At 56.0% G+C, this 115,343-nt stretch carries 106 protein-coding genes and 3 tRNA genes (1 of these 109 running past the window's edge); 56 read left to right on the plus strand and 53 right to left on the minus strand.

What is annotated here, in order from left to right; all coding sequences use genetic code 11:
- Positions 1-341: 341 nt before the first annotated feature.
- Positions 342-2,546 carry a catalase/peroxidase HPI gene (gene katG / locus Q1B21_RS14555; RefSeq protein ID WP_299890406.1) on the minus strand — a complete coding sequence of 735 codons (2,205 nt, stop codon included), beginning with the start codon at positions 2,544-2,546 and terminating at the stop codon, positions 342-344.
- A gap of 438 nt (positions 2,547-2,984) precedes the next feature.
- Between katG and Q1B21_RS14560 the strand changes: the two genes are divergently transcribed.
- The gene (locus Q1B21_RS14560) at positions 2,985-4,604 is read left to right on the plus strand and encodes a GMC family oxidoreductase (protein ID WP_299890408.1); all 1,620 of its coding nucleotides are present in this window, start codon (positions 2,985-2,987) and stop codon (positions 4,602-4,604) included.
- Positions 4,605-4,615: 11 nt separating this feature from the next.
- On the opposite strand, the gene Q1B21_RS14565 is transcribed toward Q1B21_RS14560, so the two are convergent.
- Complete coding sequence (locus Q1B21_RS14565) at positions 4,616-5,461, minus strand: SDR family oxidoreductase (RefSeq protein ID WP_299890410.1); 846 nt, start codon at positions 5,459-5,461, stop codon at positions 4,616-4,618.
- A gap of 88 nt (positions 5,462-5,549) precedes the next feature.
- Here Q1B21_RS14565 and Q1B21_RS14570 point away from each other — a divergent pair, with 88 nt between their 5' ends.
- Positions 5,550-6,182 (plus strand): class I SAM-dependent methyltransferase, encoded by a 633-nt coding sequence (locus Q1B21_RS14570; RefSeq protein WP_299890412.1) that lies wholly within the window; start codon positions 5,550-5,552, stop codon positions 6,180-6,182.
- On the opposite strand, the gene Q1B21_RS14575 is transcribed toward Q1B21_RS14570, so the two are convergent.
- From Q1B21_RS14575 to Q1B21_RS14585, 3 genes are read right to left on the minus strand one after another with little or no spacing between them, the layout of a single operon-like run.
- Positions 6,179-6,958, minus strand: a complete 780-nt coding sequence (locus Q1B21_RS14575) for a carnitinyl-CoA dehydratase (RefSeq protein WP_299890414.1) — start codon at positions 6,956-6,958, stop codon at positions 6,179-6,181. The genes Q1B21_RS14570 and Q1B21_RS14575 overlap by 4 nt on opposite strands.
- Positions 6,955-8,967 (minus strand): acetate--CoA ligase family protein, encoded by a 2,013-nt coding sequence (locus tag Q1B21_RS14580; protein ID WP_299890416.1) that lies wholly within the window; start codon positions 8,965-8,967, stop codon positions 6,955-6,957. Before Q1B21_RS14580 ends, Q1B21_RS14575 begins: the two co-directional genes overlap by 4 nt.
- The gene (locus Q1B21_RS14585) at positions 8,967-10,127 is read right to left on the minus strand and encodes an acyl-CoA dehydrogenase family protein (RefSeq protein ID WP_299890417.1); all 1,161 of its coding nucleotides are present in this window, start codon (positions 10,125-10,127) and stop codon (positions 8,967-8,969) included. Before Q1B21_RS14585 ends, Q1B21_RS14580 begins: the two co-directional genes overlap by 1 nt.
- 77 nt (positions 10,128-10,204) lie before the next feature.
- On the opposite strand from Q1B21_RS14585, the gene Q1B21_RS14590 reads away from it, so the two are divergent.
- On the plus strand, positions 10,205-11,146 hold the full coding sequence (locus tag Q1B21_RS14590) for a GlxA family transcriptional regulator (protein ID WP_299890419.1): 942 nt from the start codon (positions 10,205-10,207) through the stop codon (positions 11,144-11,146).
- Here the strand turns inward: Q1B21_RS14590 and Q1B21_RS14595 are convergent.
- Together Q1B21_RS14595 and Q1B21_RS14600 are read right to left on the minus strand one after the other, a co-directional pair.
- A complete protein-coding gene (locus Q1B21_RS14595; protein ID WP_299890421.1) occupies positions 11,143-12,132 on the minus strand; it encodes a sterol desaturase family protein in 990 nt (329 codons plus the stop codon). The genes Q1B21_RS14590 and Q1B21_RS14595 overlap by 4 nt on opposite strands.
- 22 nt (positions 12,133-12,154) lie before the next feature.
- Entirely contained in the window at positions 12,155-12,910 is a 756-nt protein-coding gene (locus Q1B21_RS14600; protein ID WP_299890423.1) for a class II aldolase and adducin N-terminal domain-containing protein, read from the minus strand.
- Between the two features lie 114 nt (positions 12,911-13,024).
- Here Q1B21_RS14600 and Q1B21_RS14605 point away from each other — a divergent pair, with 114 nt between their 5' ends.
- From Q1B21_RS14605 to Q1B21_RS14620, 4 genes are all read left to right on the plus strand, one after another.
- Positions 13,025-13,900 (plus strand): LysR family transcriptional regulator, encoded by an 876-nt coding sequence (locus Q1B21_RS14605; RefSeq protein WP_299890425.1) that lies wholly within the window; start codon positions 13,025-13,027, stop codon positions 13,898-13,900.
- A 185-nt stretch (positions 13,901-14,085) separates the two neighbouring features.
- Positions 14,086-15,888, plus strand: coding sequence for an adenine deaminase (ade, locus tag Q1B21_RS14610; RefSeq protein WP_299890427.1), 1,803 nt, complete (start codon positions 14,086-14,088; stop codon positions 15,886-15,888).
- Positions 15,885-17,348 carry an AMP nucleosidase gene (locus tag Q1B21_RS14615; RefSeq protein WP_299890429.1) on the plus strand — a complete coding sequence of 488 codons (1,464 nt, stop codon included), beginning with the start codon at positions 15,885-15,887 and terminating at the stop codon, positions 17,346-17,348. The genes ade and Q1B21_RS14615 overlap by 4 nt, the downstream gene beginning before the upstream one ends.
- 130 nt (positions 17,349-17,478) lie before the next feature.
- Entirely contained in the window at positions 17,479-17,766 is a 288-nt protein-coding gene (locus tag Q1B21_RS14620; protein WP_298935767.1) for an HU family DNA-binding protein, read from the plus strand.
- 140 nt (positions 17,767-17,906) lie between these two features.
- On the opposite strand, the gene Q1B21_RS14625 is transcribed toward Q1B21_RS14620, so the two are convergent.
- Positions 17,907-18,431, minus strand: coding sequence for a hypothetical protein (locus Q1B21_RS14625; RefSeq protein WP_299890431.1), 525 nt, complete (start codon positions 18,429-18,431; stop codon positions 17,907-17,909).
- Positions 18,432-18,601: 170 nt separating this feature from the next.
- Positions 18,602-19,798 carry a BCCT family transporter gene (locus Q1B21_RS14630; RefSeq protein WP_299890695.1) on the minus strand — a complete coding sequence of 399 codons (1,197 nt, stop codon included), beginning with the start codon at positions 19,796-19,798 and terminating at the stop codon, positions 18,602-18,604.
- A gap of 182 nt (positions 19,799-19,980) precedes the next feature.
- Here Q1B21_RS14630 and Q1B21_RS14635 point away from each other — a divergent pair, with 182 nt between their 5' ends.
- From Q1B21_RS14635 to msrA, 3 genes are all read left to right on the plus strand, one after another.
- Positions 19,981-20,868, plus strand: coding sequence for a DMT family transporter (locus Q1B21_RS14635; protein ID WP_299890433.1), 888 nt, complete (start codon positions 19,981-19,983; stop codon positions 20,866-20,868).
- 116 nt (positions 20,869-20,984) lie between these two features.
- Positions 20,985-21,434: a peptide-methionine (R)-S-oxide reductase MsrB gene (gene msrB, locus Q1B21_RS14640; RefSeq protein WP_299890435.1), complete on the plus strand. Its 450-nt coding sequence runs from the start codon at positions 20,985-20,987 to the stop codon at positions 21,432-21,434.
- Complete coding sequence (gene msrA / locus Q1B21_RS14645) at positions 21,431-21,943, plus strand: peptide-methionine (S)-S-oxide reductase MsrA (RefSeq protein WP_298935771.1); 513 nt, start codon at positions 21,431-21,433, stop codon at positions 21,941-21,943. The genes msrB and msrA overlap by 4 nt, the downstream gene beginning before the upstream one ends.
- Positions 21,944-21,982: 39 nt before the next feature.
- On the opposite strand, the gene Q1B21_RS14650 is transcribed toward msrA, so the two are convergent.
- The 8 genes from Q1B21_RS14650 to Q1B21_RS14685 form a co-directional block, all read right to left on the minus strand.
- Positions 21,983-23,986, minus strand: a complete 2,004-nt coding sequence (locus tag Q1B21_RS14650) for a hydantoinase/oxoprolinase family protein (RefSeq protein ID WP_299890438.1) — start codon at positions 23,984-23,986, stop codon at positions 21,983-21,985.
- 71 nt (positions 23,987-24,057) lie between these two features.
- Positions 24,058-25,095, minus strand: coding sequence for a tRNA epoxyqueuosine(34) reductase QueG (queG, locus tag Q1B21_RS14655; RefSeq protein ID WP_299890439.1), 1,038 nt, complete (start codon positions 25,093-25,095; stop codon positions 24,058-24,060).
- Positions 25,096-25,172: 77 nt separating this feature from the next.
- The gene (locus Q1B21_RS14660) at positions 25,173-25,838 is read right to left on the minus strand and encodes a glutathione S-transferase family protein (protein WP_299890697.1); all 666 of its coding nucleotides are present in this window, start codon (positions 25,836-25,838) and stop codon (positions 25,173-25,175) included.
- A 58-nt stretch (positions 25,839-25,896) separates the two neighbouring features.
- The gene (gene mtgA, locus Q1B21_RS14665) at positions 25,897-26,631 is read right to left on the minus strand and encodes a monofunctional biosynthetic peptidoglycan transglycosylase (protein ID WP_299890441.1); all 735 of its coding nucleotides are present in this window, start codon (positions 26,629-26,631) and stop codon (positions 25,897-25,899) included.
- Positions 26,632-26,670: 39 nt separating this feature from the next.
- Entirely contained in the window at positions 26,671-27,585 is a 915-nt protein-coding gene (locus Q1B21_RS14670) for a Hint domain-containing protein (RefSeq protein WP_298935779.1), read from the minus strand.
- Positions 27,586-27,758: 173 nt separating this feature from the next.
- Positions 27,759-32,291 carry a glutamate synthase large subunit gene (gltB, locus tag Q1B21_RS14675; protein WP_299890444.1) on the minus strand — a complete coding sequence of 1,511 codons (4,533 nt, stop codon included), beginning with the start codon at positions 32,289-32,291 and terminating at the stop codon, positions 27,759-27,761.
- Positions 32,288-32,725 (minus strand): GFA family protein, encoded by a 438-nt coding sequence (locus Q1B21_RS14680; RefSeq protein WP_299890446.1) that lies wholly within the window; start codon positions 32,723-32,725, stop codon positions 32,288-32,290. Before Q1B21_RS14680 ends, gltB begins: the two co-directional genes overlap by 4 nt.
- Positions 32,726-32,755: 30 nt before the next feature.
- Entirely contained in the window at positions 32,756-34,189 is a 1,434-nt protein-coding gene (locus Q1B21_RS14685; RefSeq protein WP_299890448.1) for an NAD(P)-dependent oxidoreductase, read from the minus strand.
- Positions 34,190-34,419: 230 nt separating this feature from the next.
- On the opposite strand from Q1B21_RS14685, the gene Q1B21_RS14690 reads away from it, so the two are divergent.
- Positions 34,420-35,223 carry an undecaprenyl-diphosphate phosphatase gene (locus Q1B21_RS14690; protein WP_299890449.1) on the plus strand — a complete coding sequence of 268 codons (804 nt, stop codon included), beginning with the start codon at positions 34,420-34,422 and terminating at the stop codon, positions 35,221-35,223.
- Here the strand turns inward: Q1B21_RS14690 and Q1B21_RS14695 are convergent, their stop codons facing one another.
- Positions 35,224-36,207 (minus strand): complex I NDUFA9 subunit family protein, encoded by a 984-nt coding sequence (locus Q1B21_RS14695; protein WP_299890451.1) that lies wholly within the window; start codon positions 36,205-36,207, stop codon positions 35,224-35,226.
- A gap of 210 nt (positions 36,208-36,417) precedes the next feature.
- On the opposite strand from Q1B21_RS14695, the gene Q1B21_RS14700 reads away from it, so the two are divergent.
- A tRNA-Leu gene (locus Q1B21_RS14700) sits at positions 36,418-36,504 on the plus strand.
- A 470-nt stretch (positions 36,505-36,974) separates the two neighbouring features.
- On the opposite strand, the gene Q1B21_RS14705 is transcribed toward Q1B21_RS14700, so the two are convergent.
- The 4 genes from Q1B21_RS14705 to Q1B21_RS14720 form a co-directional block, all read right to left on the minus strand.
- Positions 36,975-38,831 (minus strand): CHASE2 domain-containing protein, encoded by a 1,857-nt coding sequence (locus Q1B21_RS14705; protein ID WP_299890453.1) that lies wholly within the window; start codon positions 38,829-38,831, stop codon positions 36,975-36,977.
- A complete protein-coding gene (locus tag Q1B21_RS14710) occupies positions 38,825-39,439 on the minus strand; it encodes a FecR domain-containing protein (RefSeq protein ID WP_299890455.1) in 615 nt (204 codons plus the stop codon). Before Q1B21_RS14710 ends, Q1B21_RS14705 begins: the two co-directional genes overlap by 7 nt.
- A 567-nt stretch (positions 39,440-40,006) precedes the next feature.
- Positions 40,007-40,387, minus strand: coding sequence for a PAS domain-containing protein (locus tag Q1B21_RS14715; RefSeq protein WP_298935788.1), 381 nt, complete (start codon positions 40,385-40,387; stop codon positions 40,007-40,009).
- Positions 40,388-40,395: 8 nt separating this feature from the next.
- Positions 40,396-40,806 carry a helix-turn-helix transcriptional regulator gene (locus Q1B21_RS14720; protein ID WP_298935943.1) on the minus strand — a complete coding sequence of 137 codons (411 nt, stop codon included), beginning with the start codon at positions 40,804-40,806 and terminating at the stop codon, positions 40,396-40,398.
- A gap of 288 nt (positions 40,807-41,094) precedes the next feature.
- Between Q1B21_RS14720 and Q1B21_RS14725 the strand changes: the two genes are divergently transcribed.
- The 11 genes from Q1B21_RS14725 to Q1B21_RS14775 all read left to right on the plus strand — a co-directional run bounded on the left by Q1B21_RS14725 (position 41,095) and on the right by Q1B21_RS14775 (position 51,347).
- A complete protein-coding gene (locus Q1B21_RS14725) occupies positions 41,095-43,044 on the plus strand; it encodes a protein kinase (protein WP_299890458.1) in 1,950 nt (649 codons plus the stop codon).
- A gap of 31 nt (positions 43,045-43,075) precedes the next feature.
- Complete coding sequence (locus Q1B21_RS14730; RefSeq protein WP_299890460.1) at positions 43,076-43,687, plus strand: FHA domain-containing protein; 612 nt, start codon at positions 43,076-43,078, stop codon at positions 43,685-43,687.
- A complete protein-coding gene (locus Q1B21_RS14735; RefSeq protein ID WP_299890462.1) occupies positions 43,671-44,612 on the plus strand; it encodes a protein phosphatase 2C domain-containing protein in 942 nt (313 codons plus the stop codon). The genes Q1B21_RS14730 and Q1B21_RS14735 overlap by 17 nt, the downstream gene beginning before the upstream one ends.
- Before the next feature lie 69 nt (positions 44,613-44,681).
- Positions 44,682-46,271, plus strand: a complete 1,590-nt coding sequence (locus tag Q1B21_RS14740; protein ID WP_299890464.1) for a phosphate ABC transporter substrate-binding/OmpA family protein — start codon at positions 44,682-44,684, stop codon at positions 46,269-46,271.
- Positions 46,272-46,549: 278 nt separating this feature from the next.
- Positions 46,550-46,762: a hypothetical protein gene (locus Q1B21_RS14745; RefSeq protein WP_299081351.1), complete on the plus strand. Its 213-nt coding sequence runs from the start codon at positions 46,550-46,552 to the stop codon at positions 46,760-46,762.
- Positions 46,762-47,511, plus strand: coding sequence for a hypothetical protein (locus tag Q1B21_RS14750; protein WP_299890466.1), 750 nt, complete (start codon positions 46,762-46,764; stop codon positions 47,509-47,511). The genes Q1B21_RS14745 and Q1B21_RS14750 overlap by 1 nt, the downstream gene beginning before the upstream one ends.
- Before the next feature lie 14 nt (positions 47,512-47,525).
- Positions 47,526-48,026, plus strand: coding sequence for a hypothetical protein (locus Q1B21_RS14755; protein WP_299890468.1), 501 nt, complete (start codon positions 47,526-47,528; stop codon positions 48,024-48,026).
- Positions 48,023-48,436 carry a BLUF domain-containing protein gene (locus Q1B21_RS14760; RefSeq protein WP_299890471.1) on the plus strand — a complete coding sequence of 138 codons (414 nt, stop codon included), beginning with the start codon at positions 48,023-48,025 and terminating at the stop codon, positions 48,434-48,436. Before Q1B21_RS14755 ends, Q1B21_RS14760 begins: the two co-directional genes overlap by 4 nt.
- A gap of 30 nt (positions 48,437-48,466) precedes the next feature.
- Complete coding sequence (locus Q1B21_RS14765) at positions 48,467-49,225, plus strand: FHA domain-containing protein (protein WP_299890473.1); 759 nt, start codon at positions 48,467-48,469, stop codon at positions 49,223-49,225.
- A gap of 36 nt (positions 49,226-49,261) precedes the next feature.
- The gene (locus Q1B21_RS14770; RefSeq protein WP_299890475.1) at positions 49,262-50,464 is read left to right on the plus strand and encodes a hypothetical protein; all 1,203 of its coding nucleotides are present in this window, start codon (positions 49,262-49,264) and stop codon (positions 50,462-50,464) included.
- 106 nt (positions 50,465-50,570) lie between these two features.
- Positions 50,571-51,347, plus strand: a complete 777-nt coding sequence (locus tag Q1B21_RS14775; protein ID WP_299890477.1) for a hypothetical protein — start codon at positions 50,571-50,573, stop codon at positions 51,345-51,347.
- A 385-nt stretch (positions 51,348-51,732) separates the two neighbouring features.
- On the opposite strand, the gene Q1B21_RS14780 is transcribed toward Q1B21_RS14775, so the two are convergent.
- Positions 51,733-52,608 carry a Hint domain-containing protein gene (locus Q1B21_RS14780; RefSeq protein WP_299890479.1) on the minus strand — a complete coding sequence of 292 codons (876 nt, stop codon included), beginning with the start codon at positions 52,606-52,608 and terminating at the stop codon, positions 51,733-51,735.
- A gap of 701 nt (positions 52,609-53,309) precedes the next feature.
- Between Q1B21_RS14780 and Q1B21_RS14785 the strand changes: the two genes are divergently transcribed.
- A complete protein-coding gene (locus Q1B21_RS14785; protein ID WP_299890481.1) occupies positions 53,310-53,717 on the plus strand; it encodes a hypothetical protein in 408 nt (135 codons plus the stop codon).
- Positions 53,718-54,043: 326 nt separating this feature from the next.
- Positions 54,044-54,862, plus strand: coding sequence for a hypothetical protein (locus tag Q1B21_RS14790; protein WP_299890483.1), 819 nt, complete (start codon positions 54,044-54,046; stop codon positions 54,860-54,862).
- Positions 54,863-55,213: 351 nt separating this feature from the next.
- On the opposite strand, the gene Q1B21_RS14795 is transcribed toward Q1B21_RS14790, so the two are convergent.
- Positions 55,214-56,308, minus strand: a complete 1,095-nt coding sequence (locus Q1B21_RS14795) for a tyrosine-type recombinase/integrase (RefSeq protein ID WP_299890485.1) — start codon at positions 56,306-56,308, stop codon at positions 55,214-55,216.
- Between the two features lie 367 nt (positions 56,309-56,675).
- On the opposite strand from Q1B21_RS14795, the gene Q1B21_RS14800 reads away from it, so the two are divergent.
- The 6 genes from Q1B21_RS14800 (at position 56,676) to Q1B21_RS14825 (ending at position 61,434) form a co-directional block, all read left to right on the plus strand.
- On the plus strand, positions 56,676-57,098 hold the full coding sequence (locus tag Q1B21_RS14800) for a helix-turn-helix domain-containing protein (RefSeq protein WP_058238508.1): 423 nt from the start codon (positions 56,676-56,678) through the stop codon (positions 57,096-57,098).
- A gap of 4 nt (positions 57,099-57,102) precedes the next feature.
- Positions 57,103-57,399: a hypothetical protein gene (locus tag Q1B21_RS14805; RefSeq protein ID WP_299890491.1), complete on the plus strand. Its 297-nt coding sequence runs from the start codon at positions 57,103-57,105 to the stop codon at positions 57,397-57,399.
- 4 nt (positions 57,400-57,403) lie between these two features.
- Positions 57,404-58,303: an HNH endonuclease gene (locus Q1B21_RS14810; protein WP_299890493.1), complete on the plus strand. Its 900-nt coding sequence runs from the start codon at positions 57,404-57,406 to the stop codon at positions 58,301-58,303.
- Positions 58,303-59,085, plus strand: a complete 783-nt coding sequence (locus Q1B21_RS14815; protein WP_299890495.1) for a DUF3800 domain-containing protein — start codon at positions 58,303-58,305, stop codon at positions 59,083-59,085. The genes Q1B21_RS14810 and Q1B21_RS14815 overlap by 1 nt, the downstream gene beginning before the upstream one ends.
- Positions 59,086-59,268: 183 nt before the next feature.
- A tRNA-Ile gene (locus tag Q1B21_RS14820) sits at positions 59,269-59,353 on the plus strand.
- A 338-nt stretch (positions 59,354-59,691) separates the two neighbouring features.
- Entirely contained in the window at positions 59,692-61,434 is a 1,743-nt protein-coding gene (locus Q1B21_RS14825; RefSeq protein WP_299890497.1) for a retron Ec67 family RNA-directed DNA polymerase/endonuclease, read from the plus strand.
- Positions 61,435-61,736: 302 nt separating this feature from the next.
- Here the strand turns inward: Q1B21_RS14825 and Q1B21_RS14830 are convergent, their stop codons facing one another.
- The 7 genes from Q1B21_RS14830 to Q1B21_RS14860 all read right to left on the minus strand — a co-directional run bounded on the left by Q1B21_RS14830 (position 61,737) and on the right by Q1B21_RS14860 (position 66,960).
- Positions 61,737-62,231: a hypothetical protein gene (locus Q1B21_RS14830; RefSeq protein ID WP_299890499.1), complete on the minus strand. Its 495-nt coding sequence runs from the start codon at positions 62,229-62,231 to the stop codon at positions 61,737-61,739.
- A gap of 13 nt (positions 62,232-62,244) precedes the next feature.
- Positions 62,245-63,387, minus strand: coding sequence for a HigA family addiction module antitoxin (locus tag Q1B21_RS14835; RefSeq protein ID WP_299890501.1), 1,143 nt, complete (start codon positions 63,385-63,387; stop codon positions 62,245-62,247).
- The gene (locus tag Q1B21_RS14840; protein WP_299890503.1) at positions 63,387-63,683 is read right to left on the minus strand and encodes a type II toxin-antitoxin system RelE/ParE family toxin; all 297 of its coding nucleotides are present in this window, start codon (positions 63,681-63,683) and stop codon (positions 63,387-63,389) included. The genes Q1B21_RS14835 and Q1B21_RS14840 overlap by 1 nt, the downstream gene beginning before the upstream one ends.
- 155 nt (positions 63,684-63,838) lie before the next feature.
- Positions 63,839-65,407, minus strand: coding sequence for a relaxase/mobilization nuclease domain-containing protein (locus Q1B21_RS14845; protein WP_299890505.1), 1,569 nt, complete (start codon positions 65,405-65,407; stop codon positions 63,839-63,841).
- Positions 65,404-65,874 carry a plasmid mobilization relaxosome protein MobC gene (gene mobC, locus Q1B21_RS14850; protein ID WP_299890507.1) on the minus strand — a complete coding sequence of 157 codons (471 nt, stop codon included), beginning with the start codon at positions 65,872-65,874 and terminating at the stop codon, positions 65,404-65,406. Before mobC ends, Q1B21_RS14845 begins: the two co-directional genes overlap by 4 nt.
- A complete protein-coding gene (locus tag Q1B21_RS14855; protein WP_299890509.1) occupies positions 65,871-66,728 on the minus strand; it encodes a hypothetical protein in 858 nt (285 codons plus the stop codon). The genes mobC and Q1B21_RS14855 overlap by 4 nt, the downstream gene beginning before the upstream one ends.
- Positions 66,729-66,883: 155 nt before the next feature.
- A tRNA-Arg gene (locus Q1B21_RS14860) sits at positions 66,884-66,960 on the minus strand.
- Between the two features lie 115 nt (positions 66,961-67,075).
- Between Q1B21_RS14860 and Q1B21_RS14865 the strand changes: the two genes are divergently transcribed.
- Together Q1B21_RS14865 and Q1B21_RS14870 are read left to right on the plus strand one after the other, a co-directional pair.
- Entirely contained in the window at positions 67,076-68,104 is a 1,029-nt protein-coding gene (locus Q1B21_RS14865; protein WP_298935803.1) for a LacI family DNA-binding transcriptional regulator, read from the plus strand.
- A 2-nt stretch (positions 68,105-68,106) separates the two neighbouring features.
- Positions 68,107-69,321, plus strand: a complete 1,215-nt coding sequence (locus tag Q1B21_RS14870) for a crosslink repair DNA glycosylase YcaQ family protein (RefSeq protein WP_299890700.1) — start codon at positions 68,107-68,109, stop codon at positions 69,319-69,321.
- A 3-nt stretch (positions 69,322-69,324) separates the two neighbouring features.
- On the opposite strand, the gene Q1B21_RS14875 is transcribed toward Q1B21_RS14870, so the two are convergent.
- On the minus strand, positions 69,325-70,023 hold the full coding sequence (locus Q1B21_RS14875; RefSeq protein ID WP_299890512.1) for a fumarylacetoacetate hydrolase family protein: 699 nt from the start codon (positions 70,021-70,023) through the stop codon (positions 69,325-69,327).
- Between the two features lie 663 nt (positions 70,024-70,686).
- Positions 70,687-71,121 carry a homoprotocatechuate degradation operon regulator HpaR gene (gene hpaR, locus Q1B21_RS14880; RefSeq protein ID WP_299890513.1) on the minus strand — a complete coding sequence of 145 codons (435 nt, stop codon included), beginning with the start codon at positions 71,119-71,121 and terminating at the stop codon, positions 70,687-70,689.
- Positions 71,122-71,279: 158 nt separating this feature from the next.
- Here hpaR and Q1B21_RS14885 point away from each other — a divergent pair, with 158 nt between their 5' ends.
- A complete protein-coding gene (locus tag Q1B21_RS14885; RefSeq protein ID WP_299890515.1) occupies positions 71,280-72,704 on the plus strand; it encodes a pyridoxal-dependent decarboxylase in 1,425 nt (474 codons plus the stop codon).
- A gap of 16 nt (positions 72,705-72,720) precedes the next feature.
- Positions 72,721-73,491 carry an HpcH/HpaI aldolase/citrate lyase family protein gene (locus Q1B21_RS14890; protein WP_299890517.1) on the plus strand — a complete coding sequence of 257 codons (771 nt, stop codon included), beginning with the start codon at positions 72,721-72,723 and terminating at the stop codon, positions 73,489-73,491.
- Positions 73,492-73,495: 4 nt separating this feature from the next.
- Here Q1B21_RS14890 and Q1B21_RS14895 read toward each other — a convergent pair whose 3' ends face one another.
- A complete protein-coding gene (locus Q1B21_RS14895; protein WP_299890519.1) occupies positions 73,496-74,638 on the minus strand; it encodes a DUF3095 domain-containing protein in 1,143 nt (380 codons plus the stop codon).
- A gap of 138 nt (positions 74,639-74,776) precedes the next feature.
- Here Q1B21_RS14895 and Q1B21_RS14900 point away from each other — a divergent pair, with 138 nt between their 5' ends.
- From Q1B21_RS14900 to Q1B21_RS14915, 4 genes are all read left to right on the plus strand, one after another.
- Positions 74,777-75,949, plus strand: coding sequence for an MFS transporter (locus tag Q1B21_RS14900; RefSeq protein ID WP_299890521.1), 1,173 nt, complete (start codon positions 74,777-74,779; stop codon positions 75,947-75,949).
- Between the two features lie 32 nt (positions 75,950-75,981).
- Positions 75,982-77,019: a glycosyltransferase family 4 protein gene (locus Q1B21_RS14905; RefSeq protein ID WP_299890523.1), complete on the plus strand. Its 1,038-nt coding sequence runs from the start codon at positions 75,982-75,984 to the stop codon at positions 77,017-77,019.
- 113 nt (positions 77,020-77,132) lie between these two features.
- Positions 77,133-78,155, plus strand: a complete 1,023-nt coding sequence (locus Q1B21_RS14910; protein ID WP_298935811.1) for an aspartate-semialdehyde dehydrogenase — start codon at positions 77,133-77,135, stop codon at positions 78,153-78,155.
- 241 nt (positions 78,156-78,396) lie between these two features.
- A complete protein-coding gene (locus Q1B21_RS14915; RefSeq protein ID WP_299890526.1) occupies positions 78,397-78,813 on the plus strand; it encodes a VOC family protein in 417 nt (138 codons plus the stop codon).
- Between the two features lie 243 nt (positions 78,814-79,056).
- Here Q1B21_RS14915 and Q1B21_RS14920 read toward each other — a convergent pair whose 3' ends face one another.
- Complete coding sequence (locus Q1B21_RS14920; RefSeq protein WP_299890528.1) at positions 79,057-79,593, minus strand: SRPBCC family protein; 537 nt, start codon at positions 79,591-79,593, stop codon at positions 79,057-79,059.
- Positions 79,594-79,697: 104 nt separating this feature from the next.
- Entirely contained in the window at positions 79,698-80,348 is a 651-nt protein-coding gene (locus tag Q1B21_RS14925; RefSeq protein ID WP_299890530.1) for a carbonic anhydrase, read from the minus strand.
- Positions 80,349-80,492: 144 nt separating this feature from the next.
- Between Q1B21_RS14925 and Q1B21_RS14930 the strand changes: the two genes are divergently transcribed.
- The 3 genes from Q1B21_RS14930 to Q1B21_RS14940 all read left to right on the plus strand — a co-directional run bounded on the left by Q1B21_RS14930 (position 80,493) and on the right by Q1B21_RS14940 (position 83,062).
- A complete protein-coding gene (locus tag Q1B21_RS14930) occupies positions 80,493-80,882 on the plus strand; it encodes a hypothetical protein (RefSeq protein ID WP_299081299.1) in 390 nt (129 codons plus the stop codon).
- Positions 80,883-80,945: 63 nt separating this feature from the next.
- Complete coding sequence (locus Q1B21_RS14935) at positions 80,946-82,328, plus strand: M17 family metallopeptidase (protein ID WP_299890532.1); 1,383 nt, start codon at positions 80,946-80,948, stop codon at positions 82,326-82,328.
- Positions 82,325-83,062: an NlpC/P60 family protein gene (locus Q1B21_RS14940; protein ID WP_299890534.1), complete on the plus strand. Its 738-nt coding sequence runs from the start codon at positions 82,325-82,327 to the stop codon at positions 83,060-83,062. Before Q1B21_RS14935 ends, Q1B21_RS14940 begins: the two co-directional genes overlap by 4 nt.
- Here Q1B21_RS14940 and Q1B21_RS14945 read toward each other — a convergent pair.
- From Q1B21_RS14945 to Q1B21_RS14955, 3 genes are all read right to left on the minus strand, one after another.
- Entirely contained in the window at positions 83,059-83,409 is a 351-nt protein-coding gene (locus tag Q1B21_RS14945; RefSeq protein ID WP_299081289.1) for a DUF2794 domain-containing protein, read from the minus strand. The two genes, Q1B21_RS14940 and Q1B21_RS14945, sit on opposite strands and share 4 nt — an antisense overlap.
- A 73-nt stretch (positions 83,410-83,482) precedes the next feature.
- On the minus strand, positions 83,483-85,147 hold the full coding sequence (locus Q1B21_RS14950) for an iron ABC transporter permease (protein WP_299890536.1): 1,665 nt from the start codon (positions 85,145-85,147) through the stop codon (positions 83,483-83,485).
- A gap of 80 nt (positions 85,148-85,227) precedes the next feature.
- Positions 85,228-85,539: a YciI family protein gene (locus tag Q1B21_RS14955; protein WP_299890538.1), complete on the minus strand. Its 312-nt coding sequence runs from the start codon at positions 85,537-85,539 to the stop codon at positions 85,228-85,230.
- A 93-nt stretch (positions 85,540-85,632) separates the two neighbouring features.
- On the opposite strand from Q1B21_RS14955, the gene Q1B21_RS14960 reads away from it, so the two are divergent.
- The gene (locus Q1B21_RS14960) at positions 85,633-86,517 is read left to right on the plus strand and encodes a LysR family transcriptional regulator (RefSeq protein WP_299890540.1); all 885 of its coding nucleotides are present in this window, start codon (positions 85,633-85,635) and stop codon (positions 86,515-86,517) included.
- Here Q1B21_RS14960 and Q1B21_RS14965 read toward each other — a convergent pair.
- The 9 genes from Q1B21_RS14965 to Q1B21_RS15005 form a co-directional block, all read right to left on the minus strand.
- The gene (locus tag Q1B21_RS14965) at positions 86,508-87,725 is read right to left on the minus strand and encodes a phenylacetate--CoA ligase family protein (protein ID WP_299890542.1); all 1,218 of its coding nucleotides are present in this window, start codon (positions 87,723-87,725) and stop codon (positions 86,508-86,510) included. The two genes, Q1B21_RS14960 and Q1B21_RS14965, sit on opposite strands and share 10 nt — an antisense overlap.
- Positions 87,726-87,744: 19 nt before the next feature.
- The gene (locus Q1B21_RS14970) at positions 87,745-88,578 is read right to left on the minus strand and encodes an ABC transporter ATP-binding protein (RefSeq protein ID WP_298935824.1); all 834 of its coding nucleotides are present in this window, start codon (positions 88,576-88,578) and stop codon (positions 87,745-87,747) included.
- Positions 88,579-88,648: 70 nt separating this feature from the next.
- Complete coding sequence (locus tag Q1B21_RS14975) at positions 88,649-89,932, minus strand: ABC transporter substrate-binding protein (protein WP_299081274.1); 1,284 nt, start codon at positions 89,930-89,932, stop codon at positions 88,649-88,651.
- A 74-nt stretch (positions 89,933-90,006) separates the two neighbouring features.
- Positions 90,007-91,083, minus strand: coding sequence for a branched-chain amino acid ABC transporter permease (locus Q1B21_RS14980; protein ID WP_120634824.1), 1,077 nt, complete (start codon positions 91,081-91,083; stop codon positions 90,007-90,009).
- Between the two features lie 3 nt (positions 91,084-91,086).
- Positions 91,087-91,344, minus strand: a complete 258-nt coding sequence (locus Q1B21_RS14985; protein WP_298935827.1) for a hypothetical protein — start codon at positions 91,342-91,344, stop codon at positions 91,087-91,089.
- Positions 91,341-91,595, minus strand: coding sequence for a hypothetical protein (locus Q1B21_RS14990; RefSeq protein ID WP_299890549.1), 255 nt, complete (start codon positions 91,593-91,595; stop codon positions 91,341-91,343). The genes Q1B21_RS14985 and Q1B21_RS14990 overlap by 4 nt, the downstream gene beginning before the upstream one ends.
- Positions 91,595-92,581: a branched-chain amino acid ABC transporter permease gene (locus Q1B21_RS14995; RefSeq protein ID WP_298935829.1), complete on the minus strand. Its 987-nt coding sequence runs from the start codon at positions 92,579-92,581 to the stop codon at positions 91,595-91,597. Before Q1B21_RS14995 ends, Q1B21_RS14990 begins: the two co-directional genes overlap by 1 nt.
- A 29-nt stretch (positions 92,582-92,610) precedes the next feature.
- Positions 92,611-93,429 (minus strand): ABC transporter ATP-binding protein, encoded by an 819-nt coding sequence (locus Q1B21_RS15000; RefSeq protein WP_298935830.1) that lies wholly within the window; start codon positions 93,427-93,429, stop codon positions 92,611-92,613.
- A gap of 78 nt (positions 93,430-93,507) precedes the next feature.
- Entirely contained in the window at positions 93,508-95,481 is a 1,974-nt protein-coding gene (locus Q1B21_RS15005) for an AMP-binding protein (RefSeq protein WP_299890552.1), read from the minus strand.
- 433 nt (positions 95,482-95,914) lie between these two features.
- On the opposite strand from Q1B21_RS15005, the gene Q1B21_RS15010 reads away from it, so the two are divergent.
- Positions 95,915-96,409, plus strand: coding sequence for a hypothetical protein (locus Q1B21_RS15010; protein ID WP_299890554.1), 495 nt, complete (start codon positions 95,915-95,917; stop codon positions 96,407-96,409).
- Positions 96,410-96,658: 249 nt separating this feature from the next.
- Here Q1B21_RS15010 and Q1B21_RS15015 read toward each other — a convergent pair whose 3' ends face one another.
- The 3 genes from Q1B21_RS15015 to Q1B21_RS15025 all read right to left on the minus strand — a co-directional run bounded on the left by Q1B21_RS15015 (position 96,659) and on the right by Q1B21_RS15025 (position 99,382).
- Complete coding sequence (locus Q1B21_RS15015; protein WP_299890556.1) at positions 96,659-97,810, minus strand: CapA family protein; 1,152 nt, start codon at positions 97,808-97,810, stop codon at positions 96,659-96,661.
- Positions 97,811-98,120: 310 nt separating this feature from the next.
- On the minus strand, positions 98,121-98,675 hold the full coding sequence (locus Q1B21_RS15020; RefSeq protein WP_050604676.1) for an ActR/PrrA/RegA family redox response regulator transcription factor: 555 nt from the start codon (positions 98,673-98,675) through the stop codon (positions 98,121-98,123).
- Between the two features lie 86 nt (positions 98,676-98,761).
- Positions 98,762-99,382 carry an SCO family protein gene (locus Q1B21_RS15025; protein ID WP_299890558.1) on the minus strand — a complete coding sequence of 207 codons (621 nt, stop codon included), beginning with the start codon at positions 99,380-99,382 and terminating at the stop codon, positions 98,762-98,764.
- A 90-nt stretch (positions 99,383-99,472) separates the two neighbouring features.
- Here Q1B21_RS15025 and regB point away from each other — a divergent pair, with 90 nt between their 5' ends.
- From regB to Q1B21_RS15075, 10 genes are all read left to right on the plus strand, one after another.
- Entirely contained in the window at positions 99,473-100,870 is a 1,398-nt protein-coding gene (regB, locus tag Q1B21_RS15030) for a sensor histidine kinase RegB (protein WP_299890560.1), read from the plus strand.
- A gap of 66 nt (positions 100,871-100,936) precedes the next feature.
- Positions 100,937-102,445, plus strand: coding sequence for a PAS-domain containing protein (locus tag Q1B21_RS15035; protein WP_299890562.1), 1,509 nt, complete (start codon positions 100,937-100,939; stop codon positions 102,443-102,445).
- A 41-nt stretch (positions 102,446-102,486) separates the two neighbouring features.
- A complete protein-coding gene (gene tsaE, locus Q1B21_RS15040; protein ID WP_298935848.1) occupies positions 102,487-102,960 on the plus strand; it encodes a tRNA (adenosine(37)-N6)-threonylcarbamoyltransferase complex ATPase subunit type 1 TsaE in 474 nt (157 codons plus the stop codon).
- Positions 102,957-103,961 (plus strand): phosphotransferase, encoded by a 1,005-nt coding sequence (locus tag Q1B21_RS15045; protein ID WP_299890564.1) that lies wholly within the window; start codon positions 102,957-102,959, stop codon positions 103,959-103,961. The genes tsaE and Q1B21_RS15045 overlap by 4 nt, the downstream gene beginning before the upstream one ends.
- The gene (locus Q1B21_RS15050) at positions 103,958-104,644 is read left to right on the plus strand and encodes a nucleotidyltransferase family protein (protein ID WP_299890566.1); all 687 of its coding nucleotides are present in this window, start codon (positions 103,958-103,960) and stop codon (positions 104,642-104,644) included. The genes Q1B21_RS15045 and Q1B21_RS15050 overlap by 4 nt, the downstream gene beginning before the upstream one ends.
- Positions 104,637-107,561, plus strand: a complete 2,925-nt coding sequence (gene addB, locus Q1B21_RS15055; protein WP_299890568.1) for a double-strand break repair protein AddB — start codon at positions 104,637-104,639, stop codon at positions 107,559-107,561. Before Q1B21_RS15050 ends, addB begins: the two co-directional genes overlap by 8 nt.
- Positions 107,558-110,917, plus strand: a complete 3,360-nt coding sequence (addA, locus tag Q1B21_RS15060) for a double-strand break repair helicase AddA (RefSeq protein ID WP_299890570.1) — start codon at positions 107,558-107,560, stop codon at positions 110,915-110,917. The genes addB and addA overlap by 4 nt, the downstream gene beginning before the upstream one ends.
- Before the next feature lie 60 nt (positions 110,918-110,977).
- Complete coding sequence (trxA, locus tag Q1B21_RS15065) at positions 110,978-111,298, plus strand: thioredoxin (protein WP_298935853.1); 321 nt, start codon at positions 110,978-110,980, stop codon at positions 111,296-111,298.
- Between the two features lie 73 nt (positions 111,299-111,371).
- Positions 111,372-111,722, plus strand: a complete 351-nt coding sequence (locus tag Q1B21_RS15070) for a Lin0512 family protein (protein ID WP_299890572.1) — start codon at positions 111,372-111,374, stop codon at positions 111,720-111,722.
- On the plus strand, positions 111,719-112,081 hold the full coding sequence (locus tag Q1B21_RS15075; protein WP_299890574.1) for a Lin0512 family protein: 363 nt from the start codon (positions 111,719-111,721) through the stop codon (positions 112,079-112,081). Before Q1B21_RS15070 ends, Q1B21_RS15075 begins: the two co-directional genes overlap by 4 nt.
- 60 nt (positions 112,082-112,141) lie before the next feature.
- Here the strand turns inward: Q1B21_RS15075 and Q1B21_RS15080 are convergent, their stop codons facing one another.
- The gene (locus tag Q1B21_RS15080) at positions 112,142-112,336 is read right to left on the minus strand and encodes a DUF1127 domain-containing protein (protein WP_299890576.1); all 195 of its coding nucleotides are present in this window, start codon (positions 112,334-112,336) and stop codon (positions 112,142-112,144) included.
- Positions 112,337-112,533: 197 nt separating this feature from the next.
- On the opposite strand from Q1B21_RS15080, the gene hslV reads away from it, so the two are divergent.
- A complete protein-coding gene (gene hslV / locus Q1B21_RS15085) occupies positions 112,534-113,091 on the plus strand; it encodes an ATP-dependent protease subunit HslV (RefSeq protein WP_298935857.1) in 558 nt (185 codons plus the stop codon).
- On the opposite strand, the gene Q1B21_RS15090 is transcribed toward hslV, so the two are convergent.
- Complete coding sequence (locus Q1B21_RS15090; protein WP_299081217.1) at positions 113,083-114,324, minus strand: MFS transporter; 1,242 nt, start codon at positions 114,322-114,324, stop codon at positions 113,083-113,085. The genes hslV and Q1B21_RS15090 overlap by 9 nt on opposite strands.
- Positions 114,325-114,527: 203 nt before the next feature.
- Between Q1B21_RS15090 and hslU the strand changes: the two genes are divergently transcribed.
- On the plus strand, positions 114,528-115,343 hold the 5' portion of the coding sequence (hslU, locus tag Q1B21_RS15095; RefSeq protein ID WP_299081214.1) for an ATP-dependent protease ATPase subunit HslU. The gene runs 492 nt beyond the window's last position; only the first 816 of its 1,308 coding nucleotides appear in the window; it begins with the start codon at positions 114,528-114,530; its stop codon lies beyond the right edge, outside the window.

Raw genomic sequence — 115,343 nt, forward strand, 5'->3', positions numbered from 1 at the left:
GCGTCCAGCTGTCTCTCCAACCCGTCCGGCCGTCTCCCCGACCCGTCAGCGCAGCCTCAGCAGCGCCGGTGAAGGGGTATTTACGGATTAGGTCTGAGACCTGCAACCCCCATTTTGAAAAAACTTTACTTTTCCATATGAAAGCTAACAAATGTTAATTAAATCAATAATTTAGGTTAATAATTTGGCTAAGCCGAGCTTCTAAAGCCTTAACGAACACGGCCTCTCAGGTTTGAAATGTGGCAACCAATCCTGATTCACTGATTCATTGGCACCGCTTGCTGCAAAAGAGTACCGCCCGGAGTGATCCGGGCGGCTTCGAGTCATAGGTCTGAAAGGTCTCAGGCCAAATCAAACCGGTCGGCGTTCATCACCTTGTTCCAGGCAGAAACAAAGTCGCAGACGAATTTGCCTTCTGCATCACCCTGGCCATAAACCTCGGCCAAAGCGCGCAACTGGGAATTCGAGCCAAATACCAGATCCACGCGGGTGCCGGTCCATTTGACCTGACCGCTGGTACGATCACGGCCTTCATAGACACCAGCCTCGTCGGAAGGTTTCCATTCCGTACCCATATCCAGCAGGTTTCTGAAGAAGTCCGTACTCAGCGTTCCTTCGCGATCTGTGAACACACCGTGGCGAGAACCATCGAAGTTCGCCCCCAGAACCCGCAGACCACCAACAAGAACGGTCATCTCAGGCGCAGACAGTGTCAGCAATTGTGCCTTGTCTACCAGCAGCTCTTCGGGTGACACAGTGTAGTCTGTCTTCTGGTAGTTGCGGAAGCCATCAGCGGCGGGCTCCAGCACGGCGATTGAGTCCACATCCGTTTGGTCTTGCGATGCATCGGTCCGACCCGGAGTGAACGGAACTTCAACGTCCTGGCCCCCGGCTTTGGCCGCCTGTTCGAGTGCAGCTGCGCCTGCCAGAACAATCAGGTCGGCCAGTGAGACGTTCTTGTTGCCCGCTTGCGCATCGTTAAAGGCTTTTTGCACGCCTTCCAGCGCGCCTAAGACTTTGGACAGCTTCAACGGCTCATTCACAGCCCAGTCTTTTTGCGGGGCAAGACGGATCCGGGCACCGTTGGCACCGCCGCGCATGTCCGAGCCGCGGAAGGTCGACGCCGAAGCCCAAGCTGTGGACACCAAATCCGAGACCGACAGGCCGGTCGCCAGGATCTGCTGTTTCAGCGCGGCAATATCCGCATCATCTATCAGGTCATGATCCACAGCCGGGACGTTGTCCTGCCACAACAGCTCTTCACTGGGTGCTTCAGATCCCAAGTACCGCGAGCGAGGGCCCATATCCCGATGCGTCAACTTGAACCACGCGCGGGCAAAAGCTTCGGCCAGTTGGTCGGGGTTCTCATGGAACCGTTTCGAGATCGGGCCATAGATCGGATCCAAGCGCATCGCCATGTCAGCGGTGGTCATCATGGTCTTGACCTTTTTCGAAGGATCATGTGCCGCCGGGGCCATGTCTTCTTCCTTAACGCCTACAGGCTCCCATATCCACGCGCCCGAGGGGCTTTTGGTCAGGTTCCACTCATAGCCGAAAAGAAGGTCGAAATAGCCATTGTCCCATTTAATTGGGTTAGCAGTCCATGCGCCTTCGATGCCGCTGGTGGTGGTGTCATCACCTTTACCGCTGCCGAACTTGTTGATCCAGCCCAGGCCCATCTCTTCGATGCCGGCGGCTTCGGGCTCTGCTCCGACCAGGTCAGGATCGCCTGCACCATGCGCTTTGCCAAAGGTGTGCCCACCGGCGACCAAAGCGACGGTTTCTTCGTCATTCATCGCCATTCGCGCGAATGTATCGCGGATATCGCGTCCCGAAGCCAAGACGTCCGGCTCCCCATCCGGGCCTTCTGGGTTCACATAGATCAGACCCATTTGAACCGCTGCCAGCGGGTTTTCCAAATCGCGCTCGCCGGAATAACGGCTGTTTGGGTTATCAGTTGGGGCCAGCCATTCGGTTTCGGTGCCCCAATAGATGTCTTCTTCGGGTTGCCAGATGTCCGCACGACCACCTGCGAAACCAAATGTTTTACCACCCATCGATTCAATGGCGCAGTTACCGGCGAGAATCATCAGGTCGGCCCAGGAAATCTGGTTGCCGTATTTCTGTTTGATCGGCCAAAGCAACCTACGCGCCTTGTCCAGGTTACCGTTGTCTGGCCAGCTGTTCAGGGGTGCAAACCGTTGGTTCCCGGTCGAACCACCACCACGGCCATCCGCGGTGCGATAGGTGCCAGCGCTGTGCCAAGCCATACGGATAAACAGACCGCCATAATGGCCATAGTCTGCGGGCCACCATTCCTGCGAATCTGTCATCAGCGCGTATAGATCTTCTTTCAGCGCTTTGAGGTCCAGCTTTTTGAACTCTTCCGCATAATCGAACTGCTCACCCATCGGGTTCGAAGCAGGCGCGTGCTGATGCAGTATCGAAAGCTTCAGCTGGTTTGGCCACCAATCCCGGTTTGACCGGGTGCCAGCACCATGCATCACAGGGCATCCGCCCGTGTTGGGGTTATCACTTCCGTCCATATCGATCTCCAGTCCTGGCTAAGTTCGGCTGCTTTGCGCGGTCAAATCTGTAATGAACAAGATCACAGGAAGATGTCGCTGCTGCCGAATTTCAGATCTGGGCCAATGAACCCAGGATTTGACGTTTCGGACATCAATGACTCTGCCGTCTTGCTTCCTGTTAGTTATAGCAGTTCCAAGCCATGCAAATAAGTTTTGTTTTTAGATCAAATTCATAATTTTTAGTTATTAAACTCAAGCGCAACTCTGCGGCCCCTGATTGCCGTCGATTTTGGTAACCTTGGGTCATAAGTCCAGCCCGGTGATTGCAATTTTGCTCCATTCCTTCACGTTCAATTCAGTTGAATCGTGACGTGGAGTATTTGAGCGATACCCCCGGCGCGTCACCAACGCGATCAGAGAGTTCAAACACGGATCCGATCAGGCAGGAGCATCAGGATGAAATTCGATTACGTGATCGTCGGAGGCGGGTCGGCAGGCTGCGTTCTTGCCAATCGTCTCAGCGAAGACCCGGACAAAACCGTCTGTCTTCTTGAGGCCGGTGGTGGCGGCGATAGCATCTTGATCCGAATGCCCTCGGCCGTTGTTGCAGCTCTGCCCGGGCGACCCAAGATCAACAACTGGGCTTTTGAGACGGTGCCGCAACCCGGGCTGAACGGCCGCAAGGGGTATCAGCCCCGGGGCAAGACCTTGGGCGGATCGAGCGCGATCAACGCGATGCTTTATATACGCGGGCAGCAACAGGACTATGACGGGTGGGCCGATCTGGGGTGCGAGGGCTGGGATTGGGACAGTGTGCTTCCCTATTTCAAGCGATCGGAAAACAATGAACATGGCGCAGATGACCTGCATGGCGGCGGCGGCCCCCTGCAGGTGTCTGACCAGAAAGAGCCGCGCCCGATAACGCAAGCGTTCATCGAAGCCGCCGAGCAGTTGCAGCACCGGCGCAGAGAAGATTTCAACCGAGGCGACAACGAAGGGGTGGGGCTGTATCAGGTTACCCAGTTCCATGACCCAACAAAGAATGGCGAACGGTGTTCAGCGGCGGCGGCCTATGTCTTTCCCATCATCGATCGGCCAAACCTGACGGTAATCACCCACGCCCATGCCAAAGAGCTGACCTTTGACGGCAATCGCGCGACCGGCGTTGTTTATAAAAGGAAAGGCAAGGGCCACGACATCACGGTCGACGCCAGTCGCGAGGTCCTGATCTGCGCTGGTGCGTTGATGTCACCACAATTGCTGCAACTGTCTGGTATCGGAGCGCCTGACGATCTTACGCAACATGGGATAGCCGTTCGCCATAACCTGCCCGGCGTCGGAAAGAACCTGCAGGACCATCTGGATTTCATCCTCGCCTATAGAACCAAAGACACCGATACGTTCGGCATTGGCCCGGTTGGCGCGGCGCGGTTTATGGGCCACCTGTGGCGATGGCGAAAGTCAGGGGTGTCGCTGGCGGCCACGCCCTATGCCGAAGGGGCTGCGTTTCTGAGGACTTCGCCTGAACTTGATCGACCCGACATTCAGTTGCACTTCACAATCGCTGTCGTTGATGATCACGCGCGCAAGCTGCATTACGGTTATGGGTACAGCTGCCACGTCTGCAAGCTACGCCCCGACAGCCGAGGCACAGTTGGCTTGCAAAGCGCTGATCCATTTGCCCCACCTGCCATTGATCCCGGTTACCTGTCAGATAAGCGCGATTTGGACACTCTGATCAAAGGCGCCAAGTTGATGCGCGATATTCTGGAAGCCCCCGCGTTGGCCAAATACCGGCACAAAGAGATGTTCGGGACCGACAAGATCGAAACAGATACCGATTGGGAGAGCCACATACGCGCCCGCGCCGACACGATCTATCACCCTGTGGGTACCTGCAAAATGGGCGTAGATGATATGGCCGTGGTTGATCCCCAGCTAAGGGTTCGCGGGATACAAGGCTTGAGGGTGGTCGATGCCTCAATCATGCCAACGCTGATCTCGGGGAACACCAACGCGCCCACGATTATGATCGCCGAAAAAGCCGCCGATCTGATCAAAGCAGCGGCTCAGTGAGGCTTACATTCTTACGACCCCGCCATCAGGGCCTCTAACCCGACCCTGTAATTGGGATAAAGAAGCTGAACACCCAGCTCCTCCTTGATCAGATCGTTCCGGACACGTTTATTTTCGTTGTAGAAGCTGCGCGCCATGGGGGTTAGGTCTGCCTCATCATATGGTACTGCTGGGGGCAGCGGCAGGCCCTGCAATTCGGCGGCGTAACCGATCACGTCTTGTGGCGGCACGGGCTCATCATCGCAAACATTGTAGATGGAACCGGGATTCGGGGCCATCATCGACGCCGCCAGGACCTGTGCAATGTCAGTCACATGAATCCGCGAAAACACCTGTCCCGGTTTGATGATGCGGCGTAGCCCACCACGTTTCAGTTTGGAAAACGGCCCGCGACCCGGACCATAGATGCCGGCAAGCCGAAAGATATGCACGGGCAAGCCAGGGATGCCTGACCATTGCTCTTCGGCCAACATACGCCATCGGCCCCGTTTGGCGGTTGGCGTGGGCGGAGTGGTCTCATCGACCCAATCGCCTTGATGATCCCCATAGACGGCAGTGGTCGACAAGTACCCAACCCATTTGAGCTGCCCGGCCCGCTTGGCGATCTCGTCGCCCAGCGCGGCGAGAACCGGATCTCCGTCTTCGTTTGGCGCTGTCGAGATCAACAAATGTGTCACCCCGTCCAGATCCGGCTGCTCTCCGGGCCAAATCAACGGTTCGGCCCCGGAGGTGCGAATGGCCGTTGCGCCTTCGATATCCCGAGTGGTCCCAAATATGCGCCACCCTTGCGGCGCCAGCGTACGAGACAAGGCCTGAGCGGAATAGCCATGTCCAAATGAGAAAAGCGTGTTTGTCATGCCTCCTTTGATGATCCGCCATGGAATGGGATGCAAGCGCCGCATGGACGCACTTGATTCGAATCCTCCTATGCGCCTTGATTGACGCATGAGCGACAAAACACCCGACCTGCATGCGGCCTATGCCCTCAAATCACCTGAGGACAACAAGCGCCTCTATGGTGAATGGGCTGGGGATTATGATGCCGATTTTGCAGCGCGCGAAGACTATCAGCTGCACATTCACACGGCCCGCGCTTTTGTCGCTGCCGGGGGGCAAGGCCCGGTTCTGGATGTCGGTGCAGGTACTGGCTTGTGCGGCGTCGTTCTGGCCGGGTTGGGTGTCGGACCGATTGATGCGACAGATATCAGTTCGGATATGCTGGACGTGGCAATGCGCAAAGACATCTACCGTGATACCATCGAGGCGGATCTGAACCTCGGTATCCCTGTCCCACGCGCGAGTTACTCTGGCGTCGTCTCGTCCGGCACGTTCACGCATGGCCATCTGGGGCCGGACGTGTTGCCAGCCCTGTTGCGCGTTGCACGCCCCGGCGCGCAGTTTGCCTTGTCGATCAATGCCCGCCATTTCGAAACACTGGGTTTTGCAGACGCCTTGAGCACGCTCGCGCAAGACCGGATTCGAAACCTGACCCTTCCGAAAACCCGTATCTACGGCGACCTGGCCGCCGGTGCAAACAAAGATGACACCGCCTTTGTTGCCCTTTTTGAACGGATTTAGCGTCCCTTCCAGACCGGATCGCGCTTTTCGGCAAAGGCTTTAGCGCCTTCCAGATTATCCTCGGACCCGTACAACACATCAACGGTAGCCAACTGGCGTCGCGTGATACGATTCATGATATCTTGGAACTTCGCATCCTCAGCTTCGCGCACGATTTCCTTGATAGCCGCATAGACCAACGGCGGGCCGCTTGCCAACAAGCGCGCCAATTCCCACGCTCTGTCTATCAGCTGATCCGCGGGCACGATTTCATTTACGAGGCCCCAACGATGAGCTTCGTCCGCATCGAACCAGCGTCCGGTTAGCAGCAACTCCATCGCGATGTGATACGGAACGCGTTTAGGCATTTTCACGCTGGCAGCATCAGCTACCGTGCCGGACCTGATCTCGGGCAGGGCAAAGGTGGCGTGATCAGCTGCGATAATCATATCGGCGCTCAGCGCCAGTTCTAACCCGCCCCCGCAGGCGATCCCGTTCACAGCTGCAATCACGGGTTTGTTCATATGGCGCAATTCTTGCAATCCGCCAAAACCGCCCACGCCATAGTCACCATCCACCGCATCCCCGTCTGCAGCGGCTTTCAGATCCCAGCCGGGGCAAAAGAACTTTTCTCCGGCGCCGGTCAGGATTGCCACACGCAAGTCCGGATCATCGCGAAAATCGCGGAAAACCTCACCCATGGCGCGGCTGGTAAGCAGGTCAATCGCGTTGGCTTTTGGCCGATCCAGAGTCACTTCCAAAATGGCACCGTCACGGCGGGTTTTGATCGGGGTCATGAGCTTGCCTTTCGGATCAGCGCATCCACTGCAACCGCCCCATTGGCGGTGCAGATCAGCGGGTTGATTTCAACTTCTTCGACTGTTGCCGCATTGGCAATCACATAGTTCTGCACAGCATCGACAGCGTCCAGTATCGCGTCCTTATCGGCTGCCGGTTTGCCCCTATACCCGGTAAGTAAGGGGGTGCAGGCCAAGCCGTTCATCGCTTCCTGAACAGCCCCGCGTGATGACGGGATCAGCAAAGACACGGTATCGCGTAGAATTTCGGTGAGAATGCCGCCGGCCCCAAGGGTCAGAACAAACCCATGCGCCGGATCACGGGTGACACCCACCAAAAGCTCGGCAACTGCACCATCGGCCATTTCTTCGATCAGCACCTCGTCTGTCCCGATTGCGTATGCTGCTTCGAGCAGATCGGATGCCGGTACGCCAAGTCGCACCGCGTTGTGTTCTGATTTATGCGCCAGGCCCACGCCTTTGACCGCAAAGGGACCGCTCAAGTCCAACCCGGCCTGATCCGCGTCTACAGCTTTAACAACAACGCTGCGCGGCACTGGCAAGCCAAACGCGGCCAAGGACGCTTTGGCTTCTGCTTCCGTCAGCACCTGATCGGCTGAAGCCTCTGATGGCAGCAGCACCGGTTCCGATGAGGTGGGCAACGGTCGCGCAGCAGCCTCGATGGCGGCCAGCGCTTCGTGAAGTCCGGCAAAGGGCACAACGCCGCCGTCCAACAAACGCTGTGCAATCGGTTCCGGCATCAACTCGGGCAAAGTTGCGGTCATGGCGAAGGGCCGTCCCGTTTGTTCGACACAGTTCAGTACAGCCTGCGTTGCACATTCCCAATCTGTTGGGTCCGTGTGAGGGTAGTCGACAATTGTCATGGTCAGGGCCTTGTCCGGCCCCGTCAGGCTTGACCATGCCCGGGTCATCGCATCCGTGTCGCGCCAGATATAGGTGTGGTAGTCCAACGGATTTGCCAATGCCACCATCGGGCCGAGGGCTGCGCGTAACGCGGTGCGTTGGCCTTCCGTCAAAGGTGGGAAATGCAGGTCACGTCCTTCGGCCATATCCGCAGACAGGCTCGCCTCGCCACCCGAACAGCTGATCATACCCAAACCATTTCCATCCAGGCGTCCGGTGACATGCAACAGCTTCAGACATTCCAGAAAGCTGGGGATGTCGTCCAATCGCGCGATCCCCAACCGATCCAAAAACGCCTGCGCTCCGGCGTCGCCACCCGCCAGTGAAGCCGTATGTGAAATTGTCGCGGCCTGCGCGTGATCCGAGCGGCCCATTTTCAGGGCAATGACCGGAACGCCCCGCGCGTGCGCGTTTTGGGCCAAGGCTTCCCACATCCGAAGATCACCAAAGCCTTCGATGTGAACGCCTATTGCGGTGATCCGGTCATCGTCCAACAGAGCCGAGGCAATCTCGGCCTGGTGTGTCTGCGCCTGGTTTCCGCAGGTCAGCATAAACGCCAGTGGCAACGCCCGGCGCTGCATTGTCATGTTGATAGCGATGTTCGAGCTTTGGGTCAGGATTGCAACGCCACGTTCGACTGGTTTCATGCCGTGCTGATCCGGCCAAACGGCAGTCCGGCTCAGGCCATTGATGAACCCGTAACAATTGGGACCAAGGATGGGCATATCCCCAGCGGCCGCGATCAATTGCGCCTGAAGATCGGCAGCCTGATCATCCTCGGCGCGTGCCTCAGTAAACCCCGAGGCAAAACAAACAGCCCCACCTGCACCCGCGGCGGACAGGGCCGACACTGCGGAAACGCTTGCATGCCGGTTTATTCCGACAAACGCCACGTCCGCGGCCCGAGGCAGATCTTCGATGCTTGCAAACGCCCGAATACCCCCGACCTGTTCGGCCTTGGGGTGAACCGGCCAGATATCTCCGTCAAACCCGAACTTTTGGGCCTGGGAAATCACTTCGGCACACCAGGCGCCGCCGCCAATGACGGCCAACGAGGATGGATTCAGAATGCGCCTCAACGCCATCAGGCACCCAGCGCCCGCAGCAGATCGCGGCTGATAATGTGGCGTTGAATCTCGCTGGTCCCGTCCCAAATCCGCTCGACCCGCGCATCGCGCCAAAAGCGTTCCAGCGGATAATCATCCATAAGTCCCATGCCACCGTGGACCTGAATGGCCGCATCTGTCACACGCGCAAGCATCTCTGAGGCATAAAGCTTGGCCGAAGCAATCTCACGATTTGCCGGCAACCCTTTGTCCAAGCGATCAGCCGCTGCCAGCGTCAGCAAGTCTGCGGCATCGATTTCGGTGATCATGTCGGCGATCTGGAAAGATACGCCCTGAAACTTGCCGATCTTCTGGCCGAACTGCTCGCGCGTTGCGGCATAGTCCAGCGCGTAGTCAAATGCGCGGCGGGCCCGACCAACCGACATGGCCGCGACGGTAATACGCGTGGCATACAACCATGTGTTCATCACATCGAAGCCGCCATCGACTTCGCCCAGAACCTGCGAATCCGACAAGCGACAATCGTCGAAATCCAGCACCATGTTCTTATAGCCACGGTGGCTTACCGACTTGTACCCGTCACGGATTGTGAAACCAGGCGTGCCACGGTCCACCAGAAACGCTGTGATCCGCTTTTTCGGGCCTTTGGGTGTCTGATCTTCGCCTGTCGCAATGAAGACAATGATGAAATCCGCGTGTTCAGCACCCGAGATGAAATGCTTGGTCCCGTTGACCACCCAATCACCGCCATCTCGCACCGCCGCGCATTTCATGCCGCGCACATCGGATCCCGCGCCGGGCTCGGTCATGGCCAACGCGTCCATCTTTTCCCCGCGCACCGCCGGCATCAGATACCGCTCGACCTGATCGCCCTCGCAGGCCATCAGAATGTTTTGTGGGCGCCCAAAGAAATGGTTCAACGCCATCGAGCCGCGTCCCAATTCCCGCTCGACCAGCGCGAATTCCAGATGGTTCAGGCCGGCACAACCAACGCTTTCGGGAAAATTGCAGGCGTAAAAGCCCAACTCGATGGTCTTGCGCTTGATCTCATCCGCGATGTCTTGCGGCACTTCGCCAGTGCGTTCGACCAGTTCCTCATGCGGGTAGATCTCGTTTTCGACAAAACTGCGAACGGTCGAAGCGATCATCTCCTGTTCGTCGGACAAGCCATATTGCATCTGAATTCTCCACATCTGGGCGTGCCCATATCGTGACTGGGATTGAACCGAGTAGCATGCTGGAATAGACATTCATCATGCAGAAATGGAAAAAATCCCCCCCTACACCACAGCAAATCGGTGTGCTTCTGTTCGACGGGTTTTCGAACCATTGTCTCGCCAACACGGTCGAGCCATTGCGCGCTGCCAACATGCTGTCAGCGCGTCGTCTGTATGATTGGAAGTTTCTGTCGTTGTCTGCTGGGCCTGTGACCTCATCCTCGGGTTTGCAAGTCGCTCCGCATGGAACGCTTCAAACGTCCGACGGTAACATGTTGATGGTGATGCCATCATATGGCTTCCACATGCACGGCGGATGGCAAACTCTAGCTGGGCTGAGAGCGGCCGCCGACCGTTTCGATACACTCGTTGGGTTGGACACCGGAAGCTGGTTGCTTGCGCTTGCAGGTCTGCTGGACGGGCGCCGCGCAACTATTCACTGGGAGGAACTTACAGGGTTCACCGAACGTTTCCCAGAAGTGGATGCCGTCCGTGAGCGATACGTTGTCGACCGCGACCGCATCACCTGTTCCGGCGCGATGGCAGCTTTTGATCTGGTCCTTCATCTTATTGGGCAGGATCAGGGACAGGCGTTGGCGCTTGAAGTGGAACAGTTGTTCATGATCCGTGGTTCCGCTCGGTCCCACGCAGGCGGCGCGGGTGCGACCATCGGCTATGTTAACAAAGCGCTGGCATTGATGCAGGAACATCTGGAAGCGCCTTTGCCTATATCGGAAATTGCAAACCGGGTCGGTCGGTCGCAAAAAGCCCTTTCCGTGCGAATGCAGGCAGAGCTGGGCGCTGGCCCGGCCCAGGTTTACCGGCGTCTCAGGCTGAATCTGGCCCGCAAACTGGTGGCCGAAACCGACCTGACTGTCGGCGAGGTTGCGCTGCGCGCCGGGTATGACGACCCCAGCGCTTTGACCCGTGCGTTCAAAACAGAATTCGGGGTTACTCCACGCACATTGCGGGCACGCTAGGTATACATCTGCTTTTTGTAGGCCCGCGTGCGGGTTGTCGCCTCGGCCGAGCCATCGTGATAGGTGCCGAACCACTTATCGAACGGGATTTCGGACGTTCCGTAATTGCACTCGAAATACCGATGATGAAGCTGGTGAAAGAAATCCCCTGCACGCGCCGCATCCATATCCCCGGCCCTCAGCTTTTCGAACCCGGAATGGGATAGAATCGGGCTGACCTGCTGGAAGTAGGCATGAAACAGCAGATGCAGCGGATGCGACGGCACGATCAAGTGGATGAAGTATGTTGTGAAATACAGGAAATTCTCGAACCAATGGTTCGAAATCCCTGACCACGGGCCGATATTGACGTTGCGGTGATGCACGGCGTGGACATGTTTGTAGAGTTTCGGGTGATGCTCCAGCCGGTGCACCCAATAGAAATGCAGCCCAGACCACATGGGGATGAACAGCATCCAGATCACAAACCAGACCGGAGCGCTGGCCCAGGTGATGGTTGGGACATAGCCGTTGGCCATCGCCCAGTAGATCACCCACTGATAGACGGTTGCCACCGTCATGGCGCTGCCGAGCGTCCACCAGATATTGTCCAGCACCTGATTGCGGAACGTGAAAGTGCCATTGTCGCGGATCAGATCTCGGCGGTCGAACTTTTTGTACATGCCCTGGCCTTTGCGCATGTACAGCCACCAATGCAGGCCACCTGCAACAAGAATTTGGGGCGCCATATTCAGCAACCAAATGCGAAACATCCAGCCCGGCTTAAAGCTCTGCATCGACTCTAATGCAGGGAAAAAGAACATATAGGCCGCCAAGGCCAGCACCATGCACAACGTCAAGGCCGTGATCTGCAGCCATGCGCCGCTGTACCACTTCAGCACAGCCGCAGGGCGTGGCGGCCAAGTGAACAGAGGGTTCAAGTTCACTGGTTCTTCGGGGCGGTAATTCCAGCGGGCGGCTTCGGGGTCCTGAGCGGTGTCGGTCATGGCAGTCACTCTGTGGCTGTGGTCAGGTTGCGTAATCCGATCCTTCGGTATCCAGCATCGCCTTGATCTCACGCAGATGCGCCTGGGCCTGGTCTGGATACTCGTCCAGTTCTTGCGCGGTTTTCTCGGCAATCTCATCCGACAGCACGCGCAGCGGCTGGCCGGTCTGAAGCGCACGGATGTAGGTTTCGGCGGCACGTTCAAAATAGTAGAGTCTGTTAAAGGCATCTGCGGAGTCACTGCCAATAATCAGAACGCCATGGTTGCCCATGATCATGACCTTCTTTTTCGGGTCGGACAGCATCGAGGCACAGCGTTCACCTTCGCTTTCAAAGGCCAGCCCGCCGAATTCTTCGTCAACAACGTAGCGATCGTAGAAGGTCGCGGTGTTCTGATCGATTGGTGGCAAGGTGCTGTCCGCCAGCGAGGCCAAAACAGTTGCAAAGATCGAATGCACATGAATGACACAGCGCGCATGAGGACAATGGCGGTGAATCGATCCATGTAATCCCCAGGCCGTTGGATCCGGCGCGCCTGGTTGAGCCATGACCTCCGAATCTTTGGCATCCAGCAGCAATAGGTCCGAGGCCCGGATGCGGGCGAAGTGCATCTGATTGGGGTTCATCAAGAACTGCGTACCGTCGTCATTCACCGCAAGGCTGAAATGGTTGGCCACGCCCTCATGCATGTTCAGACGTTCTGTCCAGCGAAAGGCGGCTGCCAAATCCACACGCTCGGACCAATGGTCGATATTGGGACGAAGGCTCGCGACACGCATGGCAGGGCTCCTTTGGCAACTTGCGTTCCTAAAACCGTGCCTCTGGTCAACAGATTTGACCAACGAAAAAAACGCAACTATCCCATTAGCTGAACTTATGCCGAGGTTATAACGATGCAGAAACCGCTTCCGCCCCTAGGTTGGCTACGCACGTTCGAGGCCGCCGCGCGGAACCTGTCCTTCACCGGCGCAGCCCGAGATCTGAACATGACGCAGAGCGCTGTCAGCCAGCAGATCAAGTCGCTGGAAGGCCATCTTGGGCAACCCTTGTTCTTACGGCGACCCAAAGCACTTGAGCTGACAGAGGCGGGTATCACCTATCTGCCTGTTGTGCGCGAGGCGTTCCGGACACTGGTGCGGGGTACACAAGCCATCACTGGCGCGCAACAGGATGCGGTTCAGGTGCAGTGTAACATAAGCTTCGCAGTAAACTGGTTGGCCCCACGCCTGCCTGCCTTTCGGACCGAATATCCGGAAGTGCGGCTCAATATCTTTACCGAGCTATGGGAGCCGCGCGAAATGGCCGACGGTGCGGCAGTCGAAATCCGGTTCTCTCTGCGGCCAGCCGATACGGTGCGAACAGAGTTGCTGCGCACCGAGCACTATTACCCGGTCTGCGCGCCTGGCTTTGAGGTTTCATTTGACAGCTTGCAGCAGCAACCCCTGTTCGACTGTTCAAACCTGTTGTCGAATTGGCCTAGTTGGGCTGAAGAACAGGGCCTAATATGGGAAAATCCGCCGATAACCTACGCGACAACCTATCTGGTTTGCCTATCGGTCGCCATGGCCGGAGGTGGCCTTTGCCTTGCCCATGATGCCATCGCGCGCCACCTTATTGATCAGGGTTTGTTGGTGGCCCCGTTTGAACATCGCGCACCGATGCCTGAGGCATATTATATGCTCTTGTCCCCTCAGGCAGAAGAAACGCCCGGTGCGGTTGCCTTTGCAGATTGGGTACGACGCGAGATCGAATTGGACCGGGTTGCCTGATCAAGGCAAGTTGGTCTCCCGCCCATTGTCGCTGCCCCGTCGGGGCACCACCTCTGGTTGGGCCGGGCAGCGCTGGCGCGCTGCGGATGCATCGGCCGCGCTGGGCTGTGCCAAAGGTTTGTGATGATTTGATGATACGAAAATACCGGGGTTGCACCTGACCGCGCATTCAGGAAAGTTGAGCCATGGAATACACGCCTTTCCCAAGTTGGCCCGATGTCGCCCCTCGTTTGATCGCAGTTGCAGCCGGACGCGACGCTGCGGATATGGTTATTCGCGGCGGCATTTGGGTGAACGTTCACAGTCGGGAGCTGTTGCCCGACCACTCTGTCGCGATTGCAGAGGGGCGCATCGCCTTTGTGGGGCCCGATGCCGACCATTGCACCGGACCGGATACACAGATCATCGACGCGCAAGGGCGCTATATTCTTCCGGGCCTGTGCGATGCGCATATGCATATCGAATCCGGCATGCTGACGCCCGCGGAGTTTGCAGCGGCGGTCATACCGCATGGCACGACGTCTATGTTTACCGACCCGCATGAGATCGCCAATGTGTTGGGTCTGGACGGTGTCCGCATGATGCATGACGAAGCGATGATGCAGCCGGTCAATATCTTCACCCAGATGCCGTCTTGCGCACCGTCTGCGCCCGGGCTGGAAACCACAGGATATGAAATCACGCCCGAGGATGTGGCCGAAGCGATGTCCTGGCCGGGGATCATCGGGCTGGGCGAGATGATGAATTTCCCCGGGGTGGTCCATGGTGACCCGAAGATGCTGGCAGAGATTGCCGCTACCCAGCGGGCAGGAAAGACAGTCGGCGGACACTATGCATCCCCTGATTTAGGGTCTAGTTTTGCCGCTTATGTTGCAGGCGGCCCCGCCGATGATCACGAAGGTACTTGTGAGGCAGATGCAATCGCCCGGGTGCGTCAAGGGATGCGGTCGATGATGCGGCTGGGCTCGGCCTGGTATGATGTGGAAAGTCAGATCACCGCGGTGACAGAAAAGGGTTTGGATCCGCGAAATTTCATTTTGTGCACGGATGATTGCCACTCTGCCACTTTGGTCAACGATGGGCATATGAACCGCGTGGTGCGCCATGCGATTGCCTGCGGATGCGATCCGCTGATTGCCCTGCAGATGGCGACGATCAACACCGCCACTCATTTCGGGCTGGAGCGTGAGATCGGCTCGGTCACACCGGGGCGTCGTGCCGATGTGATTCTTAGTTCGGATCTAACCAAGCTGCCCATCGAAACAGTCATCGCGCGCGGTCAGGTTGTGGCCGAGTATGGCGAGATATCAGTAGATTGCCCTCATCTGAACTGGCCGGACACTGCCCGCAACACCGTCCATCTGGGCCACGCTCTGACCGAAACCGACTTTGAGATCGCCGCGCCCGCTGGTGCGAACCGAGTGCAGGCCAATGTGATTGGCGTCGTCGAAAACCAAGCACCAACCAAAGCGCTGAAGGTCGAACTGCCCATAATCGGCGGGTTGGTCGAGGCCGAAGACGGAGTGTGCCAGATCGCGCTGGTGGAACGCCATCAGGCGACTGGCGGGGTCACCAACGCCTTTGTCTCGGGGTTCGGGTATAAGGGTAAGATGGCCATGGCCTCGACCGTCGCACATGACAGCCACCATATGATTGTCGTGGGCACTGATCGCGACCAGATGGCGCTGGCGGCGAACCGGTTGGCCGAGGTGGGTGGCGGCATCACCCTGTTCCGCGATGGCCAGGAACTGGCACTGGTGGAATTGCCGATCGCCGGCTTGATGTCGGACAGCCCCGCCGCTGAGGTTGCAACAAAGGCAGGCAAGATGGTCGAGGCGATGCAAGCCTGCGGCTGCGACCTCAACAACGCATATATGCAGCATTCCCTACTGGCTTTGGTGGTGATTCCCGAATTGCGGATATCCGACCTTGGGTTGGTAGATGTGCGCAGTTTTGAAAAAATTGAACTTCTGGAACCACTGGCATGACAAAAATAATAACACACGAAGCCCTTAGCCCCGATAGTTTCACGGACCCTGTGGCCGCCGTCGCACGCCTGGAAGAGCTGTATACCAAGGCGACCGAATTCCTGTGCGAAAGCTTTTCGAAAGCGATGACCGAAGGCGCACCGTCCGAGCGGTATCGTGCCTATTACCCCGAGTTGCGGATCAAGACATCCTCATACGCGCAGGTCGACAGCCGGCTTAGTTTCGGTCACGTGTCCGAACCCGGCACACACGCGATTACGATCACCCGGCCTGATCTGTTTCGGTCCTATCTGACGCAGCAGATCGCGCTTTTGATCAAGAACCATGATCAGCCAGTTACTGTTGGCCTGTCGAAAACACCTATTCCCTTGCATTTTGCAGTTGCGAACAACACGGATCTTGCCGCGCTGAATCAGGGTCCGGCAGGGTTTACATTGCGCGATGTCTTTGATGTTCCGGACCTGAACACCACCAATGACGACATCGTCAACGGGGTCCACGAAAATGACGATGGCGTCGGGCCACTGGCGCTGTTTACGGCGCAGCGCGTCGATTACTCGCTTGCGCGATTGTCCCATTACACCGCGACCGACCCAAGCCATTTCCAGAATCACGTTCTGTTTACAAACTACCAGTTCTACGTTTCGGAATTCGAAAACTATGCGCGTGAGCAACTGGCCGACCCGAACAGCGGCTATACCAGCTTTGTCTCAACCGGAAATGTCGAGATTACGAAGTCGGACGAGGCGCTGGAACAACCGCTGAAACTGCCGCAGATGCCGACCTATCATTTGAAACGCGCGGATGGGTCGGGGATCACGCTGGTCAATATCGGCGTTGGTCCATCGAATGCAAAAACCGCCACGGACCATATCGCCGTATTGCGCCCGCACGCCTGGTTGATGGTCGGGCATTGCGCCGGGCTGCGCAACACACAAGCCTTGGGTGACTTTGTTCTGGCCCATGCATATCTGCGTGAAGACAAGGTTCTGGATGATGACCTGCCGGTCTGGGTTCCGATCCCACCACTGGCCGAGGTTCAGGTGGCATTGGAACACGCCGTGGCCGAGGTCACCGAGCTGGAAGGGTATGAGCTGAAGCGGATCATGCGCACGGGTACTGTGGCTTCGGTTGACAATCGCAACTGGGAATTGCGCGATCAATCCGGCCCGGTGCAGCGGCTCAGCCAGTCGCGGGCGATCGCACTGGATATGGAAAGCGCAACGATTGCTGCCAATGGCTATCGGTTCCGGGTTCCGTACGGCACTCTGCTCTGCGTGTCAGACAAGCCCTTGCATGGCGAATTAAAGTTGCCAGGCATGGCGTCGTCCTTTTATACAACTCAGGTCAGCCGCCATCTGGCAATTGGAATACGGGCGATGGAACACCTGCGTGGCATGCCGTTAGAGCGTTTGCACAGTCGGAAATTGCGGTCTTTCGACGAAACGGCCTTCCTCTGACGCAAAAAAGCAACGAATCCCCCATATTTTTAGGGCTTTTATCGCTACTATTCGTTGTGTTCGCCCACAATATACCGTTACAGTTACGCGGTGAGGCCCTATTTATCGGGCACGTTAAGGAGACCAAGAAATGGCAAAGCCTATGACTAAGACTCAGCTGGTGGCTGCTCTCGCTGACGAAATGGGAACCGACAAGAAAGCTGCGAACGCAGCGTTGGAGGCCATGACCGGCCTGATCACCCGCGAAGTTTCAGCCGGTGGTGCAGTAACCCTGCCCGGCGTCGGCAAAATCTACTGCCGCGAACGCCCCGAGCGCATGGTACGCAACCCCGCCACAGGCGAACAGTTCAAGAAAGAAGCGGACAAGGTGGTCAAGATGACCATTGCGAAAGCTCTGAAGGACAGCGTGAACGGCTGATTTCAGCTTTCATGACAAACGATTGAGGGTCGCCTTCGGGTGACCCTTTTTCGTTAGGATGTTAGAAAAAGGTGCTGGCGAATTGCGTTGTCTATCTATCGTGTTGGTCCGCTTTGAGCCCAAAGCCTCCAACAAAACAACTACCGTGTTCGCTTAATTTGACACTCCTCAATCCAGCTCGTTGGTAATACATTCACCGCCACATTAGGCGGCAGTTCATAGAATGCCATCCTTTGATAGCTCCACGCATAAGGAGTACAGTTTTTAAGAGCTGCGCCATGCAAGAAGAACTGGAAGTCGCGTGGAGCGGAGCGAAGAGATTTGAAGAATGAAGCTCGTGTGGCAATATCTGGATTGAATTTCTCAATAGCTTCTGAACGTTTATGTTCCGTGTAGACACCGACTATTATTGTGGAACAGATGATTGAAAAAAATACAAAAAACGCGGGTGCGTAGTGTTTCTTCGCACCAAAACGCACGCCAAGAAAGGCGCAAACCAGTCCTGTAGCCAAGCCAAATACTAGGAGAAGCGGCCAGCTTAGTAAAGCAAGCCTGTCATTCCAAAGTGTGAGAAAGCCGATTGCGTGCAATGGCCCACCAAAAAGAAGAACGGCCGCGACAGCGTAGCTTAAAAGGACAGCTCCTGTCGCTTGTAGAAATTTCATTCTGACAATCTCGTGTTGCAAAAATTCTTACTTCTTATTGCCACGTAAGCGCGGCGGCATAAACAAAATGCCAACGACAGCTTTGTCCGCATAGCGGGCAACTGCGATAGACGGCACAAAAAAGGGCACCAAATGCGGTGCCCTTTTCAAGTTCTGATTGTGATGATCGGTCAGTGAACTGTCTCAACCTTGTGGAAGTCCAGATCGCGGCCTTCAGGCATTGAATCGATGCTCAACACCTCTTTGCGTTTGGTGATCAGGATAAAGACCACGCAGGCCAGATAGAGGCCGACGACAACCGCTCCGATCCACTGGATTTGCAGCCATTGGCTCTGGAACAGCAGGGTCAGAACAAACAGCAATGCGACGTTACCGGCGACATAGGCTGCCTTGCCAAACCGCTCGACCGTCATGTTCAGGTTGTCGGTATAGAGCCTGATCAGCGAGTCCAGCGAGTTGATCACAAAGGTCACGCCCACGATCACCATCGCGATGTTGGTGATGCCTGCGGTGCTGATACCGTTCAGGTGATAGTAGTAGAGAACGGTGAACCAGATCCCCAGCGGGATAGACGGGAAGATCAGCAGCGCCGCCAGCAGTTGCCAGGTTTTCAACCCGCCCACAAAGCGCGAGGTGAACTGGCCAATCATGATCGACCATGCAAACCACCAGAACAGGTAGAAGGCGTGATAGTCGGTCAACGGCAGAACGAACTTGTGCAGGTTGGTGAAGTAGGCGCCGATATTGCTGCCGGTTTCAACGAAACCAGTCATGCCCATGCCTGCTGCGACCCACATTCCAAGGATCAGCGTCAGGAACAGGATGGTCGAACCAACCGACAGGATGCGCACATATTTCAGGTCAGTCGACGAATAGGCCGCCGCCAGAATAACCACGAACACGATGACATAGAAGGTTGTGACTACGGATTCACCATCACCCACCCCGGGCAAGTAACCGGGCAGGTAGATCAGAAACAGGCTGGCGGTAAACGCGCAGGTGCCAATGATGACCACGTTATTGATCAGTTTGACCACCGGGATCTCAAAGAACTTCACACGCGGCTCGATCACACAGAAGTAGAACGCCGTCAGGAAGTAGAAGGCCCAGATCAGAAAGCCCCAGAAGCCGAACTCGATTGCCAATGGGTTGGCAAAGGCGTAGGCCGGGTCTTCGGCATAGCCACCGAACTCGGTCAGCGGGAACATGATCAGGCCGACATCCAGTCCGGATGTAAACAGGATCGCGATGAATGTGAACAAGTGAACCGGTGTCACGCCAACACAGCGCAGATCCCACCATTTCACAACGAAGAAGGCGACCAGACCCAACGCGAGCAGGACGCCAAAAGACAGTATGTACTCCAGAAGCACCGACAAACCTCCCTTGATATGTCAGATTTTATCAGAGCTATCTTTAATTGGCTGGCCAATCAATAAAAACACAAGGACCGGTAAACTTGCAGGGCGGATGTGTCTTTTTTAACGCGCAACGCTTGCAGCTTTTTTCAGAATCGGGAACAGTCCGCGCGATGTGACAGGGGGTCTCCATGGATCTGCGCGCTATAGCCATGGGGTTGGTATTTGCCCTGATCTGGTCATCTGCCTTCACTTCGGCGCGGATCATTGTGTCCGATGCATCGCCGTTGTTTTCGCTGGCTTTGCGGTTTTTGATATCGGGCATTCTGGGGGTCGTTATTGCCCGTGCGATGGGTCAAAGCTGGCGGCTGACGCGACCTCAGTGGCGCGCCACCATTCTGTTCGGAATATGTCAGAATGCTCTTTATTTGGGTCTGAATTTCTACGCTATGCAAACGGTCGAAGCCTCTGTGGCTGCGATCATCGCATCGACCATGCCCCTGTTGGTGGCACTGATCGGATGGTTGCTCTTGGGTGAAAAACTGCGACCGCTCGGCTTGATCGGTCTGCTGGCTGGGTTCGCCGGTGTAGCGCTCATCATGGGCAGCCGGATTGGCGCTGGTGTCGATATGTTCGGCGTCGCGCTTTGCGGTATCGGCGCGTTGGCGTTGACCTTTGCCACCCTGGCCGTACGTGGGGCGACGTCAGGGGGGAACTTCATGATGGTGGTTGGGCTGCAAATGCTTGTGGGCTCAGCGGTCTTGTTCGTCGCGGCCCCGGTCTTTGAAACGATCTACATCCACCCGACAGTGCCACTGGCGCTGGCGTTTGCCTATACCACCTTATTTCCCGGTCTGCTGGCAACCCTCATCTGGTTCCTGCTGCTGGACCGGATCGGGGCAGTGCGGGCCGCCACCTTCCACTTTTTGAACCCGGTCTTTGGCGTCACTATCGCGGCGATCCTGCTTGGCGAAAAGCTGGGATCCCTGGATGCGGTTGGCGTTGGTATTACGACGCTGGGCATTCTGGCCGTACAGCTGTCGAAACAGCCCGCTCAGGTCGGCAAAGCTTCGGCCTGATTAGCTCATTGGCACCAGATCAAACGCACGACTGCGAGAGCCTTTTGAAATATGACTTTGCTTTCCGCGCCTGCACCCCCAAATATTGACCTAACACCGAACCTGACGGAGGAGCCATGACCAACTACACCAAAGACCCCGAGGCCATTGCAGCCCTCTCGCCGGAAGAGTTCCATGTCACACAGCGCAGCGGCACGGAACGCCCCGGCACCGGCAAACATTTGGATAACAAGGAACCCGGTATCTATGTGGATATCGTCTCGGGTGAGCCCCTGTTCGCCTCGACACACAAATACGAATCCGGTTGTGGCTGGCCCAGCTTCACCAAGCCCATTGTCCACGAACATGTTGAGGAACTTCGGGATGCGACCTTGGGTATGATCCGTACCGAGGTGCGTTCGAAACATGCCGACAGTCATCTGGGTCATGTCTTCCCAGACGGCCCGCGCGAACATGGCGGGCTGCGCTATTGCATCAACTCAGCCGCGCTGCGGTTCATCCATCGCGACGAGATGGAGGCTGAAGGCTATGGCGAATATCTGAATCATGTGGAGGACATCCAATGACGGAACAACGCGCTGTTCTGGCCGGGGGCTGCTTTTGGGGCATGCAGGACCTGATCCGCAAGCTGCCCGGCGTCAACACCACTCGCGTCGGCTATACCGGCGGCGACGTGCCCAATGCGACCTATCGCAACCACGGCACCCACGCCGAGGGGATCGAGATCATTTACGATCCAGACCAGATTTCGTACCGGGATTTGCTGGAGTTCTTCTTCCAGATCCACGACCCAACAACCGTGAACCGACAAGGCAATGACAGAGGGATGAGCTATCGCTCGGCCATCTACTATGTGGACGACGCGCAAAAGAACGTCGCGCTGGACACGATCGCCGATGTGGATGCCAGTGGAATATGGCCGGGCAAAGTCGTGACCGAGGTCGAGCCGGTCGGGTCCTTCTGGGAAGCAGAACCTGAGCATCAGGACTATCTGCTCCGCATCCCGCATGGCTACACATGTCACTTCCCGCGTCAGGACTGGGTTTTGCCTAAACGCGCGGACGCAGCCGAATAACGCACCACCTACCCAGCCCCTCTCGGACGTTGAGGGGGGCTAGCCCGACGCAACCCTGGGTCGGCCGCTGGCTTCGACGGTTATCAACGCTTCGACAAACACGTCCTGCGCCTCGACCCGGGCGGTTTTGATGTCCCGGTCAACCACCACGCGGATGTCTTCGGCCCCGGCCTGTTGCACCGCGCCTTTTACTTCGTTCTTCAAAACAGTCTCTAACAAGGCCAATGCTTCATCCGATGCATTGAAATCCTGCGGCCCATCCTCCAGATGCACCCGGTATCGACCTTCAGACGGAGAGGTGACAGTCCCCGATCGCCTTAGGGTCAGCCGTCCGACAACGGCTCCGATGGCATTCGCGACCCCGGCATGTTCGGGCAGGATCATCCGACACCGCAATTTCTCGCCCACGGCCGGATAGTAGCTAGGGGCCGATGCGCCCAGCCCTACAACATCGACATTCAACGCCGCATCCAGTGCCAGTAGCCCCCGATGCTGCGCAAGACCGCGCTGCGTCAGAACATGTCGCGCCAACTCTTGTGGCGACACTCCGAAACTGTCGGCTTCTTCCGCAAAAGCTGTCTCTAACAAGGTTAAACTGGTTTGATTTGTCAGTTGGTCCACGATCATCTGCGCCAGCAGGACAGGGGATTTGGCCAACACATCGCCCGAGCCGACCCGCTTTCGGGCAAAAAGCTCTAGCGCCTTGCGCGCCGCATCTGCGTCCCACGCATCCAGACCGCCCAGAACATGGCTTGCGTCAGATGGGGTGACGCCCGAAACCTGAAGAATCCCGCGATCCACCAACCGCGCCAGCGCACCGTTCTCCATACGTGTTCGCAACAGGCTGCTTAGCGGCATGACCTGATCACCAAGCCGGTCCAGCAAACCTTCTTCGCGAGGACCGACACCATCCGCGTGAATACCCGGAACCCGGCGTGCAAACCGCGTGTCATGTTCGCCAACGGTTGTCGCGCATAATTGCTGGTCCAGGATCGCATGCACGGCGTCGGGGGCCTCTGATGCAATCAAGGAAACCGGCAACACCCGGCGCGGACCCAGAAATACACCGCCGTCCAAGCCTTCGGTCACCACACGCACCTGACTGTCGCCGCCCAAACCGTGCGTGCGCATCGCCACAGCCTCGACCATCGTCCGAAATCCACCGACCTGCGCCCCCGCTGGGTCAATCGCCGGCTTGCCATCCCGGATCAACGCCACATCCGTTGTCGTCCCACCGATATCCGAGACCAACGCATTTTCAGCATTGGTCAACCAACGTGCGCCCACGATGGACGCAGCCGGACCACTCAGGATCGTTTCAATTGGTCGCGCGCGCGCTTGTTCCGCGCTCATCAGCGCCCCGTCTCCACGCACCACCATCATTGGTGCCGCAATCCCCAGATCCCGCAACTGGTCCTGCGCGCGACCGATCAAACGATCGATCATCCCGATCAATCGCGCATTCAAAACGGCTGTCACGGCGCGTTTGGGACCGTTCAACCTGGCAGACAGGTGGTGCGAACAGGTGACTGGGGCACCGGTCTTTTCCCCTATGACCCGCGCAGCCGCCAGCTCATGCGCCGGGTTACGGGTGGCGAATTGCGCCGCAACGGCAAAACCTGAAATACCCTTGTGAGAGTCTAAAAACGCAGTCAGCGCGGCGACATCCAACGGCGAAACTTCGGCACCTGCGTGGCTGTGTCCGCCCGCGATGATCAGCGCCGGATCTCCCTTCAACGCATCCTTCAGCCCGTGCTTTTCCAGATCGCTGTCTTTGAAGCCAATATAGATCAGGGCCACACGACCACCCTGCCCCTCGACCAAAGCGTTCGTAGCCAAAGTGGTCGAAAGAGATGCCATAGAAATCTGATCCGCCGACACCTGCGCGTCGTCCAATACGGTCGAGATCGCCTTGCCCACGCCGATCGCCAGATCCGCACGCGTAGTCAGGGACTTGGCCGAGGCGACCACCTCTGTCTCATCCCGGATCAGCACCGCATCCGTATAGGTTCCGCCCGTATCCACCCCCAAAGCCAAGGCCATCGGGTCCTCCTTTTATTCCTTGGAGATGGGTGTAGCGGTTTGAACCGACACGTCCAGCCTGTTTGCGGCACCTATGACAGTTGTTTCACTGCCCAGCGCGCTGCATCGGCCACAGTCGGATCCGGATCTTCGGTCAGCGCCTGTGCCGCGGGCCGCAAATCCGACGCACCGGAATTGCCAATTGCATACAATACATTGCGCACAAACCGATCCCGTCCGATCCGCTTGATCGGCGAACCCGAGAATTTTGCACGAAACGCTGCATCATCCAGCTCGGCCAGTTCAGCCAGTGCTGGCGCCTTAAGATCATCGCGCGCCGCATAGCGGATATCGCTGGCCGCCACCGCAAACTTGTTCCAGGGGCACGCCGCCAGGCAATCGTCGCACCCATAAATCCGGTTGCCCATCTTCCTGCGCAGCTCTTGCTCAACCGGTCCTTTATGTTCGATGGTCAGATAAGAGATACAGCGCCGCGCGTCCAACTGATACGGCGCTGGAAACGCATCTGTTGGACAGCTATCCAAACAGGCACGGCAAGATCCGCAATGATCCACTTCCGCACGATCCGCTGGTAGGTCCAAAGTCGAAAAAACAGAGCCTATAAAGGTCCAATTGCCCCAATCGCGGCTGACAAGATTGGTATGTTTGCCTTGCCACCCCAGCCCTGCCGCGTGACCCAGCGCTTTTTCCGGCACTGGTGCTGTATCGACAAACACCTTCACCTCACCTCCCGCCTCGGCGATCAGCCAACGCGCCAACCGTTTCAGGCGCTTCTTGACCAGATCGTGGTAGTCCTTGTTCTGTGCGTAAACTGAAATCGCCGCTTTGTCCGGGTGTTTCAGGACCTCGGTAGGATCGTGTTCGGGTGTATAGCTCTCGGCTAGCATGATCACCGATTGTGCCTCAGGCCAAAGCGCTGCCGGATCACCGCGCCAGTGGGAGCGCTCTGCCATCCACCCCATCTGCCCATGATATCCGGCCTCAAGAAACGCATCCAATCGCGCAGGCACCTGCGGAACATCCCACGGCTTGCAAATCCGGCAGGATACAAAACCTTCGGATAAGGCCTGCTTTACAAGCCTGTCCTTCAAATCCGATCCGCACTTCATCTGGCCCAAAGTATCCTCAGGGGTGAATTGGCCCAAAGGGCCAAGAGGGGGCAGATAGCCCCTGCTCGTCCATCCTATCAGAAATCCAAATCAGCGTAATGGGCCGGAGGGCGGAACGCTGGCACCTGATCCGCCAAGATCGACCGGAACGCCGGGCGGGATTTGATCTTGGCGTACCAATCCTTGACCGCCTGGCTGCGGTTCCAATCCACATCCGAGACATAGTCCAACGATGACAGATGCGCGGCCGCCGCAAAATCGGCCAGTGTCATTTGATCTCCTGCCAACCAGCGCCGTTGATCCAGCAGCCAGGCCATGTAGTCCAGATGATATTTGATGGCCTTAGCACCGGCTTTAACGTTCTTACTGTCAGGGTAGCCCTGACCGGTCACCTTCTTGTTGACCCGCTCATACAAAAGCTTCGACGTTACTTCGTGATGAAACTTATCGTCGAACCAACCAACCAGCCGACGCACCTCGAACCGGGCTTCGGGTTTTTTCGGCATCAGCGGGGGTTCTGGCCGAGTTTCCTCAATATATTCGCAGATGGCCGCGCTTTCGGACATGATCTGCCCATCCAAGCGCAGGACAGGCACTTTTCCAGCCGGGTTACGGCGCAGGAAATCCGGGTCTTGCTCCCAGTATTTTTCCTCGACCAACTCAACTTCTATCTTCTTCTCCGCCAGAGACAGACGAACCTTGCGGCAATACGGGGATAGGGGGACGTGAAACAGACGCGCCATGGATTTCCATTCGAACCAATATGTACCCTTCAGCTTTAGCCTTGCCGGGGTACAGGTTTCAATCCTCGAAACAATCCGCGCGACCATCTGCGCGGATGGTGGCCGCTCCATCCAATATGGCTGCGGCCCGCCTTCGGGTGCGAACAGACGGGTCCTTGACCGACCTGGTGCGAGGGGAAGGTAAGATCGCCGCAATGCGCGCCGCCTGAACCGGAGACAGCTTGGCGGCAGTGACATTGAAGTTATTTTGCGCCGCAGCTTCGACGCCAAATATGCCTTCGCCGGTCTCTGCAACGTTCAAATAGACCTCGAGAATACGCTGTTTGCTCCAAAATATCTCGACAACCGGTGTAATGGATGTTTCCAGCGCCTTGCGGACATAGCTGCGACCTTGCCAGAGAAACACGTTTTTCACCACCTGTTGCGTGATCGTCGATGCGCCGCGCGACCCGCCATCTTCCAACGCATCGCGGATGGCATCGACGTCGAAGCCCCAATGCAAACAGAAATTTGCGTCCTCTGCCGCGACTACAGATCGGGCCATCATCGGAGAAATTTCCTCAATCGGCACCCAGTCCCGATCAACACGCCCAAGACGTCGCCATTCCGACCAAATCGTATGTGTGACCGGCGGGTTAACCACCGTATAGAGCAAGACCAACCCGACGACAAAAGCCACAGATGCCAGCGCGGCGCGCGTCACCCAACGGCGAATCTGCCCCACCAGTGGTATCTTCCTCTTGGATGCCTTGCTTTTTTTACCGCGTGACTTGCGGGCTGCTTTCTTTGCCATATCCCTGCTATACGACGCATGCCGCGCGTTTGGAACGGCCTAAATTTCGATTGCCCGGGCCTCGCGCGGTTGCACCACAGGGCGCGCCGTCTCGGGCAACATGGGTCGACGCGCACGCAGTTCAGGGAACAACTGCAGGATTTCCATCTGAGTGTCGCGCTCAGGCTGTAGCACGGCATGACCAGGGTAATAGCTTTCGCTTTTTGCACCATTGGCAAAGATGATTTCATGTCGGGCGAAAAGCAGGTGAATATACTCAACCTCTCCACCCTCGACCCGTGTCACAGTATCACCATTGACCAGGCAATGAGCCGCGACCAGCACTTCGGAATAGCCAAACAGATATTGCGCCCGCCAGTCAGCGATCAGCATCCTGTGCTGAGGCGACACCAGCAACGGCTCATCCAGCCCGAGTATTCCCGCGTCGATCCTGACAGGTGCAAATTTACCCTCGGCCACAACAGTCGTCTTACCAATCCACAGCAGTGGTTGTGCCCCGTTGTCAGCGGTGTCTACCAGATCGCCAGCCATCAACTCTTCAATAGGTCGCAAGCCGTCGGGTGTCGCAATCAGAGTGCCTGGCGTAAAGCAGGGCGGCCCCAAATCAGTCGTTACATCGAGCGGCCCTTGAGTGTTGACGAATGTGGAAGATACAAACGTGCCAGGTTGCAGTACTTGGCCATCCGTCGGCGTGAAAACCCGTGTGCCGTCCGCTAGATAGAACGTCGTACCAGTATATGTGATGTTTCCAACACCGGTCACATTCATCGTTACTGTGTCGCCGGGCCACGAGGCAGTTACATCCTGACCGTTGACTGTGTCGCCACTTGGTGCGTCGATTTCATCGTCGTTGTCCACGTCGTCCAGAATGAATTTGTCGACGGTTACAAACGTACCTCCGGCAGGTGGATTCGCGGGGTCAAACGAATAAAACTGATCGAGATATGTCGCCACAAAACTGCTCCAACTGGATACCCAAACGGATCCCGAGGTTAACCGGTAAACATCTACAAGATGTCAACGCATTTTGTCCGAATTGTGGAGGTTGAAAAAAGGGCTGCGGAAGTTATGCAGAACCGTGCCTCGCTTGCAACAATAGCATGCGAGGCCCTTGATTGTGTCAACGTTTACTCTGCCGGAACGGCCTCAGCTTCGGCACTCAGCGGATAGCTGAGCTTGTTCAGCATTTCTTTAGGGCAAACCTGCAGGAAGTGGCCGCTTTCTACGTCCCAGTGTTGCAGGATATCCGCCGCCTTTCGACTTCCGGTCTCGTCCGCATGACGCCTGATCAGAGATTTCAGCTGATCGTGCCAATGATCCACGGTTACCGGACACGTCACCAATGTCTCCATGTTCATCAGCAATTGCGCTTTGCCGTCCGGGTCATAGAGATACGCCATACCTCCGGTCATCCCGGCGCCGAAGTTTGCGCCGATGTCACCCAGGATAACGGCAATACCACCAGTCATATATTCACACCCGTTCGAGCCACACCCTTCGACCACCACTTTGGCGCCCGAGTTGCGGACAGCAAACCGCTCGCCGGCCCGACCTGCGGCAAACAAATGGCCGTCGGTCGCGCCATACAGAACCGTGTTGCCGATGATGGTGTTGTCATCCGCTTTCAGCGGGCTGACCTGCGGCGGACGCACAACGATCGTGCCACCGGACAAGCCTTTGCCGACATAGTCGTTCGCATCGCCCGACACCTCAAGCTTCAGCCCCGGCGCTGCAAAGGCGCCCAGGGACTGACCCGCCGAACCTTGCAGTTTCACATGCAAGTGGTCCGGCTGGAACGTGTTCCGCATGCCAAAATTCTGCACAATATGGCTGGAGACGCGCGTACCAACGGTCCGATGCGTATTCTGCACGGCATAGGACAGCTGCATCTTTTCACCGTCTTTCAGGAAGCGCGCTGCATCGCGGACGATTTCGGCATCCAGTGTATCGGGTACCGCATTCCTCTCTTTGTCGCGGTTATAGACGATGTCATGCGCACCATCGACGGTAATCAGTAGTGGATTGAGATCTAAGTCGTCCAGATGCGCAGACCCACGGCTGACCTGAGCCAGCAGATCAGCCCGACCGATGATCTCGTCAACAGACCGTGCGCCGAGGCTGGCCAGCAGCTCACGCACTTCCTGCGCATAGAAGGTGATCAGGTTGACGACCTTGTCCGCATTGCCGGTGAATTTGGCCCGCAGGGATTCATCCTGCGTGCAGACACCAACGGGGCAGGTGTTCGACTGGCACTGGCGCACCATGATGCAGCCCATCGCGATCAGCGCGGCGGTGCCGATGCCGTATTCCTCGGCCCCCATCATCGCCGCCATGACGATATCGCGCCCGGTGCGCAGGCCACCATCGGTCCGCAGGGTTACACGATCCCGCAGGTTGTTCATCGCCAGAACCTGATGCGCCTCGGTCAGACCCATTTCCCACGGCAGTCCGGCATATTTGATGCTGGTTGCAGGCGATGCCCCGGTGCCGCCATTGTGCCCCGAGACCAGGATCACATCCGCCTTAGCCTTGGCCACACCGGCCGCGATCGTGCCGACGCCCGAGGACGCCACCAATTTCACCGTCACTTTGCAGCGCGGATTGATCTGTTTCAGGTCATAGATCAGCTGCGCTAGATCCTCGATCGAATAGATGTCGTGATGCGGCGGCGGCGAGATCAGCGTCACGCCTTTGGTCGAGTGACGCAGACGCGCGATCAGGTCGGTGACCTTCATGCCGGGCAGCTGACCGCCTTCACCGGGTTTCGCGCCCTGGGCGACCTTGATCTCAAGTTCTTCACACTGGTTCAGGTATTCGGCTGTCACACCAAACCGGCCCGAGGCTACTTGTTTGATCTTGGCAGATGGATTGTCGCCGTTGGGCTCCGGCACAAAATGCGCCGGATCTTCACCACCCTCGCCCGAGTCGGATTTCGCACCGATCCGGTTCATCGCTACATTCAGCGTTTTATGTGCCTCGGGCGACAACGCCCCGAGAGACATACCCGGTGTGACGAACCGCTTTCGGATCGAAGTGATGGATTCCACCTCTTCAATCGGCACCGGTTTACCCAGGGGTTTGAAATCCATCAGGTCGCGCAAATGGATCGGCGGGTTCGATTGCATCTTGGCCGAATACTGCTTCCACAGCTCATATGAGGCTCTGTTGCAAGCCATTTGCATCATGTGCATCGAGGTTGCTTCCCACGCATGGGTCTCACCCGATTTACGCGCTTTGTAGAAACCGCCGATGGGCAGAACGTCCAGGCCGCTGTCCCAACCCTTGGCATGGATCTCTTCGAGCTTGGATTGAATGCCAGTCACACCAATGCCAGAGATCCGGCTGGTCATACCTGGGAAATACTCGGCCACCATGGCTCGGCTGAGGCCAACAGCCTCGAAATTCAGACCACCGCGATAGGACGAAATCACCGAAATGCCCATCTTGGCCATAATCTTCAGCAGGCCCTGGTCAATTGCATCACGATAGCGCGCGACGTTTTCAGACAAACTGCCATCCAACAGGCCGCGATCGATCCGATCCGCCAGAGAATCCTCGGCCAGATAGGCGTTCACAACTGTCGCCCCACAGCCAATCAGAACAGCGAAGTAATGCGGATCCACACATTCCGCCGCGCGTACGTTAAGCGAGCAGAAGGTTCGCAAACCCTGGCGCGTCAGATGCGAATGCACCGCACTGGTCGCCAGGATCATCGGCATGCCAATGCGACCCTCACCTGAATTCATGTCCGACAGCACCAAATGCCCAGCGCCGGACCGCACAGCTTCTTCTGCCTCGGCTCTAACACGGGCTAATGCGGTGCTTAGCGCGCCTTGACCAGGTTCAAAGCTGCAGTCGATTTCTGCCAGAGGTGCGTTGAAGTTTTCGACCAGTTTGTCCCATTGTGCGTTGCCCACGAACGGGCTCTCAAGAACGATGATTTCGGTCTGGCTGCTGTCTTCGTCCAGGACGTTCTTAAGATTCCCGAAACGTGTTTTCAGCGACATAACGCGGTATTCACGCAGGCTATCGATCGGCGGGTTCGTCACCTGACTGAAGTTCTGGCGGAAGAAATGGCTGAGTGGTCGATATTGTTTGGAAAGAACTGCCGATGGGGTGTCATCACCCATCGAAGCCAGAGCCTCTTTGCCGTCTTCAGCCATTGGGGCAAGGATCTGTTCCAGTTCTTCGACTGAATATCCAGCTGCAATCTGACGCTTTCGCAACTCTGCGCCTGAAAAGATCGGGGTTTCAGCGATGCCGCCTAAGATGTCATCCAGATCGTTGATCTTGCCAACCCATTCACCGAACGGCAGCGCGCGGGCCAGCTTGTCCTTGATTTGCTTGTCGCGGAACAGCTTGCCCTTCTTCATGTCCACGGCCAGCATCTGCCCGGGGCCAAGTGCGCCTTTTTCCGCCACGGTGGCCTCATCAATCGGCACCATTCCAGCCTCGGATCCGGCGATGACAAGACCGTCGCCCGTCACCACATATCGCATCGGGCGTAAGCCGTTCCTGTCCAGACCCGCGCAGACCCAGCGACCATCCGTCATCGCCAGCGCGGCCGGGCCATCCCAAGGCTCCATCACCGAGTTGCAATAGGAATACATATCGCGCCACGCCTGTGGCAGCTCAACGGCCTGCTTAGACCAACTTTCCGGCACCATCATGGTTTTGGCCATCGGGGCAGAACGTCCGGCGCGCACTAGAACTTCGAAAACAGAGTCTAATGCGGCGGAATCCGACGATCCACCCGGGATGATTGGTTTGATATCTTCTGCAAAATCTCCGAAAGTCCCGCTTGCCATACGGATTTCGTGGCTTTTCATCCAGTTGATATTGCCCTTCAGAGTGTTGATCTCACCGTTGTGGGCCAACATCCGGAAGGGCTGAGCCAGCCACCATTGCGGGAAGGTGTTGGTCGAATAGCGCTGGTGATAAATCGCAAAGGCGCTTTCAAAGCGTTCATCCATCAGGTCGGGGTAGAAGACCGCCACCTGTTCAGCCAGCATCATACCCTTGTAGATGATCGAGCGGCAGGACAGTGATGCCAGATACAGGCCGGAAATCCCGGCAGCCATAGCGGCCTTTTCGATGCGACGACGGATGACATAAAGCTCTCGCTCAAAGGTGTCTTCGTCAACACCTTTGGTATTCGAGATCAGGATTTGCTCGATTTCCGGGCGGGTCGCGTTTGCTTTTTCGCCCAGGCACGTCACATCGACGGGCACATGACGCCAGCCGTAAATGTAGTAGCCCATGCGCAGAACCTCGGTTTCCACGATGGTTCGGCATTGCTCCTGCGCGCCAAAATCGGTTCGCGGCAGAAACACCTGACCGACGGCAATCAGCTCGTCCAGATTGGGCTCGTGTCCTGTACGGCGAATTTGGTCATAGAAGAACTGAACCGGGATTTGCACGTGAATGCCGGCGCCGTCGCCGGTCTTTCCATCCGCATCCACGGCACCCCGGTGCCAGATCGCTTTGAGCGCGTCGATGCCTGCATCGACAACCTTGCGGCTTTTCTTGCCGTCGACCGAGACAACAAGGCCGACGCCGCAAGACGAATGCTCTTCGTCTTCAGAATAAAGGCCGTTTTCGGCCATCCACTTGCGCTTGGTTTCCTCAGCCCGCACCCAATCGGCATCATATTTGGTCATTGGCTGTCTCCTTCTGCCGGCAGGGCATACATGGCTTCGACCTCGGTTTGGGTCATTTGACGGCGTTCACCTGCGAACGCGTACCCTTCGGGTTTTTTGTCGATGTAAAGTTCAAGCTTCAGCGCACTTCCGGTGCCATTATCGAACAACCCGGCGGCCATTTGGGTCTGGCCATGCATCTCGCCCGGCAGCGTGATCCGGTACCACAACGCAGATCCACAGTCTGAACAAAAGGCGCGTTCGGCCCAGTCCGACGACGTGAACGTTTTGACTGGCCCCAAGGCGGCGTATCCCGGCTCGGCCGGGAAGGTCACCAGCATCGAGCTGGTCCAGCGGCGGCACATGTCGCAATGGCAGGCGCCCAGCGCCTCTTTCGCGGGGGTCGCAGTCACTGTAACCGCGCCACACATGCATTGACCTTGCAATTCGGGCATTTCAGAACCCTCCTGTCGCTGAGCTGTTGCTTATTCCGCTGCGACGGCAGCTTTGGCGTTGAACCGGTCGATTATGGCTTCGGCACAGTCGCGACCGTCGCGGATGGCCCAAACCACCAAAGATGCACCGCGCACAATGTCACCAATGGCATAGACGCCGCCCATTTCCGTCTCGCCGGTCTGGAATGCGGCTTTGACGGTGCCCCAACGCGTAACCGGAAGGTCGGGCTGACCAAAAAGTGTTGGCAAATCTTCGGGTTCAAACCCCAGCGCCTTGATTACCAGATCAGCGTCTTCCACATAGTCAGCGCCGTCGATCACCTCGGGCGCCTGACGACCGGTGGCATCGGGCTGACCCAAGCGCATTTTCTGCACCATCACTCCTGAGACTTTCGCGTCACCGGTGAACCCCTTGGGCGCGCTCAGCCATTCAAAGATTACGCCTTCTTCCTCGGCGTTCTGGGTTTCGCGCAGCGATCCGGGCATGTTGGCTCGGTCGCGGCGGTAGAGACACTTGACCGATGTCGCACCCTGCCGGACCGAAGTACGTACGCAGTCCATCGCGGTGTCGCCACCACCGATAACCACCACCTTCTTCCCTTCGGCATTCAAGCGGCCATTGTCGAAATCCTCGACAACATCACCAAAGCTCTTGCGGTTCGAAGCGGTCAGGAAATCGATCGCTTTTTCAATCCCGGCCAGACCGCTGCCGGGCATGGTCAGATCGCGGGATTTGTAAACGCCCGTCGCAATGATCACCGCAACATGTTTGGCGCGGATTTCGTCGAACTTGGCAGCGTCAACGTCGCAGTTCAGCACAAATTCAACCCCGCCATCTGCCAGCAAGTCATTGCGCCGTTGCACGATATCCTTTTCCAGCTTGAAGCCGGGAATGCCATACATCAACAAGCCGCCCGCGCGATCATGGCGGTCATAGACCGTAACCTGAATACCCGCGCGGCGCAGTAAGTCTGCTGCCGCCAACCCACCTGGTCCGCCACCAATGATGCCGACGCTTTCCGGTCGTTCGGCAGACGGCTGCGCAGGCTTCACCCAGCCTTTGTCCCAGGCTGTGTCGGTGATGTATTTCTCGATAGTTCCGATGGTCACAGTGCCATGGCCTGATTGCTCGATCACGCAATTGCCTTCGCACAACCGGTCCTGCGGGCAGATACGCCCGCAGATCTCAGGAAATGTATTGGTGGCCTGACTGGTCTGATACGCCTCTTCCAATCGCCCGGTCGCCGTCAGGTTCAGCCAATCGGGGATATTGTTGTGAAGCGGACAATGCGTCTGACAATAGGGAACACCACACTGGCTGCAGCGGCTGGCCTGTTCAGCGGCTTTTTCGGCGGCGAATTCGGCGTAGATCTCGTCAAAGTCTTCCTTGCGGTCATTGGCGGCACGCTTTTCGGGCATGACGCGGTCGATCTGCACAAATTTCAGCATCGGTTGCTTGGCCACGGCTCTGACTCCATGAATTGGCTTGGTCGGATCTGTTTAAGGGATGGGTTTTCGGATGAAAAGTCAATACTACTGACATAAATACTAAAAAGTCTGATGCTCATGGCATTTGAGCAAAAAAACACCGTAGTTTTAGTTCCGAATCGGACCTTTATGGGCGCTTTCCTTTTCGGCAGGACACTTATACCCAAGAAACGCGAATAACGCGTGACGGCAGCACGGCAGGGCAGATGAGTCTCTTTCAATTGATTCTCGTGGCAATAATTCAGGGAACTACTGAGTTTTTGCCCATATCTTCGTCGGGCCATCTTATCCTGTTGCCCAGCCTGACTGGCCTCGCGGATCAGGGCCAGGCCATCGATGTGGCAGTACATGTCGGCACCCTGGGTGCAGTTGTGCTGTACTTCTGGTCAGACGTTAAACAAGCCATAATCGGCTTGCCGCGGGCACTGACCGGGCGCACGGATACGCCACAAGCGCGCTTGGCCCTTGGTTTGATCGTCGCCACGATTCCAACAGTGATTGCCGGCCTGATTCTCCATGTGACGGGCCTTAGCGCGGCCCTGCGTTCGATCGCTGTCATCGGTTGGACGATGCTGGGCTTTGGCCTTGTTCTGTATTGGGCGGATCAGAAAGGAAAGCAAACCAAAGACGCCAGAGATTGGGGCCTGCGCGATGCTGCCGTCATGGGGCTTTGGCAGGTTCTGGCGCTGATCCCCGGGACATCACGGTCTGGCATCACCATCACCGGCGCCCGCCAGCTGGGGTATACCCGCGAAGACGGAGCCCGGATTGCCATGCTCATGTCGATCCCAACTATCATAGCTTCGGGTGTTCTCTTATCTGTGGACGTGGCGCGTCAGGCAGATGCCCAGTTGGCCAAAGACGGTGCAATCGCTGCCGTATTCGCCTTTGTATCCGCCCTGTTGGCCCTATCCCTGATGATGCGCTTGTTGCGCAGTGTCAGCTTCACGCCTTACGTCATCTATCGCGTCATACTGGGCATCGTTCTATTGGTGATCGCCTATAGCTGATCAGGTTCGCAGGTTTCCCGCCGAATTCTGGATGTCATCATACTGACCAGAAGGCCGGAATTTCCACAGATACTCTGGCAACACTGATTCAAGCGTTGTGGGCTCGATCCCCAGATCCTCAAAGGTTTTGGCGTCCTCCGACACGACATTGTCGTGACGCAGGTTCTTTAGCTGATCCCGTGTCAGGATATGGTTGGGAAATAGCTGGAAACTGACGAATTTCAGGATATCCAGCATCCCGGCCATGATCCGAGCAACCCAGAATGGGATACCAATAATGACCCTGTGGCGGTGAATCACGGCAAGCATCTGATGCATCAACGCCCGGAAAGTTTTCACCTCGGGACCACCCAACTCATAAACCCCTGCTTCGGCCTGCCCAAGCACACCTTTCACTGCGGCTTTTGCGATGTCATCTACGTAGACCGGCTGGAATTTTGTCCCAGCACCAACCAGAGGCAAGACAGGTGCCATGCGGGTCATACCAGCAAACCGATTGAAGAACTGGTCTTCGGTGCCGAAAATGACGGATGGGCGCAGGATCACCGCGTCAGGCATATGCGCCAGCACTCCAGCCTCACCATGTGCCTTTGTTTGCGCGTATTCACTGACGGCCTCTGCGTCCGCACCAATAGCCGAGATATGAACCATGCGCGCAATACACTGCTCCGCCGCTAGCCGGGCGATCCGTTCGGCGCCGTCCGCTTGTACAGCATCAAACTCGTTTTTGCCCAACTCATTCAGCACGCCCACACAATTCACAACCGCATCCGCGCCCCGCATCGCCAGCGCGACCGAAGCGTCATCGCGAATGTTACACAAGACCGGTTCGACCTGACCCACAACGCCATAGGGTTTGACAAACATCGCCTCATTCGGGCGCCGCACTGCGACCCGCACGCGCCATCCCTCATTCGCCATGCGCCGCGCAATGTAGCGACCGACAAAACCCGATCCGCCATAAATCGTGACCAGTTTGGACATGAGAGGGCTCCTGCTCAGTAGTTGCGCCTTAGAACTAACGCTCAGACGACCTTGGAACAAGGCGCTAATTCGCCGCGCGAACGCTGGCAAATGCGACCTCGGCCGCTGTACGCGCCCTGCCTTCTGAGCGATTCAAAAAACTTTCGAGAAACCATCCGAATCTGGTTGACGCTTTCCGCTAGTAGGCTTAAACGCCCCTCCACGACACCTGCCCAGGTGGCGGAATTGGTAGACGCGCTAGCTTCAGGTGCTAGTATTCGCAAGGATGTGGAGGTTCGAGTCCTCTCCTGGGCACCAAAATCCGCGCAAACGATTGTTTATGCTGGTACTTTTCCAACCAACCTTACCCACCCCCTGATTTGTCCTCTGAAATCTCAGGCGGTAGACGACGTTCTACCCGGTGCCCTCACGATTCTGAAGCTGGCCCAGTTCTCACCATTAAGAAAAAGCCGATTGAATTTCAGGTTTTGTCAGGCTCTGATCCCGCCTTGCTTAAAGGATACACCCCACCGACGCGCAGCAAGAACGAACAGAAGCCCGTTTCTTTCCGTGATATTGGAAAGCCCACCTGTGTATCAAAGCCAAATAGCGTAGGACCGCGCAAGGATCGGCGGTATCGAAAACCGACAGAAAAGGTACATCCTTGCGTGCAAAGGAAACATAGCGCCGGATCGAACCCACTCAATTGCCTGTGTCGCTGCTTCTGCGTTAGCTCTAAAAAGAAGTTTGCGTCACATCCCGGATGGTATTGTTCGGGGATCTCACACCTAAAGCTCGACATTGACCGGGGACGGGCCTATCCAGATTTCAATCGGTTCGTTCCGACCACGAAGCGTGTGCAGGCCGGCTGGGCACAATCCCATTTTCGAAGCTCGGTCACGCGCATCCGGATTTGACATCAAGAGCGCACTGGACAGAGCAATAGCTGCGCTTTGAGATTTGGCGAAATCTTGCAGACGGCTGGCGGTGTTCACGACGTCGCCGCTGACGGCAAGCTGTTTGTGACGCTTGCCGCCAATGATACTGGTCTTGACCGGGCCAGCATGTCCGCCGACCCTTAGACCAAGACCGGGCCAGTCTGAACTTGAACCAACCGCCACATACAGCGCTTCGATGAAGCGCAACGCGCGAATTGTGTCGTCCGAACCTGGCTCTGGCAGGCCAAAAACAACCATGGCGCCATCCCCGGCAAAATGCGTGATTATTCCGCGCAGCGGTTCAACGGACTGCTCGACAATCCCATGAAAAAGCCGCAGAAAATCGGCCGTGCCTTCGGGGCCAAGCTTTTCGGAATATGCCGTGAAATTTGCAACGTCGACAAACAAAACAACCGCAGGCCGTGCTGCAGCTTCAAAGCGGGGGTCGGTCGCATCTGCTAACCGCTCAACAATCAGAGGCGATTGGTACAGCGCGAGATTCGCAGCACGCCTACGATGTTGCACAAGTCGCAACCCGATACCTGCACTCGCGCCCAGCAACAGCGACAGGAGCGCCGTGACCCCATCCAGCCACCACCCGGCGACGAACGCGGCTTGCAACACAAGGGCCAGAACGCAGAACGCCGCAGCGGTCGCAAAAGCCCCGAGCCAGGGTCGGTCCAACCTCGCTGCGAAGAACCCAAGCGTGGATGCCATCAAAGCCAACGCGACGTCCCATACCCACGTCACAGCGTCACGCCTCAGGAAACGCTGTTCGATCGCGTTTGCAGCCAAAGTTGCATGCAACTCAACTCCGGGAAACGTAGCATCGTACGAGGTGGCGTGCCGGTCTCCGAACCCGGTTGCGGTGGCTCCGACAAATATGATTTTGCCCGTTAGGTCCGCATCGCCAAGGCTTGCGAAGGAGTAGGTTGGTATTGTGCCCCCCGGCCCATAGAAGTTCAAGGGAATGGCCCCCCGGCCGTCCAAAGCGATCAGTGTTTTCCCAACTGAAAGACGCCCGCTTGTTTGCGACGACCTCAGCCGCAAATCCAGCTCATCATCCGACGCCTTCATGGCTGCAATGGCGAGCGAAGGATACCAAGCGTTGCCGTCTTCGGTCGCCAGATACTGCGCCGCACCAAGTCTGCGTGCCGCTCCGTCGGTGTCATGGCGCAGGGTCACATGGCCGATCAAAGCACTCCCGCGCAGCGTCTCAGTCGGCCCCAATGCCGGCAGAGGTTTGTTCAATTCAGGCGCAATCACGACCGAAAAGTCACCACCCTCGAGATCTTGCAACCCGGCATCAGCAGGTGCTTCAGCCACACCAATAACAGCACTGGTTCCTGCCAACGCCTCGGCAAGATCAACGTCGCCCTCACGCGGATCAATCAGCAGAAAATCCAAAGCAATCGCTTCTGCGCCTGCCTCGGCTGCAAAAGACACCGCCTTTGCCAATGCGGATCGAGACGGCGGAAAGGTTTCGAGCTGGGACATTGCCGCATCATCAAACGCAATAATTGCGACCCCTTCCGGTGGCGTCAAAGGGCCACGCCAAAGGAATCTGGCATCAAGCAGTCGACCTTCGACTCCTTGCCAAAACGCACTTCGATCTCCGGGATGCCAGATCGCGGTCACCAGACTCAGAATGAGCAAAATCGCCCCGGTAATCCGTCTTGCGCGTCGAAACCCGTCGCGTACTACCATTCTGATCCAAGAAGTGCGTCGAATGTCTCAATACGTGTTCGCGCCCAATCCGTGACCGAGCCAATTTCACCAGAGGACGACACATCAATACCTTCCCCGGGTCCCAGTTTTGCATCGGCATCATCAACCACAACAAACACCGTACCTTCTCGAGTGAAAATGGCGCTTGCGCGGTTTTCGACCCGCATCGCCCATTCAGTGGAACGGACAGCGGCAACAGCGGATGGTGTTCTGACCTGCACACCGTTCCCATCTTCTGAGGAAAACAGGAACCCGGCGATACCGTCAATCAAGCGAAGACCAAAGGGGCGCGTTTCACCCTCAAGCAGACCAAGCAAATCAATCTCGGTCTCTGGTCCCACAACAACTTCTAGACCAGCCGAGCAGGTCATGGTGACCCGCGCGGCAACTTCCGTGCGCAGCTTTGCATTCCGCCCTAAACCCAAACCGACGACCGCAGATTGGGTAGATGCGCCGCGGGCAGAAACGGTCGCCTGCCCCTCCACGCGTGTTACGACGCACGTTCCTTGTGTTTGAGCAACAGCAGGGAAAGCAAACCAGGTAGAGAAACAAGTTAGAAGGGTATAAATCAGGCTCTTAAAATTCATTACTGCCTCGCAAAAGAGGGAACCGATTAAAGAGTGAACAGTAAGAAGCGAGAGGTCAACCAGTGACGATCTTCGTTTCTATTGAATCACTGGAAAACCGCTTACTCCGATCAAAACCAATACTCAAAACAGACACTGAAACGTCTCGCAAACCTTAGACAAAGTATACTTTCGCTCAGCATGCAGTAAATTCTGCTCGTTGTGCTTTGCAAACGTCATAACAGGCGCAAGATACGTATCAGCTCTCACTTGGGTCGAGATACGTCCAAAGTCAACCTTTAGGCAAATGACCTTTGTTACGACCGCCTTGTTGGGCCTGTTCCCAGGCGGGCGCCCGATCGTCGCTCCGACCGCGGTTCTGATAGCGCGCGCCCTTGAACGAGAGCATGCTGAAACATGTTCGAAAGCTATTCGGTGGCAACAAACGCCAGATACCGCATGCTCGTCAATTGCGCACCAAAGTTTGCGATAAATTCCAAATGACCCTGGAAGTAGTCAAACCCGCAATGGAAATCCGAAGAACGTCACGGCCACACTAGGCCCACGCAACTGGATCGAGCGGACACATCAAATTGGACGTTGAATGGCAATGAAATGCGTAACTACGTCACTCTCATCTCGAATCGGGCGCAATTCGCATTCGTGGACAAAAAGCTCTCCGTTCTTGCGGTAGTTAGTTATGCGTATAGTGCCATTCTGGCAGTTCTTGATAAGCTCACGAAACCGTTCAATCGCTTCAGGCTCGGTCTCAGGTCCTTGAAGTAAATCAAGACTCCGACCGATCACTTCTTCTGAAGAATAGCCGGTGTGCGTTATGAACTCGTCAGAAACAAAAACAACAGGAACTCCAGGTTCTGCGAGACAAACGACAGCCGAATGTGATTTGAAATCTTCGCTGTCTTCTTCGCCTCGCTCCTGCAGGAACTGGTCAATACTGCGTTGCGTCACGCCATCTCCTATTTCTGCTCAGCCGAAACGATAGCTTCCACAAGTTGCACCAGCCTCAGCTTCTCATCAACATCCGAAAGCTTCACAAAGGAGCTTACGAGACGCGCCAGCAAATCAGCTTCGACCGGCATTTCTGCTGGCTTTTCAACTCTAACACTTTTTTTTGGAGAGTTAGGCAGCATAGACTCGATGGGCACAGCATAAAAATCAGCGAGTGCGATAAGATAGGGCAGACTGCATCTGCTTTGGGCGTCTTCGTATTTCTGGTATTGCTGCGGGCTGATGTCCAGAATGCTTGCAACCTCTGCTTGGGTCATGCGTTGTTCGGTTCGCAAACCGCGCAGTCTTTGCCCGACATGACCATAGACATCTTCGGAAGAGAAAGCGCCAGGGATTGTCAGGGTGTCGTTAGCGTTCATGTGCCCGTCTCTGTTTGTCATAACATCGTCAATGTGGAGAACTATCATCAAAATGCAACATGGCCAACAACCTTTAAGAGAATATTCCACAGCATTTGGGCAAAATTCAGACCTCAACATGAAAGTAGTGTCGTTTTCGCGGACGATTTCTCGCTATTTTAAAGCATCTTTCGGTTTTACCTCATAATATAAGAAAATTTCTAAATAATGACTGCTCACCACCACTTTCTCGCCTGAATTGAGTGGGAACCTCTCCAACATGATAAGTTTTTTGTTTCGAGGTGAGGCATGGTTGATGACGCGCGGCAGCACGACAGCCAGAAATATGTAGATGAGCTTGAACCCGGCACCACGCTTATGCGGGGCCAATACAAGATCATACGTTACTTAAATTCTGGTGGGTTTGGGATTACGTATCTGGCGACAGACAGTCTGGATCGGCAAATCGTCATCAAAGAGTGCTTTCCCCAGTCTTTCTGCCGCCGCAACGGACAGCAGATCGAGGCCCGGTCCGAATCCCATGTGGGCGAGCTACGATCAATTGTCCGACTTTTCTCGCAAGAGGCCCGCGCGCTGGCCAAGCTTGAACATCCCTATATCGTCGGTGTTCACCAGGTTTTTGAGGAAAACAACACCGCCTACATGGCTATCGACTTTGTGAAAGGTCATGACCTGCTGGCTATCATAGAACAAAAGGTGGTTCTGCTGCGGCCCGATCAGATCAAAGCCGTCCTGCGCAAGGTTCTGGATGCAATCGGGTTCGTGCATTCCGCAGGGATGCTGCACCGCGATATCTCGCCCGACAATATTATCATCACGGATGAACTGACGCCGGTTCTGATCGATTTCGGCGCGGCGCGCGAGCAGGCCACCAAGGCCACGCGGGCCTTGTCTGCATTGCGCGTCGTCAAGGACGGCTACTCGCCCCAGGAATTCTATATCGCGGGCAGTGAACAGGGCCCCAGCAGCGATCTGTATTCGGTTGCTGCCAGCTTCTATCATGCGATCACCGGCCAGTTGCCGCCTGACAGTCAGCTCCGGATCGCCTCTCATGTCGCCAAAGAACCGGACCCTTACATCCCACTTGGGAAGATGACGTCCGACTATGATGAGGCATTCTGCTCAGCGATTGACAAGGCTATGGCGATCTTGCCGAAAGACCGGGTCACGTCAGCGGCGGAATGGTCGATCATGATGGAAACGCCGGTCAAATCGCGCGCCAAACGTGCTTCCAAGCAGGTTCCATCCATCAGCCGCAAGCCCAAACGCGTCTCACATCGGATCTCCGCCAGGCCGTCCAAGCGGGTCAAGGTAGCCTCGAAATCGTCAAACCTGCTTGGCCGCGTTTCGGCCATTGCAATTGCGGCCTGCATCGTTGGTGGGGTGGCATATCTGACATTGGACAACCCGCGCATCAGCAGGGCGACCAGTGCCATTTTTGAAACAAGCCCATCGCAAGTGGAAACTGTGGCGGCTGCCGAGACTCCCGCGCCTTCAATCGCTGCGCAGGAAGAGACGCAGGTTGCGACGACCGATCCGGGACCGTCCGAGGTGCCCGCAGCTGACACGCCCAATGATCTGGCCGCACAGATTGCCACGGTTGCCAGCGAAGAGACCGTGGACACCTCCGATGGGCTTGATGTTGTGACGACCCCCGCGCTTGAGGCTTTTGTCGACTCTTATGTCAATGGCGAAGTGGTCGCCTCGTGGGCGCTTGATCTGCCGTTCCGCTCAAACAGCGAAAACGTGATCGTAAGCGTGAACGACAGTTTTTCAAATCGTCTGTCATCCGGTGAGCGGATTGTCGAAGTCGATGGTACTCAGGTGATTGATCTTGAGGACACGCTGCGCCAGCTTGCAAAGCGAAGTGACGGCAAGCAGATCAGCTTTCGTGTGGTTGCCGAAAACCCGGGTGCCGGCACACGCATGTACACTCAGGTCACGGCCCCGATCATCTATATGACCGATCTCCGGAACGGGTTTCGCTTTCAGACGCAATTCGACGGGTCGGTATGGCTGACGACGGTCATCGATGTGGCACCGGACACCAATAGCGGCCTGAAGGCGGGCGATACAATTGTGGCCATGGTTGGCACGAACGAGCGAATCTCAGACGGTGCGACTATGGCGCGATTGCTGGCCGAGACGATCACATCCGGCCAAAGCCAGGCACAGCTTGCGGTCAGCCGCGCGGGCACCATGTGGGTCGAAAGCATCGAAACAGGGGCCTCATCATGATCCCGAGCAGCAAGCCAGCGGTGTAATCCACATGCGATTTTTCAAAAGATCCAGGGCGCGCAGCCGGAACCCCAGCCACGCCATAGCGCCTGAGCCCCTCAAGCCGGTCTCGGTTCCGCCCATTGCCTTTTCGACGGTGTCGATGCCCTCGCCCGCGATTGTGTCGCGCCCTCAGGTAAACGCCGAAAAAACGCGGCTGATCGGGTTTGACAGCAGCGACCTAGTGCGAGAGCCGGATCGGACCGCCGATAGCTCGAAAACAAGTTTCATTCCGGTGGGTTGGCTGGTTGTGGCAACCGAACCGGGGCAAGGCCAGTGCTTCGCTTTGGCGGCGGGCCTGTCGACCATCGGGCGCGGCGAGGATCAATCCGTCTGCCTGGATTTCGGTGATAGGGCGATCTCGCGCAATAATCACGCGGCCATTGTCTATGACCCCAGCACCAATGAGTTTTTTCTGGGCCATGGTGGCAAGGCCAATTTGGTGCGGCTGAACGGATCGCCCGTCACCGAAACTGTATCAATCGAAAGCGGTGCCGAAATTCAGGTCGGCGAAACCAAACTGGTTTTCAAGGCGTTGTGTGACTCCGCTTTCCGCTGGGACACTACTGACCAAAAGGACAACGGCAATGCGGTCGACCAATAAACCTTGTTTCAACGTGGCAACCGGCATTGATGTGGGCGCGCGCGACTATCAGGAAGACTGCCTGGTCGCTGACTTTCCGCAGGGCGAGAGCTTTGGCATTGGCGTGCTTGCCGATGGTATGGGCGCGCATGTCTCGGGTGACATGGCAAGCTCCATTGTTGTGAGCCAGGTCTTTGCAGCCTTGAAGATGCGCCGCAAAGATCTGCAATCGGACGTGGCGAACATCCCTGCCCTGCTGAGAGATGCGGTGGGCGAAGCAAATGACGCCATGTCGGACTTCATTAATATCAACACCGAATGTAATGGAATGGGCGCGACCCTGATTGCCACGATTGTCGTTGACAGAAAGCTGTTCTGGCTGTCGATCGGGGATTCACCGCTCTATCTGATCCGCAAGGGCGAAATCACGCGCTTGAATGAAGATCACTCGATGGCGCCACAAATTGACGCCATGGTCGCCTCGGGCCAGCTGAGCGCCGAAATCGCCGCAACGCATCCAGACCGCAATTGCCTGACCTCCGCCGTGCTGGGGCAGAAAATTCCGCGCATCGATTGCCCGGACAATCCAATCGCTCTGGAGGACGACGATACGCTTATCTTGGCAAGCGATGGGCTGCAAACGCTGACTGATGAAGATATCTGCAGGTTGGCCCGCGAAAAAACCAAACGTGGTGCGTCCGAAGTCTTGCAGCGCCTGCTATCAGCTGTTGAGGCAGCAGACGCGCCCGAACAGGACAATGTCTCAGTTATTGTCCTTCAGTTCGACACTACTCCTGCGCAGGTCCCGATAAGCGCACCGAAATCTACCAACCAGAGAGCAAAGGCCGCCGCGCCGCGGTCGGCTGAAGACGACGCGCTTTTGGCCGCGCTGATTCCAGATATCGAAGACGCGCCGGACATCATCAATCAGGCCATGTCGCTCTGACATGCGCCGGAGAACCAGAAAACGCCGCGCAACCCGCGCAATCGAAACAATAAAGACGGAGACCTGACAATGAAGGATACCCTCAAGCTAAGAAAAAGCTTTGCAAGTGCCATTGCGATCGCCTGCGCCGGTGCCGTACCGACAATGGCCGTGTCTGGGCAGGTCGACCTTGTCGCGCCCGATGGCTCGCTTCGGTTGGCCGGAGAATTTGTGGAATTCGTCGACGGCCATTTTGTGATCGACACGGTGATTGGCCAAATGCGGGTCAGTGCATCGCGTGTTACCTGCAAGGGCGAGGCGTGCCCGTCTGCTGATACATCCGATGTCAGCTTGCGGATTACCGGCTCGGACTCGATCGGTGCCGAGCTCATGCCCCTTTTGCTTTCTGGCTATGCATCGCAATCCGGCGGAGAGGTCAAGTTCCAGCCCCTGCCGAACAGCCCTGACAAGCTGGCCGACCTTGGCGGCGCGCAGGGACTGAGAGAAGAAGCTGGCCAGGTCCTGTTAGCGTCCGCCAAACCAGCAGAAGCATTCGAGGCGCTGGCCCGAAACGAGGCCGAGATCAGCATGTCCTCCCGCCGCGTCCTTCCGGATGAAGCGCGTGCGCTTGCCGCGCTTGGGGCTGGCAACATGAATTCGGATGAGCAGGAACATCTGTTGGCGCTCGAAAGCATCGCGATCGTGACCCACCCGGACAATCCGGTTTCGGAAATCGGAATGGACCAGTTGCGCGAGGTATTTCTGGGAAACATCTCTAACTGGAAAGAACTGAACGGACCGGATATGCCCATTGAACCCATCGGACGCTCTGGTATGACCCCATCGCGCGAGATATTCGAAACCGTGCTGTTTGATGACACAGGGGTCACTTTTGCTGATGTCAAAACCGTCACATCGGATGTCGCAGCAGCCTCGTATGTAACCGAAAACAAAGGCGCGATCAGCTTTCTGCCGTTTGGCGTCCAGCGTGATACCAGCCCACTGAACATCATCGATTCCTGCGGTGCGATGACGGTACCGAATGAATTCTACACTAAAACCGAAGAATATCCGTTTGTCCGTCGGGTCTACCTGTATAGCCGCGGCGATATGGAAAACGAGCTGGCCCAGGGTCTGCTGGATTTTGCAACGTCGCGCGAAGCAGAGGACGCCATTTCGGTCGCGGGTTTCACAAGCCTGAACATTGGCCGACTGCCGCAGCACATGCCCGGATTGCGTAAAAGCTATGCTCAAACAGTCGAGAATAAGGCCTATGAAAAAGGCATCATTGACGGAATGCTGGAAACGGCTTCCAAACATGACCGCCTGTCCAGCACGTTTCATTTCCGCTCGGGTTCGTCCCGCTTAGATGAGCGCAGCATTTCCGAACTGGCGCGGCTGATCGAATTCCTGACAGAACAACCAAGCGGTACCAAGGTCAAACTGGTTGGGTTCAGCGATGATATCGGCACGTATGATAGCAACCGCCGCCTCTCGCAGCGCCGGGCCGAGCGGTTAATGAATCGTCTCAAAGCCGAGGCTGTCGGGCAATTGGCTCATATTGAAATTTCCACAACCGGATATGGTGAGATTGCGCCAGCGGCATGCAATTCGACTGGCGAAGGGCGTCTTAAGAACCGCCGCGTTGAAATCTGGATCGAAAGCAGCGTGCAGGGCTAATCGCCTCCGATAAATACCCTCGGGCAGACTCCGCCGTTGACTAATCGAAACCGGGCCCAAGGCCCGGTTTTTTTCCATCACACGGATCGGGCAGACTTAAGATTGCGATCCAGAAATCCAGCCTTGCGCATACGCCAATTAAGTTGAATTCATCTCTAAAATTAAGAAAAACATAATAAAACCTCTCTTTAGTTGATAGATGCCTTTCCTTTTTCTCAATTTGAACACTATCGGCTGTCAAATTCGTATCAAATAGGAAGCAACCGGAAACACTGAAAATGATCCTTTATTCTCATCGCCTCCAAGGCGTTTTGCAGCAGATGGTTGTCGAACTTGGGCTGGACCTGATTTTGTCTGACGACAATTCCCCTGTTTCGCTGATCGACAACGAACAGATGCTAACCGAAGTCGCCGCAGGCGTGAATGTTGAGGTGAAGAAACTCGCCGCGAACAACGGCGCTGTTCTATTCAGATTTCAGAGGAAATCGTGATGGCTAAGAAGCGTCAAATGGACGGAGCGCCAGGCAAGCGTGCCGGGTTGCCGTTGGCTCGTGCCAATCGACTCGCCGAGACGGCCGAGGCCAAAAGAGGCCGAGCGCCTTCGATGATCGTCGCGACCGGTTTGTTGACTGTTGCGGCAATTGTTTCAGTGGGTGTCATGCCAGCCAATACTGCGCTGAGCACGGCATTTGATGCGTTGCACGGCGAAGCTGTTTCCACCAGCTTGGAAACCCCGAAAAGGCCGAAGCAACGGCCGCACAACACTGTAGAAAACACCCCCTTAAACCCTGAGACAGTGACTGAAACGGCGGCCACCCCCTCCGCCACCGATATGGATTTGCTGCCAGATGTAATTGCAAAGACAGAGCCGCCTGCTCAACCGGTTTTGGAAGAACCGGTTCAGGTGGTGGCCAGTATCAATCCCGCTGCTCCCTACTGCATCCAGATGATCCAGTCTCGGGTCGCCGCGTTGCACTACGTCACTCAAACCGCATCCGACTGGGACAGCCGTCAACAAGACGTGTCTCGATTGGTTCAGTCCACGTTGGACTGTAGCCAAGCGGGTCTTCAGATCGCCGGCAGTCTTGAACTGGCTGGCACCGGAATCGCTGATCTGCGCGTGCGTTGGAACCTGGAGACGTGGACTTTGCACCTGGCCGTGGTGGACAGCGCGTATTCTGAAAGTGGTGTCCAGCTGGCAGGCGTGTCGGATCAATCAATCGAATTCGTCGTTCAGTAACGGAGGCAAACGCCATGGACATATTTGAACAACTTGCCAACCTGGAAGTCCCAGCCAGGGCCGTTCTGGCAGACATCCAGACGTTCGAGGCACCTTTGCCCGATTATCTGATGCTGGGCACCTTTGTGATCCTGCTGTTCGCGCTGCATCGGTCCAGTAGGGCAGGCGTGTTGAAGTTCCGCACTAAGCTTGAAGAAGCCTATCAGCAGGAGCTTTTGACTGCGAACCGCAGGATGCATCAGGCCCGCGGCGATCTGAGACGCCTGCAACAGGAAATGGAGCGTGAACGTCAAAGAAAACGCGGCGCGCTTCGGGAAAATGGTCGGTTCGGATCCGGCGCGGAACGCCGTCGCCATGATGCCATCGACCGCAGCCCTGCACGCGCGATCGCACAAGGCACTGTGCCATTCAAGGCAGCCTCGAAAAACCGAAACCAGACGCGGCCCATCGACCCAGTTCCGGCCAATGCTTCTGCGTCACATGACAACTTGTTTCTTAACGGAGTGGAAAAATGAACCTCACACGTCTGATTTACTACAGCCAGCGAAACCCATCCATGAGCCTCAGTATGGGCGAATTGCTTGAAATCTGTAAGCGCAACAACTCGGCGATGAACGTCACCGGCATGCTGCACTTCAACGGCAACTACTTCCTTCAGGTTCTCGAAGGGGGCCGGGCCGAAGTCAGCTCGATCTATCACCGCATTGCTGCTGACCAGCGTCACCTGAACATCATTCTGATCTCGTGCCAGGACGTGCGAGAGCGGATCTTCCCAACCTGGTCCATGGGCCATCACGAAGGCATGGAAGGCGAAACACGCGGCATCTTCCTTCGGTACTTCCCGTCGAACACGGTGAACCCGGAAGCGGTCAGCGCCGACAGCCTTCTGGACTTCCTCCAGGATGTCTCGACCGAGCTGGTGTAAACACTGGTTTGATCTGGAAAGGTGTTGCGAATGAGTATGTTAGATCATCTGGTCAACCGTCGTCAAAAGGGCAATTCCAGTCAGGAATTGCCCAGGGGACCCGCACCGTTCGAAACACCCGTTGACGATAATGCCGACGCGGATCAGGCAATCCAGACCCTGGGCCAGTATCCGATTTCGTCCAACAGTTTGCCCGACGGAGCCGGTTGTTCAGCTACCCCTCAGGCCGTCAGCGACGAGCTGGATAGCCCCGTGACACCGGCCACACAGATGACAGAGGCCCTTTTGAACCCGTCCAGCCCGGTTAGCCAGAACCTGCGCGACATGCGCACAAGGCTGGTCGGGTTCGACAGATCGGACAGCTCAACGCGCGACCTGTTCAGCGCCGAAGACCAACCAGCCTCGGACAACGCCGCGTTGCCCGTTGGCTGGTTGGTCATCATTGACGGGCCCGGATACGGCCATGCCTTTACGTTGTATTCCGGCCTGTCAAATATCGGTCGGAATCCTGACCAGACCGTTTGCCTTGATTTCGGGGATATGGCGATTTCACGCGACAATCATGCGGCTATCGCCTTTGACCCAGAGCAACAGATGTTTTTGCTTGGTCACGGCGGCAAGACCAATTTGGTACGCCTGCAAGGCAAGCCGATCATCTCGAACGAGCAACTGAATGACGGTGATCAGATATCCATTGGTGAGACCAAGATGTTGTTCAAAGCGCTGTGTGGCGACTCTTTCAACTGGGCTAGGGAAAGTGACGATGACGACGTGTTTGATACCCTGTGAGAGCTGCCAGCGGCAGTTGCGGGGAAAAACACGGCGATGACACAGGTACCCCGACCACCGCTGGATTTGCAGGCGCGGCTTCGGGCAATGTTGTCGCAAGGGCAGTTCGGCCCCGAAATAACTACGCGCGCCACCGAGTTATTGGCAGAGCTAACCCGCCCTGCCCGGATCTCGATCCTGAGCCCGTCAAAGGTTAGAAAGGCGCAGTTGCTGAACTTTCTGCTTGGTCAGAATTTGCTTCCGCCGAACGATTTCAGCGATGTCCTGCAACTGTCGTATTCCGAAACCGAACTGATGTCAGTTGAAACATCTGTTGGAACCGAACACATCCACAAACCACCGTTCGACCTGGCAAAGATTGCAGCCGATGGCCTGCGGTCAGCGCATCTGACGCTGCCATTGCCCGCGTTGACCAAGATTTCAATCCTCGCGAAAACACTGCCGCCGCAAACAGAGGATTTTGAAGCCACGATGGACTGGCTGGTGCCGCAGACGGATATCGCAATCTGGTTCACTGATGATTTCGACGCAGCCGAACAGGCGCTGTGGGACAGGATGCCCAACAAAACAAAGGACCACTCGCTGCTGGTGTTGCTTCGAAATGGCAAACCCATCGATCATTCGCAATCGGCGTCTGGATCCGTGTTCATGGACGCTGTTCAACTGTCTACAGAAGACGCTGCGCGCGCACGGGCGGGCACATGTTTAGACAAGGCACTGTTCAGGGCGTCCGGCGGGCACAAGTTGCTGTCAATCCTGCGCAGCGACATAGACCAGGCCCGCCGGCATGCAGCAGATCAGACTAAGATCTTTCTGAATAGCATCCCTGATCACAGTTCTGGCAATCTGGACCAGCGTATGGGTCAGTCTTTGGAAGACTCATTGGATAGCATCGCATCTGACTATCAAAACACAGATACAGCATCGTGCGTTCCCTTTTCACTCTGCATCCAATCTGCCATCGACAAGCTTTCGCATCTGGGGCGACCTGCTCCTGAAGGTGAATCAATAGATGTCTCCGATGTGCTGACGGAAATGGCGCAGGTTGTCTCGGAAATCGAGGGCGACCTGGCGGCTTGGCACCATGATCGCAGACTAGAGGTTGCCATACCGATGTTGCACGAGTTGAGCGACTTAGTTGAACTGTTTCGGGTCGAAGCAAACGAAGCGAATGGTATCGATGTCGTTTTGGCAGCGATCCAGCTAAAACGACAGCTCCTTCTGGTAGATTCCCGATGAACCATCCAGCATTCAGAACCCGTCGCACTCTGAACGCAAGCGGCCCACGAATAGTAGGCGTCAATAGATACAATTCTAACGAAGAAATCATGACCGGAGTTTCCTGATGTCCCAGCCGGGCGCATTGCAATCCCAGCTTTCAGAGCTGGCTGACTCAGTTTTCCAGATTGAGAGCGGGCGACTTGCGTTTGATCCGGTGGATCCGTTTGCGACAATAATCCAGCAGATTGATGTGGCGGTATTGGGAACGACCTTGGAGTTTCTTATCGAGGACAAAACACTCGAACTACAGGTTAGCGGTCGCCGGTTGATCTTGGTCTCAGCGTCAAACGATCCGGCGCTTGCCTGCTGGATTGACAAGCCACTCGCGACAGAAGACCCGGAAGACGTACTGGCGATTGCCACTGCGATCAAACACGTTGCCAGTGCTGCTTCACCAAGCTCCAGGATATTCCTGAAACCGGGTTTACCAAGACCGGATTTGTTGGGCGTCTCAGGCAGAATCTCTGGGAGTATGCTGCGAAAGACGCTTGAACAAACGTCAGTGGATCGAGGTTTTGATCCCAACACGTTGTGTGGCCAACTGAGAAATGTGTCGTTGGCATTCGTCCAAATCAAAGAGGAACGATTAGAAGCGGAGTTTGGCTCCGACGAGCTGGTGAGCGCACTTAAAGAGTTCCGAAATGATCGACTGCCGGAAATTCTGCAGTCAGAAGCTCACCCCAACAGCGAGTTTCAAGTGGAAAAACTCACCATCCTCAGCGAGACGTTGGATTCCGGAATTTGCTTAGGTTTGGTTAGATCGAGGCACTCACTTGTCTTAATAGCCTTTGATGTATGCAACCTGATCGACTTGATTTCAGTGTTTGATGATGTGATTTGAAGATCGCCGAGCAACCTTGTCTCGGTTTAATGCCAATGCATCAATTGCCTCTGATCGATCGTCGCAACGCCTGAGACGCAGGTGGACGATAGCTTATCCGCCGGGCAGGTTAGCGACAACACAGGTGCAGGGCATTGCTGAACAGCCTACCATCGGCTGGTTGGCTGCTGGGAGATGTATCTGTTTGAGAATTTTCACTTTCGGGGTGCTGGCCATATCAGTGTCAAATCCCTCCGCCCGCCGGGAGTTGTGTTGCAAATTGCAGAAATATTCTCCCATGCCTCCCAAAGCTCTTTCTGCTTAAACAGATGCTCGACCATCTGCGTCGGGTTAGCTCCGATCGCATCAGGTTTTCGTCAATCTCCCCAAGGGCGCCATTTGGCAATTATTGGGTGGCCATATAGCTCCTCAAAACCGACGCTCCTTGCGCATTGATTGTCATTGCAACGGTGCTGCCGAACTCTTTCGTTCCTTGATTGAGTGAAGGAAAAAGTGAAAGTATCTCCTGGCGCTGTGGGCTCGATAGCGCTTTGACTGCGTTTTTCTCCAAAAAGAAGCTTTCCGTCAGAGCTCCGTTCGACCTGACTATGTGGTGGCCGTCGAACATAAAATGAGTGTACCGTACCGCATCCATTTCCCGAATGCTTACTCCGGGCAGACCACACAGGTGTTTTGCGGCGACCAATACCTCGGATTGGCCAAACAACACTTCAACGCCTGATGATTCAATCAGCACCCTGTGCTGTTGAGACAGGACAAGTTCACCTGTGTTGCCCAACACACCGGCTTCTATGACCACTGGCGCAAACGCCCCAAAGCCCCGAACTTCAGTGGTGCCGACCCAACGAACAGGTAGTAGCCCACGGTCTTTTGTCCAAACTTCATCGCCAGGAAGAATATTCTGAACTGGAACGTCACCGATCGCAGTTTCTATCAACGTTCCCTCGCCAAAGCAGGCCATGAAATTTGTATAGGCCGACGTGCCTATGTTTGACCCGCTGACCTTGATATATGACGTACCGTTTTGCAGTGGCGCGGAAGTTGCATACCCCCAGACGTCCGAGAACACGCCACCTTGAGAAAATACATAAACGGTGATTTCAGGGCCAACCGGGTTGCCGCCGCTGTCAAGCGCTCGGATGATAATTTGAGACTCTGCCTCAACCTGCGTCCCATTGGCGACGATGCCGCCCCCATCCGTGATAACGTGGTTTGCTGGATCATCGTCGTTGAAAACATTGACATCAAATGTGTCATCCAATGTAACCGTCGTGCCAGTACCTGCCGAATACTGGAAGACGGTCCCATCCGGAGTATCTGAATTATTGACTATCGGGTTACCGATGATTGACCCGTTAGAACTGGCGGTAACGATTAAGCTCGAGCTGTCCTGAGCAAAGAAACTGCGTAGTACCATGGAAACCCTTTAAGCTTGCACCTCGAAAGTCTGAGACAGCGCCTGTCCAAAGCTTGAAACGCGTCATTCTAGAGTATTCACAATGTCAGGTAAGCGCGCAATGCGGAATACGGATCAAATGTCCGTATTTATTCACAATATCGACAACTCTCAGTAAACAAGACTGCAACTGGCGACCGCTCCTAACAAGGTCCGCAAATCGTTCGGTTGCCCAACAGCCCAGAAAAACGTTTGGAAGTGTGATTATCTTCACTGACCAGACTGCCGAACCTAGCGATACTAAGGTTATTCAAGTGAGTTCGCTTCAACGTATTTCGAAGCGTAGATTATCATTATCCTCCCCAAGGATAGGGCGCGCTGGTTGTTGGCGCGCCCATTTTCTCTGGGGCCCTAAGTTTGGCAGATATGCAGAGGTCGGGCATAAGCCCAAGATCAGCCGTTGACGAACGTGTTGAACGGTATGCTGATTAGCATAGCGAAGAGTTCCTTGCCCGGTTCGCAGGACTGTCCGCCTTGGAGTAGTTAGCCAAAGATTGGAGGTCAACATGAGATATAGAATTCTAAGTGTGGTTCTTGCGGGTGCAATTGCCTTACCGGCCCATGCTTTTGCGGAAAAAGATGATTGGTCGGGTTTGTACAAAGGCCTGGACGTTTACGACGGTTCAATTGACTACCTATCAATATCGCTCACAAGTGTTGAAACCTTTGAACTGCGGATAATCCCATCCGTGATTTCGTTGTGTGAGACCGGGCGCGGTTGGATTGTGGCTGAAGGGAAACTGAATGACGAAGGAAAAATGCTTCGTCAAAACAGTCGTGTTTTTTGCGACGGTGAAGAACCGGCAGATGTTGCGGACAGAGTCCTAACGCTGGACGCCAACACTGGGATTATCCGCTACGAGGCAACGGATGACCGCAGGCCGCTCGTTTATCATAAAGTGTCTTCGAACTGATCTGCACTTTCTGGATAAATCGCGCCCTTGTTGGCGTCTCTAGCTTCTTGCGTGACGCCTTTAGCGAGGGACACCACGCAATTTACTTGCCGCCGCACAGTCCCAGTTAACTCGCGATACTCTTTTCGAGTGGCGGTTTCCTGGCAAAAGAAGTTGTTCACGCTGACCAGAACCGAATTTGCGCCTTAGGGTTGATGGATGTGCTAATGCGGTCGCTCGAAAGACACACCCAGGGGATAGTCGACCTGGAACAACACTATTAAATTGCGCGCTTGGTCTGCCGCTGAAACCCTGCTTAGGGAGCCGTTCATCTAAAGAGGAAAACCGTGCAAACACCGATCCGTAAGCTCTTGTCTTTGGGCTTGATTGCAGCGTTCAGCTTTTGCGGAGGCATTTCCGCCCAAAGCTTACCCGCAGTTGACGGAGCAAACGGTAAGCTCTCACTAAGTGGGGTCTTGGGAGACAATGACGGTTATGCAGCAACAGGTTCTTATACCGTCCCGTTGAGTCATCAGTATGGGCTTCAACTGGACGGGATTGCCGCAAATCTCGACGTTGGTGGCTCCGAAGAGGTCGGAGTGTTGGGGGCTGGATTCCACGCTTTCTGGCGCGATCCGTCCAAAGGCCTAATCGGAATCGTTGGAAGCTATGTAAGCTTAAAAGACGGGCTGAACGCTGATATCTTTCAAGGGGGAGTCGAGGGGGCTATCTATCGCGGGCGCTTTTCTTTGGACGCCATAGCAGGCGTTAATGGTGGCGATGTAATTGACTCCGACTTATTCCTTCGAACGCTGGCGTCTTATTACCCAACCGATAACACCAACTTGCAACTTGGATATGGTTTCCAGAACGACTACAGTTCGCTTCTCTACGGAGGAGAAATTGCATTTGACACCCAAAACGGCCCATCTTCATCTCTGTATTTATCCGGCAAACTGAGGGAAGGCGGCAACAACTATATAGAAACCGGTCTTCGTATCTACTTCGGCAAATCTGGCAAGCCGCTAATCCGACGACACCGCGAAGATGATCCAATGCAGCTTCTGCGCCCCGTCAATATCGATGACTGGATATGTGGCACTGATGTCGATCCGAGGAACCCTATCATACCAGCCGTGGCAAGACTCTGCGCTCAACCTCGTTGATGACCGCCTAAAACAAACGAATACCCACCCTCGCATAAACTTCGCTGTTGGCTTGGCTCGAACGTCAGGTTTTGCCAGGCCCAGAGCGTTGCTCTCCGTTGGCTTAGCCATGCTATTCCCAGTATTATCGCGCGTGTGAGTTCTTTCCGGCTCTGGAAGAAACCAAAGGCTGAACCATTCATTCACACTAGCTCTGATATCGTTTGATTTGTTTCAAACCCATGATCCTACGATTTCCCGCAAGATTCAGGGCGAAGACAAGCACAACGATCTGTATTTCTTTGCTTTTGTGGCGACCCCGGCAGGATTCGAACCTGCAACCTGCCCCTTAGGAGGGATGCGTTCATAGCGCTATTCCTTTTGTGATTTCTTGCTGTTGGGTGTTTGCACAGCCTCATCCTGTACATGGTTTGTACGAAAACGGGCTCTGATGTCGGCCTCATCCGTCTCTGCGTGGGCATAGATGCGCATGGGCAAATTGGGGTCTGACCAGCGGCCAGCCTTTGCAGCTGTGACCGGATCAACGCCTTGCCGTACGACCAACTCAGTAAAGAAACCGTGCCGCCCAGCGGGGTGGGCTGACAGGTAGGGAATACCCGCGCGCTTGCAGATCGTCTTCCAGCGCGTGTTGTAACCGGTGGAACTGCCATAGCCGAAAACGCGCGCCTTCATGAGCTTGCCGGTCTTGCGATTTTTGGGGCGTTTAGCTGGCAATGCGAGAAGCTCGTCCATCATCTGAGGCGAGACGGTGATCCAACTCTCCGGATGGCCCTTTTGCCCTTTCACGCGGACTTTGTTCTCGTGCGGTCGAAGGTCATCTGGCTCCAGTGATACAGCCTGATCAATCCGTGCAGCCGTCTCGAACATGAAACGGACCAACGCGGCATTGTACGGATCGGCCGCATGGCAAAACGCCTCGATCCATTCCTTGTCAGCTGGCGTGCGCTCTACGCGGCTAAGCTTCCCTCGCCGCTTGTCCTGCGCGATCCGTTCAAACTTATCGTAAGGCTTCACGCGGATGAGCGGCGTGCCTTCCAGCTCGTGCGCGTTGTTGATCACCGCACTCGCGGGCGTCACGATTTCGCGCCACCAAGTATCGGTCGACGCTTTGGGTTTCAGCTTCGGCCCAAGGCTTTTCAGTAGCGCGCCAGAAATCGCACTCAGCGACAGGTCGCCGATTGCTTCGACAATCGGGATCAACTGCTTCGCCGCTTTTGGGGACGCGTTGTAAAGCATGATTGCATCAGAGAACGTCTTGCTCGGCTCGTCGCCCACGACATAGCGACGAATCTGGCGTTCGGTCTCATGGTTTATCCAGTCCCGTGCGCCCTCTTCTGTAGATGCCTTAGTGCTTCGCCGGTATGGGCCGGCGATTGGCCTGCCGTTGTATTCAATCCACCCCTTGGCCCAGTAGACACGGCCCCTCTTGTAAATTTGGAGCGGCATGACTGGCCTCCTTCAAAAATCGTATCAATTTGCGCGGGCGTGATCAGCATGGTCCGCCCAAGGCGATAAAATGCGCCCGTTTCATTGGCGCGTTCGCGCAACGTGCGTTCTGAAATATCGATCCCCATCCCGGCCATGACTTCGACCCACTGCGCGGGCGTTTTCCCAAGCCCCAGGATCTGAGAGCTGTCTGAATAGTTGGTCTCTGCCATTTCAGTTGTCCTTGTCCGCTCAAGTTGAATCGGCGATACGCATGGAATCGCTTGTTCTGCACCTTCTGACGTGGTCAGATGGGTGAAAACGTAAATATGCGTCATTTTGTGCTATGTTTATACAAAATTGCGCACTCGTCAATTGGGAAACTTGCATGGTGCGAGATGATGCTGAATTGTTTGCAGAGATTGGCGCTCGCCTCGCGATCTGTCGCAATGAGATAGGCGTCTCGCAGGCTGCTATGGCTGAAGCCATTGGCGTGTCACATCGCGCCTATCACAGCTATGAAAAAGGCAAACGCGGCGTCCCGGTCGAGGCCCTCGTCAAGATGCAAAGCCGCTACGATATTGACGTCGCCTGGCTACTTCTGGGCACCAAATCCATTCGGGCGGGACATGATTTCGAAGCCCTCAAACACATTGAAAGCTCGCTGGATAAGCACCTCACCGACGAGGGCATAAAAATCAAAAGCGAAAAGCGCGGGGCTATCGTGGCTCGTTGGTATCAATCGCATGTCGAAGGCCGTGAAGTGACCGATGACGACGTGCACACATGGATCGAGTTGGTAAGGGAGTAATCTGGTGAACAAGGCAAGCAAACGCTGGAACATGTTGCGACACTCAGTCTTGGAGCGCACCCGTCGTGAGGTGATTGAACCCCTTGACCCGCTGTACCCAATCCTCCTGGGAACCAGTGTGTTCTACCTTATCGGCTTGGGGCGACTATCATTGGCACAACAGACCGCCGAATACTCGGTTTTGGCCGCCATCATGATTTTTGCCATCGCTGCGGCTGGCTTTGCACTTCCATTTTTGACAGGTGCGGTACTGACCCTTCGCGCAGCCGAGCAAAAACTGGAACGCCTTCAACGCGGGTGATCCGATGGCCTTCGGTATCTTCATCCATCGCAGCGACTCGATCTACGACGACATTCCCTCGGAGCGGTATCAATTTCCTAAGCAATACCTTTCACGCGCCCAACAGTGCGAAGGGGATTGGATCGTCTACCTGGAGCCAAGCAAAGTCAAAGAGACCAAAGGGTACTTTGCTGTCGCTAAGGTCCAGGAGATCATTCCGGATCCTAGGAAGCAGGACATGTTCTTGGCAGTGATCGAACCGGGAACGTATCTTGATTTCGGCGACCCAGTTTCATTCCGGAACGAGAACTCGATCATCGAAAGAGGATTGCTGAACGATCAAGGCAAGATATCGGGACGCGCGCAAGCCGCAGTAAGAACCCTTTCAGCTGAAGACTTTGCCCGAATAGTCGAACGTGGTCTTGGACGAGATGAGGACATCCTGCCTCGCGTGGGCGATGCGATGCAGTTGCCAGGGTTTCAGGACGCGCAAAAACCTTTCCAACACATGCCAGCACGGGATCGCGTCAACCAATTGACCAACCGCGCGGTTCGCGACCGAAACTTCAGGAAGAATGTCCTGCGTGCCTATGGTGAACGGTGTGCCATCACGGGCTTGCGTCTGATCAATGGCGGCGGTCGTGCAGAGGTGGAAGCCGCTCATATCAGACCGGTCGAACATGACGGCCCTGACATCGTGAGCAATGGGCTCGCCTTGTCTGGAACAGCGCATTGGATGTTTGATCGCGGCCTCGTTGGGTTGGCAGACGACCTAACTATTCTGGTTTCCCGCCAGAGCAACGATATCGAAGCCGTGACATCGATGATCAACTCGTCCGGCAAGATCTTGGTTCCGGACCGCCTCGCCAACCGGCCAAGGACTGAGTTTGTAACCTGGCACAGAGAGAATTGTTTTAAGCAGTAATGGCCTATCTATTTTTAGACGACAGTAAGCACCATAGATCCGGATTTTCACTTGCAGCGTTCGCCATATGTGATGCGGATCCCACAGAAGAAATGGGCGTCCTTTTCCGTAAGCATGGCTTCGATCCGAGCACGTTCGAATTCAAATCTTCAGCGACAATGAAAGATCACAAGAATCTTCAAGCGCTGCGGAACAGTTTGAAAAGCTTCATCACACGAAACTGCAAAATGGCCTTGTGCATTGTAGATAGTGCAGATGACGTCAGAAAGTTAGGCCCTGCTTCTCTGGCGCTTTTGCGTAACGCAATGAAGCATCCCCGACTCGAGGGCCAGCAGCACGAGGTCTTCTTCGATGAAGGCCTCTTCAAACAAAAAAGCGCGGCTGAGGCTTTAGTTGTAGGAGACGCAGAGCTCGCAGGCTGCAACTTCCACTTTGAGCAAGAGTCCAGGGAAGTAATGGGTATCCAACTGGCCGACATCATAGCCCATACATGCAGCATTATGCTGTTGGAAGCACTCGGTGACATTGCCAAAAAGGTGATCGTTAACGCCCCTGGCGACAGCGTATATGATGGCCTCGAGGTCGAGCTCGGCTTCGAGATGTGGGCAGGGATCCGCTACGCATTTCTCAGCCAAAACAAGCAGAACCCAAAAGACGATTTCGACCTAGCAAACGTCGACGTTTATCCTTGGGGGTTATACATTGATGAGAGCGTCAACGAACGAGTTGCTCCTGCGGCGATGGAACGTTTTGGAGAAAACTATTTAGGTTGTATTCATTGAAGTCACATTTCGTGCTGTGAATTTGACCATTCAATAATTTGACGCGGCTTCCCAAGCTGAACGTTTTGTTTTGGCGCAACCAGTTTCGGTTTATGGGCGTCGAGTCGTCTGATCTTCGGGGATTGATACGAAATTCGACATTTGCTACGTGGTGGCACCCCTGTCGGCGACGACAGGTATTCAGGACGGTTGGCAGAGTGGTAATGCAGCCGATTGATACTCGGTAAAACCTTTCGGGGTTTCGTGGGTTCGAATCCCACACCGTATTCGAGGCCCATCCATAGCCACTCAGGATGGGCCTCAACTCAAAGCACGGAGCCTTTAGCAAATCTATGAATGTGCACTCGGTATCTATGCTACCCATCGGGCCGTCTGATCGGTATCTGTTACGGATGAAACTCGGAGCTTCAACCTAAAGCAGACTTGACCTCAGCTCTTCGATTGATATTTTGCATCCAGCCTTCGGGCAGATTTTGTCATCATGCATTGTGATGGTTGACCGCATTGTGGGTCAGATTTGCTCTTCGAGTTCCTTTGCAGTTTTACGGATTGTAGTAATCCTAGCTTGCGTAAGAGTGCCCGAAGGCTGATTTGAAAGAGGGCGATTTGGCTACCAAACTGAGCAGACTTAAAGCTACGAGCTCCAGATCAGAACTAGCTAGACTTCTTGGTATCGAACCCAAGCATCTCAGTTTCGCTCTCTACAAAATACCGTTAGCAGCGAGGTATAGCGAGTTTACTGTCCCCAAGGCATCTGGCGGTGATCGCGTCATACATGCGCCGAACTCTCACTTGAAGGCAATACAATCCAGAACATCTGGAATGCTCTACGAGTGTTACAACGAGCTTTACCCCAAAACAGAAAACACGAGCCTGAATCTGTCTCATGCGTTTCAGAAGAGAAGGGGGTTATCGATAGCTTCAAATGGAGCAAAGCACCGCAACAAACGCTACGTCTTCAACTTGGATTTTGAGGACTTTTTTGGCTCATTCAACTTTGGTCGTGTGCGTGGCTTCTTTCTTTCAAATCGAGATTTCAGCCTCAATGAGGAAGTCGCAACTAGTCTAGCTCAAATTTGTTGCCACAATAATAAGTTGCCGCAAGGAGCACCAACGTCTCCGATCGTTACAGAGCTCATTACACGAATTTTGGATATCCGCTTATCCAAGATAGCGAAGGCCCATGGATGTAGTTATTCGAGATACGCGGATGACCTGACGTTTTCGACGAATAAACAAACGTTCCCGAGCGAAGTCGCGGAATGTGACCCTTCCGGCATATGGACCGTCGGCAGCGAAGTCCTGAACAAGATTCATACTAGCGGGTTTGCGGTTAATTCGGCCAAGACACGTATGCAGTTTGCCGGCGGCAGGCAGGAAACTACCGGCCTAGTAGTGAACAAAAAAGTCAATGTGCCCAAGGAGTATTCCAAGCAGGTACGGTATATGACCCATTCATTGCTTCAAACCGGCAAGTGCCATGTACAAGCTCCCGTGACGAAAGCAGAGCAAGATGTGAGGCCAAACGTCTTGGCGGGAAAGCTCGCCCACGAATTCCACATTAAATCAAAGGAGTATGTAGATTCGAGTGGCAAGCCTTGGCCTCTCGCTCGGTTCAAGGACAAGGAGGTCTCGGTTCCAGCATTCTATCGTAGATATTCAGACTTTCTCTATTTTCGAAATTTCTTTTTCAATGCAAAGCCAACAATTCTTTGCGAAGGAGTTACGGATAACATTTACCTAAAATGTGCGATCAAGTCGAAACACGCTCATGTTCCAAGCCTTGCAGTGGTCTCACTCACTAGCAAGAAGGTCGAACTGCAATGTAGTTTCTACAATTACTCCAAAACCGCTCGCACTGTGACCGCCCTGACTGGCGGCGCCAACCCATTGAAATCTTTTATTGAAACTTACGCCGTAAGGTTTTCCAAATGTAAGGCTGCCAGTGTTTCTCAGCCTGTACTTGCTGTGGTCGACAACGATGCTGCCAATAACGGACTTTGGAAGATGTTGGACGAGAAGTTTGGTCTCAAAGGTGCTGATGGAACTGCTCCTTTTTACCATGTTGTTAAGAACCTGTATGTAGTTCCAATCCCAAAGATCGCTGGGAAGGACACATTCATCGAGCACCTATTTGACCATAAAACGCTGAACACGCCCCTCAATGGAAAGACGTTCGATCTCGGTCAAAAAAAGAAGATTGCAGCAAACAAGTACGGAAAGATGGCGTTTGCCAGAGATGTTGTTCAAAAACAAAGCGGTACGATTGATTTCAAGGGTTTCTTACCCTTGCTGGGCAACATTGAGAATGCGATTGCGCATCATAAAGCCAATCCCCCAACCCCTTAGATTAACTTGTTGCTTTCATGCCAAACCGCCCAAATATACCGACTTTCACCGCCCATTCTCTAGTTTCACTGGCTTAGTATGGGCGGGGCACGATACTCGGTCGCGTAGAGAGCATTAGCCTACCAGAGCTGACGTAAAGACTCGGACCCAACGTAGAGCAGGTCAGACCCTGATTTCTCAGCATTCCAGAATGGTGTGCCCCATACTTTTAAAGTCGATGGTTCCAGCTTCTCTGAACGGGAGCCTATAGAGCCCAACAGCGTTTTAGCTCTAGGCCGCAAGTGGCTGCATTGGCCACCCCCTTATGCTTCACCTGCGTCGTCTAAATCAGCTTGGTCTGCCAAACGTTGCTCAATAACGTCATCAGTAAAGTCTGTGAACAAGTTTAGTTGAGGATCATTTGTATGAATTTTGTTCATGCGATCCACATCACAGACTGCCCGGTAAACGTCACTAGCGATTGCTTCACGTCTTTGTTTGACCGATTTTTGCCGAAGTGCCGGTGAGCCACCTGTATCTGTGTCGAAGTAGTGTTTGATTGGCTGCCCGCCTTCAAAAAGTGATACAGACTGATAGGCGCGGTAGGTAAAACCACCCTCCTGGTCCAAACGACGCGCTTGTCGCAACGAGCTTGTTACTTGCCTCCGCAACATCTTTTTCACATCTTGAGGTTGTGGCAGGAGCTTTCGGTTCGAAACTGCCCATTCAACAAACTGGCTTGGATCTCCAGACACGTCTCCGGTTTCAGCTTCCCACTCTTCCCAAAGCTTCACAACTTGTTCAGTAAAGTTTGCCATTTCAGTTACCTCATCATAGCTCGATTTGAGATGACTTGCCCCAGCCATCCACTGCACGCCACTCAAGCAAAGAGCTGCGGATACTTTTTAAGTACTTCCTAAACGTACGGTACTTTTGGGTTTTGTGGTGGATTTGCCCAACGATGATAGCCGGATTTATCTGTGCTCTCGCTGCAAATAAGAGCATGTCTTTTTCCGAGATATAAGGACTCTTCCTCAACACAAACGAGTTCAGAAGCTTTTGATCTACGCAAAATTCTGCGGCGGCCAAATTCGCTGCTTTTTCGCATTCAGGCAGCTCCACATTATCCGAGTCGAGATTGCCCCCAAACTCATCGATTGGCGCAAACTGTTCCTCCCGACCGTCGCCGCGTAATACGTGTTCAATTTCGTGACGCAGCACAAAACATAGGTTATCCAGCCGGTCCAATCGATTTGTCAGTCCAATAACGGGTTGCCCATCAACCCATAAGCAAACGCCATCAATTTTGGCTCCCTGCAGAGGCTCGACTAGTATCAAGCGCACACCACAAGCCAAGAGAAGGGCAGGGATAGCCGGAAGGTCATCTATGTCGACAAAATGCGAGCGTAATGCAGGCATTGAGTTTCTTAGTTTCTCTTCATCGTACGGTGGGCATTCGATGGTTCCGGCGATCTGCCGCACGCGATGCAGCCATGCATATTGTCCGGCAGACACACTTTCGTAAGAACTCTTCTTGGCTGCGTGCGCCATCAAAGGCGCATCGCTGACAAACGGCACTTCACTAATGTCAGATTTGTCAAAGAAGCGAGTCATCTGCAAATCTAAAAGACTGCTCTCAGTATCAGAAATCCACCCCCTGTTGATCATCTCCCTAACAGGAAAGATAGACCAGGTGGCGCGGGTTTTGACACTAGGGTCGGCCTTCTTAGCACGGCTCAAATCATACATTTGCTGAAGGTTCATGAAGAACTCTGCGGGCATGTCGAAAGCGTCAGCAAGCAAGTTAGCAGTATCTGGGGTTATACTGGTCTTACCCTTCAACAGCCTATTCAGCTGTCCGGCATCCCATCCAAGAACAAACGCCAAATCGGCTTGAGTCATGCCGCGCGCATCCAATTCCTCAGTGATGAACTCACCGGGCAACTCAGTAGGGAGTAGGTCTAAGTTATCCATCAATGGTAGTCCTCAATACAGACGACAATGATTGTCGGCGGGCTGGTTACATCATCAAGAGTAAAGACCAGTCGAAACTGGTCATTCAAACGAATGGAGCGTTGCCCTTCTCTGTCCCCTTTAAGCTTCTCATAATGCAGGCTTTTCCAGTTTCTCAGCGAGCGTTCGTCTGGAGCAGCTCTCAGCAGTGTTAATTTGCGCCTCGCTGATTTGATGAGCGCAACAGAAAGGCGTGTTCGTGCGGCCTGGTTGGTTTCGATCAAAGCCAACGTGTCGTCAGCAAAAACAACTTTCATTGAGGTCTTTTACCCCCGCTTCTCAAATATTGCAACACCAAATTGACTAGATCAGTCAATTTGGCAAATCATAGCTCTTCATCCGCATGACACATCTCTAGATTGAACCACTAACAACAGCAAGGAAACGTAGGCCTAGGCATGTATGAAACTCATCAATGTGAGCATCTTATGCTGCGGTGGCTTGCCCGCCCGTCTAGCTCTCGTTCAGCCGCTTCTCGGCGTCTTTCGCTAGCTTCCAGCTGGTCTCTAATCCCGCCTGAAGCGTGTCGTAATTCTGCTCCTCGCGCAGCAAGTCGGCCAATGTGGTGACGGACGTGAGATGTGATTTCATCAATAGCGCCACGCAATGCGCCAAGCCATTCACCTTGCTTTCGATCCTGCTGGTCGAGCGTTTCTCCAAAGCGTGCAATTCCTTGGCTGAGCTCTCGCAGGCCGTCACCAACCGTTCGACGGATGCGAGCAATTCGCGCTCCAATGCTGTCAGGGGTGTTGTCGGCAGATTGGTCATCTAAGGCTCCTTGATCTCGATGCAGATGATGGGCGTTTGCGCCATCGTGCAGGTCTTCAGTTCGGTCCGGTTCGGGTCCAGCGTCACCCATGTCTGCCCGGACTGTTCGATCCGTGTCAGGCCAAGCCTCGTCATCTCCGAGCGCGTGATCAAGCCCGTCCAAAACCAAGTCGCGATCAGCACCGTCGCGATCCAGGATGAGACCATCGCCACGATCGCCCAGGGTGAGATCGTCAACCAGCGCCTGATCGTCTCGCTCCGCCTCTCCAACTCGCTCCTGCTGTCGCTCAGAAAGAACCTGATATCGGTCTCGATTGTATGCAGCGCGCTGGTCGCAATGCAGCTGAAATCGCTCCTGAAGCTCTCCAGTTGAGATGCCATCAAGGCGGCGTGGTCGCTGCGTACTGTCTCCAGGTCCGCGTTCAATTTCTCGGCGAGGCGGTTCGGCTTGCCAATCGTCATGGAAAATCTCTCCTTTCAAACGCCAGCGCTCACCGGTGTCGGGATCTTTGGCGGTGATGTAATCCTTGCTGGCACGAGGGATCTCGAAGCCCGCCTCAGATAGCGCGTCGACCATGCTCGCACGGTCGGTGATGGTGCCGACGCTGATCTGATCAAGGATCCAATTGTGCATCGCCTCGCGCCCCTGTGCTCGGGTCGGGGCCTCAATCGTCGCCCTCACTTCGCGGGCGCGGTCCGGTTCCAAAGGGTCTGCCCAACCGTGGGTCTTGTTCATCAAATCGCGCAGGCTAGCAAAGGCGCTCTCATGGCCTGGCGGCGCGATATTCAACGACTTTCCGGTGCTGAGCTCAAGGCGTGGCGTGCAGAAGTGCAGCTCGACGTTGCTCTCATGCGCATGGCGAACCCAGAGGCAATCGTATTGATTCCGGTCCAGCCCAGCAAAGGCCAGAGCCTCAAATAGCTCAATGGCCTCTTGCTGGGCGTCGGGACTGGGATCATCGCTGTCGGCAAAGCTGATCACGCCCGCCGTGTAGCTCCATTTGTTGGAGCTCGCATCGATCAGGTGGCGGGTTTGGTCGAGATTGCCGTGCAGCACCTCGGGGAGCGGGTCGCGGATCTTGGTTTGCGGTTCACCGGTGTCGTCGCGGATGAGGTTGCGGTTCTCGTCATAAGCCAGAACTTCGCGCGCTGTAAGGTAATCCACGGGAGCCGCACCGCCACCGGTGCCGGTGGAGAAGAACGAGATGATCATTCTCCACCGCCTGTGTGTGCCGCCACGATCTGCGCCAACTGCCGTTCGATGGCCACCAACTGCGTCGCGACCTTAAGCGTGTCGATCTGGCTCGCGCGGCCGGATTTGACTGCGCCGTTGATCCAGCGGGAGAGCTGATTGAGGTTGCCGCCGACGCGGGCAATCGCAAAGGTCAGCTTCGGGTCAACGCGAGGGACGGGCTTGCGTCGACGTGCCTCGGTCAACCCCAAGGCCTCGCGCATCAGCGTAGCATTGGGCAAGCCAGCGGCGCGCGCCTTGGCCACAAGCGCTGCCTTTTCTGACGGTGTGCATCGAAAGATCACGCTTTCGGAAAGGCCCTCTTTGACGCCGCTTGCGCGCGTCTGGTTGGGGTTTGAAGGGGAGGCTTGCCGCCCCTCACAAGTCCCGCCGATGTAATCGGTGGGTAACCTTGCTCTCTGCTCTTCGTGGGGATCGGTCGCACTCATGCTCTGAGCCCCGCTGCTTCGATTTCAGCAGGGCTGACCAGGTTTGCGGCCAGCAATGCAGTCACTTGGCCGGGCGTGATATGGCGGCAAAGTGGATGTTTGTCTGTGACCCAGTCGGCCAAGCCTTTCAGCAACTCGGACTCTTTGGCCTTGCCTGCTTCTCGTGCCTCCTCGACGTCGTGAAGGTATTTTAGCCAGCGCCGAGACTGAAACCAGTTGTCGGAGAAGCACACCTTCGAGCGGGTGAAGCCTTCGCTCTCGTTCGCATAGGCCCGCACGGCGTCCTCGATGTCTTTGGGGTCCACTCCGTCGGCCAGCGCTTGGCGGATTTGCGAGATACAAACCGCTTTGCCGCGAATGCGATCCTCGGGATAGGCGGACAAAATCTTTTCTGGAACCTCATCCTCCACCGCCGCCTTCGCGTGCGAAGGATTTGGTTTTTGATATGGTTTATATCTGTTCTTATAGGATTTGCCCTCTGGGGCAGATGGCTTGCCCTCAGGGGCAAATGCATCATTTTCCCTTTCGGTCGGATCGATTTGCCCATTTGGGCAAATGGAGTTGCCCAGGGCATACCAGCAGGTCCGATCATAGCGATCGTCGCTGAAATTGCCCTTGATGATCAGCTCTGCGCTGACCAGCTTTTCGAGTGCTGTTCGGATCTGCTTCTCGCTCAGATATGGGAACAGCTCACCAAAGGCCGAGATCGAATTGTATGTCCAATACCGCCCGTCTCGCAGGTTCCGGCGATTGGCTTGGTTCTTCTCGATCCAGAAGGTGATGTTCTGGAAAATCACCGCCGCGTTCAGGCCAACACGTCCCGCGATTTCGGGCTCAAAGCTATGACGGCTCATGATTTACCCCCGAAACACGCACAAACGTGCGAATTTTGTACAGGTTTTGTACGAGAAATCGGCCGTTTCAGCTGATTTCGCCGCGAAAGCTGGCGGGACTTTTTGCAAGCTTCCGCACAACGTCCTGTAAATAATCCATATTTTTCAGGTGTTTTTGGCGACCCCGGCAGGATTCGAACCTGCAACCTGCCCCTTAGGAGGGGGCTGCTCTATCCAGTTGAGCCACGGGGCCACGCATCGCCTTCTGTACCTTGGTTTTTTGGGGTTGTCATGGCCTTTGCACAACAGTTGTACAGATCGCCTTGTTCACGCTACCATCGGGCAAAACAACAACGCAGGTGCCCTCCGTGAACACTGAAACAAAACGCCCGCTTACCCTCCGCGATGTCTCTGAGGCGTCCGGTGTTTCCGAGATGACAGTCAGCCGGGTCCTGCGTAATCGGGGTGATGTATCAGATGCCACCCGCACCCGCGTTTTGGCCGCCGCAAAAGAGCTGGGATATGTGCCAAACAAGATCGCCGGGGCATTAGCCTCGAGCCGGGTGAATCTTGTGGCGGTGATCATCCCGTCGCTGTCAAACATGGTGTTTCCCGAGGTTCTGACGGGCGTTAATCAGGTTCTGGAAGATACCGAGTTACAGCCGGTGGTTGGCGTCACCGACTACCTGCCCGAAAAAGAAGAAAAAGTGCTGTACGAAATGCTCTCGTGGCGGCCTTCTGGCGTGATCATCGCGGGTCTGGAGCACACAGAAGCCGCGCGCGCCATGCTGGATTCGGCCGGTATTCCTGTGGTCGAAATCATGGACACAGACGGCAAGCCCGTGGACGCCATGGTCGGTATTTCGCATCGCCGCGCCGGGCGCGAGATGGCGCAGGCCATCCTGAAGGCCGGGTATCAGCATATCGGGTTCATGGGCACCAAGATGCCGCTGGATCACCGCGCCCGCAAGCGGTTCGAAGGGTTCACCGAGGTGCTGGGCAAGCATGGAATTGAGATAGAAGACCGCGAGTTTTACTCTGGCGGCTCTGCGCTGGCCAAGGGCCGCGAGATGACACAGACGATGCTTGAGCGCTCACCCGAGTTGGATTTTCTGTATTACTCCAATGATATGATCGGTGCTGGCGGGCTGTTGTACCTGCTGGAACAAGGCATCGACATTCCCGGTCAGATCGGATTGGCCGGGTTCAATAATGTGGAACTGCTGCAAGGGCTGCCGCGCAAACTGGCCACGATGGACGCCTGCCGTCTGGAGATCGGGCGCAAGGCCGCCGAAATCATCTCGGCGCGGCTGGATGATCCGGACTCCGAGATTGAAACGCGTGTCACTCTCACACCCAAGATCAGCTTTGGTGAAACGCTAAAACGGCGTTGGTGACATTGGCCCTGCAACAGATCGACAACCAAACGGCCCGCGCCGTTTTTATGGATCGGCATGCGCTGGCTGAACCGCCTTCGGGGAACGCCAAAGGCGCAGACCTTCTTGCGCTGATCCGTCGGCTTGGCTTTGTTCAATTGGACAGTATCAACACCGTCGCCCGCGCCCATGACATGATCCTGTTTTCGCGCAGGCCGAGCTATCGCAGCAAGAACCTCAAACACCTGTACGAACGCGACAAGGCGTTGTTTGAACATTGGACACACGACGCTGCGGTCATTCCGATGGACTATTATTCGCATTGGCATCTACGCTTTCAACGCGACGCAGATCTGCTGAAATCACGCTGGAAAAACTGGCGGCGCGACGGGTTTGAACAACAATTCCAAACCGTGCTGCAACATATCCGCGATCATGGACCCGTCTCCTCGTCCGATGTGGGCAAGGATGAAAAGAAAGGGTCGGGCGGGTGGTGGGACTGGCACCCGTCCAAAACAGCATTGGAATTCCTGTGGCGCTCAGGTGCGTTGACGGTCATTGGCCGCGAAGGATTTCAGAAACGCTATGACCTGACCGAGCGGGTGATCGAGACGCATCTTTGTCCGGGTCACACGCCCTGCGACGCTGACAGGACGGTGGATTGGCTCTGCAACGCTGCGCTGGACCGGCTTGGGTTCGCTACATCGGGCGAACTGGCGGCGTTTTGGGACACGGTCAGTCCCGCCGAAGCCAAGGCGTGGTGCGCCACAGCCTTGCAGCATGGCACCGTTGAAGAGCTTGAAATGGCCTGCGTGGATGGGCGGTTGCGCAAAGTCATGGCCCGTCCGGGGTTGCTTGACGAGACGGCCGCGCTGACACCGCCTTCTGGTCGGACCAGGGTTCTCAGCCCCTTTGATCCAATGTTGCGTGATCGCAAACGGGCCGAACGACTGTTTGGATTCCACTACAGGATCGAGGTCTTTGTCCCCGAGCCCAAACGGACTTATGGCTATTACGTCTTCCCGCTGCTGGAAGGTGACAAACTGATCGGGCGGATCGACATGAAGGCGCACCGGGACTGCGGCGAACTGCGTGTACGGGCCGTTTGGCCTGAAAGACGCGCGCGTTGGTCAGAGGCGCGGAGCCGAAGACTGCAGTCTGAACTGGACCGGGTTCGGCGTTTTGCCAATCTGGATCGGGTCGAGTTCGCCAAAGACTGGCTAAAAGACCCTAAATAGGCTCTAGTTAGCGGCGGACAGGGTCAGCCGGATACTGTCCAACCCGTCAATTCCACCTTCGATCACATCCCCAGCCACCACTGGACCAACGCCAGCCGGCGTGCCAGTCAGGATCAAATCCCCCGGCCGCAGATGGTAGAAGCCTGAAAGATGGCTGATGATTTCGTCAATTTTCCAGATCAGCTCGGCCAGGGTTGCATCCTGCCGAATGTCTCCATTCACGCTCAGATGGATGCGCTTGTCATCATCCGGCGACCAGGCGGTTGACCGGGTCAATGGGGCAAAAACAGCGCTGTTTTCGACATCCTTGCCCAAATCCCAGGGTCGTTGCTTGTTACGCTCACGAATTTGCAGGTCACGCCGGGTCATATCCAACGCGCAGCCATAGGCATAGACCGCATCCAGAGCCTCGGTGCTGGTGGCGCGAAACACCTGCTTGCCGAGTGCGACGGCCAGCTCCATCTCATGATGGAAATTTTCGGTTCCGGGCGGGAAAGGAACGGTTTTACCTGTCAAAACCGCATTGGCGGCAGATTTCGTAAAATAAAACGGAGCTTCTCGGTCAACCTCATGTCCCATCTCGGCCGCATGAGCTGCGTAGTTCCGCCCGACACAGAAAATCCGCCCAACCGGATACGCACCAGCCTCACCGTCAACAGGGATGGTTATAGGTTCTGGCAGAGAGAACAGGTTATCTTGCATAGTGATCCCTTTTGATTGCGAAACACGCATCGTGGTAGGCGCATTTGCACTGGCAAGTGATTGGAACACGCCAGTTTCTGCCAACACCCTTAGATTGTTTCGGCATGAAATTGCTCAATTTTCTTCCGCATCTCAGCGACCGTTCCCAGCGGCAGTTCATTGCGCCTTTATAGGCGCGACCAACCGATAAGCCCAATCGGATTCGGAAGCTGGTTCGCTGGACACATGAGGTAGAAAAAAGAAGAGTGTTCAAACCGTTCGGAATTTCTGGGTACTGCAGCTTGGCTTGCGCATGAAATGCAGATGCCAACGTTCATTGAAGTGATTGAAGACATATTGTGCCTATTGCGCACAATATCCCGGTAACACCAACCGCCTTGGAAAATTACCAGGGCAAAACAGCACTACGACCCTGACTCGAAGATACCTATTGCTGGCACCACCAGAAGTCGGCATTAGGCTACGACCGCTTCGGAGCGCATAGGCACAAGGTCCATCCCCCTGGATCCTTCGGGCCGTTCGGTGAACCGTATTTTCGGTTCTGCAATTGCTTCGAAGTGAGGACCTGGATTTTAATCCAGTCTGGGTCTGGCCTCCCCGCCGGAGAATTCCCCCTACCTTCTCCGGCGGGGTGCCAAAATCAGGGGTTCAACGAACCGATGGTCAGGTCTCCAGATCTTTCAACTCAGTCAAAAGATCCAGCAGCAATTCATGCTTTTCGGGGCCCAGTTGAGTTCGAATGCGCTCGGCCTGTGCAACGCTGACGGCAAGGTTTGCGCGAATAACTTCCACACCGCCTTTGCTGATCTCGACAATCTGGCGGCGCCGGTCCACCGGATGATTGCGCCGGGCGATCAAGTCTTTTTGCTCAAGGTTTTGCAGAATGCGCGTCAGGCTGGGCAGCAGTAGGCAGGCCCTCTCGGCGATGTGGGTTGGCTCCTGCGGTCCCTCTTCGTTGAGAACGCGCAAGACGCGCCACTGCTGTTCGGTGACACCTGCATCGCCCAGCAGTGTGCGAATGGGCCCCATGACCTTTTCCCGTGCTCTCAGCAGAGCAATCGGCAAAGATCGAGAGGTAAGTGGAAGTTCGTCAGTCATACGGAATCTTGGCCGAAATCCAGTAGGTTCGCAAGCAATCCACCGAAATTGAGAGTCTTAGGAAACGGAATTGACCTGGCCTGTTGAATACCTATCACTGATCTCAAAGACATACGCACCCCGGGCTCGCCCGTCTGGTGCCGCACGGGAGGATCAGAATGAAATGGGATGAGTTCGCCGGATGGGGCAAGAAAGTCGCGGATTGGACGCAGGACTATCATCAGAATGTCGGCGACAAACCGGTACGGGCGCGAACTGAGCCGGGTGATGTTCTCGATGCTTTGCCTGCTGCACCGCCAGAACATGCGCAGCCCATGGAAGACATCTTTCAGGACTTTGAGAAAATTGTGATGCCGGGGATCACCCATTGGCAGCACCCCCGGTTCTTTGCCTATTTCAACGCAAACGCCTCGGCCCCGTCAGTCTTGGCTGAGTTCCTGACCAGCGCAATCGCGCCACAATGCATGTTGTGGCAGACCTCGCCCGCTGCAACGGAAATGGAAACGCGGATGATGGACTGGCTGCGTCAGGCGCTGGATTTGCCAGAAGGGTTTGCCGGGGTCATTCAGGATTCAGCCTCATCAGCCACATTGGCCGCCGTGCTGACAATGCGTGAAAAGGCGCTGGATTGGCAGGGCAATCAACACGGTCTGTTCGGGAAGAAACCGCTGCGGGTCTACTGTTCATCCGAGGTCCATACATCGATTGACCGGGCCATTTGGGTGGCCGGGATTGGTCAGGACAACCTTGTACGCGTTCCAATCAAAGGGGATTGGCGCGGTATGGATCCGGAAGCCTTGGACAAGGCGATTCAGTCCGATTTAGACTCTGGTTTACACCCTGCAGGTGTCATTCTATGCGTTGGCGGAACCGGGACAGGAGCGACTGACCCGGTGGACCGATGCCTGGAGATTGCGCAAAAACACGGGCTGTATACGCATGTGGATGCGGCGTGGGCGGGATCAGCAATGATATGCCCTGAATATCGGCACTATTGGCCGGGCATCGATCAGGCGGACAGCATCGTCTTCAATCCGCATAAGTGGCTGGGCATACAGTTCGATTGCTGCGCGCATTTCCTTAAAAACCCCGATGATCTGGTACAAACACTGGCGATCAGCCCCGAATACCTGAAAACACACGGCAAGGACGGGATCATCAACTACTCAGAGTGGACTGTTGCGCTGGGTCGTCGCTTCCGTGCACTGAAGCTTTGGTTCGTGATCCGTGCCTATGGTCTTGAAGGTTTGCGGGATAGGCTACGAAATCACGTCAACTGGTCCAAAGATCTGCATGACCGGCTGGCCGCCGAACCGGATTTCGAAATAGTTACCCCTCCGATGTGGTCCCTGTGGACCTTTCGTTTTGTACCGACCGAAAACGCCGATTTGTACAACTTGGAGGACCTGAACTTACGCCTGGTGAACGCCATCAATGACGACGGGCGTATTTACCTGACGCAAACACGGGTGGATGGCACGTTTGTCATTCGCTTTCAGGCGGGACAGTTCGAAACCACCGAAGAGGACGTGAAGATGGCGTTTGATGTCATCACCGAAATCGCCCGATCCCTGACAGACTAAGACTGGAGAACACTCAATGGCTGCCCCGACAAACACGTTCAAACAGGCTCTTACACAGGGAAAACGGCAAATCGGCTGCTGGATGAGTTTCGCCGAGCCCATCACTGCCGAAATCATGGGAACCGCAGGTTTCGATTGGTTGGTGATTGATGGTGAGCATGCGCCGAATGACATTCGATCAATTCGGGATCAGCTGATGGCGCTGGCCAACAGCGCGTCGCATCCGGTGGTGCGAATACCGGTGGGTGAAACCTGGTTGATAAAAATGGTTCTGGATGCGGGCGCGCAGACCATTCTGGTACCCATTGTGGAAAGCGCCGAACAGGCGCGAGAATTGGTGCGCGCCTGTCGCTATCCGCCAGAGGGGGTGCGTGGGGTCGGCGCATCAGCGTCGCGGGCGACGACGTATGGGACCACAAGTGATTATATCCAAACGGCGGATCAGGAAATCTGTCTATTGGTTCAGGTCGAAAACCGCGCTGGAATGGCGGCGCTGGACGAGATCCTGCAGGTTGACGGTGTTGACGGTGTTTTTATCGGGCCCGCCGACCTGTCCACGGACATGGGATTTCAGGGCAACAGCAAAGCCCCCGAAGTGCGCGAAGTGATTGCCGACGCTCTGTCCAGGACTAAAGCCGCAGGTAAGGCACCCGGCATTCTGGGCACCAATGAAGAAGCAACGCAAACCTATCTCGAAATGGGCGCGCAGTTTCTGGCAGTAGGGATCGACGTCATGCTGCTGACACAGGCATCAAGGGCATTAGCGAAAGAGTGGAAAGCAAAATAGCGCGTCAGGCGCGCATCGTCGCAGCGGCCTGCGCGTAGCCGCCCGAGGCACCGTCGACGAAATGCACATGATCATCGCGCGTAGCCGCCGGGACAAAGCAGGTCATCATTGCTTCGTCTTGTGCGTGCAGGCCATACCGGATTTTGCCACGCCCGCGCGCCTCTTCCAGCAGATGTTCGATTTGCGCGCGTGTACCCTGGTCGCAATCCAAGGTCATCTTCAACCCGTCATCGAATTTTCGAAAATCAGCATTGCTGCTGACCATGCGCTTGTAATGCTCCGGTTCGAACTGCCCCAATCGTTTTCCTGTTTTGAACAGCAGTCCGATCAGCAGATTTTGCATCAATAGAAGTGTTTTTTGCACAAACATGTTCCGACCTTTGCGGGACACATGTGCATCAATGTCCACACCCGGAGGCGGCCAAGTGATCGGCGGGCCGTTGACAGGGACCGGATGTCCGCCACGCTCCAGCCCCTCAGATGCCGACAACACAGATTTCACCAGATCGGAAAAATCGCTTTCGGTGGCGGCCGGTGTGGGTTGCACAACAACCGAGACGATCCGGCCATGTTGTGCCGGGCTGTTGGACCACCGGCAAGACAACCCCGTCAGGTCGGGCGCTGCTCCTGGATCGGCCGGAGGAACCTCATGACTCCCTGCTTTCATCTGCGCATCGGCCCAGGCCAGGCCTCCGCCGGAAAACATGGCATAATCCACACCCGTCGACGGCCCATAGCGCGCCACACGCAGATCTTTGCCCGTTTGCCTTATCTCGGCCACAGAAACCAACGCGGCGCGCAGGGGCATCGAAAACTCTTCCTCCGCCCAGCGCCGCAAGGACGCCAGAGTGATACGCGCGGTTTCAGCAGCACTGGGCGGAATGGCAAAGCCTGCACCATCACCACCAAAGACATAAGGAAACAGCTTGCCGTCCATCGCGTTGATCATGGCCGAGATCACCGCCGCCCCAACCATGTTCACCGTCTTGTATCGGCCTCGTTCAATTTCCCCTGTGGAATCAACAATATCTGCTACACCCAGCACCCAATCATCAGGTACCGGGGTAAACTGCGCCGGGTCCGCCAATCGAGTGAAGTCACGCAGCAGGGGCAGGTTTTCATAAAACGCGGAATGAAGGTCTTTCATTGTCCCCTCAGGTTCGGGTGTGAGCAAAGGATAGTTCGAATGTGATCGCTGTCCGCCCTCTGCAACATTGTACACGTGCTTGTGCGTTTTGCCATGGCGTGCCAAGCATTCCTTCAGAACCTTGGGAAGGGGCCGTTCATGCAGGCAGGTTTGGTGATTTTGTGTCTGGCCTACGTCCTCAGCCAGTTCTTTCGCGCTTTTCTGGCGGTTCTCAGCCTGGATCTGGAACACGATATCGGTGCCACGCCGGAAGATCTGGCATTTGCCTCGGGACTTTGGTTTCTGGTCTTCGCGGCGATGCAGATCCCGGTGGGCTGGGCGTTGGACCGCGTCGGCCCGCGTTTGACAGCCGCGGCTTTGCTATTGGCTGGCGGTGCAGGTGGCGCGGGTGTGTTCGCAGTTGCCACATCGCCGCTGCATATCAGCATTGCCATGGGATTGATCGGCATCGGGTGCTCTCCGGTTTTGATGGCGTCTTACTATATCTTCGCGCGCGAATACCCCCCCGCAAGATTCGCCACGCTGGCAGCCGTAATGCTGGGCGTTGGATCGGTGGGTAATCTGGTGGCGTCTTATCCAACAGCTTTGGCGGTCGAGATGATGGGCTGGCGCGCAACAATGGCTGGGCTGGCCGGGGTGTCCGCCGCCATCGCCGCCGGTATCTGGCTGAGCGTACACGACCCCGCCAAGGTTGAGACAGACCACAAGGGATCGCTGCTGGATCTGCTGAAAGAGCCCGCCCTTTGGCTGATCCTGCCTCTGATGCTGGTGGCTTACGCTCCGTCCGCCGCGTTGCGCGGGTTGTGGGCGGGACCGTATCTGAGCGATGTGTTTGGGCTTGGCACCACCCAGATCGGAACAGCGACATTGGTGATGGGGGCGGCAATGATTGCAGGAACGTTTGTCTATGGGCCGCTCGACCGGGTGTTTGGCACACGAAAATGGGTGGTGTTCGCAGGCAATGCGCTGGGCGCTGCGGCTTTGGGCCTGCTGTGCCTTTGGATTGACAGTGGCATTTGGATTTCGGTTCTGCTGCTGGCCGTCATCGGGTTTTTGGGGGCAAGCTTTCCGGTGATCATGGCCCATGGTCGTGCCTTTGTGCCGCCGCATCTGGTGGGGCGCGGGGTCACTTTGTTGAACCTATTTGGCATCGGAGGCGTGGGCATCGCGCAATTCGTCACCGGGCGCATTCACGCTGCCACCGTCGAGACGGGATCAACCGCACCTTACACGGCTATTTTTGACTTTTTTGCTGTTACCCTTGCCATCGGTTGCGTGATCTATCTATTCAGCCGGGATAGCGTGGACTGAATTCGACAGGATCATTCAGAAAGGAGAGTGCTGTGCAGGAAATCGAGGTCATTGCACCCAACCTGAAGCACAGCCTTTCAGGGGTTACCACAACCGTCATTCGTCTACTTCCCATCCAAAAAAAGATGATTGGGATTGTGGCAACAGGCCCCGGCCTGCCGGAGGATCTGCCGCATATTCGGCTGTTCAAAGTTCCGTTCCTGTCGAACCGCACAACGCGGGTCTGGCACGCGCGGCGCAACACCGAAATGCTGATGGGTCTGTTCCTAAGAACGGTCTTGCGGCGAAACCTGAAACTTCTGTTCACATCCGCCGCGCAACGGGATCATTCCGGGTTCACAAAATGGCTGATCTCAAAAATGGACGCGCTGATTGCCACGACACCACAGGCAGCGTCGTTCCTGAAACACCCGTCAACGGTCATCATGCATGGCGTGAACACAGAACTGTTTCACCCAGCCGATGACAAGCCGGCGTTACGGCAAAAGCTTGGCCTGCCCGATGAGGTTTTAATTGGCTGCTTTGGGCGCATCCGGCCACAAAAGGGTGTCGACCTTTTGGTCGACGCGGCGATTGACGTGCTACCATCCTTCCCCGAGGCCAGTATCGTATTCACAGGCCGTGCGACCAAAGAATTCGCAGCCTTTCAGCAAGAGCAGGTACTAAAGCTGAAAGACGCCGGCCTTGCGGATCGCGTTCGGTTTCTGGGCGAACGCCCTTGGGAAGAGATTGTTGAAACATACAGGGCGCTGGATATCTTTGTTGCCCCGGCCCGTCACGAAGGGTTTGGGCTGACCCCGCTTGAAGCTATGGCCTCTGGTGTTCCTGCAATTGCCTGCCACGGCGTAGGCGCCTTTAGTGCGCAGATCGAAGACGGCGTCACCGGGTGTTTGGTCGAGAAAGACAACGCGCCGGAATTGGCCTTGGCGCTCAGGTCAATGCTGGACGATCCGGCAAAGTTGACTGCGGCCGGACAGGCCGCAAGGGCGCGGGTTGAGCAGAAATTTAGAATCGAAGGCGAAGCGGAAGCCATCGTTCGCGTCTATCGATCACTGCTAAGCGCGGACTAAAACGAACCCAACCGTATCAATTCGACGTCAAACATCGAATTCGGCCCCGAAAGCCCTTTTTTCTTTTCTGCATCGCGGCTATGAACGCGCGTCCTTTATTCAGGAGACTAGAAATGGGCTATCGCGTCGTCATCGTCGGCGCCACGGGTAACGTGGGCCGCGAAATGCTGAACATCCTGGCTGAGCGCCAGTTCCCCGTGGACGAACTTGCCGTGTTGGCAAGCCGCCGTTCGCTGGGTACAGAGGTCAGCTTTGGCGATAAGACACTCACGACGCAGGACCTGGATACATTCGACTTCAACGGATGGGATATCGCGCTGTTTGCGGTCGGATCTGCTGCGACCAAAGACTATGCCCCAAAAGCCGCAGCCGCGGGTTGCGTGGTGATCGATAACTCGTCGCTCTATCGCTATGATCCGGACATCCCGCTGATCGTGCCAGAGTGTAACCCGCAGGCGATCCATGATTACGCCAAGAAGAACATCATCGCCAATCCCAACTGCTCGACCGCGCAGATGGTGGTGGCGCTGAAACCTTTGCATGACCGTGCCAAGATCAAACGCGTTGTCGTCTCGACCTATCAATCCGTGTCAGGTGCCGGCAAAGACGGTATGGACGAGCTGTGGGATCAAACCAAAGCGGTTTACAACCCGACGACCGAGGTAGAGCCGAACAAGTTCCAGAAGCAAATTGCTTTCAACGTCATTCCGCAGATCGACGTTTTCATGGAAGACGGCACGACCAAGGAAGAATGGAAGATGGTCGTTGAGACCAAAAAGATCGTCGATCCGTCGATCAAGGTCACTGCAACTTGTGTCCGCGTCCCGGTTTTTGTCGGCCATTCCGAAGCGGTAAACATCGAATTCGAAGAGTTTCTGGATGAAGATGAAGCCCGCGACATCCTGCGCGAGGCACCGGGCATCATGGTAATCGATAAGCGTGAGGCTGGCGGCTATGTCTCACCCATCGAATGCGTCGGCGATTTCGCCACGTTCATCAGCCGTATCCGGCAGGATTCGACCGTCGAAAATGGACTGAACCTGTGGTGCGTTTCGGACAACCTACGTAAGGGCGCGGCACTAAACGCAGTACAAATCGCCGAACTGCTGGGCCGTGAGGTTCTGAAAAAAGGCTGATCAAAAGCCAGGCACGAAATCTCTGAATCCTCAAAACCCCGCTGCACTGCCAGCGGGGTTTTTTCACGGTTGCAATGCGTGTACTACGTAGAACGGACAAAGTAAGCTTACGCCGCAATTTGCCTAAATAGGCGTTCGTGTTTCGTGTTGTGTCGCGATTATTGAACCGAATTGCCTGCTGGCTTACGGTTGTGCAGAAATCTCGTTGCAATGATCGAAACTGCGGAAAGGAGCAGGCGGCATGATTGCCTACGTCACCGTCGGTGCTGATGACATCGCTCGCGCGAAACTGTTTTACTCTGCGTTCCTGCCAGCCCTTAATTACGAGCTGGAGGAGGGTCCTGAGGGCCTTAGCTATGCGCTGCCCGTTGAACCGGGTCAGTCCGTCGCGCCGCCTGAACTCTACGTCAAACCAACCTTCGATGGCCGTCCGGCCTCGGCTGGGAACGGGGCGATGGTCGCGTTCGAGGCGCGCAGTCAAAAGCAGGTTCGTGATCTTCATTCCGCCGCGCTTGCCGCAGGCGGTTCCGACGAGGGACAGCCGGGCTTCCGCGCCTTGTATGGGCCTAACTTTTATGTTGGCTACCTTCGCGACCCTCAAGGTAACAAGATCGCGCTCTTCTCCAGCGACCCGAACGAACCCGGACGAGACGATTAACGCAGATTACCTGGGCGGCGAAAGCGCGATGGTCACATGCCAGACATCCGGGCCACGCAGCAAAGGTTCGTTCACGTAGTGTGACCTAACTTTCTTGTTTTGCGCCACCGCAATCCTTGCTCCAAAGCAATGCAGTGGTTGAAGGTTTTCTATCTCGGGACAGAAGCAATTTGCAGCGTTGCAGAGGAACGGTAAAATGGGCATACGCAAGACATCCCATACTTCTTAGAAAATCGCGTCCGGTCACCCCTGCCCTTCGACCAACACCTTCAGATTATCCAGCCCACGCTCATAATCGCCACCAACCCATTTATCCATCATCAACCCCATCCAGCGTGACATCGGGTTCAAGCCCAGATCGGATTCGAAGCCCCAGGTTACCTGCGTCTCGGATCCTTCGGGCTGCAAAACGAACGACGCCTCGGCCGCCCCCATCGGGCCGAAATCCAGTGCGGTTTTTACTCGCTGGTTTTCGACACTCTCCATGATCTCTTGTGATCCCGTGCCAACCTGGGGATGATCCGAACTCCAGTTCAGAATATTGCCGACCCCGGCATCCGGTCCGCTATAAGACAGCTTGGTTTCTGGATCGCGTGACAGCCAGGGTGACCACTTCTCCGTCTCTTGCATCGAGTTCACGTAGGGAAAGATCACTTCGGGCGGTGCATCGATGGTGATGCTGCGCGAAACCTCGGCCTTGCCCGGTAGCAGATAAGACACCCCGACCAAGACCAGAACGATAACAAGCAGGGTGATGAGAAGTCGCTTAATCAATCTCATGATATGATCCGATTCTAGTGCAGTTCCTGCAATCATACCAAAAAAGTGACGCGAAATCAGAGGTCTGATCCGCGTCACTAGAGCTCGGGCATGTTTGCGCCTAATCAGACCGCGACAAATTTCTTGTGCAGCGGATCGTAGCATTGCAACCCGCCCTCACCGATATCGGTCCAGAGCCCGTGCAGGCTGAGCGCACCATCTTCGACAGCAGAAGATACAAACGGAAAGGTCATCAGGTTTTCCAGCGAAGCGACGACAGCCTGGCGTTCAAGCTGCCTGGCTTGTTCGACGCCGTCTTCTACATCAGCGACCAAATCGTATTTCGGCTTCAGGATATCCATCCAGCGGCCAACAAAGCTTTCCTTGGCTTCCAGCTGTGGCGCCTGGCCCTTGCACATGTCGATACAGCCTTGGACACCACCGCATTGGGAATGGCCCAGAACGATAAGATGCGCGACTTTCAGCGCGGTCACCGCGTATTCGATTGCCGCACTGGTCCCGTGGTGATCGCCATCCGGCGCGTAAGGCGGGACCAGATTGGCAATGTTGCGGTGAATGAAAAACTCGCCCTGATCTGCGCCAAAGATCGAGGTGACATGCACCCGGCTGTCACAACAAGAGACCACCATTGCGCGGGGGCGTTGTCCTTCATCCGCCAGACGCCGATACCAGACCTGATTTTCGGAATATGTGGTGGCCTTCCAGCCATGGTACCGTTTGACCAGATAGGTCGGCAGAGGTTTGGCAAAGTCCATTGCAGTGTCCCTGTTTTTGTCGCTGCCGGATGCTCTAAACCGAATTCAACGAAAATTCGAGCCATTATCCGGCTTCACTGCAAGGTTTTGCAAAGGAAATTATCGCCAATATCGAACCCGCGCCGTGGGGGCGTAGAAACTGGGGTGAATGTGGTGGATAAGATTATCACACTTGAACACAAGGAATCCGTGCGCGTCGATCCGGATCGGCTGAGCGGTCTTTACCGGCAACTGGGCGACAAGAACGCATTGGACGTGCTGTGCCGCACTATCGAAGAACTTGCGGTTCGGCTATCAAATTGCGAACGCTTCTGGCGACGCCGTGACTGGGCCGGGCTGCGCAAATGCGCCAAATCGCTGGTCGCAATTTCAGAACAGATCGGCATGATGGCGCTGGCCCGGGTTGCAGGCGACGTGGCCCGTTCGGTTGATGCAGGGGATGCGGTCGCTGCAGGCGCGACGCTGGGCCGGTTGATCCGGGTGGGCGAACGGTCGCTGACAGCCATCTGGGATCAGCAAGACCTTTCCGTCTGACGGGGGTTGCAGGTGGATCAAGGGTGACTAGTCTGGGCGCGGATTGAACCAACCGAGACGCCCATGACCCTGTCCTTTGTCCCGCCTACTGACCTTTCGATGCCGCTGCACGTGATTGCGCAGCCTGATCTGGAGGGCTGGCTGCAGAACCAGCCGGAGTCGGTGCAATCATGGATTGCAGCAAACGGATTTACCGGCGCGATGGGCCAGGTTCTACTTGTGCCGGGTGCAGATGGTGCAGCCGAAATGGCCCTGGCCGGATATGGGTCCGAGGCAAAGCGAGCGCGCAAACGCTTTCCCCTGGCCGCGGCGGCCGAAGCCCTGCCAGAAGGTACCTATCACATTGCATCCGGTGTATCCGAGGATCAGTTGGAAACAGAGTGCCTTGGATGGCTGATGACCGGTTACGCCTTTGATCGCTATGCCACCCAATCCGCCAGCACAGCGGGTTTGGTTGCCCCGGAGGGCATTGACGCCAGACGGATCGAAACACTCGCCAACGCTGAAGCTTTGACGCGTGATCTGATCAATACGCCTGCATCGGATATGGGTCCGGATCAATTGCAAGTGGCGGTCGAGGCCCTGGCGGACGAGTTTGGTGCAACCTGTAATGTGATCCGTGGCCAAGCGCTGTTGGACCAGAATTTCCCGATGATTCATGCAGTGGGGCGTTCGGCGACTCAGGCACCACGCTTGATCGACATGTGCTGGGGTGCCAGCGGACCGAAGTTGACGCTAGTGGGCAAAGGTGTGTGTTTCGACACGGGTGGTTTGAACCTGAAACCAGGTGCGTCGATGGGCCTGATGAAAAAGGACATGGGCGGTGCAGCCAACGTGCTGGGTCTGGCTCGCATGATCATGGCGCTAGAGCTGCCTTTGCAATTGCGGGTACTGATCCCCGCCGTCGAAAACTCGGTGGCGGGTGATGCATTCCGGCCGGGGGATATTCTGACCTCTCGCAAGGGCTTGACGGTCGAAATCAACAACACCGATGCCGAAGGGCGTCTGGTGTTGGCCGATGCGCTGACCCTGGCTGATGAAGGGCAAACCGATCTGGTGATCTCGATGGCGACCCTGACAGGCGCAGCGCGTGTCGCGGTCGGCCCCGATCTGGCGCCGTTTTATACCGATGATGACGCGGTTGCGGGGGCGTTGTCCCAGGCCGGCACACCGGCTGCCGATCCGGTCTGGCGGATGCCGTTTCACCATCCTTACGAGGCGATGATCGAGCCCGGGATTGCCGATCTGGACAATGCTCCGTCGGGCGGGTTTGCTGGCTCGATCACCGCGGCGCTGTTTTTGCGCCGGTTTGCCGGAGACAGCCGCTATATGCATTTCGACATCTACGCGTGGCAACCCAGCAAAGCGCCCGGGCGCAGCAAGGGTGGGCTGGGTCAAGGCCCGCGCGCAATACTGACGGCATTGCCCGAGATCTTAGGCTTGTGACCGCTCGGCGCATCATACAACCAGTCGTAGACTTGCAGCGAAGGCCAGACGGTCCACGTGATCGTCAGTTGCTGTATGGCGATACAGTAAAGGTAGCCGAGCGCATAAGCGGCTGGAGCCGGGTCACGTCGGACAAAGACTCATATACCGGCTGGGTTGCCTCAGAACATCTGGGGTCAACGCTGTCAGAGTCCCATCGTATCACCGTACCCGCGACGCATGCTTACGAGCGGGCTGATATGAAAAGCCGCGATCTGACCTCCCTGAGTTACGGCAGCAAAGTAAAGATGTTGTCGGAACAGAACGGATTTCTGGAAACTGAATTGGGGTTTATCCCCTCAGTTCACTGCGCGCCGATCACGGAAAAAGCAGTCGATCCCGTCGCTGTCGCCGAACTGTTTCTTGGCACGCCTTACTTGTGGGGAGGAAATAGCCGATTCGGGTTGGATTGTTCCGGGCTGGTGCAGGTTGGTTTGCTGGCCTGCGGCATCGCCTGCCCCGGTGATAGCGGTGAACAGGAACGTGTATTGGGCGCATCGGTACCAGATGACACACCCGCCAAACGCGGTGATCTGTTGTTCTGGAAAGGACATGTGGCCTGGGTGTCCGGACCCAACATGTTGGTACACGCCAACGCCCATCATATGGCGGTCGCGTTTGAACCGATGGATCAGGCCATTGCCAGAATTCAGGCACAAGGCGACGGTCCGGTGACCGCGCATAAACGGCTTTAGTCCGTACTGACAGACCGGATCAGTTTACGCTCTAACACCCGCAGAACGGTCCGCAGATCATGCCCGCGTTTCAGGATGCGACCATCCATCCCAACAACTGAATACATCCCTTGTTTGGATCGCAGGCGCGGATCTTTCTCGACCCGGTAAATCGGATGTTCCGCAGTGCGCCGGAAGATCGAGAAAATCGCCATGTCACGCAGGTTTGAAATACCATAGTCCCGCCATTCTCCGGCGGCGACCATGCGGCCATATACCGATAGAATCTGAGACATCTCTCGCCGGTCAAAGGCCACCGGCATCTGCGCCGGGTTTGCAGAGAACCGGCTGGGAGGCTGCATATTCATACCCGCAGCCTTGCCGGAAAATGCGATTGAATCAAGCCCGATAGGCGAGGCCGCACCAATTCGATTGAAGGTGTTACCGGCGACCAACCTGGCGACAAATCAGAATCACAGGCAGCAGCCCGACTGCCAGAATGACCAGTGACGGCACCGCAGCGCCTTCCAAGCGCTCATCAGACGCCAGTCGGTAGGCCTGTACCGCGAGCGTATCAAAGTTGAACGGGCGCATGATCAGCGTCGCGGGCAGCTCTTTCATCACATCAACAAATACGATCAGCAGGGCCGTTAGCAGCGAAGGGGTGAGAATGGGTAAATGCACGCGGCGCAAAGTGCCCAGCGGCGATTGCCCCAATGATCGCGCCGCCGCATCCATATTCGCGTGAACGGTAGTTTGGCCGCCTTCATAGGCGCTGAGTGCGGCCGCGAGAAAGCGCACCATATAGGCCGCGACCAACAGCCAGATCGATCCGGTAACCAGCAATCCGGTCGACACATCAAACGTGCCGCGCATCCAGGCATCCAGCGCGTTGTCGAACCCGGCAAAGGGAACGATCAGGCCCACGGCAATAACTCCGCCGGGCACGGCATAGCCGAGGCGTGCAATATAGGCGGCCGCCGAAGATACGCGCCCTGGTCTGAGGCGTTGAAAAAACCCGATGCAGATGGCCGCAGAAACCGTAACGATGGCCGCGGTGCCTGCCAAAATCAAAGAGTTCCGGATGAAGCCCAGATAGCGTTGCGACAACAGGTTTTGTTCCGAATGCAGACCCATTTCGACCAACACAATCACCGGCAGAAGAAACCCGAACAAAACCGGAATGGCGCAGAGCGTAAACGCCCCAACCGCACGCCAACCCGTCAGTTGAACCGCCGGCTGTGCCACGTGTTGTTTACCTGCATGATAGTATTTTGCCTTGCCGCGCTGGCTGCGCTCAGCAACGGCCATGATTAGTGCAAATGCCAGCAGCCCCAGCGCTAGCTGCGCCGCCGCGGCGCGATCCGCCATTGAAAACCAACTGGTATAGATCCCGGTGGCAAAGGTCTGAACACCGAAATAAGACACTGTGCCGAAATCAGCGATAGTTTCCATCACCGCCAACAGCACACCCCCCGCAATCGCCGGACGCGCCATGGGCAGTGAGATGCGCTTGAACGCCAGCCACGGGTTGTTGCCCAGCGCTCGTGCCGCCAAAAACGCTGTGGCGCTTTGCTGCAGGAACGCAGCGCGGGCCAGCAGGTAGACATAGGGGTAGAGCACAAGGATCAGCATCACAGCCGCGCCCTCGGTCGAGCGGATCTCGGGGAACCAATAGTCGCGCGGGCCCCATCCGGTGATATCCCGCAGGGTCGATTGAACGATGCCAGGGTGATCCAGAATAAAGGTGTAGGCATACGCCAGAACGTAAGCTGGAAAGGCCAACGGCAGGATCAAAACAATTTCAAGAAACCGAACACCAGGGAAACGTGTCATCGTCACCAGCCAAGCGGCACCGGTCCCGATACAGAAGGTGCCCGCCGCCACCAATGCCACAAGGATCAGCGTGGTCGCGGTATAGCGAGGCAGCACAGTTTGCATCAGATGCGAGATCGTGTCTGTTCCACCGGTCAACGCCGCCAGAACCACAGCCACCATCGGCAACAGGCAAACTGCAGCCACGCAATAAGAGCCCCCAGCCAAAAGCCGGGTACCCCGTGCGCCGCGATTGCGTGATCCGTTTTGTGAGTATTCGATCTGGGCCATTCGTCCTGTTTGTATTGGCGCGCCTCATGCGCCCTGCCTTAATCGACCAATTTCGTCGGAATTTCCAGCGCCAAAGCGTCTCAGGCCAGGTCACGCGGGCGCAGCAATGACAGGTTCTCGAAAACGACCTTCCAGTGCAGAATGTCATAAGATGCACGCAGACCAGTGGGCCAAAACGGGTCTTGGTGTATCAGTTGATCGATCTCTGCCAGATCGCTGTCACCCACCAGCCAGATGCCGCCGGCGCCAGCCCCAGTGCTATCGAACAGAGGCCCTGCGGCAGCGATTTTGTCTTCATGCGCCTTTAAGAAGTTCAGGTGTTCAGCCATGTGGTCGCGACGAATGTCGGGATCGGCGTGGGGGTTGTCTTTAAAAAGGATAATATGTGCCATGCGTCTCCTCCGTTTGGATGTAGGCACATTGAACCCGCATAGATGCTGATTGAATGCGGAACTTGTCCGACTTAACCTGCAGAAATGCCGGACATGAACTGGGACGACCTTCGATATCTGATTGCGCTAAACCGCCGGGGCAGCTTTGCCGCAGCTTCGGCAGAACTGGGCCAAGATGAAACAACAGTTGCGCGCCGGGTTCGCAGGTTGGAACATGCCCTTTCGGCTCAACTATTGTTTCGAGATGCAGTTGGAAAACAACGGCTTACCGAGTTGGCTGAAAAGCTGGTTGCCCATGCCCTGCATATGGAAACGGAAACCCGGCATATGGCAGAGCTGGCTGGTATGGATCAACGCAGCCTGGCTGGCACTGTTCGGGTAACGGCTGTTCCTGTTGTCGTCGACCGGATATTGGTGCCCGCTTTTCTCGGATTTCAGAAATGCTATCCTGACATAACGTTGGAACTGGTGCCCGAAGGCAGAAACCTAAGCCTCACCTGTCGAGAGGCGGATCTGGCGTTGCGATTGGGTCCGCCCAAAACAGGGGGGTCTGATACCCTCGCGCGGCGTATCGGATGGTTGGAGTTTGGCCTTTACAGATCGTCGATCACAACAACGCCGGGCCAGCCGCCCCAGTGGGTCCTGTACGACACAGCCCATGCCTATCTGGAGCAGGCGAAATGGATGAGCGCGCAATCTGACCGGCATTCGGTGGCCACCCTACGCGTGGCGGATCTGAATACCGCCATCGAAGCCGTCGCGAATGGTCTGGGGCAGAGCCTATTACCGATTGCCGCCTGCCAACACGATACCCGTTTGCGCCAAATAGACGCCCTGCCCGTTCCAGACACCCCAAGACGTCCTGTCTGGTTGCTGTCACACAGGGATCAGAGCCATCTGAAAGCGATTCAGGCGGTGAAGGAATGGTTGTCAAACATCAGCTGGGGCGCGTCAGTGCAGATTAAAGATTATTCGTAGACACGCTGATCTTCGATCACAAGCCCATCCTTGGGAAGGCTTCCTGGGGCCACGACCTCGACCGCGCCTTTCAGTTTCAGCACTTCGGCCACCGATTTGGCGTAGGCTAGGTCGTTCTCGCACGGGCTTTCAATCTGAACCGTCATCGTATCCATCTCACCCTGACGGGCGGCAATGACGCGGGCCTTTACGATCTCATCATGCTTGTTGACCAACGCGGCAACCTGTTCCGGGCGCACGAACATGCCCTTGATCTTGGTGGTCTGATCGGCACGCCCCATCCAGCCCTTGATGCGCATATTGGTGCGTCCACAAGGTGATTGGCCGGGCAGCATCGCCGACAAGTCACCGGTTGCAAACCGGATCAACGGGTAGTCGGGGTTGAGCGAAGTCACGACAACCTCGCCAACCTCACCCGGGGCCACGGGGGTTCCGGTTCCGGGGGTCACGACTTCGATGATCACATGCTCATCAATGATCATCCCGTCCATCGCGGCGCTTTCATAGGCGATGTTGCCCAGATCGGCTGTCGCGTAACATTGCAGGCAAGAGATTCCTCGATCGGCATAGTCCTGACGCAGGGATGGGAATAGTGCGCCACCGCCAACGGCAGCTTTGGAAAAGTTCAGGGCCACGCCCATGTCATCAGCCTTGTCCAAAATCACCTTCAGGTAATCTGGCGTTCCCGCGTAAGCCGTGCAGCCAATGTCGCGCGCGGCCGTCACCTGCAGCTCGGTCTGTCCGGTTCCGGCTGGCAAAACAGACGCGCCAACCGCACGGGCGCCGCTTTCAAAGATCATCCCCGCAGGGGTCAGATGATACCCAAAGCAATTCTGAACAATGTCCGCTGCTCCCACGCCCGAAGCGTGCAAGAAACGCCCCATCCGCCACCAGTCATGGTCAGTGCTGCCTGGCTCATAAATCGGCCCGGGTGATTGAAAGACGTGGTGGAAATGTTGCGCCGGTTTCACAGTAAATCCGCCAAAAGGGGGCCGTTCGGCCTGCGCCCGGCTTAGGTCTGACTTGCGCAAGACAGGCAAGACCGGCAGATCATCCGCGGATCCAACGGCATTTATATCCGCATCCGCTAAATGCGCCGCAAAAGCCGGGGCCGAGGTTACGCGCTTAAGCTGCTCGCGCAGCGCTACGGCCTGATCGGAGGTGCGTTCGTCTGCCGAGCGCGTTTCGAGAGCATCGAAATAAGTCATCGCCATATCCTCCATTCCCTCACAACCATCTTTTGCGACGGCGATAAGACCGCACGTCGCGAAAACTCTTACGGCCTTCGTCGGACACCCCAAGATAGAATTCCTTCACATCCGGGTTCTCGCGCAACTCCGCAGCCGGGCCATCCATCACAACGCGCCCTGATTCCAGGATGTATCCGTAGTGGGCAAACCGAAGGGCGACGTTGGTGTTCTGCTCTGCCAGCAGGAAGGACACGCCCTCTTTTTCATTCAGATCTTTGACGATGCCGAAAATCTCTTCGACCAGCTGCGGCGCCAGACCCATCGAGGGTTCATCCAGCAGAATGGTTTCCGGCCGCGACATCAGCGCACGGCCCATCGCCACCATTTGTTGTTCACCGCCCGAGGTATAGCCCGCCTGAGATCGGCGACGTTCCTTGAGGCGGGGGAAATAGGTATAGACCAGTTCCAGATCCTGCTGGATCGCAGCTTTGCCGTCCTTGCGCGTATAGGCGCCGGTCAGCAGGTTTTCTTCAACTGTCAGATGTTCGAAACAGTGGCGGCCCTCCATCACCTGTATCACGCCTTTCTCCACCAGATCGGCCGGGTCGCTTTCATGCACGCTGGTCCCGCGATACTTGATCGAGCCTTTGGTGACTTCGCCACGTTCGGAATGCAGCAGGTTCGACACCGCCTTCAGCGTCGTTGTCTTGCCCGCGCCATTGCCACCCAGCAGCGCGGTGATGCCGCCCTTGGGCACATTCAGGCTGACGCCTTTCAGCACAAGGATCACATGGTTGTAGATCACCTCGATGTTGTTGACTTCCAGCAGGGTTTCCGCCTGCACGTCAGTGGTGTGTGCCGCATCCAGCATCAGCGCATATCCTCGTGCGTGTGTCGGGTTCGGAGCGGCGGTCAGCCGCCGCCCCGTATGGTTTGGCGCTTTAGTTGCAGCGCGATTCGATCTTGTTTTCCGCCGCATAAGCTGCGGAATCCTCATCGATGAGGCTACCAATCACGTCGCCATCTGTTGCTTTAAAGTCCGAGATCAGCGTCCAGGTCTTGTTCGCCGCATCCCATTGGGTCACACCAACCAGAGCGTCACCACCGTGGTTTTCACATGAGACCGAGAACGTTGGACCGAAGTTGGGCAGGCCCAGCTCAGCCATCTTGGCCTCGGACATCTCAAGCGCTTCCATACCATCACGCATGTCTGCCGGAGTAATTTCGGCGTTGCCGGAAATTTCCTGCGCTTTCTTGATGGCTTCGGCGGCAAGAACAGCAGCGTAAAGACCACGGTTGTACAGAACCGTGCCAACCTGATCACCCGCGCCAGCGGCTTTGCCAGCATCGACCACGTGCTTTTGCAGATCGTCAAAAACCGGGAAATCCGTGCCCACATTGTGGAACGTCAACGCCTTGTAGCCATTGGCGGCTTCACCCGCTGGCAGCACGTCGTTTTCCGAACCTGACCACCAGATACCGATGAAATTTTCCATCGGGAAACGGATGTTGGCGGCTTCCTGTACGGCAACCTGGTTCATGACGCCCCAGCCCCACATCAGAACATAGTCGGGCTTGTCGCGACGGATCTGCAGCCACTGGGATTTCTGTTCCTGGCCTGGATGGTCGACCGGCAGGGCTGCCAGTTCAAATCCATGCTTCTTGGACAGCTCTTCCAGCGTGCGGATGGGTTCCTTGCCGTAGGCCGAGTTGTGGTAAACCAGCGCGATTTTCTTACCGCTCAGATCCCCTCCGTTTTCCTCAAGCAGATAATTCACTGCACCCGAGGCTCCGTCCCAGTAGTTGGCCGGATAGTTGAACGTGTGGCTGAACACGTCGCCGTTCTTAGCCGAGGTCCGACCATAACCCATCGTGTGCAGCGGGATTCCGTCAGCGGTCACTTTGGGGATCAGCTGATAGGTAATCCCGGTCGACAGCGGCTGATAGACCAACGCGCCTTCGCCTTTGGTTGCCTCATAGCATTCCACACCTTTTTCGGTGTTATAGCCGGTCTCGCATTCGACCATACGGACCGGAACACCGCCGATACCGCCATCGCGCTCGTTCAGCAGGGTGAAATAGTCATTATAGCCATCCGAGAACGGGATACCGCCAGCCGCATAAGGCCCGGTGCGATAGCTGAGATCGGGGATCACAAGATCCGCAACAGCGGGTCCTGCGGCCATCAGGGCGCTCAGCGCCATGGTTGCCAGTTTAGTCTTCATCGGGTGTCTCCTCCCTTGATTGATCCGACGTTGTCTTCGGGCTTGCCGCCCGTCTTTTGATTGGGCCTACCCCGCTAGTGGGGGAACGGCCAGAGTCTGAGTTTCTCTTTCGCGACGCGCCACAGCTGCGCCAGCCCGTGCGGCTCGAGGATCAGGAACATAACGATCAGGGCGCCGACGATCACCAGCTGCAGATGCGCAACGATATCGGTGGGCCAGCCCAGAACATCGACACCGACAACCTTCAAGACCACCGGCAGCAACACCAGGAAAGCCGCGCCAGCAAAGGACCCAAAGATCGAGCCCAATCCGCCAATGATCACCATGAACAGCACCAGGAACGATTTCTGGATACCAAACACCTCACCCACCTCGACCGCGCCGAGGTAAACGGCAAAGAACAGCGCACCGGCAATCCCGACAAAGAACGAACTGACAGCAAAGGCGGTGAGTTTTGCCTTCAGCGGGTTCACCCCAATGATCTCGGCCGCGATATCCATGTCGCGGATTGCCATCCAGGTCCGCCCTGTGGTGCCGCGGGTCAGATTGCGTGCAAGGACCGCACATAAGGCGAGGAAAATCAGGCAGAACAGATAAGTCGCCCAGGCTGGCGCATTCGGGCCAGTGATGATGATGCCAAACACATCCCGCTCGGGCGCGTTGATCTGACCCGAGGCCGAGTAGTTGTAGAACCACGGCACCCGGTTAAAGAGCCAGACCAGAAAGAACTGCGCCGCCAGTGTGGCCACGGCAAGGTAAAAACCTTTGATCCGCAACGATGGTAAACCAAACAGCACACCAACGACGGCCGTTATCCCACCGGCCAGCAACACATGGATGAACATGCTGACATCCGGAAAGGCTGTCATCAGCTTGTAGCAGGCATAAGCCCCCACGGCCATGAACCCGCCGGTCCCAAGGCTGACCTGCCCGCAATACCCAACCAGAATGTTCAGCCCGATCGCCGCGATGGCGTAAATCAGGAACGGCAACAACAGCGCATTGGCCCAATAGTCGTTGATGATGAACGGGATGATCCCAAAGGCCACTGCCAGCACGACATAATACCGATACCGGTCAAACTTGATCGGGAAAGTCTGGCTGTCATCTGTATAGGAGGTTTTGAAATCTCCGGCCTCACGATAGAACATGTCTTACTTTCCCCATTCTTCCTGCGCCCGGTTCCGGGTCGCGGCGTCCAGCTGTTTCGACCCTTTGGCGTAACCGCTTGCCTCGGTGACGCGCACCAGTTTCATGTAGGCCATGACGCCCGTCACCAACCCGGCAAAGGCCAGGACCGCAGCAATCACCAACTGGCTGTCGCTAAGATCATCCGTGGTCAGAGCGATGTACCCAAAAGCCCAAAAGCCCGCCCAAGCAATCACGTTTATGATGGCAATCAGCTTGGTCATGCGACGGTTCCCCGACTTCTGACATTCAGCCAGTGCACAACTGCCGCCAGTGCTGCGTAAAAGAACATGGCGTCCAATGCCCGAATGTAGCTGACATACAGCATCATTCTGAGCTGCCACTCTGTATCTGTTTCTGTCCGCAGAGCAGAACTTGACAGGCTGACCTCAAAAATCTCACCGATTGACTGCACAATGCCGTAGAGCAACAAAACAATCGGGAGTGCTTTGAAAATGGAATCCAGTTTTTCCATCATACTCTCTCGATGATCTTCTCGCCGAACAGACCCTGAGGCCGGAACACAAGGAAGATCAGCGCCAGGACATAGGCGAACCAATTCTCGGTCGCGCCGCCGACCAGCGGGCCGATGGAAAACTCGAACAGTTTCTCGCCCACACCGATGATCAAACCACCAACAATCGCGCCTGGGATTGATGTGAATCCGCCCAACATCAGAACTGGCAGCGCCTTGAGCGCGATCAGCGACAGCGAGAACTGAACGCCTGACTTGGTGCCCCACATGATGCCCGCAACCAGCGCGACAAAGCCAGCGACCGACCAGACCATGATCCAGATGAAGTTCAGCGAGATACCCACTGACAGCGCAGCCTGATGATCATCCGCCACAGCGCGCATCGCCCGGCCCTGCTTGGTATACTGGCTGAACATGACCAGCGCGGCCACCAGAAGCGCCGCAATCACCGTCGCCACGATATCCAGATTATCGATGAAGAAGCCGTAGCCAAAGATGTTGAACGTCGCCTCGTCCAGCCACAGGTTGATGCCCTGCGGCAGACCGACATCCAGTGTCTTAATCTCGGACCCCCACATCAGGTCGGCCACGCCTTCGAGGAAATACGCCAGGCCGATCGTCGCCATGAACAGGATGATCGGTTCCTGCCCGACCAGATGGCGCATGACAAATCGCTGCACTGCCCAGGCCAGAACCACCATCACGGCCATGGTCAAAAGGATCGCCACCAGCGCCGGCACGTTCCAACCGAAGTAGTGGATATGGGTCCCAAAGGTCGCGTTGATCAGATGCGCAAACGGCACCTGACCGTTCATGATTCCAACCAGCGTCATCGCCGCAAACAGGGCCATAACCCCTTGCGCATAATTGAATATCCCCGAGGCCTTGTAGATCAGCACAAACCCCAGCGCAACCAAAGCATACAGCACCCCGGCCATCAGCCCGTTGAGGATGACCTCCATCGCAAACACGAGTTGTTCAGGCATGCCAGCCCCTCCCCAATTTCGCCCAGAGCTTAGTCATGGCTGACCCCCAGATAAGCGTCGATGACTTCCTGATTGTTGCGCACCTCGTCCGGCGTGCCGTCGCCGATCTTGCGCCCGTAATCCATCACAACCACCCGGTCGCTCAGGTCCATCACCACACCCATGTCATGCTCGATCAGGGCGATCGTGGTGCCGAATTCATCATTCACATCCAGGACAAAACGGCTCATGTCCTCTTTCTCTTCGACATTCATGCCCGCCATCGGCTCATCCAGCAGCAAAAGCTTGGGTTCCGCCGCCAAGGCGCGCGCCAGTTCGACGCGTTTTTTCAGGCCATAGGGCAGACGTGACACCGGCGTCTTGCGGATGTGCTGGATTTCCAGAAAGTCGATGATCTTTTCAACGGCTTCGCGATTCTCGGTCTCTTCCGCTTCGGCCTTACCTTTCCATAGCGCCTGCTGAAAAATGTTGGTCTTCATGTAGTTCAAGCGCCCGGTCATAACGTTGTCCAGAACGCTCATGCCTTCGAATAAGGCGATGTTCTGGAACGTTCGGGCAATGCCCTGACGCGCGACCTCATAGGGACGCATTTGCGGGCGTGGGGCCCCGTGGAACCAGACCTCACCCTCTTGCGGGACATAAAACCCCGAAATCACATTCAACATCGAGGACTTGCCAGCCCCGTTTGGACCGATAATGGCACGAATCTCACCCTCGCGGATGTCGAACGAAATATCCTTGATCGCCACAACGCCGCCGAACCGCAGAGTGATGTTCTTCATCTCCATCACCACGCCGCCGATCTGGCGGCCATCCTCGGTAACATATCCATCAGCTGCATCAAGCATGTGTGGCTCCTTGAACTACACGAAAACGGGACGGTGGGCGGGGCGATGACCGCAGGTCGAGCGGCGCACCTCCGACACTCATTCCGCCGCAACCTTATGCTGTGCCACCGCGACAACCGGCGCATCAACGATTTCAAGCGTTGCGCTAATCGAGCCTTTGCGGCCGTCCTCATAGGTCACTTCGGTGGTGGTCGAGACACTCGAAGATCCGTCATACAAAGCCGCGATGATGTCAGCGTATTTGTCCTCGACAAATCCACGGCGCACTTTACGCGTGCGGGTGATCTCACCATCATCCGCATCCAGCTCCTTGTGCAGCACCACAAAGCGATGCACCTGACAGCCCGACAGCATTTCGTCGGCAGCAACAGATTTGTTCACCTCTTCCACGTGGGATTTTATCGTCTCTAACACACGGGGATTGGCCGTCAGTTCCTGATAAGACCCATAGGCAATGTTGTTGCGTTCTGCCCAATTCCCGACCGCGGTCAGGTCAATATTGATGAAGGCAACACAGCGATCTTTGCCGTTCCCAAACAGTACAACTTCCAGAATATCGGGATAGAACTTCAGCTTGTTCTCGACATATTTGGGCGCGAACATCGAGCCATCGGCCATTTTACCAACATCCTTGGCCCGGTCGATGATGCGCAGATGGCCCGATCCCTCTTCTATGAACCCGGCATCACCCGTGGCGACCCAACCCTCGGCATCCTTGGTCGAAGCCGTGGAATCGGGGTTCTTGAAATACTCCACAAACACACCAGGCGAACGGTAGTAGATCTCGCCTGTGTCATCGATCTTCAGCTCGACATCCGGCGCTGGCACGCCAACCGTGTCAGCCCGCACTTCGCCGTCCGGCTGGACGGTGATGAATACCGTGGCTTCGGTCTGGCCGTAGAGCTGTTTCAGGTTGATGCCCAAAGACCGGTAGAAGTCAAAGATTTCTGGCCCAATGGCTTCACCCGCCGTGTACCCGACGCGAAAACGGCCGTACCCCAAAGTGTCCTTGAGCGGCCCGTAAACCAGCATATTGCCCAGCGCGTATTTCAAACGGTCACCAAACCCAACCGGCTTGCCATCCAACAACAACCCACCAACTCTCTTGGCATGGGCCATGAAGTGGTGGAACATCCGCTGCTTCAGCTTGCCTGCGTCTTCCATGCGGATCATCACGTTGGTCAGCTGAGTTTCGAATACGCGCGGTGGGGCAAAGAAATAGGTCGGCCCGATCTCACGCAGATCGGTCATCATGGTTTCCGCACTCTCGGGGCAGTTCACGCAGAACCCACACCAGTAGGCCTGACCGATAGAGAAGATGAAGTCGCCGACCCACGCCATCGGCAGATAAGACAGGATGTCTTCGTCCCGCTTGAGATGATCGAAATCCGCCGAGTTCTTGGCGCTTTCAATCACATTCCGATTCGACAGCACGACACCCTTGGGCTTGCCTGTCGTGCCCGAGGTATAGAGCATGACGCAGGTGTCGTCGTAGGTGATCTCGGAAATGCGTTTGTCCAGCTCCGCATCAAAACGGGCGTGCCCTGCATTCCCGTCAGCCATGATGTCTTCAAGCGCATTCATCTGGGAATGATCGTATTTCCGCATCCCGCGCTTGTCGGTGTATAGGATGTGTTTGATCTGACTTAGGTTTTCCTGAATTTCGATGACTTTATCGACCTGCTCCTGATCACCGCAGACGACATATTTCGCGCCGCAATGCTCCATCACATAGGCCATCTCTTCGGCCACGGCATCCTGGTAGAGCGGCACCGGAACCGCACCAACCATTTGTGCAGCGACCATAGCCCAGTAATGCGCCGGACGGTTACGCCCGATCACGGCGATATGGTCACCCTTCTCGACGCCAACTTCCAGAAAACCCAGGGCAAGCGAGCGCACTTCGGCAGATGTCTCAGCCCAGCTCCAGCATTGCCAGATTCCGAATTCTTTTTCCCGGTACGCCGGGGCGTCCCCGAATTGTGCCGCATTGCGATGTAGCAGCGCCGGAAGAGAGTGCGTCCCTTCAGCGCCCGACTGCGTCTGAGCCAATCTTTCTCTCCTCCCCGTCCGGCCCTTCCTCTGGGCCGGAAACAGCGGACCCGGAACACAACCCGGACGCCAACGCCCCGATTAGGGACAGCTGCACGATCAGCGTCAACTTTTTCCTGATGTTTTCTCAATTCTTACGAATTGTAACAGGTGTGGAGAGGCGATCTTTTGAGCTGAGCAAACTTACAACTCGCAAAACTCGGGGGATGAGCAAAACGTCGGTCTGCACCGGGCGTGATATCAAGCTTCCGCAGTAGGGTTGATGAGGTTGGAAATGTTCATCGATACCATGCGGATCGAATGTCTCGGTCGAACCCAAACCTACCGAGAAAGCGCCAACCTTCTTACAAGTTGACACTTGTCAAGGATCGAGACTTCTAATTTGCCTATTCTGACAATGGATTGTCTTTCGCACTACTCGGACGCTTGTGACATGAACCAGTTTGTCCAAATTAGCATAGCAATCGGTCTTGGAATTTGGGCAATTTCCTCGACTGCCCAGCAGTCGAATCCACATCTGATCTACGAAGATAACTGTGCGTCTTGTCACCTGCCGCATGCAGGAGATTTTGTCTCCGAAAAACTGATTGTGTCAGAAAGTGGCATTGTGGGAAGAGCTTCTGGTCGCCCCGTTATTGACTATCTGAAGGCAGGACACGGCAAGTTGTTAGACGAAGAAGTCAATGTGCTGATACAGCAGTTCGAGTTCATTCAACAATCTGGCCGTTTATTCAAAGAAAAATGCATTATTTGCCACGACAACGCCGCCGAATTTGCGCGCCAAAAGTTAATCTTGCGCGATGATATACTTACAGGGCGGTACACAGATAGAGATGTCGCAGAGTTTTTGTTGCAGCATGGTCGGCTTGATGCATCTGAGGCACAAAAGATGGTTGAGGTTCTTATGCGTCAACTTCAGGTAAGGTAAGGAGCATCAAAATACCTCGCGATGTAGGCCGGCTCTCAGCCTTAGTTCGGGTATTAGGTTTATGCATTGATAGGCAGGTTTGTCCGCATAGCAAAATTTGCTGAAAGTTTCTCATCAGGCGCTAGATTCTCTAACTGCAATTCCGGCAAAACCGCTGTCGCCAAAGTTGAGCCGATCAGGTTTCGGTGCGACAGGCCAGTGACAACGACAATTCAAGTCAAATTGCCGGAAACGAGGCTGAAATGCTGATCAGCTGGCCGCTCGCTCCACTCTCTGCGTAATGCGCCCCTCGACCTCGTAAGCCCCCCAGCGAACCGGCGTTGCCTTGAGGTTTGTGATCGCCGTCTTACCCTGGGATTTTTGCACTTCGACCTGAAGGATTTTGCTGGTGGCGATATGATCATGGGAAAAGCCCCACAGCAGACTTCCCAGTGAATAGGCAATGGGAACGATCCGGCTGCTGTCCGACTTTGACTTATAAAGCTGAATAGGTTGGGCGACATGCGGGTGATGGCAAACAATGATATCGGCTCCGAAATCGGCCAAGTCTTCGGCTGCTTTTTGCTGCGCGCGGCGCGGGAACAGCTCGAACTCATGACCCCAGTGGATGATCGCTATGGTCAGATCACAGTTGGCCGCTTTGGCGTTGGATATCTGTGTCTTGAGCAGAGCCATATCCGGCGCTTCGTGTTTTGACGTCAGCTTTGCAAGATTGACGCTGTAGGGTTGGCCTTCCGGTAGAGATTGACCATTGGTTCCAAACGCGCAGGACGCAAAGCCCAGCTTTATGCCGTTTCGTTCAATTGATTTAACCGCATTTTTCTCAGACTCAGTTTCATTCACGCCGACTTGCAGGATACTTCTTTGCTTCAACGCGGTCAGAGTGGTTTCCAACCCCTCAACACCCATGTCGAAGATATGGTTGTTCGCCAGGTTCAAAACACCAAAGACCTTCCCGTTATGGCTGGTCAGGGCATCGAACTGATCTTCGGACGCACATTCAACTGGCGGGCCGGCATCTCCGATCACTTCGTCCACCAGGGGCTGTGTCGTGACCGGAGATTCATAGTTGGCAATCACAACGTCATCTAGAAACAAAAGATCTTCGATCTGCGCGTAGACCTGATCCTGCGCGACCTCGGCCCGGTGGGTTCGCAATATGTCCCCGGCAAAACTCAACGTGACCGTCGTTGCGCTGTCATCGTTGGTGCGCTGTGACAACTGAGCGTCAGTGGATTGCATGAACTCTGAGGTTTCAAGCTCAGCCTCGGGCAGTTCGACAGGGTTTTTACACTTGTAGACCCAATACAGGTTGTCCAGCAGGTTCATCTCGGCGACATCACCTGCTGCGCCCTTGCGCGGATGTCGCCAAAACCCAAACGTCTCCGCAGCCTTCGTCACCAGCGAAACAATCCCCCTAAGGACGGGGTTCGAAATTTTCAGGGCATCGTAAGGGGTGTTTGGCAAAAGAGACACTTGGGGGTTCTCACTTTTTCTATTGAGAGCGTTAGACTTGAGATGTTGCGGGCCATCAGCTCGCATTAGTTAGCGCGATAGCACAAAACTGGTTAACAAAACGATTTTCAATACCCGAGTGGCAGCAAATCATTGGGTTACAAGCAACAAAGGCACGGTCGTGACTGACCGTGCCTAGCGAAATCTGGGAATTCAGAGGGCTGGCCCGGTGCGTACACCGACGGGCCAAAACCACTTACCGCGGGCTGCGCTTGGCCAAGATCCGCTGCAGGGTCCGGCGGTGCATATTCAAACGCCGCGCCGTTTCGCTGACATTGCGATCACACAGCTCATAAACGCGCTGGATATGTTCCCAGCGGACGCGATCCGCGCTCATGGGGTTTTCCGGCGGCGGTGGCAGCTCATCGCCCTTGGCCAGTAGCGCGTTGGTGATATCGGTCGCATCCGCAGGTTTCGACAGATAGTCCGTCGCCCCGATCTTTACTGCCGCAACAGCGGTGGCAATCGCGCCATATCCGGTCAACACCACAACCCGGCTGTCCGGGCGCTTTTCGCGCAGTACCTCGACCACATCCAGGCCGTTGCCATCCTCTAACCGAAGATCGACAACCGCATAGGCGGGTGGGCGAGCTGTTGAAATTGCGCGGCCCGCGGCAACAGAGCCTGCGGTTTCCACTTCAAAGCCGCGTTTCTCCATGGCCTTGGCCAAACGTCTCAGAAACGGCTCATCATCATCTACCAACAGCAGCGATTTGTCAGGGCCAATATCAAGCTGAGAACTGTCTGCCATATGTGGGTCTTTCTGCTATTTCATGCCTTTGGCGTGAATATGAGTAATAGCAGCGCGGGAACAAAGGTCAAACCGATGTGTCACTGTTAGACCTGATCCAGAAAGCAGCCCACCTTGTCGGCCATCTGCTCGGCCGTGTCTTCGCGTTTGAAAAACTCGAGGAATCCATGTTCGGGCGTGACCAGATAGGTGAAGGTGGAATGATCGACCAAGTAGTATTCGTCGCTTTTGTCATGCGCTTTGTAGTAGGTTTTATAGGCCTTGCTGGCCGCCTTGACCTGTTCCGGCGATCCGGTCAGCGCGATCATCCGCTCATGCAGGTTAAAGGCGTAGTCCCCGACGACGTCTGGCGTGTCGCGATCCGGGTCAATTGAGATGAAAAGCGGTGTCACAGATTGGCCGCGCTCGGCCAGAATGTCGATTGCCTCGGCATTGCGGGACATGTCGAACGGGCAGACGTCCGGGCAGAAGGTATAGCCAAAATAAACCAGCGTCGGTTCGGTGATGACTTCTTTGTCAGTGACCGTCTCGCCCTTGCCATTGACCAGTTCAAATGGTCCCCCAATTGCCGCTGTGCCACCTGCGATCTGGCTGGATCGGCATTGTGCGAACTGATCGTCTGACCCACCACCCTGTGTCATAAGCCACATGGCGCCAAGGCCAACGGCAAGAACGACGGCAGCGAGTATAGCGTAAAGGCGGGTCATGATGGGTATCCAGACGCAAGGGGTTGTTGATCGTTTCGGCCGGGACACCTATCAAGATGATCAGCCTATGCAACAGGACATAATGGACCAATGGCAGATTCCAACCAGACCTTTTGGCGCGGCCAGGAACGCAGCAGCTGGATTCGCCTGCGTACCCTGATCCTGCTGCGATGGGTGGCCATTATTGGCCAGTTCACAGCAATTACGGTGGCTCAACGGTATTATCACGTACAGCTGGAACTGGGCCTTTGCTATCTGGCAATCGGAATCTCGGTTATGGGTAACTTGACTGCCATCCTGCTGTTTCCACAGAACAAGCGCCTGTCCGAGTTTGAGAATTTCCTAATGGTGCTGTTTGACCTCTTGCAGCTTGCCATTCTTTTGTACCTGACGGGCGGGTTGAACAATCCGTTTGCATTGCTGCTGCTGGGTCCGGTGACAATCTCAGCCAACGTTATGAGCACCCGGTCCACATTGATTGTCGGCGGGTTTGCCATAATACTCACCACTTTGCTGGCCGAGTTTCATTTGCCATTGCGGACGGATCTAGGGCGTGTCCTGGACATTCCAGATATCCTTTTGTTCGGCAACTGGGCAGCAATCATCATCGCAATCGTCTTCATTGGCGCCTATTCGCATCGGGTCAGCACCGAAGTGCAATCGATGTCCGAGGCGCTTTCGGCCACGCATATGGCACTGGCGCGCGAGCAGAAACTGACGGATCTTGGTGGGGTTGTGGCCGCCGCCGCCCACGAGCTCGGCACCCCACTGGCCACGATCAAGCTCGCCAGCTCCGAGTTGATCGAAGAACTGGATGATCGCCCTGACCTCAAGGAAGATGCCGCCCTGATCCGCGAACAGGCCAATCGGTGCCGGGATATTCTGCGTGACATGGGCCGGGCTGGTAAGGACGATCTGCATCTGCGCCAAGCCCCCCTATCGACTGTCATTCACGAGGCGGCCGAGCCTCATATAGATCGGGGCAAGGTGGTTCACTTTACCGAAGGCCCCGCAGGGGACGGAGATGTGCAACATCCGTCGATCTTGCGAAAGCCTGAAATTATCCACGGGCTGCGCAATCTGATCCAGAATGCCGTGGATTTTGCCCGGGCCAATGTCTGGGTCGAGGCAGAATGGACACCCGATCTGATCACCATCAACATCATGGATGACGGGCGCGGATATCCTGCGCAGATGCTTGGCCGGATCGGAGATCCATTTGTCCGTCGCAGGCGGGCAGAATCCGATCAGCGCGCGCGTCCCGAATATGAGGGCATGGGTCTGGGATTGTTCATCGCCAAGACCTTGTTGGAACGCAGCGGGGCCGAGTTGGAATTCGCCAACGGGTCTGACCCGTATCAACATCTGTCAGACCATCGCGATCGCAAAGGGGCGATTGTGAGCGTGTCATGGCCTCGCAAACTGATTGATGCCCAGAAAGGTGACACACCCGTTCCGTCAGGCGTCAACCAGCACATTCAGGCGTAGATTAAGACACCGTTAACCAATACTCGGCATAATCTGCCTCAGTACCGTTCAGGTGTGGGGTGCGATATGGCCGACTGGATCATTCTGGCCGCGATCAGTCTTGTCTCTTGTTGCGTTGCCATACAATGGTTGCTGCCCCGTCGCGGGCGCCGTGATGACAGCTATGGGTTGTTCACAAACTCGTCGCTGTTTGACACGGTGTTTTTGTTTGATGGTGACCGGTTGATAAGCCATTCAGATATCGCCCTTGCCGGGTTCGAGCGCGTTTCCGGATGGGCCGATTTGCGGCGTCTTTTGCAGCGGGATTTCCCCACTTTTCCTGAAACACCAGAGGTCGTCCGCGATCAGGGTAATCTGGTCGTGTCCGCCATCGATTGCACGGTCGAACGTGAAGTTGTGTGCGAATGGATCGACGGAATCGTCCGGGTGCAGCTGCGCGAAACCCCTAAAGCAAAACACGCCGGGCTACGGGATCCGAACGACCCCATCCGGCTGGCAATGGACCGGGCGCCCTACCCCGTTTGGTTGCTGACAAGCAGTAACAGGATTCGATGGTGCAATGCGGCCTATGTCGCTCTGGTGCGAAAGGCACGCGGTCTGGATGCTGATTTGACCGCACCGTTGTTTCCGGCACCTCAGGACGAGTCGCGTCCAGGTGGAAAGTCGCGCGTCTCCGTCGATGTTGCAGGCAGTAGTAGTAGGTTGTGGTTCGATTTGACTCAAATCGAGCATGATGAAGGACGCCTGTGCTACGCCGTCGACGTCAACGCCATTGTCCAGGCCGAAACAGCGCAACGCAAATTCGTTCAGACAATGACCAAAACTTTTGCGCAGCTGTCGATTGGATTGGCTATCTTCGACCGCAACCGCCAACTGGCATTGTTCAATCCAGCCCTGATTGACCTGACAAGTCTGCCGCCCGATTTTCTAAGCTGCCGCCCCAGCCTCAGCAGCTTTTTTGACCGCTTGCGTGATCAGCACATGATGCCAGAGCCGAAGAACTATCGCAGCTGGCGCCGACAGATGAACGACCTGCTCGAGGCCGCAGAAGATGGCGAATATCAGGAAACCTGGTCCTTGCCATCCGGATCTGTCTATTCAGTCAGTGGCCGACCGCATCCGGATGGTGCCGTAGCCTTTTTGTTCGAAGATATTACGGCCGAGATTACTCTGACCCGCCGGTTCCGCTCTGAAATGGACCTGATGCAATCGATTCTGGACAAGCTGGCTGATGCCATCGCGGTCTTTGCGGATGATGGAACGCTGGCGCTGACAAACTATGCCTATCAAAAGCTTTGGGGCGACACGGGTGAGGTTGGTTTTCAGACCGACACCGTGATGGCTGTGACGCGAAGCTGGCAGGATCGTTGCGTCGCCACGCCGATCTTGGGAGAAATCCGCGATTTTGTCGAAATGCGCGATGATCGTGTTGAATGGACTGCCGAAATTCAGATGCGCAACGGGACCGCGTTGGACTGCACGGTGACACCAATGCAGAACGGTGCAACGATTGTGCGTTTTGCCATAGACACTAAGTTGCTCGACTCGCTCAGGACGCAGCAGATCAGCGCCTGAACCGGGTTGCAGCCGCTGGGACGCGCGTTCATTGTGGCGCCATGATCAAGGCGCCCTATTCCATCACCCTGAATTCACCGCATGAAACCGCAGAATTTGCAGCGCGCCTTGGCGCTGATGCAGGTCCCGGGGACATCTTGCTGCTGGAAGGTGCAATCGGCAGCGGCAAAACCCACTTTGCGCGTAGCCTGATACAATCGCTGATGGATGTGCCGGAAGATGTCCCGTCGCCCACCTTCACATTGGTGCAAGCCTACGACACGCAAGTGGGCGAAATCTGGCATTGCGATCTGTATCGCCTAAGCACGGTGGACGAGATTGAAGAGCTCGGCCTGATAGATGCGTTCGACCACGCAATATGCCTTGTAGAATGGCCTGACAAACTTGGCCCGTTGAAGCCCAAAACAGCACTGACCCTAAGCTTTCAAACAGACCCGGATTCGATGGATACTCGCCATCTGACCGTGTCGTGGTGCGACCCGAAATGGGCTCTGAGGCTGGAGAACGCGGCATGACAAATCGTGCAGCTTTCGCCGAAGCCCTGATAGCGCAAACGCCCTGGGCCGGCGCCAGCCGCGCGCCGCTGGCTGGGGATGCCTCGAACCGTCGGTATGAGCGCCTGACCGATCCTGTCAGCGGCCGCACAGCTGTTTTGATGGATGCGCCTCTGGAAAAAGGCGAGGACGTCACCCCTTTTGTTCGCGTTGCCGAATACTTGCGTTCGAACGGCCTGAATGCGCCTGAGATCTATGCAGTGGATGCGCAATCCGGGTTTCTGTTGCTCGAAGATCTGGGCGATGATCTTTTTGCTCGCGTGCTGGAACAGGAGCCCGCGAAAGAACGTGCGCTCTATGAGGCTGCAACCGACGTTCTCGTTCACTTGCACAAAGCGCCTTTGCTTTCGGTGCCGTCCTATGACCCGAAACTGATGACCGAATTGGCGGCGCTCTCTTTTACCAAATATGCGCAACGTATTCTTGGGCAGTACGACGTGACCGCCCTGGCGCGGTTTGAAGACCGGTTCTCCCATATTCTGCACCACGAGGCTTCAGGCACAAAAGTCGTGATTCAAAGAGACTATCATGCCGAAAACCTGATCTGGTTGCCTGAAAACAAGGGCGTTCAGCGTGTCGGTTTGCTGGATTTTCAGTCCGCCATGCTGGGGCATCCCGCGTATGACCTTATGTCGCTTTTGCAGGACGTGCGCCGCACTGTGTCCGCCGTGACCGAAACGCAGATGATCGACCGCTACCTCGCAGCCACGGGGCTGGATGATCACGACTTTCGCACCGCGTATAGCGTGCTTGGGGCGCAGCGTAATCTGCGTATCCTGGGCGGTTTTGCGCGTCTGGCGACTGAATATGGCAAACCCCATTACGTGGACCTGATCCCTGCCACATGGTCGCACCTGACGCGCGATCTCGAACATCCCGCGCTAGCCCCGGTTGCAGACGTGCTGCACCAGGCGCTGCCCGCACCAACGCCGGAAAATCTGGCAAAACTGAGGATGAAATGACTCGAAGTCCTGATGCGTTGATGCTGTTTGCGGCCGGGTTCGGTACCCGAATGGGCGATTTGACCAAAGATCGGCCCAAACCGTTGATCGAAGTCGCCGGAAAGCCGCTGATCGATCACGCGCTGGAGTTTGTGCACGAGCTCAACCCCCAACATGTCGTCGCCAACCTACATTACCGTGCAGATCAGCTTTCGGCCCATTTGGCACCAAAGGGTGTTCTGCTGTCTAACGAAGCACCAGACATATTGGAAACCGGGGGTGGGTTGCGTGCGGCCCTGCCCTTGCTGGTCACGAATCCTGTTTTCACAATGAATTCGGACGCGATCTGGGCCGGACCCAACCCTTTAACCTTGCTTCAAAGCGCCTGGGACTCAGAGCGTATGGACGCCCTTTTGATGTGTATTCCGACCAGCCAAACCATTGGTCATACCGGCCAAGGGGATTTTATTGCGGATCAGGACGGACGGATCACGCGCGGGCACGGGCTGGTCTATGGCGGTGCGCAGATCCTTAAAACGGATGGCTTGCAAGCTTTCCCACAAAAGGCGTTTTCGTTGAATCTTCTCTGGGATCAAATGCTTGATCAGGATCGCCTGTTTGCACTGGAATATCCCGGGCGCTGGTGTGATGTCGGACGACCCGAAGGGATTGCTCTGGCCGAAGGTTTGCTGGCAGATGTTTGACTCCGGCACCCTGCCCCGCGTCTTTGCGGTTCCGCCGGGCGCGGACTTCCCCAAAGCGCTGGTCGAAGGTCTGCGACAGCGCTATGCTGGCCCGCCCGAGGCAATGGCCCGCGTTCAACTGGTCGTCAACACAAGGCGGATGGCCCGGCGCGTGCGGAGCTTGTTCGACCAAGGCCCGGCCTGCCTGCTACCGCGACTTTCTTTGGTCACCGATTTGGGGGAAAGCCTGGATCTGGCGCAGATTCCTCCGGCCATTCCGCCGTTACGACGCCGGTTGGAACTGACCCAGCTGATTGCCAAGCTATTGGAACAGCAACCCGATCTGGCTGCGCGTTCAACCCTGTTCGATCTGTCTGACAGCCTAGCGGCCCTGATCGACGAGATGCAGGGCGAAGGCGTGTCTCCGGACGCAATCCGTCAGTTGGATGTCAGTGACATGTCTGGCCACTGGGCCCGCGCGCAGGCCTTTATCGGGATCACCGACCACTTCATCGAGTCCGGAACGGATGCTATGGATGCACAAGCCCGCCAAAGGCGTGTGGTGCAAGACCTGATCGCCCGCTGGAGGGTGGCACCGCCCCAACACCCGGTTGTTCTTGCCGGGTCGACCGGGTCGCGTGGGACCACCTTGATGCTGATGCAGGCGATCGCCCGGTTGCCACAGGGGGCATTGGTGCTGCCCGGTTACGACTTCGATCAACCCGATCATGTATGGCGCGAACTGGATGAGGCCCTAGCGTCAGAAGATCATCCACAATACAGGTTTCACAAACTGATGCGCGGACTGGAGATCACGCCAGACCAGATTGCGCCATGGACGGATCATCAATCGCCCTCACCCGCCCGTAACCGTTTGGTTTCGCTCGCTTTACGACCAGCACCGATCACAGATGCCTGGATGACCGAAGGTCCGCAGCTTTCAGATTTACACGATGCCACCAAAGATCTGACCCTGGTCGAGGCAAAATCCCCCCGGGCGGAAGCGCTGGCCATTGCTCTGCGGCTGCGGCAGGCCGCTGAAACCGGCCAAACCGCCGCGTTGATCACACCGGACCGAATGCTGACACGGCAAGTCAGCGCTGCGCTGGACCGGTGGAACATCCTGCCAGACGACAGCGCGGGCCTGCCGCTGCAGCTGTCACCCCCCGGACGGTTTCTGCGCCATGTCGCGGGGCTGTTTGCCCGCCGTCTGGATGGTGAGGCGCTGTTGACGCTGCTCAAACACCCCTTGTGTCATGACGGTGAAGATCGCGGTGTCCATTTACTGCACACCCGTGATCTGGAACTTGACCTCAGGCGACATGGGCCGCCGTTCCCCGACGCCACAAGCCTGACGGCCTTTGCGATCCGAAAAGACGTACCCGAGGGTTGGGTCAACTGGGTGACTACGCGTTTTTGCGACCAACAGATCCTGGGCGAGCGGCAACTGACAGATTGGGTCGATCACCTACAGAGTTTGGCCGAGGCGATATCCGCTGGCAGCACTGGCGAAAACGGAACTATTTGGGACAAAAACGCCGGACAAAAAGCGTTGAACCTTGTGGCGTCCCTGAAGGATGAAGCGCATCATGGCGGCCCCATGACAGCCCATGACTTCACCGATCTGCTCAGCGCACTACTTGCAGGGGAAGAGGTCCGAGACCGCGACGCGCCGCATCCGCATATCATGATCTGGGGAACGTTAGAGGCGCGCGTTCAAGGCGCTGATCTTCTGATACTTGGTGGATTGAACGAAGGCAGCTGGCCAGAAGCGCCTGCACCCGACCCCTGGCTGAACCGTCAGATGCGTGACAAGGCTGGTCTGTTGCTGCCGGAACGGCGGATTGGTCTATCAGCACACGATTTTCAACAGGCCGTTGGCGCGCCCGAGGTCTGGTTGACCCGCGCGGTTCGATCAGACGACGCAGAAACCGTCCCGTCGCGCTGGGTAAACCGCCTTGCAAACCTGTTGCAGGGCTTGCCGGGGCAGGGTGGCCCCGTAGAGTTGGCCGAAATGCGTGCCCGTGGTCAGCAATGGTTGATTTGGTCCGAAACACTGGAAGACGCCCCTCGGATTGCTCCGGCGCAGCGACCCTCGCCCAGGCCTCCGGTTGCGGCGCGCCCAAGACGGCTGTCAGTGACCGAGATCAAGCGCCTGATCCGTGATCCTTACGCAATTTACGCCAAACACGTTTTGCGGCTGAAGCCGCTCGACGCCTTGGTGCAGGCACCAGACGCTTTGTTGCGCGGGATCGTCATTCACGAAATTCTTGAGCATTTCATCAAAGACAGCGTGCTCGACAGTGCCTTGCTAACTCGTGAGAACTTTCTGAACCGGGCCGGCGCCTTGTTGGATCAGCATGTGGCCTGGCCAACGGCCCGCAAACTGTGGCACGCGCGGCTTGAACGGATCGCGGACGACTTTCTAGCCGCCGAAATCAGGCGCCGCGGCGATGGCGGCCCCATTGCTTTTGAGGCTACGATGAAACTGGCTTTGACACCGCTCGATTTCACAATCGCAGGACGCGCAGACCGGATCGACCGAAACAGCCGGGGTGCATTGCGGATCATCGACTATAAAACCGGCGCGCCTCCGCCAGAAAGCCAGCAGGCAAAATTCGACAAACAGCTGCTGATCGAAGCCGTCGTGGCAGAGCAGGGCGGCATTGACGGGATCGACCCCATCTCGGTGGCTGAAGCAATCTTTGTCGGTGTGGGCAACACCTACAAAGAGGTCCCCGCGCCGCTCTCGAAAGAGCCAGTCGACAAGGTGTTGATCGAGCTGAAACAGTTGATTTCAGCCTATTTAGAGCCTGATCAAGGCTTTTCATCGCGTCGCACGCTGCACAAGGACACAGACTTGGGCGACTATGATCATCTGGCCCGGTTTGGCGAATGGGACCGCACCGCTGACACCCAACCCGAGAACCTGACATGAGCCCGCATAACGACGCCACCGAACGGCAGGTGCAGGCCGCGCGCCCCGATGCGTCGACATGGCTCGCCGCCAATGCGGGCTCGGGCAAGACACGGGTTCTGACAGACAGGGTCGCGCGCCTGTTGTTGGGCGGAGTGCAACCCCAGCACATTCTGTGCCTGACCTATACCAAGGCCGCCGCCAGCGAGATGCAGAATCGGTTGTTCAAACGCCTTGGCGAATGGGCCATGCTGGGGGATGACCCACTGCTGGAACAGCTGACCGATCTGGGGGTTCAGGGTGTCATCGATCCCGCACAGCTTGCTCAGGCGCGCACGTTGTTTGCCCGCGCTATCGAAACGCCGGGTGGTCTTAAAATACAAACGATCCATTCGTTTTGCGCCTCACTGTTACGCCGTTTCCCGCTCGAAGCCGGGGTCAGCCCGCAATTCAGCGAGATGGAGGACCGCGCCGCAGCGCTATTGCGCGACGAAATCGTCGAAGACTTCGCAGAAGGGCCTCATGCAAAGCTGATCGAAGATGTCGCACGCTTTGTCACGGAGTCTGGGTTCGAAAACCTGACGGCGGCGGTGACACAAAAACGGAACCTGTTTGCGCACCCATTACGAAGGCCTGACCTTCTGCAACGCTTTGCGCTGCCGGACGGTTTTGATGAGAACGCTTTGGTATCTCGGGTTTTTTTAGGCGGTGAGGTCGACCTGATCCGGTCAATGCTGCCGGCTTTGATCGAAAGCGGTGGCAATAACGCCAAGGCGGCAGAGAAGCTCGCCGCATTTACCGATGCTGGATTTGGCTCACTACGTCTGCTAGAAGGCGTGTTCTTGACCGGTAAGTCCGCGAAAGACCCCTTTACCGCCAAAATCAACGGGTTTCCGACCAAAGCTCTGCGCGAAGGCGTACTCGCTGATTGGATACCGCAGCTAGAGGCCTTCATGCTTCGGATCGAAGCCGCACGGGAACACCGCCTGGCCCTTGTTGCTGCGGAAAAAACGGCCGTTCTGCATCGATTTGCCGCTGCCTTCCTGCCCGAATACGAACGACGCAAGCAATTGCGCGGCTGGCTGGATTTCGATGATCTGATCCTGCGTGCGCGTCAGGTACTGAACGATCCGGCGGTGGCTGAGTGGGTGCTTTATCGTCTTGACGGCGGCATCGACCATATTCTGGTGGACGAGGCCCAGGACACCAGCCCGGATCAATGGGATGTCGTCGAAAAACTGGCGCAAGAATTCACCAGCGGGGAAGGCGCCAGATCCGGGGTTGAGCGCACGATCTTTGTGGTCGGCGACAAGAAGCAATCAATCTATTCCTTTCAAGGTGCAGACCCGCAGGCCTTTGATCGGATGCAGTTCGAATTTGGGCGAAAACTGGCGGAATCAGGCTCTAAACTGTGGGATTCAACGCTTGAGCATTCCTTCCGATCTTCCAGCGCGATCTTAAACCTTGTCGATATCCTGTTTGAAAACCGCTCAGAGGCGGGGTTTCACAAGGAAGCCCAGCACCGCGCCTTCAAAGCCGATCTGCCCGGTCGCGTGGATTTGTGGCCGGTGGTGGAAAAAGTCGAAGATGACACCGAGGGAGACTGGACCGATCCAGTCGATCGCCCCGGCGCGCGCCATCACACGGTGATCTTGGCAGAGCGCGTCGCCAAAGCGATCAAGACGATGATAGACGACGGAACAACGATCCCTGAGGATGGTGAAACTTCAGGGCGGTTCGTGCGCCGGAAAGTTGAACCGGGTGATTTCCTGATACTGGTTCAGCGCAGATCCGACTTGTTTGCTGAGATCATTCGCGCCTGTAAGTCCGAAAGCCTGCCCATTGCGGGGGCCGACCGGCTGAAGGTTGGCGCCGAGCTCGCCGTCAAAGACTTGGCCGCTTTGCTGAGTTTCCTTGCTACCCCAGAAGACAGCCTATCGTTGGCCACCGTCTTGAAATCGCCGTTGTTTGGATGGTCAGAACAACAGCTTTTTGATCTGGCCCACCGCCGGGATGAACAATTTCTGTGGGCGGCCTTGCGCAAGCGCAGCGCTGAATTCCCTGAAACGCTGTCCATTCTCAACGATCTAAGGGGTCAGATCGACTTTTTGCGCCCTTATGACCTGATCGAGCGCATCTTGACCCGCCATGATGGACGGCGCAAATTGCTTGGCCGTTTGGGAGCCGAGGCTGAGGACGGTATTAACGCGCTGCTGTCGCAGGCCCTGGCGTATGAGCGGACTGATATTCCCAGCCTGACCGGATTTCTGGTGTGGATGCAGACCGATGATCTTGAAATCAAACGCCAGATGAGCGGTGTCGGCAATATGATCCGGGTCATGACGGTGCATGGCTCCAAGGGTTTGGAAGCACCCATAGTCATTTTGCCGGACACGGGCAAACGATTGCCCCCCCGCGACGCCGAGATTATGGTCGCGGACGGCACACCGTTGTGGAAAGTTCCTGCGGATGCATCGCCCAAGCTTGTGTCGCAAGCGCGGGATGAAGCGCGCAGTAAGGAAGAAAACGAACGGCTGCGATTGCTATATGTGGCTCTAACACGGGCCGAAAAATGGTTGATCGTTGCGGCCGCTGGCGATGTCGGCAAAGATGGAACCAGCTGGTATCGGATGGTCGAAGCCGCGATGGAGCGGGCAGGGGCAACCGAATTGCCGAACTCGGACATCCGAAGATTATCGCATGGGGATTGGGACACCCTCCCTGTGGTCGAGCATGCTGAAACAGTGCGGCCGCATTTGGATTTGCCGGATGTATTCCTAAAACCCGCGCCAGAGCCGGTGATCCCCGCAGAAACACTCAGCCCGTCAGATCTGGGTGGCGCCAAAGCGTTGCCCAGCGATGCCGGGCAGGATGAAGTGGCGGCCAAACTTCGCGGAACCCGCCTGCATCTGCTGCTGGAACACTTACCCGGAACCGGGCAGGACCTATGGCCGCAGCTTTGCGCCAGGGTTCTTCCCGATATGCACGAAGCAGAACGGCAAGACCTTTTGTCCGAGGCCAGCCGCGTCCTAACCGCTGATCATTTGCGACCGATCTTTACTGATGACGCGCTGGCCGAGGTCCCGATTTCGGCAGACCTGAATGGGCAGCGCATACACGGTGTTGTGGACCGTCTGATCGTGAAGGAAACTGAAGTCCATGTGGTTGATTTCAAATCAAATGTGACCGTTCCAGCCCAGGCCGAGAGGTGCCCTGAAGGCCTGCTGCGGCAGATGGGCGCCTATGCGCAAGCCCTGGCGCAAATCTATCCGGACAAACAGATCCGAACCGCAATTCTGTGGACCCAAACAGCCGAGTTGATGTGGCTGCCACACGATCTTGTGACGGACGCGGTGTCGCGTAACCAGATATCTTGACCTCCCCCGCGGCGGCACCTACGTTCACTCCCCAAGCGCATCTCATTCAGGAGACAGAGTATGTCGACCGTAGCCGTCACCGACGAAACATTTGACGCCGAAGTCAAGAACTCGGACGTCCCAGTTGTTGTAGATTTCTGGGCCGAATGGTGCGGACCCTGTAAGCAAATCGGTCCCGCCCTGGAAGAACTGGCCTCTGAATACAACGGCAAGGTGAAAATCGCCAAGGTCGATGTGGACAGCAACCCAAATGCCGCCGCAGCGATGGGCGTGCGCGGCATCCCCGCCTTGTTCATTTTCAAAGACGGTGAAGTGGTATCCAACCGCGCTGGCGCCGCCCCCAAAGCCGCGCTGCAAAGCTGGATCGACGAATCCATCTGATCTGGTAGTAACAGTATCATCAAAAGGCGCCTCAGATCGGGGCGCCTTTTTTGTTGAGCGAAGGGAACAGCTGATGGCAAAAACGCGGGTTCTTGTGGAATTCGGAATGGGCACGTCGCTGCGACGCATGGACTACACCGAGGCAGCGTTGCGTGCCGTCAAAGACGCGCTGTGGCACAACTCGGTCAATATGGCCGAGCTGTTCGGGTTTCCGAAGGAAGCGATGATCATTGATGTCGAGATCGGGGTGCAGCAACCGGATCAGGTTGATGTGGAGGCGCTCAAGGCCGTTTTCCCATACGGCCAGCCCAACATATCCGTCACCCAAGGCGGGCTGGACATCGAAAAACCGCATGACTGCGGGCGCACGGTCGTCGCTAACGCTGCCCTGATTGTCTCGTTTGATATGGAGCCCGCGCAATGAGTGAGAAACGTATAATTCTGGAAATGGGCACGCGAAACGACCTGTATGGTCAGGATTACACCAAGGCCGCGCAACGCGCCGTGCAGGATGCGTTGCACCATTCTTCGATCACACTGTTTTCGAAGCTTGGCATCGACCATTCGGAAATGCGCGTAAGTGTGACAATTGGCGTTCAGCAGCCCGACGCCGTGGATTGCGATCTGGTTGCCGCCGATCTGCCACGGGGTCGCGCAAAAGTTCGCGCAGTCAAAGGCGGGCTGGACGTCAGCGACGATGAAGCGGGCACACGTCATGTTATCGCAACGGCCGCGATCGAGGCATTTTTGCCGGATCAAGTCGGCAAATATGTGCAGAGATGACAAAGAAAAAACCGCTCGGATATCCGGGCGGCCGTTCCGTTACCTAGATCCGGGTTGGAATCAGAAGTTTGCGATATCCGCGCGCACCAGCCCGATATCTTCCAGCTGAGCGTCCGTCAGATTCACCAGAATCTTGCGTGTCTTGCGGGCTTTATTCCATTCGACGGCACCGTCGAAAGCTTTGATGAAGGCGTCCACTACGTGCAGGATGAAAGCTGCTCCGAGCGGCGCATGAATATTTGCGGTCGTTGCCATTTGCGCAGTCCTTGTATTTGAAACAGCCGACCCCTTGTCGGTTGTAAGACTCATGTAGTCTCAAGGGTGCAGACTCACAATTGCTGGTCCGGTAACCCCGGATTGCGTCCTGTGCATATCTTTTGTGCGGTTTATGAACGGGTTGCGCCAAAGACCTACCCGGCCCATATAGGGTGCCGACGATAGTGGAGGCTTACATGGCAGACAGCGACTTTCCCGGATGGCACGGCACAACGATCATTGGCGTCAAAAAGGGCGGTCAGGTCGTCATCGCCGGTGACGGGCAGGTCAGCCTTGGCCAGACCGTGATCAAGGGCACTGCGCGCAAAGTGCGTCGTCTGTCACCCGGTGGGTTTGAAATTGTCGCCGGGTTTGCAGGATCCACAGCAGACGCTTTCACGTTGTTGGAGCGTCTGGAAACCAAGCTTGAGGCAACGCCTGGCCAACTGGCCCGCGCCTCGGTCGAGCTGGCGAAGGACTGGCGCACCGACAAATACCTGCAAAAACTTGAGGCGATGTTGATTGTCACCGACGGTAAAGACTTGTTTGTGATCACCGGGGCAGGGGACGTGCTGGAACCCGAACATAACGTGGCCGCCATCGGATCAGGCGGGAACTTTGCCCTTGCCGCCGCCCGCGCCATGATGGAAAGCGACAAATCGGCCGAAGACGTCGCCCGTCAGTCCATGGCGATCGCGGCTGATATTTGCGTTTACACCAATGGCAATCTGACGGTCGAGGCGATTTCAGGCTAACAGAGCCGAGATTTCCTTGCCCTTCCAGCGGCGGTGCATGCCGATCAGCCCGAGGATCGCCGCAACAATCACGATGTAATAGGGCACACGGATGTCGATGCTCATCAAGCCTCCGCCGATCAGGGACATCACCCCGCCAGCAAGGCAGAACACTGCCGTTGTGACCCCCATGACCCAACCCTGATCCGTTTCACTGACAGCCGAGGAAAACAGGCCCAGAAGGGTTGGGTATGAAACGCCGAAGAAGAAGTAGAAGAAGAACACGGGGATGTAGCTGAGCACACCGCTGGGGCTAAAAGCAAAGGCGAACCCGCTAACCACCATGACCACAAGCGACGTGTAGATGATCGCGTGTTTGCTGAACCTCTCTTGCGCGGGTTTGACAAGGAAGGTGCTGGAAAAGGCCAGCGCAACGCCAATAACCACCATCGCCATGCTGCCGCCGATCACCCCATAGCCAAAAGCACTAGTGAGGAAATTGTCGACAAAGACATAAAAGGTGACATTCGCGATCATGAACAGCGCATAGACAGGCAGAATTTTCAGGACCATCGGATGTTCGCGCACCGCAATCAGGCTGTCTGTGATGTCGCGTGGACGGAACACAAACGCGGCGCGTTCAGTCCGGGTGTCCTTGAAGAAAAACGTCACCAGGAAGATCGCGATGAGAACCAGAACAAACGCGCCAAAAAACGGCGTTTTCAATGTTGCTACGCTGCCCAGCAGGGCGGTATCTGACAGCACTGCACCGATGATTGGCCCTCCGACCAGACCAAAGCTGACGCCGGTGATGATGTAACCCATATTGCGGTCGCGATCCGCCGCATCAGTGCTGCCATCAATCATGGCCGCCTGCGCAATAGGTTGGTTTCCGGCGGTGAACCCGGTGATGGACCGACCCACGATCAAAAGCAGCAGACTGTTTAGGTACAAGGCCACAATGGTCAGCGCGTAGCCCGCCAATGCGCCTGCCAGACAGACCAGAAGCGCATTTTTGCGACCGATCGAGTCCGAGACTTTCGAGACATAAACAACGCCCAGAAACCAGGACAGAAAGAAGCAACCGATCACCAGGCCATAATACAGGTGCCTACGGCCAGATGGCGTACTTTCCGGAAGGAATCCTGATTTTGTCTCCATGATTAGTGAGTTGATAATCGGGAAAACCAAGCCCTGCCCGATCAGGTCGACAAACACGACAAACAGCAACGTGATTTTGGCAATCTTTGTCATTTCGCAATCCTGACCACTCAAACCATTGAAATCACTTTAGCAGACGCTGATCGTTTGACCTATGGCGCTGTTGGTGGAAAGCAATTGCAAACCAAAGACGCCGTTGCTAACCAACGCTGCCAGCGAAATTGGCTTGGTTGTTTTCATGGTCGCCGTGATTACCTATGCCAAATGTCACCAATGCCGACCGAAAGGACTGCCCCTTGACCGACCTAACCCCGCGCGAGATTGTCTCGGAACTGGACCGTTTTATCATCGGTCAGAAAGACGCGAAACGCGCAGTGGCGGTGGCGTTGCGCAATCGCTGGCGGCGCAAGCAGTTGGCCGATGATATTCGTGATGAGGTCTATCCAAAGAACATCCTGATGATCGGGCCCACCGGCGTGGGTAAAACCGAAATCAGCCGACGTCTGGCCAAGCTGGCACGCGCGCCTTTCATCAAGGTCGAGGCAACCAAATTCACCGAGGTCGGCTACGTCGGTCGCGACGTGGAACAGATTGTCCGTGATCTGGCCGACGCTGCCATTCTGCAAACCCGCGAATTCATGCGCGAAGATGTGAAAGCAAAAGCCTATGAAGCCGCCGAAGATCGCGTGATCGAGGCCATTGCCGGAACCGACGCCCGCGACGGCACGCGCGAAATGTTTCGCAAGAAGCTTAAAGCAGGCGAACTGGATGATACGGTCATTGAGCTTGAGCTTGCCGACAGTTCGAACCCGATGCCGATGCTCGACATTCCAGGCCAACCCGGCAGCCAGATGGGCATGATGAACCTGGGCGATATCTTCGGCAAAGCCTTTGGCGGACGTACTGTCAAACGCCGGATGACCGTCGCGGAAAGCTATGATCTTCTGATCGGGGAAGAAGCGGACAAGCTACTGGACGACGAAACCGTCAACCGAACCGCATTGGAGTCCGTGGAGCAAAACGGCATCGTATTCCTGGACGAGATCGACAAGGTCTGCGCGCGTGCCGACGCCCGCGGTGGCGATGTCAGCCGCGAAGGTGTGCAGCGAGAT

It is taken from the genome of uncultured Ruegeria sp. (assembly GCF_947504215.1).
Classification (GTDB): Bacteria; Pseudomonadota; Alphaproteobacteria; order Rhodobacterales; family Rhodobacteraceae; genus Ruegeria.

Coding starts and splice junctions, on each gene's coding strand:
- Q1B21_RS14875 (WP_299890512.1), bottom strand. CDS start 70,023: ATGCAAGATAACCTGTTCTCTCTGCCAGAACCTATAACCATCCCTGTT.
- Q1B21_RS14660 (WP_299890697.1), bottom strand. CDS start 25,838: ATGGCGCGTCTGTTTCACGTCCCCCTATCCCCGTATTGCCGCAAGGTT.
- hpaR (WP_299890513.1), bottom strand. CDS start 71,121: ATGACTGACGAACTTCCACTTACCTCTCGATCTTTGCCGATTGCTCTG.
- Q1B21_RS14890 (WP_299890517.1), top strand. CDS start 72,721: ATGGCTGCCCCGACAAACACGTTCAAACAGGCTCTTACACAGGGAAAA.
- Q1B21_RS14935 (WP_299890532.1), top strand. CDS start 80,946: ATGACCCTGTCCTTTGTCCCGCCTACTGACCTTTCGATGCCGCTGCAC.
- Q1B21_RS14800 (WP_058238508.1), top strand. CDS start 56,676: ATGGTGCGAGATGATGCTGAATTGTTTGCAGAGATTGGCGCTCGCCTC.
- Q1B21_RS14575 (WP_299890414.1), bottom strand. CDS start 6,958: ATGACCCCGATCAAAACCCGCCGTGACGGTGCCATTTTGGAAGTGACT.
- Q1B21_RS14720 (WP_298935943.1), bottom strand. CDS start 40,806: ATGAACGCTAACGACACCCTGACAATCCCTGGCGCTTTCTCTTCCGAA.
- Q1B21_RS14765 (WP_299890473.1), top strand. CDS start 48,467: ATGAGTATGTTAGATCATCTGGTCAACCGTCGTCAAAAGGGCAATTCC.
- Q1B21_RS14840 (WP_299890503.1), bottom strand. CDS start 63,683: ATGAAAGTTGTTTTTGCTGACGACACGTTGGCTTTGATCGAAACCAAC.
- Q1B21_RS14955 (WP_299890538.1), bottom strand. CDS start 85,539: ATGGCACATATTATCCTTTTTAAAGACAACCCCCACGCCGATCCCGAC.
- Q1B21_RS14570 (WP_299890412.1), top strand. CDS start 5,550: ATGAGCGACAAAACACCCGACCTGCATGCGGCCTATGCCCTCAAATCA.
- addA (WP_299890570.1), top strand. CDS start 107,558: ATGAGCCCGCATAACGACGCCACCGAACGGCAGGTGCAGGCCGCGCGC.
- Q1B21_RS14560 (WP_299890408.1), top strand. CDS start 2,985: ATGAAATTCGATTACGTGATCGTCGGAGGCGGGTCGGCAGGCTGCGTT.
- Q1B21_RS14975 (WP_299081274.1), bottom strand. CDS start 89,932: ATGAAGACTAAACTGGCAACCATGGCGCTGAGCGCCCTGATGGCCGCA.
- Q1B21_RS14750 (WP_299890466.1), top strand. CDS start 46,762: ATGGCTAAGAAGCGTCAAATGGACGGAGCGCCAGGCAAGCGTGCCGGG.
- Q1B21_RS15070 (WP_299890572.1), top strand. CDS start 111,372: ATGGCAAAAACGCGGGTTCTTGTGGAATTCGGAATGGGCACGTCGCTG.
- gltB (WP_299890444.1), bottom strand. CDS start 32,291: ATGACCAAATATGATGCCGATTGGGTGCGGGCTGAGGAAACCAAGCGC.
- Q1B21_RS15075 (WP_299890574.1), top strand. CDS start 111,719: ATGAGTGAGAAACGTATAATTCTGGAAATGGGCACGCGAAACGACCTG.
- Q1B21_RS14620 (WP_298935767.1), top strand. CDS start 17,479: ATGGCAAAGCCTATGACTAAGACTCAGCTGGTGGCTGCTCTCGCTGAC.
- Q1B21_RS14615 (WP_299890429.1), top strand. CDS start 15,885: ATGACAAAAATAATAACACACGAAGCCCTTAGCCCCGATAGTTTCACG.
- Q1B21_RS14920 (WP_299890528.1), bottom strand. CDS start 79,593: ATGAGATTGATTAAGCGACTTCTCATCACCCTGCTTGTTATCGTTCTG.
- Q1B21_RS14855 (WP_299890509.1), bottom strand. CDS start 66,728: ATGAGCCGTCATAGCTTTGAGCCCGAAATCGCGGGACGTGTTGGCCTG.
- Q1B21_RS15025 (WP_299890558.1), bottom strand. CDS start 99,382: ATGACCCGCCTTTACGCTATACTCGCTGCCGTCGTTCTTGCCGTTGGC.
- Q1B21_RS15000 (WP_298935830.1), bottom strand. CDS start 93,429: ATGCTTGATGCAGCTGATGGATATGTTACCGAGGATGGCCGCCAGATC.
- Q1B21_RS14895 (WP_299890519.1), bottom strand. CDS start 74,638: ATGAAAGACCTTCATTCCGCGTTTTATGAAAACCTGCCCCTGCTGCGT.
- Q1B21_RS15050 (WP_299890566.1), top strand. CDS start 103,958: ATGACTCGAAGTCCTGATGCGTTGATGCTGTTTGCGGCCGGGTTCGGT.
- ade (WP_299890427.1), top strand. CDS start 14,086: ATGGAATACACGCCTTTCCCAAGTTGGCCCGATGTCGCCCCTCGTTTG.
- Q1B21_RS14835 (WP_299890501.1), bottom strand. CDS start 63,387: ATGGATAACTTAGACCTACTCCCTACTGAGTTGCCCGGTGAGTTCATC.
- Q1B21_RS14745 (WP_299081351.1), top strand. CDS start 46,550: ATGATCCTTTATTCTCATCGCCTCCAAGGCGTTTTGCAGCAGATGGTT.
- Q1B21_RS14705 (WP_299890453.1), bottom strand. CDS start 38,831: ATGGTAGTACGCGACGGGTTTCGACGCGCAAGACGGATTACCGGGGCG.
- trxA (WP_298935853.1), top strand. CDS start 110,978: ATGTCGACCGTAGCCGTCACCGACGAAACATTTGACGCCGAAGTCAAG.
- katG (WP_299890406.1), bottom strand. CDS start 2,546: ATGGACGGAAGTGATAACCCCAACACGGGCGGATGCCCTGTGATGCAT.
- Q1B21_RS14735 (WP_299890462.1), top strand. CDS start 43,671: ATGCGGTCGACCAATAAACCTTGTTTCAACGTGGCAACCGGCATTGAT.
- msrB (WP_299890435.1), top strand. CDS start 20,985: ATGACCAACTACACCAAAGACCCCGAGGCCATTGCAGCCCTCTCGCCG.
- Q1B21_RS14770 (WP_299890475.1), top strand. CDS start 49,262: ATGACACAGGTACCCCGACCACCGCTGGATTTGCAGGCGCGGCTTCGG.
- Q1B21_RS14625 (WP_299890431.1), bottom strand. CDS start 18,431: ATGAAATTTCTACAAGCGACAGGAGCTGTCCTTTTAAGCTACGCTGTC.
- Q1B21_RS14980 (WP_120634824.1), bottom strand. CDS start 91,083: ATGTTCTATCGTGAGGCCGGAGATTTCAAAACCTCCTATACAGATGAC.
- Q1B21_RS14680 (WP_299890446.1), bottom strand. CDS start 32,725: ATGCCCGAATTGCAAGGTCAATGCATGTGTGGCGCGGTTACAGTGACT.
- Q1B21_RS14945 (WP_299081289.1), bottom strand. CDS start 83,409: ATGAATATGCAGCCTCCCAGCCGGTTCTCTGCAAACCCGGCGCAGATG.
- Q1B21_RS14695 (WP_299890451.1), bottom strand. CDS start 36,207: ATGTCCAAACTGGTCACGATTTATGGCGGATCGGGTTTTGTCGGTCGC.
- Q1B21_RS14565 (WP_299890410.1), bottom strand. CDS start 5,461: ATGACAAACACGCTTTTCTCATTTGGACATGGCTATTCCGCTCAGGCC.
- Q1B21_RS15045 (WP_299890564.1), top strand. CDS start 102,957: ATGACAAATCGTGCAGCTTTCGCCGAAGCCCTGATAGCGCAAACGCCC.
- mtgA (WP_299890441.1), bottom strand. CDS start 26,631: ATGGCAAAGAAAGCAGCCCGCAAGTCACGCGGTAAAAAAAGCAAGGCA.
- Q1B21_RS14965 (WP_299890542.1), bottom strand. CDS start 87,725: ATGACTTATTTCGATGCTCTCGAAACGCGCTCGGCAGACGAACGCACC.
- Q1B21_RS14815 (WP_299890495.1), top strand. CDS start 58,303: ATGGCCTATCTATTTTTAGACGACAGTAAGCACCATAGATCCGGATTT.
- msrA (WP_298935771.1), top strand. CDS start 21,431: ATGACGGAACAACGCGCTGTTCTGGCCGGGGGCTGCTTTTGGGGCATG.
- Q1B21_RS14810 (WP_299890493.1), top strand. CDS start 57,404: ATGGCCTTCGGTATCTTCATCCATCGCAGCGACTCGATCTACGACGAC.
- Q1B21_RS15080 (WP_299890576.1), bottom strand. CDS start 112,336: ATGGCAACGACCGCAAATATTCATGCGCCGCTCGGAGCAGCTTTCATC.
- Q1B21_RS14915 (WP_299890526.1), top strand. CDS start 78,397: ATGATTGCCTACGTCACCGTCGGTGCTGATGACATCGCTCGCGCGAAA.
- Q1B21_RS14585 (WP_299890417.1), bottom strand. CDS start 10,127: ATGCAATATGGCTTGTCCGACGAACAGGAGATGATCGCTTCGACCGTT.
- Q1B21_RS14970 (WP_298935824.1), bottom strand. CDS start 88,578: ATGCTGGATGCGGCACACACCACTGACGTGCAGGCGGAAACCCTGCTG.
- Q1B21_RS14595 (WP_299890421.1), bottom strand. CDS start 12,132: ATGACCGACACCGCTCAGGACCCCGAAGCCGCCCGCTGGAATTACCGC.
- Q1B21_RS14740 (WP_299890464.1), top strand. CDS start 44,682: ATGAAGGATACCCTCAAGCTAAGAAAAAGCTTTGCAAGTGCCATTGCG.
- Q1B21_RS14755 (WP_299890468.1), top strand. CDS start 47,526: ATGGACATATTTGAACAACTTGCCAACCTGGAAGTCCCAGCCAGGGCC.
- queG (WP_299890439.1), bottom strand. CDS start 25,095: ATGAAGTGCGGATCGGATTTGAAGGACAGGCTTGTAAAGCAGGCCTTA.
- Q1B21_RS14590 (WP_299890419.1), top strand. CDS start 10,205: ATGCAGAAATGGAAAAAATCCCCCCCTACACCACAGCAAATCGGTGTG.
- Q1B21_RS14710 (WP_299890455.1), bottom strand. CDS start 39,439: ATGAATTTTAAGAGCCTGATTTATACCCTTCTAACTTGTTTCTCTACC.
- Q1B21_RS15035 (WP_299890562.1), top strand. CDS start 100,937: ATGGCCGACTGGATCATTCTGGCCGCGATCAGTCTTGTCTCTTGTTGC.
- Q1B21_RS14650 (WP_299890438.1), bottom strand. CDS start 23,986: ATGGCCTTGGCTTTGGGGGTGGATACGGGCGGAACCTATACGGATGCG.
- Q1B21_RS14960 (WP_299890540.1), top strand. CDS start 85,633: ATGAACTGGGACGACCTTCGATATCTGATTGCGCTAAACCGCCGGGGC.
- Q1B21_RS14900 (WP_299890521.1), top strand. CDS start 74,777: ATGCAGGCAGGTTTGGTGATTTTGTGTCTGGCCTACGTCCTCAGCCAG.
- Q1B21_RS14830 (WP_299890499.1), bottom strand. CDS start 62,231: ATGGCAAACTTTACTGAACAAGTTGTGAAGCTTTGGGAAGAGTGGGAA.
- Q1B21_RS14690 (WP_299890449.1), top strand. CDS start 34,420: ATGAGTCTCTTTCAATTGATTCTCGTGGCAATAATTCAGGGAACTACT.
- hslV (WP_298935857.1), top strand. CDS start 112,534: ATGGCAGACAGCGACTTTCCCGGATGGCACGGCACAACGATCATTGGC.
- Q1B21_RS14600 (WP_299890423.1), bottom strand. CDS start 12,910: ATGCGTGTCGCGAGCCTTCGTCCCAATATCGACCATTGGTCCGAGCGT.
- Q1B21_RS14725 (WP_299890458.1), top strand. CDS start 41,095: ATGGTTGATGACGCGCGGCAGCACGACAGCCAGAAATATGTAGATGAG.
- Q1B21_RS14580 (WP_299890416.1), bottom strand. CDS start 8,967: ATGGCGTTGAGGCGCATTCTGAATCCATCCTCGTTGGCCGTCATTGGC.
- Q1B21_RS14885 (WP_299890515.1), top strand. CDS start 71,280: ATGAAATGGGATGAGTTCGCCGGATGGGGCAAGAAAGTCGCGGATTGG.
- Q1B21_RS14605 (WP_299890425.1), top strand. CDS start 13,025: ATGCAGAAACCGCTTCCGCCCCTAGGTTGGCTACGCACGTTCGAGGCC.
- Q1B21_RS14950 (WP_299890536.1), bottom strand. CDS start 85,147: ATGGCCCAGATCGAATACTCACAAAACGGATCACGCAATCGCGGCGCA.
- addB (WP_299890568.1), top strand. CDS start 104,637: ATGTTTGACTCCGGCACCCTGCCCCGCGTCTTTGCGGTTCCGCCGGGC.
- Q1B21_RS15010 (WP_299890554.1), top strand. CDS start 95,915: ATGAACCAGTTTGTCCAAATTAGCATAGCAATCGGTCTTGGAATTTGG.
- Q1B21_RS15020 (WP_050604676.1), bottom strand. CDS start 98,675: ATGGCAGACAGTTCTCAGCTTGATATTGGCCCTGACAAATCGCTGCTG.
- tsaE (WP_298935848.1), top strand. CDS start 102,487: ATGATCAAGGCGCCCTATTCCATCACCCTGAATTCACCGCATGAAACC.
- Q1B21_RS14795 (WP_299890485.1), bottom strand. CDS start 56,308: ATGCCGCTCCAAATTTACAAGAGGGGCCGTGTCTACTGGGCCAAGGGG.
- Q1B21_RS14985 (WP_298935827.1), bottom strand. CDS start 91,344: ATGACCAAGCTGATTGCCATCATAAACGTGATTGCTTGGGCGGGCTTT.
- Q1B21_RS14785 (WP_299890481.1), top strand. CDS start 53,310: ATGAGATATAGAATTCTAAGTGTGGTTCTTGCGGGTGCAATTGCCTTA.
- Q1B21_RS15090 (WP_299081217.1), bottom strand. CDS start 114,324: ATGACAAAGATTGCCAAAATCACGTTGCTGTTTGTCGTGTTTGTCGAC.
- Q1B21_RS14995 (WP_298935829.1), bottom strand. CDS start 92,581: ATGCCTGAACAACTCGTGTTTGCGATGGAGGTCATCCTCAACGGGCTG.
- Q1B21_RS14925 (WP_299890530.1), bottom strand. CDS start 80,348: ATGGACTTTGCCAAACCTCTGCCGACCTATCTGGTCAAACGGTACCAT.
- Q1B21_RS14635 (WP_299890433.1), top strand. CDS start 19,981: ATGGATCTGCGCGCTATAGCCATGGGGTTGGTATTTGCCCTGATCTGG.
- Q1B21_RS14910 (WP_298935811.1), top strand. CDS start 77,133: ATGGGCTATCGCGTCGTCATCGTCGGCGCCACGGGTAACGTGGGCCGC.
- Q1B21_RS14990 (WP_299890549.1), bottom strand. CDS start 91,595: ATGGAAAAACTGGATTCCATTTTCAAAGCACTCCCGATTGTTTTGTTG.
- mobC (WP_299890507.1), bottom strand. CDS start 65,874: ATGAGTGCGACCGATCCCCACGAAGAGCAGAGAGCAAGGTTACCCACC.
- Q1B21_RS14730 (WP_299890460.1), top strand. CDS start 43,076: ATGCGATTTTTCAAAAGATCCAGGGCGCGCAGCCGGAACCCCAGCCAC.
- Q1B21_RS14775 (WP_299890477.1), top strand. CDS start 50,571: ATGTCCCAGCCGGGCGCATTGCAATCCCAGCTTTCAGAGCTGGCTGAC.
- Q1B21_RS14760 (WP_299890471.1), top strand. CDS start 48,023: ATGAACCTCACACGTCTGATTTACTACAGCCAGCGAAACCCATCCATG.
- regB (WP_299890560.1), top strand. CDS start 99,473: ATGGCAGATTCCAACCAGACCTTTTGGCGCGGCCAGGAACGCAGCAGC.
- Q1B21_RS14845 (WP_299890505.1), bottom strand. CDS start 65,407: ATGATCATCTCGTTCTTCTCCACCGGCACCGGTGGCGGTGCGGCTCCC.